The 114,293-nt window shown below is 67.8% G+C and carries 110 protein-coding genes, 4 tRNA genes and 1 pseudogene (2 of these 115 only partly in view); 56 read left to right on the top strand and 59 right to left on the bottom strand.

What is annotated here, in order from left to right:
• Positions 1-300, bottom strand: partial view of a LysR family transcriptional regulator gene (locus tag LOK44_RS07705; RefSeq protein ID WP_237569397.1) — the 5' portion only. Its footprint begins 618 nt before the window's first position; 300 of the gene's 918 nt are visible here — the first part of the coding sequence; its start codon is at positions 298-300; its stop codon lies beyond the left edge, outside the window.
• A gap of 125 nt (positions 301-425) precedes the next feature.
• On the opposite strand from LOK44_RS07705, the gene LOK44_RS07700 reads away from it, so the two are divergent.
• Both LOK44_RS07700 and LOK44_RS07695 read left to right on the top strand, forming a co-directional pair.
• Entirely contained in the window at positions 426-1,139 is a 714-nt protein-coding gene (locus LOK44_RS07700; protein ID WP_237569396.1) for an SDR family NAD(P)-dependent oxidoreductase, read from the top strand.
• 1 nt (position 1,140) lies between these two features.
• The gene (locus tag LOK44_RS07695) at positions 1,141-1,497 is read left to right on the top strand and encodes a nuclear transport factor 2 family protein (RefSeq protein ID WP_237569395.1); all 357 of its coding nucleotides are present in this window, start codon (positions 1,141-1,143) and stop codon (positions 1,495-1,497) included.
• 4 nt (positions 1,498-1,501) lie between these two features.
• Here the strand turns inward: LOK44_RS07695 and LOK44_RS07690 are convergent, their stop codons facing one another.
• Both LOK44_RS07690 and LOK44_RS07685 read right to left on the bottom strand, forming a co-directional pair.
• A complete protein-coding gene (locus tag LOK44_RS07690) occupies positions 1,502-13,816 on the bottom strand; it encodes a cadherin-like domain-containing protein (RefSeq protein ID WP_237569394.1) in 12,315 nt (4,104 codons plus the stop codon).
• 655 nt (positions 13,817-14,471) lie between these two features.
• Entirely contained in the window at positions 14,472-15,461 is a 990-nt protein-coding gene (locus LOK44_RS07685; RefSeq protein ID WP_237569393.1) for an LLM class F420-dependent oxidoreductase, read from the bottom strand.
• Between the two features lie 198 nt (positions 15,462-15,659).
• Between LOK44_RS07685 and LOK44_RS07680 the strand changes: the two genes are divergently transcribed.
• On the top strand, positions 15,660-16,199 hold the full coding sequence (locus LOK44_RS07680) for a hypothetical protein (RefSeq protein ID WP_237569392.1): 540 nt from the start codon (positions 15,660-15,662) through the stop codon (positions 16,197-16,199).
• A 66-nt stretch (positions 16,200-16,265) separates the two neighbouring features.
• Here the strand turns inward: LOK44_RS07680 and LOK44_RS07675 are convergent, their stop codons facing one another.
• Positions 16,266-16,556 carry a hypothetical protein gene (locus LOK44_RS07675; protein ID WP_237569391.1) on the bottom strand — a complete coding sequence of 97 codons (291 nt, stop codon included), beginning with the start codon at positions 16,554-16,556 and terminating at the stop codon, positions 16,266-16,268.
• Between the two features lie 354 nt (positions 16,557-16,910).
• On the opposite strand from LOK44_RS07675, the gene LOK44_RS07670 reads away from it, so the two are divergent.
• The 3 genes from LOK44_RS07670 to LOK44_RS07660 all read left to right on the top strand — a co-directional run bounded on the left by LOK44_RS07670 (position 16,911) and on the right by LOK44_RS07660 (position 19,602).
• The gene (locus LOK44_RS07670) at positions 16,911-17,417 is read left to right on the top strand and encodes a DUF2505 domain-containing protein (RefSeq protein ID WP_237569390.1); all 507 of its coding nucleotides are present in this window, start codon (positions 16,911-16,913) and stop codon (positions 17,415-17,417) included.
• 39 nt (positions 17,418-17,456) lie between these two features.
• The gene (locus LOK44_RS07665; protein ID WP_237569389.1) at positions 17,457-17,885 is read left to right on the top strand and encodes a pyridoxamine 5'-phosphate oxidase family protein; all 429 of its coding nucleotides are present in this window, start codon (positions 17,457-17,459) and stop codon (positions 17,883-17,885) included.
• 421 nt (positions 17,886-18,306) lie between these two features.
• Complete coding sequence (locus LOK44_RS07660) at positions 18,307-19,602, top strand: hypothetical protein (RefSeq protein ID WP_237569388.1); 1,296 nt, start codon at positions 18,307-18,309, stop codon at positions 19,600-19,602.
• 62 nt (positions 19,603-19,664) lie between these two features.
• Here the strand turns inward: LOK44_RS07660 and LOK44_RS07655 are convergent, their stop codons facing one another.
• The 3 genes from LOK44_RS07655 to LOK44_RS07645 all read right to left on the bottom strand — a co-directional run bounded on the left by LOK44_RS07655 (position 19,665) and on the right by LOK44_RS07645 (position 24,370).
• Complete coding sequence (locus LOK44_RS07655; RefSeq protein WP_237569387.1) at positions 19,665-21,812, bottom strand: 3-hydroxyacyl-CoA dehydrogenase NAD-binding domain-containing protein; 2,148 nt, start codon at positions 21,810-21,812, stop codon at positions 19,665-19,667.
• Positions 21,813-21,831: 19 nt separating this feature from the next.
• Positions 21,832-23,043: an acetyl-CoA C-acetyltransferase gene (locus LOK44_RS07650; protein WP_237569386.1), complete on the bottom strand. Its 1,212-nt coding sequence runs from the start codon at positions 23,041-23,043 to the stop codon at positions 21,832-21,834.
• 226 nt (positions 23,044-23,269) lie between these two features.
• Complete coding sequence (locus LOK44_RS07645) at positions 23,270-24,370, bottom strand: alkene reductase (RefSeq protein WP_237569385.1); 1,101 nt, start codon at positions 24,368-24,370, stop codon at positions 23,270-23,272.
• 65 nt (positions 24,371-24,435) lie between these two features.
• Between LOK44_RS07645 and LOK44_RS07640 the strand changes: the two genes are divergently transcribed.
• Positions 24,436-25,605 carry a pyridoxal phosphate-dependent aminotransferase gene (locus LOK44_RS07640; RefSeq protein WP_237569384.1) on the top strand — a complete coding sequence of 390 codons (1,170 nt, stop codon included), beginning with the start codon at positions 24,436-24,438 and terminating at the stop codon, positions 25,603-25,605.
• On the opposite strand, the gene LOK44_RS07635 is transcribed toward LOK44_RS07640, so the two are convergent.
• The 5 genes from LOK44_RS07635 to LOK44_RS07615 form a co-directional block, all read right to left on the bottom strand.
• Positions 25,606-25,905, bottom strand: a complete 300-nt coding sequence (locus LOK44_RS07635) for a hypothetical protein (RefSeq protein WP_237569383.1) — start codon at positions 25,903-25,905, stop codon at positions 25,606-25,608.
• Positions 25,906-25,970: 65 nt separating this feature from the next.
• Positions 25,971-26,897, bottom strand: coding sequence for a TIGR03564 family F420-dependent LLM class oxidoreductase (locus tag LOK44_RS07630; protein ID WP_237569382.1), 927 nt, complete (start codon positions 26,895-26,897; stop codon positions 25,971-25,973).
• Positions 26,898-26,961: 64 nt separating this feature from the next.
• Positions 26,962-27,399: an SRPBCC family protein gene (locus tag LOK44_RS07625; protein ID WP_237569381.1), complete on the bottom strand. Its 438-nt coding sequence runs from the start codon at positions 27,397-27,399 to the stop codon at positions 26,962-26,964.
• Between the two features lie 63 nt (positions 27,400-27,462).
• A complete protein-coding gene (locus tag LOK44_RS07620) occupies positions 27,463-27,903 on the bottom strand; it encodes an SRPBCC family protein (protein WP_237569380.1) in 441 nt (146 codons plus the stop codon).
• A gap of 40 nt (positions 27,904-27,943) precedes the next feature.
• Positions 27,944-28,390, bottom strand: a complete 447-nt coding sequence (locus LOK44_RS07615) for an SRPBCC family protein (protein ID WP_237569379.1) — start codon at positions 28,388-28,390, stop codon at positions 27,944-27,946.
• 86 nt (positions 28,391-28,476) lie between these two features.
• Between LOK44_RS07615 and zwf the strand changes: the two genes are divergently transcribed.
• Positions 28,477-29,982 (top strand): glucose-6-phosphate dehydrogenase, encoded by a 1,506-nt coding sequence (gene zwf, locus LOK44_RS07610; protein ID WP_237569378.1) that lies wholly within the window; start codon positions 28,477-28,479, stop codon positions 29,980-29,982.
• 21 nt (positions 29,983-30,003) lie between these two features.
• Positions 30,004-30,357, top strand: coding sequence for a UBP-type zinc finger domain-containing protein (locus LOK44_RS07605; protein WP_237569377.1), 354 nt, complete (start codon positions 30,004-30,006; stop codon positions 30,355-30,357).
• 18 nt (positions 30,358-30,375) lie between these two features.
• On the opposite strand, the gene LOK44_RS07600 is transcribed toward LOK44_RS07605, so the two are convergent.
• Positions 30,376-31,947 carry a phytoene desaturase family protein gene (locus LOK44_RS07600; protein ID WP_237569376.1) on the bottom strand — a complete coding sequence of 524 codons (1,572 nt, stop codon included), beginning with the start codon at positions 31,945-31,947 and terminating at the stop codon, positions 30,376-30,378.
• Between the two features lie 48 nt (positions 31,948-31,995).
• The gene (locus tag LOK44_RS07595; RefSeq protein ID WP_237569375.1) at positions 31,996-32,604 is read right to left on the bottom strand and encodes a TetR/AcrR family transcriptional regulator; all 609 of its coding nucleotides are present in this window, start codon (positions 32,602-32,604) and stop codon (positions 31,996-31,998) included.
• A 150-nt stretch (positions 32,605-32,754) separates the two neighbouring features.
• On the opposite strand from LOK44_RS07595, the gene LOK44_RS07590 reads away from it, so the two are divergent.
• Both LOK44_RS07590 and LOK44_RS07585 read left to right on the top strand, forming a co-directional pair.
• Complete coding sequence (locus LOK44_RS07590; RefSeq protein ID WP_237569374.1) at positions 32,755-33,312, top strand: CsbD family protein; 558 nt, start codon at positions 32,755-32,757, stop codon at positions 33,310-33,312.
• Positions 33,309-34,016, top strand: coding sequence for an IF2 family translation initiation factor (locus LOK44_RS07585; protein ID WP_372481201.1), 708 nt, complete (start codon positions 33,309-33,311; stop codon positions 34,014-34,016). Before LOK44_RS07590 ends, LOK44_RS07585 begins: the two co-directional genes overlap by 4 nt.
• Positions 34,017-34,096: 80 nt before the next feature.
• On the opposite strand, the gene LOK44_RS07580 is transcribed toward LOK44_RS07585, so the two are convergent.
• On the bottom strand, positions 34,097-34,822 hold the full coding sequence (locus tag LOK44_RS07580) for an SDR family oxidoreductase (protein WP_237569373.1): 726 nt from the start codon (positions 34,820-34,822) through the stop codon (positions 34,097-34,099).
• A 96-nt stretch (positions 34,823-34,918) separates the two neighbouring features.
• Here LOK44_RS07580 and LOK44_RS07575 point away from each other — a divergent pair, with 96 nt between their 5' ends.
• Positions 34,919-35,494 (top strand): TetR/AcrR family transcriptional regulator, encoded by a 576-nt coding sequence (locus tag LOK44_RS07575; RefSeq protein WP_237569372.1) that lies wholly within the window; start codon positions 34,919-34,921, stop codon positions 35,492-35,494.
• A 42-nt stretch (positions 35,495-35,536) separates the two neighbouring features.
• Here the strand turns inward: LOK44_RS07575 and LOK44_RS07570 are convergent.
• The 3 genes from LOK44_RS07570 to LOK44_RS07560 all read right to left on the bottom strand — a co-directional run bounded on the left by LOK44_RS07570 (position 35,537) and on the right by LOK44_RS07560 (position 35,847).
• A tRNA-Phe gene (locus LOK44_RS07570) sits at positions 35,537-35,610 on the bottom strand.
• 39 nt (positions 35,611-35,649) lie between these two features.
• Positions 35,650-35,726: transfer RNA gene (locus LOK44_RS07565), tRNA-Asp, on the bottom strand.
• 48 nt (positions 35,727-35,774) lie between these two features.
• A tRNA-Glu gene (locus tag LOK44_RS07560) sits at positions 35,775-35,847 on the bottom strand.
• Positions 35,848-35,961: 114 nt separating this feature from the next.
• Between LOK44_RS07560 and LOK44_RS07555 the strand changes: the two genes are divergently transcribed.
• Positions 35,962-36,034: transfer RNA gene (locus LOK44_RS07555), tRNA-Lys, on the top strand.
• Positions 36,035-36,050: 16 nt separating this feature from the next.
• On the opposite strand, the gene LOK44_RS07550 is transcribed toward LOK44_RS07555, so the two are convergent.
• Both LOK44_RS07550 and LOK44_RS07545 read right to left on the bottom strand, forming a co-directional pair.
• Positions 36,051-37,214 (bottom strand): serine/threonine-protein kinase, encoded by a 1,164-nt coding sequence (locus tag LOK44_RS07550; RefSeq protein WP_237569371.1) that lies wholly within the window; start codon positions 37,212-37,214, stop codon positions 36,051-36,053.
• A 38-nt stretch (positions 37,215-37,252) separates the two neighbouring features.
• Positions 37,253-38,254, bottom strand: coding sequence for an oxygenase MpaB family protein (locus LOK44_RS07545; RefSeq protein WP_372481200.1), 1,002 nt, complete (start codon positions 38,252-38,254; stop codon positions 37,253-37,255).
• 71 nt (positions 38,255-38,325) lie between these two features.
• Between LOK44_RS07545 and LOK44_RS07540 the strand changes: the two genes are divergently transcribed.
• The gene (locus LOK44_RS07540; protein WP_237569369.1) at positions 38,326-38,910 is read left to right on the top strand and encodes a TetR/AcrR family transcriptional regulator; all 585 of its coding nucleotides are present in this window, start codon (positions 38,326-38,328) and stop codon (positions 38,908-38,910) included.
• A gap of 5 nt (positions 38,911-38,915) precedes the next feature.
• On the opposite strand, the gene LOK44_RS07535 is transcribed toward LOK44_RS07540, so the two are convergent.
• Together LOK44_RS07535 and LOK44_RS07530 are read right to left on the bottom strand one after the other, a co-directional pair.
• Complete coding sequence (locus LOK44_RS07535; RefSeq protein ID WP_237569368.1) at positions 38,916-39,365, bottom strand: hypothetical protein; 450 nt, start codon at positions 39,363-39,365, stop codon at positions 38,916-38,918.
• 120 nt (positions 39,366-39,485) lie between these two features.
• Entirely contained in the window at positions 39,486-39,950 is a 465-nt protein-coding gene (locus LOK44_RS07530) for a hypothetical protein (RefSeq protein WP_237569367.1), read from the bottom strand.
• A gap of 233 nt (positions 39,951-40,183) precedes the next feature.
• On the opposite strand from LOK44_RS07530, the gene LOK44_RS07525 reads away from it, so the two are divergent.
• The 4 genes from LOK44_RS07525 to phoU all read left to right on the top strand — a co-directional run bounded on the left by LOK44_RS07525 (position 40,184) and on the right by phoU (position 45,479).
• The gene (locus tag LOK44_RS07525) at positions 40,184-41,185 is read left to right on the top strand and encodes an acyl-ACP desaturase (RefSeq protein WP_237569366.1); all 1,002 of its coding nucleotides are present in this window, start codon (positions 40,184-40,186) and stop codon (positions 41,183-41,185) included.
• Between the two features lie 74 nt (positions 41,186-41,259).
• Entirely contained in the window at positions 41,260-42,393 is a 1,134-nt protein-coding gene (gene dusB, locus LOK44_RS07520; RefSeq protein WP_237569781.1) for a tRNA dihydrouridine synthase DusB, read from the top strand.
• A 239-nt stretch (positions 42,394-42,632) separates the two neighbouring features.
• Entirely contained in the window at positions 42,633-44,729 is a 2,097-nt protein-coding gene (locus LOK44_RS07515; RefSeq protein ID WP_237569365.1) for an LCP family protein, read from the top strand.
• Between the two features lie 81 nt (positions 44,730-44,810).
• Positions 44,811-45,479, top strand: a complete 669-nt coding sequence (gene phoU / locus LOK44_RS07510; RefSeq protein WP_237569364.1) for a phosphate signaling complex protein PhoU — start codon at positions 44,811-44,813, stop codon at positions 45,477-45,479.
• On the opposite strand, the gene LOK44_RS07505 is transcribed toward phoU, so the two are convergent.
• Positions 45,476-45,979, bottom strand: a complete 504-nt coding sequence (locus LOK44_RS07505) for a MarR family winged helix-turn-helix transcriptional regulator (RefSeq protein ID WP_237569363.1) — start codon at positions 45,977-45,979, stop codon at positions 45,476-45,478. The two genes, phoU and LOK44_RS07505, sit on opposite strands and share 4 nt — an antisense overlap.
• Positions 45,980-46,060: 81 nt before the next feature.
• Here LOK44_RS07505 and LOK44_RS07500 point away from each other — a divergent pair, with 81 nt between their 5' ends.
• From LOK44_RS07500 to LOK44_RS07490, 3 genes are all read left to right on the top strand, one after another.
• Positions 46,061-47,035 (top strand): quinone oxidoreductase family protein, encoded by a 975-nt coding sequence (locus tag LOK44_RS07500; protein ID WP_237569362.1) that lies wholly within the window; start codon positions 46,061-46,063, stop codon positions 47,033-47,035.
• A 178-nt stretch (positions 47,036-47,213) separates the two neighbouring features.
• Positions 47,214-48,743, top strand: a complete 1,530-nt coding sequence (locus LOK44_RS07495) for a SulP family inorganic anion transporter (protein WP_237569361.1) — start codon at positions 47,214-47,216, stop codon at positions 48,741-48,743.
• Between the two features lie 11 nt (positions 48,744-48,754).
• Entirely contained in the window at positions 48,755-49,147 is a 393-nt protein-coding gene (locus tag LOK44_RS07490) for a MerR family transcriptional regulator (RefSeq protein WP_237569780.1), read from the top strand.
• Positions 49,148-49,206: 59 nt separating this feature from the next.
• Here LOK44_RS07490 and LOK44_RS07485 read toward each other — a convergent pair whose 3' ends face one another.
• The 7 genes from LOK44_RS07485 to LOK44_RS07455 all read right to left on the bottom strand — a co-directional run bounded on the left by LOK44_RS07485 (position 49,207) and on the right by LOK44_RS07455 (position 55,966).
• Positions 49,207-49,956, bottom strand: a complete 750-nt coding sequence (locus LOK44_RS07485; protein ID WP_372481199.1) for a winged helix-turn-helix transcriptional regulator — start codon at positions 49,954-49,956, stop codon at positions 49,207-49,209.
• Between the two features lie 54 nt (positions 49,957-50,010).
• Positions 50,011-50,781: a phosphate ABC transporter ATP-binding protein PstB gene (gene pstB / locus LOK44_RS07480; RefSeq protein WP_237569360.1), complete on the bottom strand. Its 771-nt coding sequence runs from the start codon at positions 50,779-50,781 to the stop codon at positions 50,011-50,013.
• 7 nt (positions 50,782-50,788) lie between these two features.
• Entirely contained in the window at positions 50,789-51,691 is a 903-nt protein-coding gene (pstA, locus tag LOK44_RS07475; RefSeq protein WP_237569359.1) for a phosphate ABC transporter permease PstA, read from the bottom strand.
• The gene (pstC, locus tag LOK44_RS07470; RefSeq protein ID WP_237569358.1) at positions 51,688-52,737 is read right to left on the bottom strand and encodes a phosphate ABC transporter permease subunit PstC; all 1,050 of its coding nucleotides are present in this window, start codon (positions 52,735-52,737) and stop codon (positions 51,688-51,690) included. Before pstC ends, pstA begins: the two co-directional genes overlap by 4 nt.
• Before the next feature lie 12 nt (positions 52,738-52,749).
• Entirely contained in the window at positions 52,750-53,883 is a 1,134-nt protein-coding gene (gene pstS / locus LOK44_RS07465; protein WP_237569357.1) for a phosphate ABC transporter substrate-binding protein PstS, read from the bottom strand.
• Between the two features lie 380 nt (positions 53,884-54,263).
• Positions 54,264-55,190: a mycothiol synthase gene (gene mshD, locus LOK44_RS07460; protein WP_372481210.1), complete on the bottom strand. Its 927-nt coding sequence runs from the start codon at positions 55,188-55,190 to the stop codon at positions 54,264-54,266.
• Positions 55,190-55,966 (bottom strand): winged helix-turn-helix transcriptional regulator, encoded by a 777-nt coding sequence (locus LOK44_RS07455; RefSeq protein ID WP_283817783.1) that lies wholly within the window; start codon positions 55,964-55,966, stop codon positions 55,190-55,192. Before LOK44_RS07455 ends, mshD begins: the two co-directional genes overlap by 1 nt.
• Before the next feature lie 179 nt (positions 55,967-56,145).
• On the opposite strand from LOK44_RS07455, the gene lmeA reads away from it, so the two are divergent.
• From lmeA to LOK44_RS07420, 8 genes are all read left to right on the top strand, one after another.
• Positions 56,146-56,961: a mannan chain length control protein LmeA gene (gene lmeA / locus LOK44_RS07450; RefSeq protein WP_237569355.1), complete on the top strand. Its 816-nt coding sequence runs from the start codon at positions 56,146-56,148 to the stop codon at positions 56,959-56,961.
• Complete coding sequence (locus tag LOK44_RS07445; protein WP_237569354.1) at positions 56,958-57,380, top strand: thioredoxin family protein; 423 nt, start codon at positions 56,958-56,960, stop codon at positions 57,378-57,380. The genes lmeA and LOK44_RS07445 overlap by 4 nt, the downstream gene beginning before the upstream one ends.
• Positions 57,381-57,411: 31 nt before the next feature.
• A complete protein-coding gene (locus tag LOK44_RS30085; RefSeq protein WP_372481198.1) occupies positions 57,412-57,513 on the top strand; it encodes an Ms5788A family Cys-rich leader peptide in 102 nt (33 codons plus the stop codon).
• 88 nt (positions 57,514-57,601) lie between these two features.
• Entirely contained in the window at positions 57,602-58,063 is a 462-nt protein-coding gene (locus LOK44_RS07440; RefSeq protein ID WP_237569353.1) for a DUF4395 domain-containing protein, read from the top strand.
• Between the two features lie 26 nt (positions 58,064-58,089).
• Positions 58,090-58,923 (top strand): sulfurtransferase, encoded by an 834-nt coding sequence (locus LOK44_RS07435; protein WP_237569352.1) that lies wholly within the window; start codon positions 58,090-58,092, stop codon positions 58,921-58,923.
• 1 nt (position 58,924) lies between these two features.
• Positions 58,925-59,227 (top strand): DUF1416 domain-containing protein, encoded by a 303-nt coding sequence (locus LOK44_RS07430; protein ID WP_070355064.1) that lies wholly within the window; start codon positions 58,925-58,927, stop codon positions 59,225-59,227.
• Positions 59,228-59,379: 152 nt separating this feature from the next.
• Complete coding sequence (locus LOK44_RS07425) at positions 59,380-60,060, top strand: heme-binding beta-barrel domain-containing protein (RefSeq protein WP_237569351.1); 681 nt, start codon at positions 59,380-59,382, stop codon at positions 60,058-60,060.
• Positions 60,057-60,341, top strand: a complete 285-nt coding sequence (locus LOK44_RS07420; RefSeq protein WP_237569350.1) for a hypothetical protein — start codon at positions 60,057-60,059, stop codon at positions 60,339-60,341. Before LOK44_RS07425 ends, LOK44_RS07420 begins: the two co-directional genes overlap by 4 nt.
• Here LOK44_RS07420 and LOK44_RS07415 read toward each other — a convergent pair whose 3' ends face one another.
• The gene (locus LOK44_RS07415; protein WP_237569349.1) at positions 60,342-61,535 is read right to left on the bottom strand and encodes an alpha/beta hydrolase family protein; all 1,194 of its coding nucleotides are present in this window, start codon (positions 61,533-61,535) and stop codon (positions 60,342-60,344) included.
• A gap of 284 nt (positions 61,536-61,819) precedes the next feature.
• Entirely contained in the window at positions 61,820-62,677 is an 858-nt protein-coding gene (locus LOK44_RS07410) for an aminodeoxychorismate lyase (RefSeq protein WP_237569348.1), read from the bottom strand.
• 40 nt (positions 62,678-62,717) lie between these two features.
• Here LOK44_RS07410 and ygfZ point away from each other — a divergent pair, with 40 nt between their 5' ends.
• On the top strand, positions 62,718-63,797 hold the full coding sequence (gene ygfZ, locus LOK44_RS07405) for a CAF17-like 4Fe-4S cluster assembly/insertion protein YgfZ (protein WP_237569347.1): 1,080 nt from the start codon (positions 62,718-62,720) through the stop codon (positions 63,795-63,797).
• Positions 63,798-63,944: 147 nt separating this feature from the next.
• Positions 63,945-64,124: a DUF3073 domain-containing protein gene (locus LOK44_RS07400; RefSeq protein ID WP_163922234.1), complete on the top strand. Its 180-nt coding sequence runs from the start codon at positions 63,945-63,947 to the stop codon at positions 64,122-64,124.
• Between the two features lie 39 nt (positions 64,125-64,163).
• Here LOK44_RS07400 and purM read toward each other — a convergent pair whose 3' ends face one another.
• Positions 64,164-65,246, bottom strand: coding sequence for a phosphoribosylformylglycinamidine cyclo-ligase (gene purM, locus LOK44_RS07395; protein ID WP_237569346.1), 1,083 nt, complete (start codon positions 65,244-65,246; stop codon positions 64,164-64,166).
• A 63-nt stretch (positions 65,247-65,309) separates the two neighbouring features.
• On the opposite strand from purM, the gene LOK44_RS07390 reads away from it, so the two are divergent.
• The gene (locus LOK44_RS07390; RefSeq protein WP_237569345.1) at positions 65,310-65,744 is read left to right on the top strand and encodes a cupin domain-containing protein; all 435 of its coding nucleotides are present in this window, start codon (positions 65,310-65,312) and stop codon (positions 65,742-65,744) included.
• A 73-nt stretch (positions 65,745-65,817) separates the two neighbouring features.
• Complete coding sequence (locus LOK44_RS07385) at positions 65,818-66,801, top strand: NAD(P)H-binding protein (RefSeq protein ID WP_237569344.1); 984 nt, start codon at positions 65,818-65,820, stop codon at positions 66,799-66,801.
• A gap of 18 nt (positions 66,802-66,819) precedes the next feature.
• Here LOK44_RS07385 and purF read toward each other — a convergent pair whose 3' ends face one another.
• Positions 66,820-68,361, bottom strand: coding sequence for an amidophosphoribosyltransferase (purF, locus tag LOK44_RS07380; RefSeq protein ID WP_237569343.1), 1,542 nt, complete (start codon positions 68,359-68,361; stop codon positions 66,820-66,822).
• Positions 68,362-68,529: 168 nt separating this feature from the next.
• Positions 68,530-68,919, bottom strand: a complete 390-nt coding sequence (locus LOK44_RS07375) for a sterol carrier family protein (protein WP_237569342.1) — start codon at positions 68,917-68,919, stop codon at positions 68,530-68,532.
• Positions 68,920-68,977: 58 nt separating this feature from the next.
• Here LOK44_RS07375 and LOK44_RS07370 point away from each other — a divergent pair, with 58 nt between their 5' ends.
• Positions 68,978-69,403, top strand: coding sequence for a PPOX class F420-dependent oxidoreductase (locus tag LOK44_RS07370; protein WP_237569341.1), 426 nt, complete (start codon positions 68,978-68,980; stop codon positions 69,401-69,403).
• Here LOK44_RS07370 and LOK44_RS07365 read toward each other — a convergent pair.
• Genes LOK44_RS07365 through LOK44_RS07345 form a run of 5 tightly spaced genes read right to left on the bottom strand, consistent with a single transcriptional unit; the run spans position 69,400 to position 75,740 of the window.
• Positions 69,400-70,008: an Rv0804 family intramembrane glutamic endopeptidase gene (locus LOK44_RS07365; RefSeq protein WP_237569340.1), complete on the bottom strand. Its 609-nt coding sequence runs from the start codon at positions 70,006-70,008 to the stop codon at positions 69,400-69,402. The two genes, LOK44_RS07370 and LOK44_RS07365, sit on opposite strands and share 4 nt — an antisense overlap.
• Complete coding sequence (locus LOK44_RS07360) at positions 70,008-71,732, bottom strand: alpha/beta hydrolase (RefSeq protein ID WP_237569339.1); 1,725 nt, start codon at positions 71,730-71,732, stop codon at positions 70,008-70,010. Before LOK44_RS07360 ends, LOK44_RS07365 begins: the two co-directional genes overlap by 1 nt.
• Positions 71,729-74,035, bottom strand: a complete 2,307-nt coding sequence (gene purL / locus LOK44_RS07355) for a phosphoribosylformylglycinamidine synthase subunit PurL (protein ID WP_237569338.1) — start codon at positions 74,033-74,035, stop codon at positions 71,729-71,731. The genes LOK44_RS07360 and purL overlap by 4 nt, the downstream gene beginning before the upstream one ends.
• Positions 74,036-74,082: 47 nt before the next feature.
• A complete protein-coding gene (locus LOK44_RS07350) occupies positions 74,083-74,430 on the bottom strand; it encodes a VOC family protein (protein WP_237569337.1) in 348 nt (115 codons plus the stop codon).
• Positions 74,431-74,444: 14 nt separating this feature from the next.
• Positions 74,445-75,740 carry a M18 family aminopeptidase gene (locus tag LOK44_RS07345; RefSeq protein WP_237569336.1) on the bottom strand — a complete coding sequence of 432 codons (1,296 nt, stop codon included), beginning with the start codon at positions 75,738-75,740 and terminating at the stop codon, positions 74,445-74,447.
• Between the two features lie 183 nt (positions 75,741-75,923).
• Between LOK44_RS07345 and LOK44_RS07340 the strand changes: the two genes are divergently transcribed.
• Positions 75,924-76,925, top strand: coding sequence for a Dyp-type peroxidase (locus LOK44_RS07340; RefSeq protein WP_237569335.1), 1,002 nt, complete (start codon positions 75,924-75,926; stop codon positions 76,923-76,925).
• Entirely contained in the window at positions 76,922-77,719 is a 798-nt protein-coding gene (locus LOK44_RS07335; RefSeq protein WP_237569334.1) for a family 1 encapsulin nanocompartment shell protein, read from the top strand. Before LOK44_RS07340 ends, LOK44_RS07335 begins: the two co-directional genes overlap by 4 nt.
• Here LOK44_RS07335 and purQ read toward each other — a convergent pair.
• Positions 77,716-78,390 carry a phosphoribosylformylglycinamidine synthase subunit PurQ gene (purQ, locus tag LOK44_RS07330; protein ID WP_237569333.1) on the bottom strand — a complete coding sequence of 225 codons (675 nt, stop codon included), beginning with the start codon at positions 78,388-78,390 and terminating at the stop codon, positions 77,716-77,718. The genes LOK44_RS07335 and purQ overlap by 4 nt on opposite strands.
• Positions 78,387-78,626, bottom strand: coding sequence for a phosphoribosylformylglycinamidine synthase subunit PurS (gene purS, locus LOK44_RS07325; protein WP_237569332.1), 240 nt, complete (start codon positions 78,624-78,626; stop codon positions 78,387-78,389). The genes purQ and purS overlap by 4 nt, the downstream gene beginning before the upstream one ends.
• A 60-nt stretch (positions 78,627-78,686) precedes the next feature.
• On the opposite strand from purS, the gene LOK44_RS07320 reads away from it, so the two are divergent.
• Both LOK44_RS07320 and LOK44_RS07315 read left to right on the top strand, forming a co-directional pair.
• Positions 78,687-79,340, top strand: a complete 654-nt coding sequence (locus LOK44_RS07320; protein ID WP_237569331.1) for an MBL fold metallo-hydrolase — start codon at positions 78,687-78,689, stop codon at positions 79,338-79,340.
• Positions 79,340-79,957, top strand: coding sequence for a hypothetical protein (locus LOK44_RS07315; RefSeq protein ID WP_237569330.1), 618 nt, complete (start codon positions 79,340-79,342; stop codon positions 79,955-79,957). The genes LOK44_RS07320 and LOK44_RS07315 overlap by 1 nt, the downstream gene beginning before the upstream one ends.
• On the opposite strand, the gene LOK44_RS07310 is transcribed toward LOK44_RS07315, so the two are convergent.
• The 4 genes from LOK44_RS07310 to LOK44_RS07295 all read right to left on the bottom strand — a co-directional run bounded on the left by LOK44_RS07310 (position 79,954) and on the right by LOK44_RS07295 (position 83,455).
• Positions 79,954-81,597, bottom strand: a complete 1,644-nt coding sequence (locus LOK44_RS07310) for an FAD-binding dehydrogenase (RefSeq protein WP_237569329.1) — start codon at positions 81,595-81,597, stop codon at positions 79,954-79,956. The genes LOK44_RS07315 and LOK44_RS07310 overlap by 4 nt on opposite strands.
• A 24-nt stretch (positions 81,598-81,621) precedes the next feature.
• Positions 81,622-82,326: a DUF2334 domain-containing protein gene (locus LOK44_RS07305; protein ID WP_237569328.1), complete on the bottom strand. Its 705-nt coding sequence runs from the start codon at positions 82,324-82,326 to the stop codon at positions 81,622-81,624.
• Between the two features lie 63 nt (positions 82,327-82,389).
• Positions 82,390-82,887 (bottom strand): glutathione peroxidase, encoded by a 498-nt coding sequence (locus tag LOK44_RS07300; RefSeq protein ID WP_237569327.1) that lies wholly within the window; start codon positions 82,885-82,887, stop codon positions 82,390-82,392.
• A gap of 10 nt (positions 82,888-82,897) precedes the next feature.
• Positions 82,898-83,455 carry a TetR/AcrR family transcriptional regulator gene (locus tag LOK44_RS07295; protein ID WP_237569326.1) on the bottom strand — a complete coding sequence of 186 codons (558 nt, stop codon included), beginning with the start codon at positions 83,453-83,455 and terminating at the stop codon, positions 82,898-82,900.
• Between the two features lie 124 nt (positions 83,456-83,579).
• On the opposite strand from LOK44_RS07295, the pseudogene LOK44_RS30195 reads away from it, so the two are divergent.
• A pseudogene (locus LOK44_RS30195) lies at positions 83,580-83,651 on the top strand (DoxX family protein); the annotation flags it as partial.
• 58 nt (positions 83,652-83,709) lie between these two features.
• Here LOK44_RS30195 and LOK44_RS07285 read toward each other — a convergent pair.
• On the bottom strand, positions 83,710-85,863 hold the full coding sequence (locus LOK44_RS07285) for a S9 family peptidase (RefSeq protein WP_372481197.1): 2,154 nt from the start codon (positions 85,861-85,863) through the stop codon (positions 83,710-83,712).
• On the bottom strand, positions 85,860-86,750 hold the full coding sequence (locus tag LOK44_RS07280) for a phosphoribosylaminoimidazolesuccinocarboxamide synthase (protein WP_237569325.1): 891 nt from the start codon (positions 86,748-86,750) through the stop codon (positions 85,860-85,862). The genes LOK44_RS07285 and LOK44_RS07280 overlap by 4 nt, the downstream gene beginning before the upstream one ends.
• Before the next feature lie 29 nt (positions 86,751-86,779).
• Between LOK44_RS07280 and LOK44_RS07275 the strand changes: the two genes are divergently transcribed.
• Both LOK44_RS07275 and LOK44_RS07270 read left to right on the top strand, forming a co-directional pair.
• A complete protein-coding gene (locus LOK44_RS07275; RefSeq protein ID WP_237569324.1) occupies positions 86,780-87,406 on the top strand; it encodes a hypothetical protein in 627 nt (208 codons plus the stop codon).
• A 100-nt stretch (positions 87,407-87,506) separates the two neighbouring features.
• On the top strand, positions 87,507-88,367 hold the full coding sequence (locus tag LOK44_RS07270; RefSeq protein WP_237569323.1) for a PDDEXK-like endonuclease domain-containing protein: 861 nt from the start codon (positions 87,507-87,509) through the stop codon (positions 88,365-88,367).
• 31 nt (positions 88,368-88,398) lie between these two features.
• Here the strand turns inward: LOK44_RS07270 and LOK44_RS07265 are convergent, their stop codons facing one another.
• The gene (locus tag LOK44_RS07265; protein ID WP_237569322.1) at positions 88,399-89,589 is read right to left on the bottom strand and encodes a cytochrome P450; all 1,191 of its coding nucleotides are present in this window, start codon (positions 89,587-89,589) and stop codon (positions 88,399-88,401) included.
• Complete coding sequence (gene purB, locus LOK44_RS07260; protein ID WP_237569321.1) at positions 89,586-91,004, bottom strand: adenylosuccinate lyase; 1,419 nt, start codon at positions 91,002-91,004, stop codon at positions 89,586-89,588. Before purB ends, LOK44_RS07265 begins: the two co-directional genes overlap by 4 nt.
• 40 nt (positions 91,005-91,044) lie before the next feature.
• On the opposite strand from purB, the gene relZ reads away from it, so the two are divergent.
• The gene (gene relZ, locus LOK44_RS07255; RefSeq protein WP_237569320.1) at positions 91,045-92,799 is read left to right on the top strand and encodes a bifunctional ribonuclease/(p)ppGpp synthase; all 1,755 of its coding nucleotides are present in this window, start codon (positions 91,045-91,047) and stop codon (positions 92,797-92,799) included.
• On the opposite strand, the gene LOK44_RS07250 is transcribed toward relZ, so the two are convergent.
• Together LOK44_RS07250 and LOK44_RS07245 are read right to left on the bottom strand one after the other, a co-directional pair.
• Complete coding sequence (locus tag LOK44_RS07250) at positions 92,765-94,195, bottom strand: APC family permease (protein WP_237569319.1); 1,431 nt, start codon at positions 94,193-94,195, stop codon at positions 92,765-92,767. The two genes, relZ and LOK44_RS07250, sit on opposite strands and share 35 nt — an antisense overlap.
• Before the next feature lie 66 nt (positions 94,196-94,261).
• Positions 94,262-94,891, bottom strand: coding sequence for a TetR/AcrR family transcriptional regulator (locus tag LOK44_RS07245; RefSeq protein ID WP_163922148.1), 630 nt, complete (start codon positions 94,889-94,891; stop codon positions 94,262-94,264).
• 117 nt (positions 94,892-95,008) lie between these two features.
• Here LOK44_RS07245 and LOK44_RS07240 point away from each other — a divergent pair, with 117 nt between their 5' ends.
• Positions 95,009-95,914: an alpha/beta hydrolase-fold protein gene (locus LOK44_RS07240; RefSeq protein ID WP_237569776.1), complete on the top strand. Its 906-nt coding sequence runs from the start codon at positions 95,009-95,011 to the stop codon at positions 95,912-95,914.
• Positions 95,915-95,938: 24 nt separating this feature from the next.
• On the opposite strand, the gene purD is transcribed toward LOK44_RS07240, so the two are convergent.
• Positions 95,939-97,210: a phosphoribosylamine--glycine ligase gene (gene purD / locus LOK44_RS07235; RefSeq protein ID WP_237569318.1), complete on the bottom strand. Its 1,272-nt coding sequence runs from the start codon at positions 97,208-97,210 to the stop codon at positions 95,939-95,941.
• A 96-nt stretch (positions 97,211-97,306) separates the two neighbouring features.
• Here purD and LOK44_RS07230 point away from each other — a divergent pair, with 96 nt between their 5' ends.
• Positions 97,307-98,545, top strand: a complete 1,239-nt coding sequence (locus LOK44_RS07230; RefSeq protein WP_237569317.1) for a cytochrome P450 — start codon at positions 97,307-97,309, stop codon at positions 98,543-98,545.
• Between the two features lie 26 nt (positions 98,546-98,571).
• Positions 98,572-99,177 carry a TetR/AcrR family transcriptional regulator gene (locus tag LOK44_RS07225; protein ID WP_237569316.1) on the top strand — a complete coding sequence of 202 codons (606 nt, stop codon included), beginning with the start codon at positions 98,572-98,574 and terminating at the stop codon, positions 99,175-99,177.
• Here the strand turns inward: LOK44_RS07225 and LOK44_RS07220 are convergent.
• The 5 genes from LOK44_RS07220 to LOK44_RS07200 are packed head-to-tail and all read right to left on the bottom strand — an operon-like array spanning position 99,164 to position 103,949.
• The gene (locus LOK44_RS07220; protein ID WP_237569315.1) at positions 99,164-100,390 is read right to left on the bottom strand and encodes a hypothetical protein; all 1,227 of its coding nucleotides are present in this window, start codon (positions 100,388-100,390) and stop codon (positions 99,164-99,166) included. The genes LOK44_RS07225 and LOK44_RS07220 overlap by 14 nt on opposite strands.
• Entirely contained in the window at positions 100,380-100,832 is a 453-nt protein-coding gene (locus tag LOK44_RS07215) for a carboxymuconolactone decarboxylase family protein (RefSeq protein ID WP_237569314.1), read from the bottom strand. The genes LOK44_RS07220 and LOK44_RS07215 overlap by 11 nt, the downstream gene beginning before the upstream one ends.
• Positions 100,832-101,698 carry an NAD(P)-dependent oxidoreductase gene (locus LOK44_RS07210; protein ID WP_237569313.1) on the bottom strand — a complete coding sequence of 289 codons (867 nt, stop codon included), beginning with the start codon at positions 101,696-101,698 and terminating at the stop codon, positions 100,832-100,834. The genes LOK44_RS07215 and LOK44_RS07210 overlap by 1 nt, the downstream gene beginning before the upstream one ends.
• A complete protein-coding gene (locus tag LOK44_RS07205) occupies positions 101,695-102,456 on the bottom strand; it encodes an SDR family oxidoreductase (protein ID WP_237569312.1) in 762 nt (253 codons plus the stop codon). Before LOK44_RS07205 ends, LOK44_RS07210 begins: the two co-directional genes overlap by 4 nt.
• 26 nt (positions 102,457-102,482) lie before the next feature.
• A complete protein-coding gene (locus LOK44_RS07200) occupies positions 102,483-103,949 on the bottom strand; it encodes an aldehyde dehydrogenase (protein WP_237569311.1) in 1,467 nt (488 codons plus the stop codon).
• Positions 103,950-104,144: 195 nt separating this feature from the next.
• Here LOK44_RS07200 and LOK44_RS07195 point away from each other — a divergent pair, with 195 nt between their 5' ends.
• From LOK44_RS07195 to LOK44_RS07145, 11 genes are all read left to right on the top strand, one after another.
• Positions 104,145-104,753: a TetR family transcriptional regulator gene (locus tag LOK44_RS07195; protein ID WP_163922122.1), complete on the top strand. Its 609-nt coding sequence runs from the start codon at positions 104,145-104,147 to the stop codon at positions 104,751-104,753.
• Positions 104,750-105,961, top strand: coding sequence for a cytochrome P450 (locus LOK44_RS07190; protein ID WP_237569310.1), 1,212 nt, complete (start codon positions 104,750-104,752; stop codon positions 105,959-105,961). Before LOK44_RS07195 ends, LOK44_RS07190 begins: the two co-directional genes overlap by 4 nt.
• Positions 105,962-105,975: 14 nt before the next feature.
• The gene (locus LOK44_RS07185; RefSeq protein WP_237569309.1) at positions 105,976-106,800 is read left to right on the top strand and encodes an SDR family oxidoreductase; all 825 of its coding nucleotides are present in this window, start codon (positions 105,976-105,978) and stop codon (positions 106,798-106,800) included.
• Positions 106,797-108,179, top strand: coding sequence for a lanosterol 14-alpha demethylase (gene cyp51 / locus LOK44_RS07180; protein WP_237569308.1), 1,383 nt, complete (start codon positions 106,797-106,799; stop codon positions 108,177-108,179). Before LOK44_RS07185 ends, cyp51 begins: the two co-directional genes overlap by 4 nt.
• A 16-nt stretch (positions 108,180-108,195) precedes the next feature.
• Positions 108,196-108,405, top strand: a complete 210-nt coding sequence (locus LOK44_RS07175; RefSeq protein WP_163922111.1) for a ferredoxin — start codon at positions 108,196-108,198, stop codon at positions 108,403-108,405.
• A 2-nt stretch (positions 108,406-108,407) separates the two neighbouring features.
• Positions 108,408-108,947 carry a nuclear transport factor 2-like protein gene (locus LOK44_RS07170; protein WP_237569307.1) on the top strand — a complete coding sequence of 180 codons (540 nt, stop codon included), beginning with the start codon at positions 108,408-108,410 and terminating at the stop codon, positions 108,945-108,947.
• A 97-nt stretch (positions 108,948-109,044) separates the two neighbouring features.
• A complete protein-coding gene (locus LOK44_RS07165) occupies positions 109,045-110,175 on the top strand; it encodes an NDMA-dependent alcohol dehydrogenase (RefSeq protein ID WP_237569306.1) in 1,131 nt (376 codons plus the stop codon).
• Positions 110,176-110,179: 4 nt separating this feature from the next.
• Entirely contained in the window at positions 110,180-110,629 is a 450-nt protein-coding gene (locus tag LOK44_RS07160) for a nuclear transport factor 2 family protein (protein ID WP_237569305.1), read from the top strand.
• Positions 110,626-111,468 carry an SDR family NAD(P)-dependent oxidoreductase gene (locus tag LOK44_RS07155; protein ID WP_283817781.1) on the top strand — a complete coding sequence of 281 codons (843 nt, stop codon included), beginning with the start codon at positions 110,626-110,628 and terminating at the stop codon, positions 111,466-111,468. Before LOK44_RS07160 ends, LOK44_RS07155 begins: the two co-directional genes overlap by 4 nt.
• A 62-nt stretch (positions 111,469-111,530) precedes the next feature.
• Positions 111,531-113,129 carry an HNH endonuclease signature motif containing protein gene (locus LOK44_RS07150; RefSeq protein ID WP_237569303.1) on the top strand — a complete coding sequence of 533 codons (1,599 nt, stop codon included), beginning with the start codon at positions 111,531-111,533 and terminating at the stop codon, positions 113,127-113,129.
• Between the two features lie 23 nt (positions 113,130-113,152).
• Complete coding sequence (locus tag LOK44_RS07145; RefSeq protein WP_237569302.1) at positions 113,153-113,557, top strand: HIT family protein; 405 nt, start codon at positions 113,153-113,155, stop codon at positions 113,555-113,557.
• 2 nt (positions 113,558-113,559) lie between these two features.
• Here LOK44_RS07145 and LOK44_RS07140 read toward each other — a convergent pair whose 3' ends face one another.
• Positions 113,560-114,293: the 3' portion of a sensor histidine kinase gene (locus LOK44_RS07140; RefSeq protein ID WP_237569301.1), read on the bottom strand. Its footprint extends 700 nt past the window's final position; the window shows 734 of its 1,434 coding nt (coding positions 701-1,434); its start codon lies off the right edge, out of view — the gene reads right to left on this strand; it ends in the stop codon at positions 113,560-113,562.

Below are 114,293 nucleotides of genomic sequence, written 5' to 3'. Positions count from 1 at the left end.
CGGGCACCACTGCACGTAGCCGATCCGCACGGGCTCGGTCGACGACATACCCTGCGCCTGTCTGCGCAGGTCGTCTGCGTCGGTGACGAGGGCACGGGCGCGGGGAAGCAACGCCGAGCCCGCTGCGGTGAGGGCTACGGAGCGACGGTCTCGATCGAAGAGCTGCACCTTGAGATCCCGCTCCAAGGCCTTGATCTGCTGCGAGAGGGACGGGCCCGCGATGCGCAGCCGCTCGGCGGCCCGGCCGAAGTTCAGTTCCTCGGCGACCGTGACGAAATAGCGCAGCTGGCGCAGCTCCACGCCGGTCAGCGTAGTCCAGTGGTAGGCGCTGCCTACCAGCAGCGAGCATTCCGGTCCTGTCGTCGGGGAGTGGGCCGGGACGATGCTGCGTTCCCATGGACATCACTACGAGAAGGGAACGGATCATGACCAACACTCCACGCGTCGCACTCATCACCGGCGCATCACAGGGCATCGGCGAGGGCCTGGTGGCCGGCTACCGCAAGCTCGGCTACGCCGTCGTCGCCAACTCGCGCACGATCCCCGAATCCGACGACCCGATGGTGCTTGCCGTAGCGGGTGACATCGCAGAACCCGGTGTGGGCCAACGCATCGTCGACGCGGCCATCGAGAGATTCGGCCGCCTCGACACAGTCGTCAACAATGCGGGCATCTTCGTACCGAAGGCGTTCGTCGACTACACCGACGAGGACTACGACGACGTCACCGGCGTGAACCTCCGCGGATACTTCGAGGTGTCCCGTGCGGCCATCGCGGCAATGCTGCGCCAAGGCGACGGCGGGCACGTGGTCAGCATCTCGACGACGCTGGTCGAGCACGCCAACTCCCAGGTCCCGTCGGCGCTCGCATCGTTGACCAAGGGCGGGGTGAATGCGGCGACCCGGGCACTCGCGGTGGAGTACGCGCAGCGTGGAATCCGCTCGAATGCCGTTGCGCTGGGCATCATTCGGACGCCGATGCACGAGCCCTCGGACTACGACGCTCTGGCGGCGCTGCATCCCGTCGGTCGGATCGGTGAGATCGACGACGTCGTCGACGCCGTGCTGTACCTGGAGAACGCGAAATTCGTCACCGGCGAGATCTTGCACGTCGACGGCGGTCAGAGTGCAGGCCACTGACATGGACGCCCAAGGAATCGTCACGGTCGCCATGGACGAGTGGAAGGCCGGGATCGACGCACACGACCCCGGCCGGGTGGCCGCAGTGTTCACGCAGGACGCCGTGTTTCAGGGCCTGCGCCCGTACGGCGTGGGACGCGCGGTGGTGTCGGCATACTACGAGTCGCAGCCTTCTGGCATGAACGTCTCCTACCGCGTGCTCGAAAGCCGCACGCTCGCAGCCGACGCCGTCATCGGATACCTGCGCGCGACGTTCGAGTTCGTGGATCAGCCGCCGCTCGAATTGAACATCGGTGTGGCACTCACCCGGATGGGCGACGAGTGGCTCGTCGCCCAGTACCAGGCGTCGCGGGTCTGAACCCCTAGACGACGAGCACGGTCAGGGGCGCCGACACGCTGGTCAATCCTTGACGATCGGTCACCACGAAGGAAACCGTTCGGAGGCCTAGGTTCAACCCCAAGATTCCGCCGCTGGTCACAAAGGTGACGGAACGGAGCGCTGCCTGATACTCCGCCACCGTGGCGTTGCCTTCCAGTGACAACACCTTCGTCGTGGAGTTCCAGACGGCGGTGATGCCACTGCCGGGAGGTGACGTGAAGGCGAGGGTGTCGTTCCCACCGATCACCAAGCCCCCGATCGTCACCGTGGCACCTGACAACGATGTTGAGTCGTCGAGGATCGTGATCGCCGGGTCGAGTATTTGAGGACTTCCGCCGTTCGCAAAGGGAAGTTGAACGCCAACCAAGGACGACGTGACTAGCGGTGCACTGTTCGCCGTGACGATGGCCGTGAACGGGAGGGAGGTCCCCGCCAGGCCCTGCTGATCTGTGATCTCGAAGGTGAACGTCCGCAGACCGATGATCCCGGATGCGCTGGTGGAGAACGTCACCGACCGTAGCGCGGCCTGGTACTGCTCGACGGTCGCCGTGCCGGAGAGCGTGAGGACCCCGTTGGCGCTGTCGTAGCTCATCGTGATGCCGCTCGCCGACGGTGACGTGAACGACAATGCGTCCCCGGTCTGCTTCCCCAGCGTGATTCGGACCTTCGCACCCTGGATCGAGGTCGAGTCGTCGAGGATGGTGACGAATTGATCCAGGACGACCGGGGCGTTGCCCACCGTGTAGGGAACCGCGTTGACCAGCGAGCCGACGATGATCGGCGTTTGATTCGCAAGGACGGTCACGGCAATGACAGCAGGGATGCTAGGCGCCAACTGGGAATCCGTGACGACGATCGCCACCGTCCGAATCCCCTGCGTCGCAGCCGCGGACGACGAGAACGTCACGGAGCGAAGCGCCTCTTGATAGGCCTGCGCTGAGGCATCGCCGGTCAACGTCAACGTTCCCGTCGATGCGTTCCACGAGGCGCTTATCCCCGGCGTCGTGCCCGTGTAGGCGAGCACGTCGTTGACGTTTCGCCCGAGCCCGATCGTCACCGTCGCGCCCGACATGGTCGGTGACGTCAGATCGGCCACCGAGATGGACGGGTCGAGGACGACCGCGGGCGCGCCGGCTGTGTAGCTCTGCGCGAGCGAGGTGACGACCAGTGGTGGAACGTTGACGATGGGCGGTAGGGCTACCACCGTCACACCGATCACACCGGGCAGGCTGTCGACGTCGTCGGCAGTCACCACCACCGACACCGACCTCACCCCCGCCAACGCAGTCGCCGCCGAGGCGAACGTCACCGACCGCAGCGCCGCCTGATACGCCGCCACCGACGCATCACCGGTCAGAGTCAACGTCCCCGACGCCGCATCCCACGAACCCGTGATCCCGTTGCCATCGACGAACCCCAACGAATCAGTGGCCGAATCGAACCCGACACCACCGACGGTCACCGTCGCCTGAGTCACCGTGCCCGAATCCAGATCCACCACCGTAAGCACCGGATCCAACACCACCGCAGCACCACCAGCGGTGTACAACTTCACCGCAGACGTCGCCACCACCGCCGGCACATTCGTCGACACCGGCAACGCCACCACCGTCACACCGATCACACCCGGCAGGCTGTCGACGTCATCGGCGGTCACCACCACCGACACCGACCTCACCCCCGCCAACGCAGTCGCCGCCGAGGCGAACGTCACCGACCGCAATGCCGCCTGATACGCCGCCACCGACGCATCACCGGTCAAAGTCAACGTTCCCGACGCCGCATCCCACGAACCCGTGATCCCGTTGCCATCGACGAACCCCAACGAATCAGTGGCCGAATCGAACCCGACACCACCGACGGTCACCGTCGCCTGAGTCACCGTGCCCGAATCCAGATCCACCACCGTAAGCACCGGATCCAACACCATCGCAGCACCACCAGCGGTGTACAACTTCACCGCAGACGTCGCCACCACCGCCGGCACATTCGTCGCCACCGGCAGGGTCGCCACCGTGACCGTGACCAGACCCGTCGCGCTTGGTACACCGTCTGCCGTAAGGACGATCGTCACCGGTTTCACACCAACGCCGGCCGTCGAGGCGAACGTCACCGACCGCAGCGCCGCCTGGTACTGCTCGATCGTCGCGTTGCCGGTGAGGGTCAGGACACCGGTCACGCCATCGAAGGCGCCAGATATGACACCGGACCCGTTGTACGCCAACGTATCGACGCCGTTGGCGTATCCACCGATGGCGACCGTGGCGCCGCTGGCCGTGGTCGAGTCGGCATCGACGATCGTCAGGTTCGCGTCCAGCACCACCGGCGTGCCACCCGAGGTGTAGAGCTTCACCGGCGTCGTGGCGATGACCGAGGGCAGGTTCGTCGACACCGGCAGCGTGGCAACGGTGACCGTTATCAGCCCGGGTGCACTCGCCACCTCATCGGCCGTCAACACGATGGAGACCGCCTTGACGCCCACGCCGGCCGTCGAGGCGAACGTCACCGACCGCAGGGCGGCTTGGTACTGCTCGATCGTCGCGTTGCCGGTCAGCGTCAACACACCGGTGGCCGGGTCGAAGATCCCGGATATCGTCCCTGCGCCGTTGTAGGCCAGAGTGTCTGCGCCGGCGGTGTAGCCGCCGATGGTGACCGTGGCGCCGCTGGCCGAGGTCGAGTCGGCATCGACGATTGTGACGTTCGCGTCCAGTACCACTGGCGATCCGCCCGAGGTGTACAGCTTTACCGGCGTCGTGGCGATCACCGAGGGAGCGCTAGATGGAATCGGCAGCGTGGCAACAGTGACCGTCACCAGCCCCGGTGCACTCGTCACCTCATCGGCAGTCAGCACGATGGTGACCGCCTTGACGCCCACGCTGGCCGTCGAGGAGAACGTCACCGACCGCAGCGCCGCCTGGTAATCCGCGATGGACGCGGTACCGGAGAGGGTGAGGACACCCGTCGCCGGGTCGAAGGTGGCACCAATGGAACCGGACCCGTTGTACGCCAACGTGTCAACACCAGTGGTGTATCCACCGATCGTCACCGTTGCACCACTGGCCGACGTCGAGTCTGCGTCGACGATCGTCAGATTCGCGTCCAGCACCACCGGCGTGCCGCCCGAGGTGTACAGCTTTACCGGCGTCGTGGCGATCACCGAGGGCAGGTTTGTCGACACCGGCAAGGTCGCCACCGTGACCGACACCAGACCCGTCGCGCTTGGCACACCGTCTGCCGTCAACACTATGGTGACCGCCTTGACGCCAACGCCGGCCGTCGAGGCGAACGTCACCGACCGGAGTGCGGCTTGGTACTGCTCGATCGTGGCGTTGCCGGTGAGGGTCAGGACACCCGTCGCCTGGTCGAACACGCCACTGACCGGTCCGGACCCGTTGTACGCCAACGTGTCCGCACCGTTGGCGTAACCACCGATGGTGACCGTCGCACCACTGGCCGAGGTCGAGTCTGCGTCGACGATCGTCAGATTGGCATCGAGGACCACAGGCGTACCGCCCGAGGTGTAGAGCTTCACCGGAGTCGTGGCGATCACCGAGGGCAGGTTCGTCGAGACCGGCAGCGTAGCGACGGTGACCGTCACCAACCCCGGCGCACTCGCCACCTCATCGGCCGTCAGCACGATGGTGACCGCCTTGACGCCGACACCGGCCGTCGAGGAAAACGTCACCGACCGCAACGCCGCCTGGTATTCCGCGATGGAGGCCGTACCGGAGAGGGTCAGCACGCCAGTCGCGGCATCGAACGTGCCGGAGATGGATCCGGTGTTGTTGAAGGCAAGACCATCAGCAGTCGACACGTAGTTGCCAATGGTCACCGTTGCACCATTGGCCGAGGTCGAGTCGATGTCGACGACCGTCAGATTCGCATCCAGCACCACCGGCGTGCCACCCGAGGTGTAGAGCTTCACCGGCGTGGTCGCGATGACCGAGGGAGCGCTAGATGGGATCGGCAGCGTGGCAACAGTTACCGTCACCAACCCGGGTGCACTCGTCACCTCATCGGCGGTCAGCACGATGGTGACCGCCTTGACGCCGACACCGGCCGTGGACGAGAACGTCACCGATCGCAGTGCGGCTTGGTACTCGGCGATCGACGCGTTGCCGGTGAGGGTCAGGACACCGGTCACGCCGTCAAAGGTCCCAGATATGACACCGGACCCGTTGTACGCCAGCGTGTCCGCACCGGCGGTGTAACCACCGATGGTGACCGTTGCACCACTGGCCGAGGTCGAGTCGGCGTCGACGATAGTCACATTCGCATCCAGCACCACCGGCGTGCCGCCCGAGGTGTACAGCTTCACCGGCGTCGTGGCGATGACCGACGGAGCGCTAGAGGGAATTGGCAGCGTGGCAACAGTGACCGTCACCAAACCCGTCACGCTTGGCACACCGTCTGCCGTCAGCACGATCGCCACCGGCTTCACACCAACGCCGGCCGTGGAGGCGAACGCCACCGACCGCAGGGCGGCCTGGTACTGCTCGATCGTGGCGTTGCCGGTGAGGGTCAGGACACCGGTCACGCCGTCGAAGGTGCCAGATATGACACCGGACCCGTTGTACGCCAACGTATCGACGCCGTTGGCGTATCCACCGATGGTGACCGTGGCGCCGCTGGCCGTGGTCGAGTCGGCATCGACGATAGTCACATTCGCATCCAGAACCACCGGCGTGCCACCCGAGGTGTAGAGCTTCACCGGCGTCGTGGCGATCACCGAGGGCAGGTTCGTCGACACCGGCAAGGTCGCCACCGTCACCGTCACCAGACCCGTCGCGCTTGGCACCTCATCGGCCGTCAACACGATCGTCACCGGCTTCACACCCACGCCGGCCGTCGAGGCGAACGTCACCGACCGCAGCGCCGCCTGGTAGTCCTCGATGGAGGCACTACCCGTCAGCGTCAGGACACCAGTCGCGAAATCGAAGGTGCCCGAGATCGAGCCGGTGTCGCTGAAGGCAAGCCCATCTGTAATCGACACGTAGTTGCCGATCGTCACCGTCGCACCGCTGGCCGACGTCGAGTCGGCATCGACGATCGTCAGGTTCGCGTCCAGCACGACCGGCGTACCGCCCGAGGTGTACAGCTTCACCGGTGTCGTGGCGATCACCGACGGCAGGTTCGTCGACACCGGCAAGGTCGCCACCGTGACCGTCACGAGCCCCGGTGCACTCGCCACCTCATCGGCGGTCAGCACGATCGTCACCGGCTTCAGCCCGACGCCAGCGGTGGAAGCGAACGTCACCGACCGCAGCGCGGCCTGGTACTGCTCGATCGTGGCGTTGCCGGTGAGTGTCAACACACCGGTCACGGCGTCGAACGTGCCACTGATCGGCCCGGACCCGTTATATCCCAGCGTGTCCGCACCGGCGGCGTATCCGCCGATCGTCACCGTCGCACCACTGGCCGACGACGAATCGATGTCCAAGATCGTCAGATTCGCATCCAGCACCACCGGCGTACCACCCGAGGTGTACAGCTTCACCGGAGTCGTGGCAATCACCGACGGAGCGCTAGATGGAATCGGCAGCGTAGCAACAGTGACCGTCACCAACCCCGGTGCACTCGCCACCCCATCGGCAACCAGCACGATCGTCACCGGCTTCACACCAACACCGGCCGTCGAGGCGAACGTCACCGACCGCAACGCCGCCTGGTACTGCTCGATCGTCGCGTTGCCGGTCAGCGTCAACACACCGGTGGCCGGGTCGAAGATCCCGGATATCGTCCCTGCGGCGTTGTAAGCCAGAGTGTCAGCGCCGTTGGCGTAACTGCCGATCGTCACCGTCGCACCACTGGCCGAGGTCGAGTCGATGTCGACGATCGTCAGATTCGCATCCAGCACCACCGGCGTGCCACCCGAGGTGTAGAGCTTCACCGGCGTGGTCGCGATGACCGACGGAGCGCTAGATGGGATCGGCAGCGTGGCAACAGTTACCGTCACCAACCCCGGCGCGCTCGTCACCTCATCGGCCGTCAACACGATGGTGACCGCCTTGACCCCGACACCGGCCGTGGACGAGAACGTCACCGACCGCAACGCGGCTTGGTACTGCTCGATCGTCGCGTTGCCGGTCAGCGTCAACACACCGGTGGACGCGTCGAACGTGCCCCCGATGGAACCGGAGCCGTTGTACGCCAACGTGTCAACACCGGCGTTAAAACCACCGATGGTGAGCGTCGCACCAGTCGCCGACGTGGAATCAACGTCCACGATCGTCAAGTTGCCATCGAGCACGACCGGCGTGCCGCCCGAGGTGTACAGCTTCACCGGTGTCGTGGCGATCACCGACGGCAGGTTCGTCGACACCGGTAGGGTCGCGACCGTGACCGTCACCAACCCCGGCGCACTCGTCACCTCATCGGCAGTCAGCACGATGGTGACCGCCTTGACGCCGACACCGGCCGTGGACGAGAACGTCACCGATCGCAGTGCGGCTTGGTACTCGGCGATGGAAGCGTTGCCGGTCAGCGTCAACACACCGGTGGACGCGTCGAACGTGCCACCGATGGAACCGGACCCGTTGTACGCCAACGTGTCAACACCGGCGGTGTAACCACCGATGGTCACCGTCGCACCACTGGCCGACGTCGAATCGGCATCGACGATCGTCACGTTCGCGTCCAGTACCACCGGCGAGCCGCCCGAGGTGTAGAGCTTCGCCGGAGTCGTGGCGATCACCGACGGCAGGTTCGTCGACACCGGCAGCGTGGCAACGTTGACCGTTATGAGCCCGGGTGCACTCGCCACCTCATCGGCCGTCAGCACGATGGTGACCGCCTTGACGCCCACGCCGGCGGTCGATGAGAACGTCACCGACCGCAACGCCGCCTGGTACTCCGCGATAGAGGCGGCGCCCGTCAGCGTGAGCACACCGCTAGACGTGTCGAATGTGCCACTGATTGGCCCGGAGCCGCTGAACCCCAGCGTGTCCGCACCGGCGGTGTAACCACCGACCGTCACCGTCGCACCACTGGCCGACGTCGAGTCGATGTCGACGATCGTCACATTCGCATCGAGGACCACCGGCGTGCCACCCGAGGTGTAGAGCTTCACCGGCGTCGTGGCGATCACCGAGGGCAGGTTCGTCGACACCGGCAAGCTCGCCACCGTCACCGCCACCACACCCGGCGCACTCGCCACACCATCGGCCGTCAACACGATGGTGACCGCCTTGACGCCCACGCCGGCGGTCGATGAGAACGTCACCGACCGCAACGCCGCCTGGTACTCCGCGATAGAGGCGGCGCCCGTCAGCGTGAGCACACCGCTAGACGTGTCGAATGTGCCACTGATTGGCCCGGAGCCGCTGAACCCCAGCGTGTCCGCACCGGCGGTGTAACCACCGACCGTCACCGTCGCACCACTGGCCGACGTCGAATCGACGTCGACGATCGTCACATTCGCATCGAGGACCACGGGCGAACCGCTCGAGGTGTAGAGCTTCACCGGAGTCGTGGCGATCACCGACGGAGCGCTAGAGGGGATCGGCAGCGTGGCAACAGTGACCGTCACCAGCCCCGGCGCACTCGCCACCCCATCGGCGGTCAACACGATCGTCACCGGCTTCAACCCGATGCCAGCAGTAGACGCAAACGTCACCGATCGCAACGCCGCCTGATAGTCCGCAACCGAGGCCGTACCGGAGAGGGTCAGCACACCAGTCGCGGCATCGAACGTGCCGGAGATGGATCCGGAGCCGTTGTACGTCAACGTGTCGGCGCCGTTGGCGTAACTGCCGATCGTCACCGTCGCACCACTGGCAGACGTCGAGTCGATGTCGACGATCGTCACGTTCGCATCGAGGACCACGGGCGTACCGCCCGAGGTGTAGAGCTTCACCGGAGTCGTGGCGATCACCGACGGAGCGCTAGAGGGGATCGGCAGCGTGGCAACAGTGACCGTCACCAGCCCCGGCGCACTCGCCACCCCATCGGCGGTCAACACGATCGTCACCGGCTTCAACCCGATGCCAGCAGTAGACGCAAACGTCACCGATCGCAACGCCGCCTGATAGTCCGCAACCGAGGCCGTACCGGAGAGGGTCAGCACACCAGTCGCGGCATCGAACGTGCCGGAGATGGATCCGGAGCCGTTGTACGTCAACGCGTCGGCGCCGTTGGCGTAACTGCCGATCGTCACCGTCGCACCACTGGCAGACGTCGAGTCGATGTCGACGATCGTCACGTTCGCATCGAGGACCACGGGCGTACCGCCCGAGGTGTACAGCTTCACCGGAGTCGTGGCGATCACCGACGGAGCGCTAGAGGGGATCGGCAGCGTGGCAACAGTGACCGTCACCAGCCCCGGCGCACTCGCCACCCCATCGGCGGTCAACACGATCGTCACCGGCTTCAACCCGATGCCAGCAGTAGACGCAAACGTCACCGATCGCAACGCCGCCTGGTACTGCTCAATCGTGGCGGTGCCCGTCAGCGTGAGCACACCGGTCGCAGCATCGAACGTGGCGCCGATAGCACCGGACCCGTTGTACACCAACGTATCGACGCCGTTGGCGTATCCCCCGATGGTGACCGTGGCGCCGCTGGCCGAGGTCGAGTCGGCGTCGACGATCGTCACGTTCGCATCGAGGACCACGGGCGAACCGCTCGAGGTGTAGAGCTTCACCGGCGTCGTGGCGATCACCGAGGGCAGGTTCGTCGACACCGGCAAGGTCGCCACCGTCACCGTCACCAACCCGGGTGCACTCGCCACACCATCGGCGGTCAACACGATCGTCACTGGCTTCAGTCCGACGCCAGCGGTGGAAGCGAATGTCACCGATCGCAACGCCGCCTGGTACTCCGCAATGGAGGCACTACCCGTCAGCGTCAACACACCCGTCGCGGCATCGAACGTGCCACTGATCGGCCCGGACCCGTTGAACCCCAGCGTGTCCGCACCGGCGGTGTAACCACCGACCGTCACCGTCGCACCACTCGCCGTCGTCGAATCGACGTCGACGATCGTCACATTCGCATCCAGCACCACCGGCGTACCGCCCGAGGTGTACAGCTTCACCGGAGTCGTAGCAATCACCGAGGGCAGGTTCGTCGACACCGGCAAGGTCGCCACCGTCACCGCCACCACACCCGGCGCACTCGCCACACCATCGGCCGTCAACACGATGGTGACCGCCTTGACGCCCACGCCGGCCGTCGATGAGAACGTCACCGACCGCAACGCCGCCTGATACTCCGCAATGGAGGCACTACCCGTCAGCGTCAACACACCCGTCGCGGCATCGAACGTGCCACTGATCGGCCCGGACCCGTTGAACCCCAACGTATCTGCACCGGCGGTGTAACCACCACCGACCGTCACCGTCGCACCACTCGCCGTCGTCGAATCGACGTCGACGATCGTCACATTCGCGTCCAGCGCGACCGGCGTACCGCTCGAGGTGTAGAGCTTCACCGGAGTCGTGGCGATCACCGACGGCAGGTTCGTCGACACCGGCAAGGTCGCCACCGTCACCGCCACCACACCCGGCGCACTTGCCACACCATCGGCGGTCAACACGATGGTGACCGCCTTGACGCCGACACCGGCCGTGGACGAGAACGTCACCGACCGCAACGCCGCCTGATACTCCGCAATGGAGGCACTACCCGTCAGCGTCAGCACGCCAGTCGCGGTATTGAACGTGCCACTGATTGGCCCGGACCCGTTGTACCCGAGCGTGTCCGCACCGGCGGTGTAACCACCGATGGTCACCGTCGCACCACTCGCCGACGTCGAATCGACGTCGACGACCGTCACATTCGCGTCCAGCACCACTGGCGTACCGCCCGAGGTATACAACTTCACCGGCACGGTCGCGATGACCGAGGGCAGGTTGGTCGACACGGGTAGCGACGCAATGGTCACCGCGATCAACCCCGGCACGCTCGGCACCCCATCGGCGGTGACGACGATGGACACGGTCCGCAGCCCGACCGTCGCATCGGAGGCGATCGTCACCAACCGCAACGCCGCCTGGTACTCCGCGAGCGACCCGGCACCCGTCAGCTCCAACACACCAGTGGACGCGTTAAAGACACCGGTGATCGCCCCGGCGCCGTCGAAGTCCAACCGGTCCTTCGTCGGGTCATACGTCAACGGGTCGAAACTCACCGTCGCGCCGGACGCCGTCGTCGAATCGACGTCGACGATCGTCAAGTTCCCATCCAGCACGACCGGCGTGCCGCCCGAGGTATAGAGCTTCACCGGCACCGTGGCGATCACCGAGGGCGCACTGCCGGGCAGTCCGAGAACCGTGACCGCGACCAGGCCCGGCAGACTCGCCAGGCCTTGAGTGTCGGTCGCGACGATCGACACCGTCCGCAGGCCGATCACCGCGGCCGTGGTACTCGCGAAGGTCACGGCACGCAGGGCCTCCTGGTACTGCGCGACGGTGGCCTCCCCCGACAACGTCAAGGTGCCGGTTGTTGCGTTCCAAGTACCGATGACGGGATTGTTCGCCAGCGGGCCCAGCGCGAGGACGTCGCCTGCGGTGAACCCCGTCGTGATGGTGACGCTGGCGCCGTTGAGCTTTGGCGAATTGAGGTCCACCACGGTCACCAGTGGGTTGAGGGCTACGGGCGGACTTCCGGCCGTCACGATGGGACCCACCGGAACGGTCACGACGAGCGGCGGCACGTTGGCCCCCAGCATCGTGACCGCGACGAGCGCGGGCAGGCTGGTCAGGTTCTGAGTGTCCGTGGCGGAGATCAGGATCGCCTTGGCACCGACCAAAGTCGCTGCAGTGGAGGCGAATGTGACCGACCTCAACGCCTCCTGATACTGAGCGAGCGTTGCCTCGCCGGACAGGGTCAGGACGCCGGTCGTGGCGTTGAAGTTGGCGGTGATCGGGTTCCCGGCCGTCGGCGTGTACGCCAGGACGTCACCCTGGACGTATCCGACGCCGACCTTCACCGTCGCGCTCGAGAGCTTCGGCGAATCCACGTCGGTGATGACGAGGGACGAATCGAGCACGACCGGAGCGGTATTCGGCGCCACGATAGGACCCACCGGACTGGTGACGATCACCGGAGGCAATCCGATCGCCGAGCCGACGACGGTGACGGGGATGGTCTTCACGATCGTGTCGGGCTGGGCGATGCCGACGAATCGCGCGATGCACTCGAACACGCCCTGCACCAGACCGAAGATCCCGGGCAGATGCATGTCGGCGCCATCGGTGATGGTCACCTTGAACGAGTCGATGATGCCGCCCGCGGGCACTGCACCGTTCGGGGTGTAGGTGTAGGTGCCGTTCGCGTTGATCACGACGGTGCCGAACTGCCCCTGCTGCGTCACCGTGGCCGTCAACGGGTCCCCATTGGGATCCACCGCGTTGAGGTTGCCGGTCACGACGCCCGTCAGGCTCTGCCCGGTCTGGATGGGAACGGCGATGGGACTGCGATTGAAGAAGGTGTGGTTGATTTCCCTCCGCACCCACGCCAATACCGCCCAGAGCCCCGGCAGGGGCGCAGGTGCGAGCGGACCCGGCACGAGGAACGGGGTGAGCAGAGCACCCACGAAGCCGGTGAACACGTTGATGATGGCGCCGGGCACGGCCAGCAGTGCCGACAGTGGATCGGCCGAAGGCGATGGGACGATGAGCGTGTTGAACGAGGTGGCCTGGAACGTGCTCTCTGACGGTGGCGCCGGATCGTCCGTAACGAAAAGCGTCTGCGTCTGAAGGGGGCTCGGCTCGGGATCGGCTTGCAAGCCTTCACTCTGCCCGCCGGCCGGTTCAACGCTCGGCGGGGTTGGCGTCCCGGCATCGTGGTCGTCACCGTCGGTCTCACCCAAGTCCGCGGGCGCCCCGACCGGTTCCGACGTGTCGGTCGGCACCTCCAGGACCGGTTCTGGCGACGTACCCGCCGGCGGCTCCTCGACGACCTCCGGCGTCTCGTCCTCCGCGCCCGTCTCGGTCTCCACCACGGTCTCGGTCTCGGCCGACGTATCGACGGGATCTGCGTCACCAGTGCCCGACGTGCCGTAGGTCGACGTGTGCGCTCCACCCGAGCTGTTCACGTTCATCTTCGGCACGTCGCCGCCGTCGTCGGCTGCCGACTCGGACGCGGACGACGACCCTGCCGACTCGTCGACGTCCGTCGTGTCGGGAGCGGAGTCAGTCGGACTCGATGACGCGGGGGCCGACGACGCTGCTGGGCCCGCACCGGACGGGCCGGACGCCGAGGGCGAGTCGGGGTCGGACTCCGCGTCGGCGTAGGCCACGCCGGGCGACGTCGCGACGGCCATTCCAACCCCCAGCGACACGGCGAGAGCACCCACGCGGCCGATGTACCTCGCATAGCCGGCGTTCGGCTTCACCGCGTGCCGGCGTCCACCCGACGTCGAACCTTCGTTGACGAGGATTTGCCTGGCCGCCCACACCCCCGCCTGAGCCCTGTCGTCCCCTACGCGGTGCCGTGAGGTGTTGGCGCACATTCGATCGTCTCCAGGTGCTCGTGCCGTTCGGAATGAACGTTGTCTGGCAGCACGAACAGAGCCGATGACCGACTCAGGAGCGATGACGTAGCGTCGTCGCGGCTGAAGCCCTACCGCCGCCGAAGGTGCCAGCCGCTTCCCGTTCCAACGTTGCTGAGCACGGTTCGCGGCCGCTCATTTTCGCGAGCGTAAATGGTCGAGGACCGAGTCGGATAATATTTTCGAACGTCAAAACACGTATCTTTGCGTTGGCAACCTTCCGGCTAACCGAGCTAACCTGCCAAACTGCTCAAGTCCTGGTGGATGCGCTTTTGACGGTGGTGACAGTTACTGCCCGCGACGTCAGATTTGCTCGCATCACGACGCGGTATGACTCAACCCTCGATGCAACGCGGTCATGCGACAGGGTCTACGTAGATGACGTCGTCCGCCGTCGAAGATCCTGGACCATTCCCAGGACGAGGTTGCTCACCACGGCAAGACCCCGTGGCGGCGACACTCACGAAAGCGCGGGGATGACCTCGCGCTCGAAGAGTTCGATCCCGGAGCGGTCGTACGCCGCCTCGGGGAAGTAGAGAATCGCGTACTCGCAACCGAGGTCGCGCAGTCGCGTCAGCCGTTCGATGATCTGCTCGGGAGTTCCACTCGCCGAGTCCGCCGACGTCACGGACGAGAGCATCGCATCCACGGCCTCCGCATTCGCCTTCGTGGACTGGCGCGCCCGGATGCGCTCGACGCGGTCCCGTACCTCCGCCTCGGAACCTCCGACGACGGCGTTGAAGTTGGCCGACCGGATGATCGCGCCATAATCGGTGCCCACCTCGCGGCAGTGCCCCTGGAGCACCTCCGACTTGTGCCGGAAGCCCTCCGGCTCGGAGGTGAAGTTGGTGTACTGCGCGTACTTCGCCGCGATTTTCAGGGTGACCTTCTCCCCTCCGCCAGCGATCCACAACGGAATACCGTTGTCCTGCAGGGGTTTCGGCGCCACGATTGCGCCGTCGACCTGGTAGTGCTTGCCGTCGAAGCTGACCCTGCCGTCGCGCCAGGCGTCCCGCATGATCTGGACGCCCTCGTCGAGCCGAGCCAATCGGACTCCCGCGGAAGGAAATCCATAGCCGTAGGCGCGCCACTCGTGCTCGTACCAACCACCGCCGATGCCCATCTGGACGCGCCCACCGGAGATGACGTCGGTGGTGGCTGCCACCTTGGCCAGGTACACGGGATTGCGGTAGCTCATCGCGGTGCACATCTGACCCAGCTTGATGCGGGACGTCGTCGCGGCGTACGCAGCCATCAGAGACCAAGCTTCGTGAGTGGCTTCGTCCGTCGGTACCGGCACCGTGTGGAAGTGGTCGTACACCCACAGCGAGTCCCAGGGCCCGCCGTCGGCGTGCTGAGCGAGGTCTCGCATCACCTGCCACTGGTCGGCGGGCGGAATGTCGACGAGATCGAGTCGCCAACCCTGCGGAATGAAGAGTCCGAAGCGCACGAAGACACACTCTAGGCCTGCAGCAACGACCGAGTCGATGGCGTGATCGCGCTGCTTCCACGTGCCTTGGCCGCAGCAGCTGCCATGGTCCCGCAAATCGTGCCTTCGGAATGAATGGTCGCTGCGGTGCCCGTTAGCCGAACTATTGTCTACACTCGGATCCATTCATTGATCGCGTTTCGATTACGAGGGATTTCCATGACCGTTCGCGCCAAGCGAGTACTGCTGACGCTCCTGTCGGGATCGGCGCTGGCCGTCGCTCCACTGACCTTTGCAACGGTCGTCGTACCCGCGACCAGCAACGCCGATGAGCAGAGCAACGACGCCTCCCAGGAAGAGAAGCCGAACGACGGTGGAGTCACCTGCCAGGACGGCCAGGTGGTCGACGAGCAGAACGGCAAGTGCGTCGCCCTGCTCGACGGCATCAGCAAGCAGCTTCAGGCGCTTCCCCCGCCCCCCTCGCTCGCCGGGCTCGGTGGCGGCGGCGGTGGCGGACTTCCGTCCCTCGGCGGCATCCCCTCGCTCGGCACGATCAATGCGCCCGACCTGGTCCTGCCCAGCTTCGGCGTGGACCTCGTGCCGGACCTCAGCATCAACCCGAACCTCGGCCTCGGGGGATTTGCAGCCGGCAACGCGCTGACTCGGTTGCCCGCCCCGCAGCTGCCCAAGGTCAACCCTCTGAACCCGCTGGGCCTCCCGCCGCCACCAGACCTGACCCCGGGCATCCCCCTCATCTGACCCAGCGTCGACGTCGAATCAGCCGGTACCCCTTGGGGTGACGGCTGATTTCGTTTCCGGACGGTTCTAGACCACCAGTGGCATGGCGGGGCGGCAGCGTGCGATCGCGACGTGCAGCAGCGCGTCGTGCACGGACATCGCGGAGAGAACGTGTGATGCGCCCTGCCAACCACAGCTACACGAGCCCTGCGAACGGATCCGTCCCCTGCGGACGACCGCCATGCCTCCGGCGCCGGGCACCTCGGCATTGCGGTGACATCCGCCAGGCCGGAGAGCGCGTGCACCGAGGCGGCCGATCTCCTGCAGATTGAAGTCCAGGAGGGGGCTGGGACGGCCGACCGCCGCCACGTTCAACATGGTTGCCAAAGCTAGCAGAGGTGTCCCATGTTTGGGAGATATGGGTCACATCGGACGTCCCGGAACGAGCCGATCACAGGGATGTCAGCAAAGGTCGTGCCTTTCGCCATGCCATCAGGGGCCGGTCGGGCTACCCGATCATTCCCGTGCAGGTCAACGCGCCTTGCCCCGTGCAGGGCCCATGTCAACGTCGCTACATCGATCACAGCTATACGCACCGTCCAGCGCAGACCGGCCTGAGCACCATGATCCATCCGCTACGCGAATTGCAAGCAAATCTAGATAGTTAGCTAGCCCTCGGCACTACCGACGGCGGATCCCCGTTGGCACCGCGCGTCGGTAGCGTGCCGTGTCGTGCCGCGCTCGATGAAACTCGCCGCCAGTTCGCCGCATGACATTCGCCAGATCCGTGCCGCGTTCGACGACCCGGACTACTGGCGGGCGCGCCTGGCCTTCGTCGAGGGCGGCTCTCCCACGCTCGACACCCACGAGACCGACGGCGCGGGAACCACCACCATGCAGATGACCATGCGCTTCGGCGGAGATCAACTGCCGGGGCCGCTGCAGCGGCTGCGCCTCGGCTCGCTACACGTCGTTCAGCACGAACGGTGGTTCGCGATCGACGGCACCAAGGTCTGCGGCGAGATCACCATTCATGCGCCTCGAACGCCTCTCTCCGGCCAGGGTTCGGTGACCATGCGACCGGTCGGAACCGGAACGGCACTGGCGGGCACCGCGGAGGTCGACGTGAACGTGCCGATCATCGGTGGGAAGATCGCAGCCTTCGTCGCCGGACTGCTCGCCGACGGGATCGTCGACATCGTCCGCGTTACCGACACCTGGCTCGACGCCCAGTCCTGAGCAGCTCCCTGTGTCAGGACGGCTGACTAGCCTGGCGTCATGGCTCTCTCCAAGGACGAACGCGAAGCCTTCCTGGCGGAACCGCAGCACGTCGGTGCGCTGTCCGTGTCCGCCGGTACCGACCGCGGACCACTGACGGTGCCCATCTGGTACCACTACACCCCGGGCGGCGAGCTGTGGGTGCTGACGGGCTCGGGATCTCGCAAGCATCGGCTGATCGAAGCGGCCGGCCAGTTCTCGCTCATGATCGACCGGGTCGAGCCGACCACCCGCTACGTCGCGGTCGACGGGCCCGTCAGCCGGATAGAACCCGGTACCGATGCACAGCTCGAAGAGGTCACGCGCCGCTACCTGAGCGGCGACGCGGCCGACCGCTACCTCGAGTTCGCCCGGGAGAACCTCGGCGAGCACGTCGCGATCTTCATGACGCCGCAGCACTGGCTGTCGGCCGACATGGGCTCCTTCTGACGTCGAAGTCGGCAGGCCTGCGACGCGTCCCGTCTCACGATGTGGACGCGCGCAATCCGCATGACCTCCGAACCCGGCGCCAAGGTAGCAAGCACGAAGCCCCCGACTGCGCGAGATAGCTGACGGCACCGAGGTCGCCGTGCTGGCGACGATCGTGCCACCTCAGGCGGACCGTTGATCAAGATCAACTGCTGAGGTCGGCTAACACGTTCACTCGACGGCCGATTAGCCATGTTCAGGCGACGTGCCGATCAAGCCTTGGACCAGCAACTTTACGTATCCGTAATCTGACAACACCTGTCAAATGTCGGTCAGGACCACTTCGATCAATCTCGTTCCAACCGCAACTTACCGATGGGTAAGTTCTGCCTGCCGGGGGAACCGGATCGACCGAACGAAGGGATTCCGAACCGATATGTCCATGCAGATGGCCTTGAGGCCGTACGTCACCGCAGGCATCGCACTCGTCGGCGCCAGCGTCATCGCGGTGGCTCCGATCGCCCCGCACCCGGACGTGCAGCTGCCCGCCGTCCAGCTCAGTGCCGCGATCGACAACCCCATCGAGGTCTTCACGCCGGTGGTCAATGCCGCGGGCGCCTGGCTGACCAACACCATTCGCAGCGAGATCGCCAACCCCTTCCCGATCCTGCATCAGATCGTGACGAACCAGATCACGACCGCGGGCCAGTTGCTGCAAGCCGTCAATGCCGGTGGCGCCGCACTGGGCGACCTGGCTGCCGGACTTCCCGCGACGCTGCAGACCGCATTCGCGAAGCTCGCGGTCGGGGACGTCAACGGCGCAATAGACAGCGTGATCGCCAGTGGTCTGAACCCGATCGTCAACCTGATCACGGGCGTGTGGACGCCCCTGCAGGAGGTGCTGCAGCGGCCGTTCGCGGTCGGGCAGGCGTTGGTACCTGCGCTCTTCAACGCCGGCCTGAGCCTTGCGTTGGCCGCGGTCGCGTCGACAGTCGGGATCGGGTTCGACACCGGCCTGAAGCCGCTGGTGCAGCAGATCGTCTCGAGCACCCAGTCGGTGTTGAACGCCGTTACGACGCTCAATCCCATCAACGTGCTCAACGCCATCCAGCACGGGTTCGCGGACGTGGCACTCAACGTGTTCGCTCAACTCGACAGCTTCACCACGGGCACGCTGCCGTTCATCCGCGACTCGATCATCGCAGCACTGCAGGCGACGCCCGCTGCCGCGCTGACGGCGACCGTCGCGACGACGCCCGACACCACGGCGGCCATCGCGGACACCGCCGAAATGACTAAGGCAGCAATCACTTCCGGCAGTTCCGAATCGACCGGGGAGGCGTCCCCGTCCGATCCGCCACCCACCGATGGGACGCCGTCGACACCGGCGGCGGCTTCCTCCGCAGACGAGGAAGCCACCGGCACCGTCCCGACCGACGTCGAGACGACCGACGAGACGGAGGAGACCGCCACCGGCACCGCCGATACGAAAATCGACCCAGGCGAGGAGGATTCGCTGACTCGCGACAGCGTCAAGGCGGAGCCTGGCAAGGTCGGCACCGAGCCTGCAGGCGGCGCGTCAGGCGGATCCAATCCCACCGGCGAAGGATCGGCGGGGGCCGCCACCGGCGCGTCCGGCGGCACACAAACCGCGGGTGACTCCACATCGGACGGTGCCTCGGACGGCGACTCGGACAGCGGCTCGGGCGACGGGGCGAGCAGCGGCAACGACGACTGACGCCACCGGTACGCGAAAAGCCCCGAATCCGTGATGGATTCGGGGCTCTTCGCGTGTTCGGACTAGCTGGTCAGTGACGCCGGCGGAGTGAACCGCTCGCCGTACTTCTCGGCGAGTTCCTTCGCCCGGGCGACGAAGGCAGCCTTGCCGACGCCTCCCGCACCCTCGTAGCCGACGATGAACTGCGCCGACCCACCGGTGTAGGGCGGGAAACCGATGCCCATGATCGAGCCGATGTTCGCGTCGGCGGTCGAGGTCAGCACACCCTCGTCGATGCACTTCTGCGTCTCGATCGCCTCGGCGAAGAGCATCCGATCGATCATGTCCTGCAACGGGATCGACGTGGATCCGGAGTTGAAGGTCTCCTTCAACCCCTCCCACAGCCCGGTGCGCTTGCCGTCTGCGTAGGCGTAGAAGCCAGCGCCCTTCAGACGTGACGGACGACCGATTTCGATCATCTTCTCGACGACGGCCTCGGCCGGGTGCGGCTCGTACGTGCCACCGGCATCCTCGACGCCCTTGCGGGTCGCGACCGCGATCTTGTGCATGAGTTCGAGGTTGAGTTCGTCCGACAGCTGCAGCGGCGGCGCCGGGTAACCGGCCTGCGATCCCGCCTGCTCGATGCTGGCCGGGGCAACGCCCTCGCCGAGCATCGCCAGCGCCTCGTTGACGAACGTCCCGATGACGCGCGACGTGAAGAACCCGCGGCTGTCGTTGACCACGATCGGCGTCTTGCCGATGGCCAGCGTGTAGTCGAACACGCGGGCCAGCGCCTCGTCGGAGGTCTTCTCTCCCTTGATGATCTCCACCAGCGGCATCTTGTCGACCGGCGAGAAGAAGTGGATGCCGATGAAGTCGTCCTGACGCTTGACGCCGGTCGCCAGGCTGGTGATCGGCAGCGTCGAGGTGTTCGACCCCAGCAGCGCGTTGGGCTCGACGATGTCCTCGATCTCCTGGAACACCTGGTGCTTCAGCTCGACCGACTCGAACACCGCCTCGATGACGAAGTCGACGCCCTTGAAGTCGGCGGGATCGGCCGTCGGAGTGATCCGGGCCAGCAGCGCGTCGGAGCGCTCCTGCGTGGTCCGGCCACGCTCGAGCGCCTTGGCCTCGATCTTCTCCGAGTAGTTCTTGCCCTTCTCGGCGGCCTCGATGCTGACGTCCTTGAGCACCACGTCGAAGCCTGCCTTGGCCGACACGTAGGCGATGCCAGCGCCCATCATGCCCGCGCCCAGTACGCCGATCTTGGTGATCGGCGTCTTGCCGATGCCGTCGGGACGCGAACCGCCCGAGTTGATGTACTGCAGGTCCAGGAAGAACGCCTGGATCATGTTCTTCGCCACCTGGCCGGTGACGAGCTGCGTGAAGTAGCGGCTCTCGATCCGGCTGGCGGTGTCGAAGTCGACCTGCGCACCCTCGACGGCCGCGTCGAGGATGGCGCGCGGCGCGGGCATCGGCGCACCCTTGAGCTGCTTCTTCAGCAGCGCCGGGAACGACGGCAGGATCCCCGCGAGTGCGGGGTGGCTCGGGGTGCCGCCGGGCATCTTGTAGCCCTTGGCGTCCCACGGCTGGGTGTGAGCCTCGGGGTTGGCCTTGATCCACGCCTTGGCGGCCGGGACGAGTTCCTCCACCGAGCCGACGAGTTCGTCGACCAGACCGGTCTCCTTGGCCTTGCCGGGCTTGAACCGCGTGCCCTGGCTCAGGATCTCCATGAAGGCCTTCTGGATGCCGAACATGCGCACGGTGCGCGTCACGCCGCCGCCGCCGGGCAGCAGGCCCAGGGTGACCTCGGGCAGGCCGATCTGGCTGCCCTTGACGTCCGCGGCGATGCGGTGGTGACATGCCAGCGCGATCTCCAGACCGCCACCGAGCGCGGCACCGTTGATCGCGGCGACGACGGGCTTGCCGAGGGTCTCGAGCGCACGCAGGTCGCGCTTGACCGCCTCGACCATCGCGAATGCCTCACCGGCGTTCTCGGGCCCGAGGTTGATCATTCCCTTGAGGTCGCCACCGGCGAAGAAGGTCTTCTTCGCGCTGGTGATCACCACGCCGGTGATCGAATCCTTCTCCGCAGCAAGCCGTTCGACGGCGTTGTGCATGGACTCCTGGTAGTGCTCGTTCATCACGTTGGCCGACCCGGTCGGGTCGTCGAGCGTCAGGGTAACGATGCCGTCGGCATCTTGGTCCCACTGAATCGTGTTCTCTGCCATGATTTCTGGTCCCCTGTTCTCAGACTCGCTCGATGATGGTGGCCACGCCCATGCCGCCGCCGATGCACAGCGTGATGAGCGCACGGCGGGCGCCGCGACGCTCCAGCTCGTCGACCATGGTTCCGGTGATCATGGCGCCGGTCGCACCAAGGGGGTGGCCCATCGCGATGGCGCCGCCGTTGACGTTGAGCTTCTCGTCGGGGATGTTCAGATCCTTCTGGAACTTCAGCACCACCGAGGCGAAGGCCTCGTTCAGCTCGAACAGGTCGATGTCGTCGACCGTCAGGCCCGCGCGGTCGAGCACCTTCTTGGTGGCCGGCGTGGGGCCGGTCAGCATGATGACGGGGTCGGCGCCGCTGGTCGCGGTGGCGACGATGCGGGCCCGCGGGGTGAGACCCTGGGACTGTCCGGCCTTCTCGCTGCCGACGAGCACCAGCGCGGCGCCATCGACGATGCCGGAGCTGTTGCCGCCGGTGTGGACGTGGTTGATCCGCTCGACGTAGTGGTACTTCTGCAGCGCCACGTCGTCGAAGCCGCCCATCGCGCCAATGCCGTCGAACGCGGTCTTCAGCTTGCCGAGGCTTTCGACCGTCGACCCGGGCCGCATGTGCTCGTCGTGGTCGAGGACGACGAGGCCGTTCTGGTCCTTCACGGGGATGACGGACTTCGCGAAGTAGCCGCCCGACCATGCTGCGGCAGCCTTCTCCTGGGAGCGCGCGGCGTAGGCGTCCACGTCTTCGCGGGTGAAGCCCTCGATCGTGGCGATCAGGTCGGCGCCGATGCCCTGGGGCACGAAGCCGATGCGGTAGTTGGTTTCGGGGTCGGTGGCCCAGGCGCCGCCGTCGGAGCCCATGGGCACGCGGCTCATCGACTCGACGCCACCGGCGAGCACCAGGTCGTCCCAGCCGGAGCGCACCTTCTGCGCGGCGGTGTTGACGGCCTCGAGGCCGGATGCGCAGAAGCGGTTGAGCTGGAAGCCGCCGGTGGTCTCGGGCAGCTTGGCCACGAGCGCGGCGGTGCGGGCGATGTCGCCGCCCTGGTCGCCGACCGGCGAGACGACGCCGAGGATCAGATCGCTGATCAGGTTCTCGTCGAGGTCGGGGTGGCGGGTACGCAGTTCGTCGATCAGGCCTACGACGAGGTTGACGGGCTTGATCTCGTGCAGCGAACCGTTGCGCTGCTTGCCGCGCGGGGTACGGATCGCCTCGTAGATGAAGGCTTCTTCGGACATGTCTGACTCTCCAGGTCCATATTGGGTTCGGGGTCGAGAGGGTTCACCGCAGCCGGGAGCCCACGTGGAGGGTAGTCCTCGCAGGCCGAGCCTAGCAGCCTCGCCCAACCCGTTGGTTGGGAGTATGGGCACGTCGGAGTGCCTGCGCCCCTCGACGCCGAGCAGACACCAACTCGCACGCAATCCCTGGGGATGGTGCGAGTTGGCGTCTGCTGGCGGTGGAACGTCAGACGGTCTGGACGACCTCGTCGAGCGTCGGGTAGTCGACGTAGCCCGCGGGACCGGGCGCATAGAACGTCGCGACGTCGGGTTCATTCAGCTCGGCGCCGAGCAGCAGCCGGTCGATCAGGTCCGGGTTGGCCAGGAAGGCGCGGCCCACCGCGGCAGCGCTGATCGCGCCCCACCCGGCCAGGGACTCCATCTGGCAGAAGTCGGTGTCGACCTCGCGTCCGGTGTTGAGCACCAGCGCACCTGCCCACAGCGCCCGCAGCGCGCCGAAGGTCGGGGTGCTCGGGTCGATCAGCAGGTGCAGGTAGGCGATCTCGAGCGGGGCGATCCGCTCCACCAGCGCTTCATAGGTGGACACGGTGTCGACCTCGCGCACGTCACCCGCGCCGCCGCCCGGCGACAGCCGCAGCCCTACGCGGCCGGGGCCGATCTCGGCGGCCACGGCCTCGATCACCTCGGCGGTGAAGCGGGCCCGGTTCTCCGGTGAACCGCCGTAGGCGTCGGTGCGCTGGTTCACGACGTCCGAGGCGAACTCGTGCAGCAGGTAGCCGTTGGCGCCGTGGATCTCGACCCCGTCCATGCCCGCGTCGACCGCGCGGCGCGCGGCGCGCCGGAACTGGTCGACGATCGTCGCGATCTCGTCGACCTCGAGAGCCCGCGGCACCGGCAGCGGCTGCTTGCCGGACGGCGTGTGGGCCGACATGTCGGCGGCAATGGCCGACGGGCCCACCGTCTCGACGCCGCTGATCTCGGGGTGACCCATCCGGCCGACGTGCCACAGCTGCATGAACATCCGGCCGCCCGCCTGGTGCACGGCGGCGGCGATCTCGGCCCACTTGGCCTGGTGATCGTCGGTGTAGTTGCCCGGCGTGTTGACGTACGCGCCGTTGGACTCGCGCGAGATGGCCGTGGCCTCGGAGATGATCAGGCCGGCTGCGGCGCGCTGCGCGTAGTACCGGGCGGCGAGGTCCGACGGGGTGCCGTCGGCGTGGGCACGCGATCTGGTCAACGGCGCCATGAAGATTCGGTTCTCCGCGGTGGTGTCGCCGATGCGGACGGGCTTGAGCAGGGCCGCGTCGGCCGCGAGCGTGAACGTCATGACTCCCCTCAGCGTCGGGGCGGCTCGATTCATTCCCCCGGCCGCTGTCACTACCCTCGACGGACATGACGGTCGAACGGCTCAAGCCCTACGCGGTGACGATCTTCGCGGAGATGTCGGCGCTGGCCGCGCGGATCGGCGCGGTCAACCTCGGGCAGGGATTCCCCGACGAGGACGGGCCAGCCGCGATGCTCAAGACGGCCCAGGACGCGATCGGCGATGGCGTCAACCAGTACCCGCCGGGCCTGGGCATCGCGCCGCTACGCGAGGCCATCGCCGCCCAGCGCCAGCGCCTCTACGGGGTGACGTACGACCCCGACACCGAGGTGCTCGTCACGGTCGGCGCGACCGAGGCCATCGCGGCCTCGGTGCTCGGCCTGATCGAACCCGGCTCGGAGGTGATCCTCATCGAGCCCTTCTACGACTCCTACTCCCCCGTGCTGGCGATGGCCGGCTGCCACCGCGTCACGGTCCCGATGGCGACCGACGGCCCCGGCTTCGTCATCGACGTCGACGCGCTGCGCGCCGCGGTGACGCCGAGGACGAGGGCCCTGATCGTCAACTCGCCGCACAACCCGACCGGGATGGTCGCCGGTGACGACGAGCTGCGGGCCATCGCCGAGATCGCGGTCGCCAACGACCTGCTGGTCATCAGCGACGAGGTGTACGAGACGCTGACGTTCGACGGCCATGGGCACATCCCGCTGGCGTCCTACCCCGGCATGGCCGAACGCACCGTGACGATTTCGAGTGCGGCGAAGATGTTCAACGTCACCGGCTGGAAGATCGGATGGGCCTGCGCCCCAGCCAATTTGATCGCGGGCATCCGTGCCGCCAAGCAGTACCTGAGCTACGTCGGCGGCGCGCCGTTCCAACCGGCCGTCGCCAAGGCGCTCGACGACGAGGACGGCTGGGTCGCCGACCTGCGCACGTCGTTCCAAGGCAGACGGGACCGGCTCGCCGCGGCGCTCACCGACATCGGCTTCGGCGTGCACGCGAATCACGGCACGTACTTCCTGTGCGCGGACCCCCGCCCGCTCGGCTACACCGACAGCGCCACGTTCTGCGCGGAGCTGCCCGAACGCGCCGGTGTCGCCGCGATCCCGATGTCGGCGTTCTGCGATCCACGCGCTCCCCACCTCGGGGACTGGAATCACTTGGTGCGCTTCGCCTTCTGCAAGCGCGACGACACGATGGACGAGGCGATCCGGCGCCTCGGCGTGCTCAAGGCCTAGCTACTCGTCGTAGTCGTCGTCGCACGACACCGTCACGTAGACCGTCGATCCGGCGGGCACCCCCGACTGACCGTTGGCATCGGAGCCGGACAGTCCGCTGACCTGCGTTGCGATGCACTCCGCTAGGGGCGCCTCGGTGTCGCCTTGGACGTGGACGTCGTAGCCGCGGGCCTGCAGGCTGCTGACCGCGTCGGCGGCGGACTGTCCGCCGAGCGGTGCGGCGAGTGCGGGTGCGGCGATGCCGATGGCGCCGGCGAAGACGGAACCTGCGATGGCGACGGATGCGAGAAGTGATTTCATGACCCCTACGATCGCCGGCAATGCGGTCGCGTGCCTCGCCGCTGGCACCCAACCCTGCCTACCGGCTAGCCACCATCGGCCAGTGCGGCTGCGACCTCCCACAGGCGTCGCGGATCGTCGTCGGTGCCCATCAGCGGGCTGAGCACGAGGTCGGTGGCGCCCGCATCCCGGTAGCGCAGCAGCTGTTTCACCGCGGCCGCCGCAGAGCCCACCGCCGCTAGATCTGCGACCGAGTCGATGCCCTCGCGAGCGATGACCTTCTGATAGGACGGGATCGTGGTGTAGAAGCCGAGGGTCTCGGCGGCCGCGGCGCGGCCCGCATCGGCATCGTCGGTCACGACCACCGGGACCGCGGCGATGATGCGCGGCGACGGCCTGCCCGCGTCCGCCGCAGCCTGCCCGATCGTGGGTGCGATGAACTCGCTGATGGTGCGCGGCCCGGCGAGGTACGGCAGTGTGCCGTCGGCGAGTTCACCGGTCACGCGAAGGGCCTTGGGCCCCATGGCCGCAACGTACACCGGGATCGGCGTGCCGCCGGGAAGCGCGACGGGCCACTCCGGTGCCGCGGTGAACTCGCTACCGTGGAAGTTGACCTCGCCGGTCTCGTTGATCGATCGGAGTACCTGCAGGTGTTCGCGCAGGCGTTGCACGGTGTTGGGCGCGGCGATGCCGAAGGCCGCTTCCTCCACCCGGTGCGCGCCGAGGCCTAGCCCGAGGCTGAAGTTTCCGTGCGACGCCGCCTGCGCGGTCTGGGCCTGGGAGGCGATCACCAGGGGGTGCCGCGGGTTGACCGGCACCACGAAGGTCCCGACGCCGAGCCCGGGCACCGCGGCGCCCAGGAGACCGGCGAGGGAGATCGCGTCGTGGTCGAATTGCTGAGCGATCCACACCTGACGGACGCCCAATGCGTGGGCCTCGCGGGCCTGGTCGAGGAAGTCGTCGACGGCGTTGCTGGCCGTCTTGCTCCGATGCAGCACTACTCCGGTTGCCATGTCCGGCACAACCGAGTGCATGCCCGCGGGCATTCCCTTTCGCTCGACACGAGCGGATCACGGGTCAGCCGTGGTTGCGCGTGACGCGGCACCGCAGCCTGTCGACGGCCACATCGAGAACCAGCTTCCTGGCCCGCTTGATCAGGAACTCCGGGACGGGAGCGGCGAGGTCGATGATCAGGTCGAACCGGACCCGGGTCTGATCCCCGAGGCGGGTCAGGTTGTACTCGCCGTGCTGACCGCGCTGCTGGAACGTCTCGACGGCATCCCAGACGACCCAGTCGTCGCCCCAGTGGTATTCGAGCACTTCGTTGTCGGTGATGCCCATGATCTTCAGCGTGGCCCTGACGTGGTGCGGCCTACCGTCGGGGTGCCGGTCGAGCACCTCGACGCTGCGGTGCAGCGTCGACCATTGCGGCACCTCGTCGATGTCGGCGATCGCGTCGAGGATCGCCTCCGGCGAGGCGTCGAAGAGTTCTTCCCGCGACGCCCTCACGGCCACACCTGCGAATATATGCCTGGCCAGTGCTTGGTCGGTCGGGATTCGGTCACCCGACCGAGGCCGTCACCGGCCCTTCTTCTCCAGCACCCTCTTGCGCAGGCCCTTGGTCGCGGTGTCCATCAAGGCGTTCGCGCCCTTCCTGACGAGGAAGCCGGGCAGCGGCACCATCGGATCGACGGTCAGCTCGAAGCGCACCTTGGTGGAGTCGCCGTCCGGGGTCAGCGTGTACCGACCATCCTGTGCGCGTTGTTGTTTCGACTCGTCGAGAGTCCACCCGACGCCGTCGTCGTAGACCGTGTAGGACAGCACCTGCTCGTCGCTGACGCCGACGATCTTGACGACCTGTCGGGACTTGCTCGGCCTACCCTCGGCGTCGCGCTCGAGGACCTCGATCCTCTGGTGCGCCGACGACCACTCCGGGAGCGATTCGAGGTCGGTCAACACTCCCATGATCTCGTCGGGTGTCGCTTCGATCGTGATGTCGCGGGATTCGGTTACGGCCATGTAGGGACGATAGCCAGCGAACGTCGCGGCGAAACCAAGATCAGCCCTTGCCCTTCTTGACCTTCATGACCTGTTTGCGCAAACCATCGGTCGCGGCTTCCAGTCCGCCCTTCATCGCCCGCTTCAGCACGAAGCCGGGGATCGGCACCGACGGGTCGACGGTGATCTCGAACCTGACCTTCGTCTTGGCGCCGTCCGGGGTCAGCGTGTAGCTGGCGTCCTGGGTCTTGAGCTGGCTGGAGCTGACCAGCTTCCAGCTCGCGCTGGTGTCGGTCCACGAGTACTGGACGACCTGCTCGTCGGAGATGCCCATGGTCTTGAGCTTGAGTTTCACCTTGCCGGGCCTGCCGTTGGGGTCCTCCTCGAGGATCTCGGCCCCCTGATGCTGTGACGACCAGTCCGGCGCCGACTTCACGTCGGCGATCACGTCCATGATCTCCTCGGGCGTTGCTTCGATGACCACTTCGCGTGAGTCGCTGACTGCCATGCGGTGACAGTAACCACCCGTCGTTCGTCGGCGGGCGCTTTCGTCAGCGTGCTGCGCCGTTCACCTCGGAGTGGAAGCATCGACGCGTGGCCACAGACAAGCCGAACGAAGCGCAGACCATCGCCTACCCCGCGCCCGGCGCCCGCCCGCAACGTCGAGAGGAGGCCGCGCTGGCTCCGCACGTCATCGTCCTGTTCGGGGCGACGGGCGACCTGGCCAAGCGCAAGCTGCTGCCTGGCATGGCGTATCTTGTCGAATCGTCGTTGGCGCCGAAGATCCGCGTGGTCGGCACGTCGCTCGAGGACCTGACCGACGAAGAGTTCCGTGCGCTGACCAAGGAGGCGGTGGAGGCGTTCGGCACCCATCCGCTGACCGACGAGCAGTGGGCCGGCTTCGCCAACCGCATCACCTACGTGCCACAGGGCGCCGGCCCCGAGGCGCTGGCCTCGGCGGTCAAGGCCGCGGAGAACGAGCTCGGCGCGGAAGCGCAACGCCTGCACTACCTTTCGGTACCACCCAAGGCTGCACGCGCAGTGATCACGATGCTCCGCGACGCCGACCTGGTGGACCGCTCGCGGGTCGTGATGGAGAAGCCGTTCGGCACCGACCTGGACAGTGCCATCGAACTCAACGAGTTCGTCCACCAGACGTTCCGGGAGCGGCAGATCTTTCGGATCGACCACTTCCTGGGCAAGGAGGCCGCCCAGAACATCCTGGCGTTCCGCTTCGCCAACGGCCTGTTCGAGCCGATCTGGAATCGCAACTTCATCGATCACATCCAGATCGACATCCCCGAGAAGCTGGGGCTCGACCAGCGCGCGAACTTCTACGAGAGCACCGGCGCCTTCAAGGACATGGTCGTCACGCACCTGTTCCAGGTGATGGCGTTCGTCGTGATGGAACCGCCGACCGCGCTGGAGCCGCGGGCGATCAGCGAGGAGAAGAACAAGGTCTTCCGATCGATGCTGCCGATCGACACCTCGCATGTGGTGCGCGGGCAGTACGCGGGCTACCGCACCGAGGACGGTGTGGCACGCGACTCCGAGACCGAGACGTTCATCGCGCTCGAGGTGGGCATCGACAATTGGCGCTGGGCGGGTGTGCCGATCTATCTGCGCACCGGCAAGAAGATGGCCGAGGGGCAGCGGATCATCTCGATCGCGTTCAAGGAGGCGCCGCGGACGATGTTCCCGGCGGGCTCGGGGGTCGGATCGCAGGGTCCGGACCACCTGACGTTCGACCTCGCCGACAACTCGAAGGTGTCGCTGTCGTTCTACGGCAAGCGACCGGGGCCGGGAATGAAGCTGGAGAAGCTGTCGATGCAGTTCTCGACGCAGGAGACGGAGTACGAGGACGACGTGCTCGAGGCGTACGAGCGGCTGATCCTCGACGCCATGCGCGGCGACCACACCTTGTTCACCACCGCCGAGGGCATCGAATCCCTCTGGGATCGGTCGATGCCGCTGCTGCAGGATCCGCCGCCGGTGAAGCTCTACCAGCCGGGTACCTGGGGGCCCAACGCCATCCACCAGCTGATCGCGCCGAACGCGTGGCGGCTGCCGTTCGAACGGGCATGGCGCGAGAAGAAGTAGGGCGGGATTACGCTGTCTCACATGACCAATGCCGTTGACCCGACCGTCCCGCCGAGCGGTACGGGATGCGCAGAGTGCGACGCCGACGGCGGGTGGTGGGTGCATCTGCGCCGCTGCGCGGCGTGCGGTCACGTCGGGTGCTGCGACGACTCGCTGGCCCGCCACGCCGCTGCGCACTGGCGTTCCACCGGTCACCCGATCATCCAGTCGTTCGAGCCCGGCGAGGACTGGTTCTGGGACTACTCCAAGGATGCGTACTACGAGGGCCCGGAACTCGCCGCCCCCGACAGCCACCCGGCGGCACAGACGGTGCCGGGGCCCCGCGACCGAGTGCCTGCCGACTGGATGACCGAGCTGAACGACCGCACCGACTGACGCGGCGCTCGCTGCGGTCTAGGCCAAGTCCGCCAGCGCGGCGTGTGCGGCGTTGTAACCCGGAATGAACGTGATGCCCGGTCCCCCATGACATCCCGCGCTGCCGAGGTACAACCCGCGGACAGGGATGGGCTGATCGACGTACCCCGTCGGGCCGGGCCGATTCGGGCCCATCTGCTCCGGGTGGATCAGGCCGTGACAGTAGTCACCGCCGGGGGCACCGAACATGGTGCCCATGTGCTTCGGCGTGAACGTGGTGTGGCGGATGATCTTCGACTCGAAGTCGGGTGCCACCCTGGTGATCTTCTCGATGACCCGGCGACCCATCTCGGCCTTGCGGTGGCCGTAGCCCGTGTCACCTGCTGCCGAGCCCTCGACGGGGAACCACATCGAGAACGCCGAGACCGCGTGCTTTCCCGGGGGCGCGAGACCAGGATCGTGTACCGAGGGGAACTGCATGGCGATCGCCGGATCGGCGGGCACGATGCCGCGCCGGCAGTCCTGCCACTGCTGCTGCAGTTCCTCCGGGGTGCTGAACAGGCCGATGGCCGTTTGCATCTCGGGGTCGTTGAGCATCTCGTACGGTTCGGCGAAGGTCGGCATGCCGTCGAGCGCGAAGTGCATCTGCAGGTAGCTGCCGCGGTGGTCGATGCGCGCGTAGCGCTCGCGGACATCCGCCGACATGGCGGCCGGGTCGACGAGCGAGTTCACGGTGAGGTCGGGGGCGACGCCGGAGACCACCACTGCGGCGTGCACCGTCGTTCCGTCGTCGAGGCGGACCCCCGTCACGCGGCCGTCGGCGACGAGGATCTCGTCGACCTTGGTCCGCAACCGCAGTTCGCCGCCCCCGCCGACCAGCGTGTTGACGAGATGCGCGGTGAGCGTGCCGATTCCGCCCCTCAGCTTCTTCATCAGCTTGGCGTTCTCGTCGGGCACGGCCAGGCCGAACGCCAGCGCGGCGGCGCTGCCCGGCGTTGCCGGACCGCGGTAGGTGGTGTTGATGGCGAGGAAGGCCAGCATGCCGCGCAGTGCGCCGTGCTTCTCGGCGTCGGGGAGAAAGCGGTCCAGGACGTCGGTCACCGAGCCGAACAGCATGTCGGTGATCGCCGAGCGCTCGAATTCGTTGTTCGCGCAGGCGTACATCTCGTCGAGGGTCTTCGGTGGCGTGCCCGCCTCGAAGCGGCCGAGCGCGCGTGTCGGCGCCTGGCTCCAGGCCATCAGGCCTGCCATGCCGTTGACGGCCTCGGCGCCGTGAACGTCGTTGAGGTGGGTCAGCATTCGCATCGGGTCGCTGTAGTACACGACGGGCTCGTCGCCTATGCCCCGCAGGGAGACCGACATGACGTCGACGTCCACGGTGGGCAGGTCGTCGAGGCCGAGTTCGGCACTCACCTTCGCCGAGGTGGGGAATTGCAGCGAGCCGGCGATCTCGAATTCGTAGCCGTCGAACAACTCGACGGTCGACGCCATGCCGCCCGCGTAGAGCTTGGAGTCCACGCAGAGCGTTCGCAATCCCGCCCGTTGCAGGAGGGCGGCGGCGGCGAGTCCGTTGTGCCCCGCGCCGACGACGATCGCGTCGAAGTCCGTCATCGCACCGACGCTGACACGCTGCGGATGTTTTGTCAATATTGACGAAACTCAGCCAGCGGCGGTACCGAACCCGGCGGCCACCGAGTCCAAGGCCTTGCGGCACAGCCTGGCCAATTCGGGCAGCGATCGGTTCGGGTCGAGCATCCAGAATTCCATGGCGCCGAAGACCGCCGCGGCGACGCACCGGGCGGTGACCGTCACGCGTAGGCGGTCGTCGGTGCCCTCGCCCGGGGACTCGGTGCGGGTCAGGTACTCCTCGACGGCCTCGGCGAAGTCCGCCTCGACCTGCCGCACGTGGCGCACGATGCGGCCCGCGTCGAGTTCCTGGGTGCGCAGGTCGGCGATCTTCGCCACGGCCTCGACGTCGTACGGCGCCGCCATGACCGCGGCGTGGACGGAGTCGATCAGCGACTGCTCACCCGTCTGCTCGGCCAGGGCGGTGCGGAACCACTCGAGCCCGGCGTCGTAGTCGGCGAACAGCAGGTCGTGCTTGGAGGAGAAGTGACGGTAGAAGGTGCGCAGCGAGACGCCGGCGTCTGCGGAGATCTGTTCGGCCGAGGTGTCCTCGACGCCCTGGCCGAGGAATCGGACCAGCGCAGCCCTCCGCAGTGCGTCGCGCGTTCGCTCGCTGCGCGCCGTCTGCGCAGGCCGGACCATGTGGGTAACCTACCCGCTTCGATTCTCGGGCAGCGCAAGGCGAAGTGGCGCAGATCACGAGGGGTTTCGCATTCCGCACACGTGGAATTACTCCCCAGACACCACTGAGCAATTCCGCCTTGGATTCCAACCGAGGTCGAAAGGGGACCGATGACTGACGACAGTACTTCAGACCAGGCACGCAAGGGCCTACTCGACTCCGTGAAGGGCAAGGCGAAGGAGATCGCCGGAGCCGTCACGGGTAATGACTCCCTCACAGCAGAGGGCCAGCTCGAGCAAACTCAGGCTCAGGAGCGCAAGGAAGCCAACAGCGTCGAGGCCGTCGCCAAGGCCGAGGCCGACCAGGCACGCCAGCAGCAGGCCGAGGCGCAGAAGGAGAGCTTCGAGGCCCGCCGCGAAGTCGACGCCGAGACCACTGCGGTCAAGACCGAGGCGCGGGCACAGTCCGCAGCCCAGAAGCAGGCCGCAGAAGCTGCAGCGCAGCGCGATGCTGCGGCCCAGCGCACGCAGGCCGAGGCCGAGGCAGCGCGCAAGGCGGCGGTGGCCAAGGCCGCCGAGGACGCCAAGGTCGAGAATGCCGTCGACCAGGTGGACGGCGCCCTCGACGAGCATCAGCGAGCAGCGCGTGACGCCGCCGAACCCGAGGTCGAGGCGGCGCGGTTGCGGCGCGAGGCCGACGCACTGACCGACCAAGCCGACCTGCCGTGAGCAGCGACCCCAACAGGAGTTCATCAATGAAGATTCTCGAAATACCCTTCGCCGTTCTGCGTTTCCAGTACTCCCTTGCGCGACTTCCGTTGCAGCTGATCGAAGACCGCGTGGTCTCGCGCTGGGACTCCGAGGCACCCGCGCGTTTGTTCTACGAGCGCTCGCTGGGCTCGCTGGATTCCACCGTCGGGTCCGTGCTGGGCGACGCCGACCTCGCGGCACGCGGGTCGGCTTTGGTCGAGCGCAGCGAAACGCTGGGCCGCGCGGCCACTCTCGAGGCCGAGGCCGAGGCGAAGCGTCGCCAGGCCGATGAGCGGCTCGACGCGAAGCGCGAGCAGGCTCAGGAGCAGGCCGAGGATGCGCACGCCGAGAAGAACCGTCGCATGAGCGAAGCGCGTCAGTCCGCTGACGAGAAGAAGCGTGCGGCAACGCAGACCGCAGCCCAGCGGGCTGCCGCGGTCAAGAAGCAGGCCGACGAGGTCGCCGAGAAGCGCGTGCAGTCGGCTGAGAATGCACGTCGTGCGGAGACGTCGACGATCCGCGCCCAGGAGAAGGCCGTCACCAATGCCGCCGAGGCCAAGCGTGACGATGCGCGTGACAAGCGCACCGAGGCGGCGCAGAAGCGGGCCCAGGCAGACAAGGTCGAGAGCCTGGCCGACGCCGAGAAGGAAAAGCGGCAGGCCGAGCGCGCCAGCGACAAGTAGCACCGCACCACAGCTGAAAGGGCCGCCCGAGGTCATCGACTTCGGGCGGCCCTTTCGCGTTCTCTGGTGAAGTCGGTGGCCTAGAAGTCCACCAGCTTCTCGGCGATGTAGGCGTTGAGTTCCTCCGAGCTGCCGCTCAGCCGGGCCTTGACGTCGCGGGTGTCCTCGTCGGCGTGCACCTCGAACGCCCCGGTGACAACGCCGTCATACGCCTGGTCCACGACGCTGGCCGGGCTGACCTTGGGCATGTCCCAGCGTGTCGTCATCGGCGTGTCGACCATCCCGACGAGCAGGCCCGTGACGGTGGTGCCCTGCGGGGCGAGTTCACCCCGGAGCGCGTTGGTAGCCGACCACATCGCGGCCTTGGACGCGGCGTAGGCGGTGGGCAACGGCAACCACGCCGCCAGCGACAGGACGTTGAGCAGCGCGCCGCCACCGTTGGCGGCCAGTACGGGCGCGAAGGCCTTGGCCACCCGCAGGTTGCCGATGACGTTGGTCTCGAAGATGCGGCGCAGGACCTCCTCGTCGCCGGCGAGTACGGAGACGTCGTCGGCAGGTGCGATGGCGGCGTTGTTGACCACCAGGTCGACGTCGGACGCGGTGGCTGCAGCACTGGCGACCGATGCCGTGTCCGTCAGGTCCAGTGGCAGCGGCACGATGCGCTCGTCGTTCCACTGCCGAGGCCTGCGCGCGGAGGCGTAGACCCTGCGGGCACCCCGGTCGAGGGCCTGGCGCACGAACTCCTCCCCGAGCCCGCCGTTCGCTCCGGTCACCAGCACTGTCCGACCGTCGAGTCGCTCTGTCATCGTCACTCCTGCTGTAGGGTCGGGCATAAGTGGGGTTGGTCCCCAGATCAGTATGTGGGGACGCTCCCCACTTATGCAACCGATGGCGAGGTGACGGTGAACACGCACACGGCGCGTCCGCTTCGGGCCGACGCCAAACGCAACCGCGACGCGATCCTGCGCGCAGCACGCGCAGTCTTCGACACCGACGGGATCTTCGCCTCGCTCGACGGGATCGCCAGTGCCGCAGGCGTCGGCAACGCGACCCTCTACCGGAACTTCCCCACCCGCAACGATCTGCTTGCCGCCGTCATCGAGGACAGCATCGGCGACCTGCTTCGGGAGTCGGAAGCGCTCGAGCAAGAGATGGCCGCCGACGAGGCGCTCAAGGAGTGGCTGTTCCGGCTCGCCTGGGCCCTGCGCATCTGGCAGGAGTTGCCCACGTGCATCGCCACGACGATCGATGACGACGCCTCGCCGGTGCAGGACGTCTCGACACGTCTGACCGGCCGGACCCGCGACTTCCTGCACCGGGCGCGCGACCACGGTGCGGCATCCGGGACCGTTACGGCCGAGGAGCTGTTCCAACTCATCACGGCCGTGTCGTGGGGCATCGATCGCTTCGGCGACGACGCCGGGCGCGCACGCCATCGGGTCGGCTTCGCCACCGCGGGAGTGTTCCGAGCGGAGTGATCCGATTGGGCCCCGGGGAACGGGAATCGCACTGCTATGAAGTGGCCAGGGCCGGGATCGAACCGGCGACCTTCCGCTTTTCAGGCGGACGCTCGTACCAACTGAGCTACCTGGCCGGAAGGCAACCGACTCACACCGATGTGCCTCGCCAATGATGGCGACCCTGACGGGACTCGAACCCGCGACCTCCGCCGTGACAGGGCGGCGCGCTAACCAACTGCGCCACAGGGCCTTGCTCTTCCTGCGTTACTGCTGCTCCGACGTTACCGCCGTTGCGTCGTACCCCCAACGGGATTCGAACCCGTGCTACCGCCGTGAAAGGGCGGCGTCCTAGGCCGCTAAACGATGGGGGCCAAAGCCGAATCTCTTCGGGGTACTCCCGGCGCCGTGACGCTGGGAGCTTCGATAGCTTAGGGGATCGACACCCAAATCCTCAAACGAGGGTGGCCCAGTATCCTGACTTCCGCGCCCCTATAGCTCAGTTGGTAGAGCTACGGACTTTTAATCCGCAGGTCCCAGGTTCGAGCCCTGGTGGGGGCACCTCGCGAAAAACCGCTCAATCGTCGTCGCCCTTGGGCTTCTTCGGCTTGTCGTTCCCGTTCCCCTCGCGCCCGCGTCCCTCGGTCGGGATCGGCGCCGGCGCGAGCGACGACGTCGTCACCGGCGTCGTGGTGGTGGTCGTCATCGTGCGCGGCGTCGTGGTGGTCGGCGTCGTGGTGGCAGCGGGGCCCGGGGTGGCGGGAGAGGACCGGGTCGCCTCGACGATCACGAACACCAGCGCCAGGAGGACGGCCGCAGCGGCCGCTACGCCTGCCAGCACGCGCCGCCTGCGGTCCGGTGGCGGCGGTGGCAGTTCGGCGCCGGTCGTCAGCGGCAGCGGCGGGGCGGTCATCACGCGCGTCGCCGGCCGTACCGAGAGCAGCGCGGCCCGCATCTCCGCCGCGCTCGAGAACCGCTGGGACGGATCGGGCGCCATGGCGCGCTCGATGACAGTGGCCAGTCCGGCGTCGACGTCGGGGCGGACCGATTGCAGCGGAACCACGTCGTGTGCGGCGATCGCCCGCACCAGGGCAGCCGGCTCGCCCTGTGGGAACGGCATGACCCCGGTCAGCGCCTCGTAACCCATGGCGCCGACGGCATAGAGGTCGTCGGCGGGGGTGGCGGGCCTGCCGGCGATCCGCTCGGGGCTCAGATACGCCATGGTGCCGAAGATCTGGCCGGCGCGGGTCAGGCTGGTGCCGCCGGATTTCGCGATGCCGAAGTCGGCGAGCTTGGCCTGCCCCGTCTCGGCGAACAGCACGTTGGCAGGCTTCACGTCGCGGTGCAGGATGCCTGCCGCGTGCGCCGCACCCAGTCCCGCGAGGACGTCGGCCAGCACGCTGCGTACCCGCGGCACGGGCAACGGTCCCCTCGCGATCTCGTCGGCCAGCGACGCACCTGGCAGTTGCTCCATGACCAGGAATGGCACCCCGTGCGGTGGTTGCTCGCCGCTGTCGTGCACGACGACGATGTTCGGGTGGGCCAGTCCGGCGGCTGCCCTCGCCTCGAACTCGAAGCGCGTCCGGGAGTCCGGGTCGCCGAGCAGCGAGGGATGCAGCAGCTTGACGGCCACGGGCCGGTTGAGCCGGACGTCCCACGCGGAGTGCACCTCGGCCATGCCGCCACGGCCGAGGACGCCGCGCAGTTCGTATCGTCCCCCGATGAGTTCAGGGCTCGTCATCGGCTACACGGTAGCTGCTGACGCAGCGGGCCCTGCCGTCAGACGTTCGGGCAGTAGTGCATCGGGTTGCCCCGCTCCTGCAGCGGCGGCAGGTTCCGCGCCGGGGTTTCCGGGGGCGGCGCGTCAGCCGGGAGGCGGCCGTTGGCGCGGTCCCAGCCCGCGCGCGCACGGGGATGCATGCGGACCCGCTCGGGCAGTAGCGCGAAAACCCGGCCCACCGCATTGCCGAGGCGGCGGTGCAGCCACTCGTCTCGCGCGGTCCACTCGTAGCCCATCAGCTCGCGCACGGGCGGGTCGTAGAGCCCGACGGTGAACCAGACGAAGAACCGCGCGACCAGCGGCCGCTGCAGCTTCCACATCCAGTCGGGCAGCTTGTCCGCGAACGGCGGCTTGGGCAACTCACTGAGGTCGAGGACGGCCCGCGCGGCGTAGTTGTTCTCCAAGACGTTGCGGCACATGTGATCCCAGTACTCCTGGAAGTCCTCCCAGGTCTCGGGGACCGGCCGCGTGCTCATGCCGTACATGGCGTACCACGCCTTGTGCTCCTCGAACAGCTGCCGCTTCTGCGCCTCGGTGAGCCCGCCGCAGAAGCGCTCGGCGACGATCAGCGTGCCGACGAAGAACGTCGAGTGCGCCCAGTAGAAGACGTCCGGGTTCAGTGCGTGATAGCGCCGCCCCTGGGCGTCGACGCCCTTGATGTCGACGTGATAGTCGCGGACCTCGGCACCGGTGCGCGGCGACCTGTCGCCGTCGAAGACCACGCCGCCGATCGGGTACAGCGACCGCAGCAGACGCTGCCAGCGCTCGATGAAGAACGTGGAGTGCTCCTCGACGGCGGCGCCGAGCTGGGGGTGCATGTTCTGCATGGAGCCGGCCCACGGCCCCTGCAGCAGGCCCCGCCAGTCGCCGAAGTACTTCCACGTCAGCGAGTCGGGTCCCAGCGGTGCCGGCGGTGCGTCGTACCCACCCGGGGCGACGGGGCAGCCGACGGCGAGGTCGGCACTGGTGACCGGGCACGACGGGGACGTATCTTGTGTCACTGGCGGCATCTCCTGGAACTCAGACGGACAATCTGACTACAAGCGTTGTCATCCATGAGCTTAGGAGGGATGTGACGTCCGGTCAACGGCGCAGCCAATGGTCTGGTGTACCCCTACGGGACCGCCAGGCGCTGCGTCGCGACAAACTCGTCGCCGCAGGCGTCGCGCTACTCGGCGGCGCGACCGGTCCCGCGCTGACCGTCAGAGCGGTCTGCAAGGAGGCCGGCCTGACGGAGCGCTACTTCTACGAGAGCTTCAGCGACCGCGACGAATTCGTTCGCGCGGTGTACGACGACGTATGCAGCACGGCCATGTCGGCCCTGACGTCGTCGACCACGCCGCGCGACGCCGTCGAACGGTTCGTGACGCTGATGGTCGACGATCCGGCGCGAGGCCGCGTCCTACTGATCGCACCTGAGCGCGAACCCGTGCTCGCGCGATCCGGCGCGGAGTGGATGCCGACGTTCATCGACCTGCTGCAGCACAAGCTGACCCGCATCACCGACCCGGGCGTCCAGGCCATGGTCGCGACCGGCCTGGTGGGCGCCTTGACGGCGCTCTTCACCGCCTACCTCAACGGCAGGCTCGCGACGACCCGGGAGCAGTTCATCGACTACTGCGTCGACATGCTGCTCAGCCGGGCGTCGACCGCCTGAGGGGACTAGCCCTCGGGGAGCGAGATGGTCGCGCCGGGCGTCTCACCGGCGTCGGCAAGCTGATCCTGCTCATTCTGCGCCGCTTCGGCCTCGAGTTCGGCGGCCCGGGTCTCGCGACCCACGGCACTCGCCATCGAGTTGCCGGGCGTGGTCGCGGACGCTACGCCCGCGTTGCAGTTCAAGTAGAACTGCACGGTGTCCTCGACACCCGCGCCGTCGATCGCGCTCGTGAACGGCGCGTCCTGCGAACGCACCACGAGGCAGTCGTCCTGGCTGACCTTGTCGCCCACGCGGCTCGCCACCACGACCGACAGACCGTTGTCACTCGCAGCGGACGACGCGTCGGCGTAGGACTGACCCGCGTAGTCGTCGGCGGCTGCGACACCGGTGCCCAGCACCGCCGAGATCGCGAACGCGCATGCCGCGCCCGAACCAATAACGATGAGCTTCTTCACGTGTGCCCTATCTGCAGTCGAAAACTTGCCCGCCCGCGGGGATAGTACCTCCGCCAGGACGGGTGCGCACGACCAGTCGACAACTGAAGAATAGGGCCCTCAGCAGCGTTTACCCGACGTCTACTCGCCGGCTACCTGAGCGTCTTCGCCGGCGAGTTCGGCCGCCTCGGCCTGCTGCTGCGCGGCCGCCTGCTGGGCCTCGCGCTGCTCCTTTGCTGCGAGGTCGGCCTCGTACATCTTCCGACCGGTCGGGCTCTGCAAGGAGTAGCCCGGCCACAGCGCGGTTCCATACTTTGCGTAGCAATTGAGGTTGACGTTCATGACGCCGCCCTTGGACTCACCGAAGCCGTCGATGCTCGAGGCCGGCGTGGCGCTCGTCACGATGCACTCGTTCCAGTCCTTGCGGTCTCCGACTGTGGTCGCGACCTGAGCGCTCATGCCCTGCTGGCTCAGCGCGGCCTTCGCATCGGCAAACGTCTGACCGACGACGGCATCGTCGGCACTGGCAACGCCGGTGCCCAGCAACCCCACAGAAACGGCCGCCGCCGCGAAGGCGCCGGCACCGAGGACCAAGAGATTCTTCACGTCGGTCGGGACCTTTCGTCACGCCTGGGCCGGCGGGGGTTTTGCTGGACGGGGTTCGTCTGCCACGGATCGTACCGCCCGCGACGAGGTTTGGGTGTCAGCCCTGCAACACCCGTCACACTCGGGTCACGGCGCTTGAATGTCACCGGGGTACACAGATATATTGAGTGCAACCACCGGGTACAGATAACTGCGAGGGCTCATCCCCCGTGACGCGAGGAGTACATAGGCATATGTCGAACGATTTGACCGACCTGCACCTGCTGCGCGAACTGGAACCGGTCGTCGAGAAGAACATCAACCGGCACCTGTCCATGCGCAAGGACTGGAATCCGCACGACTACATCCCGTGGTCCGACGGCAAGAACTTCTACGCGCTCGGCGGGCAGGAATGGAGCCCCGAGCAGTCGAAGCTGTCCGACATCGCCCAGACCGCCATGGTGCAGAACCTCCTCACCGAGGACAACCTGCCGTCCTACCACCGCGAGATCGCGATGAACTTCAGCATGGACGGCCCCTGGGGCTGGTGGGTCAACCGCTGGACCGCCGAGGAGAACCGGCACGGCATCGCCCTGCGCGACTACCTCATCGTCACCCGCGCGATCGACCCGGTCGAACTCGAGACCATCCGGCTCGAGCAGGTCACCCGTGGCTTCAGCCCCGGCCAGCACGGCCAGGGCGACATGTTCGCCGAGAGCCTGTTCGACTCCGTCATCTACGTGACGTTCCAGGAACTCGCCACGCGCGTCTCGCACCGCAACACCGGCAAGGCGTGCAACGAGACCGTCGCCGACCAACTGCTGGCCCGCGTCTCCGCCGACGAGAACCTGCACATGATCTTCTACCGCGACGTCTCGGCCGCCGGTCTCGACATCGCGCCCAACCAGGCGATGAAGTCGCTGCACCGGGTGCTGCGCAACTTCAAGATGCCCGGGTACACCGTGCCGGAGTTCCGGCGCCGCGCCGTCACCATCGCCGTCGGCGGTGTGTACGACCCGCGGATTCACCTCGACGACGTCGTGATGCCCGTCCTGAAGAAGTGGCGCATCTTCGAGCGCGAGGACTTCACCGGCGAGGCCGCCGAGATGCGCGACGACCTCGGCGTGCTGATCGAGGAACTCGAGGACGCCTGCGAGAAGTTCGAGACGGCCAAGCAGCGCCGGCTCGAGCGCGAGCGTCAGGTCGCCGAGAAGAAGGCCCGCAAGAACCTCCTGGTGGGATCATCGTCCTCGTAAGCCCCCTCCCAGACACGGACACGGCCCGATCCGCACACTTCGTTCCCCCGAGTCGCTTCGCTCCTGCCCCCGGGCTGAAGGTCGGGCCGTTCGCCTTGCGCAGCCCCGTCGTGCTGGCGCCGATGGCCGGCGTCACGAACGTCGCGTTCCGCACCCTGTGCCGCGAACTCGAACTGGCCCGCGAGGGCACCGTCAGCGGCCTCTACGTGTGCGAGATGGTCACCGCCCGCGCGCTCGTGGAACGTCATCCGGTCACGATGCACATGACGACGTTCGCGCCGGACGAGTCACCGCGCTCACTGCAGCTCTACAGCGTCGACCCGGTGAACACCTACGCGGCGGCGAAGATGATCGCCGACGAGGGGCTTGCCGACCACATCGACATGAACTTCGGCTGCCCGGTGCCCAAGGTCACCCGCAGGGGCGGCGGCGCGGCACTGCCGTACAAGCGCAAGCTGTTCGGCGAGATCGTCGCCGCGGCGGTACGCGCCACCGAGGGCACCGACATCCCCGTCACCGTGAAGTTCCGCATCGGCATCGACGACGCGCACCACACCCATCTCGACGCGGGCCGGATCGCCGCCGAGGAAGGTGCGGCCGCGGTGGCCCTGCACGCCCGCACGGCCGCCCAGCGCTACTCGGGAACGGCCGACTGGGAGCAGATCGCCGAACTCAAGCAGCACGTCACCTCGATACCCGTGCTGGGCAACGGCGACATCTTCGACGCCGGCGACGCGATCGCGATGATGGACGCCACCGGATGCGACGGCGTGGTCATCGGCCGCGGTTGCCTCGGCAGGCCGTGGCTGTTCGCCGAGCTGTCCGCGGCCTTCGCCGGGCGACCGATCAAGACGCCGCCCACCCTCGGCGAGGTCAGCCGGATCATCCGCCGCCACGGCGAACTCCTCACCGACCACTTCGGCGAGGACAAGGCGATGCGCGACATCCGCAAGCACGTCGCGTGGTACCTGCACGGGTTCCCCGCCGGCGCAGACCTGCGTCGCGGGTTGGCGCTGGTCAAGACGCTCTCCGAACTCGACGACCTGCTGGCCCAACTCGACCCGGACGTCCCGTTCCCCCGTGCGGCCGAGGGGCCACGCGGCCGGCAGGGGTCCGCTGCGTCGGTGTCGCTACCCGATGGCTGGCTCGACGATCCGGACGACTGCACGGTGCCCACGGCGGCCGACGTCATGCATTCCGGCGGCTAGGCGAGACGTCTCACGAGATGCCGTCGAGACCGCACCGACGCTGCACTGTCACGTCCGCTGACTGGCCCGTTCTCAGGATGTCTCAGTACGATGGGAGTCCATCGTGAAGGGCTCCAACTAGCGGAGCCGTCATCGTGCTGCTACAAGACTAGTGAGCACGAAATTCGAAACGTCTCGACAGAGGCGAGTACGAGCGCTCGGGTGAACGAGCGTCGATCAGAGTCGGAGGCCACCGGGACATGAGTGACGGCGACAACGCCACTCCCGGCCGTCCGCGTCCTGACGGGTCGAGCGACGACAGTCAATGGCTTACCCGATCGACCCGTCCGACGCCAGGCGCCGCGCCGTGGGAGCGGGGAGCGAGTCCCGTGCCACGGCCGAGCGAGCCCGACGAGGACCCCGCCGAGGGAGAGTTCGACCCTCCCGCGGGCAACCACACCGACGGCGTCGTCACCGTCGCCGACCTGATCGCCAAGGTCGCCGGTACGGCTCCCCCGGCCAAGCGCGAGGAGCGCCGCCGACGCCGCGCCCGCGAGGATCCCGAGCCGGAACCCGATCCCGAGGACGGACCGGCACTCGAAACCGAACCGGAACCCGAGCCCGAACCGGCGCCCGTGTTGGCCTTCGGCGCCTTTGAGGCCGATCCGAAGACCGACATCCTCCCCGCCTACGCCTCGCATGCCTCCGAACTACCGGTGCTGACCGGCAAGTCCAAGCCTGCCGCTGCGCCCGAACGCATCGGCGAGACCCGCGTCATCCCTGCCGTTCGGGATCACCGGCGGCGGCGGTCGGCCATGGTCGTCGGACGCGTCGCAGCGGCCCTGATCGCCGTGTTCGCACTCGCGCTCACCGGATCGGCGTGGCAGTGGCAGTCGATGAAGAACCGCAGCCTCAACAAGGTGTCGGCGCTCGACCCCAACTCGCGCGACATCCTCGACCCGAACGCACAGTTCGGCGACGAGAACTTCTTGATCGTCGGAACCGACACCCGCCTCGGCGTCAACAGCGAGCTGGGTGCGGGCACCACCGACGACGCCGACGGCGCGCGATCCGACACGATCATGATGGTCAACATCCCCGCGGACCGGAAACGCGTCGTCGCGGTGTCCTTCCCACGCGACCTCGCGATCACGCCACAGGAGTGCGAGCCGTGGAACCCCGAGACCCGCGCCTACGGGCCGATCACCGACGAAGAGTCCCCGATGTACGGCCTCGAAGAGGTCTACACGGAGACCAAGCTCAACTCGGCATACGCCGTCGGTGGGCCGAAGTGTCTGGTCAAGGTCATTCAGAAGCTGTCTGGCCTGTCGATCAACCGCTTCATGGCCGTCGACTTCGCCGGCTTCTCGAAGATGGTCGACGCGCTCGGCGGCGTCGAGGTCTGCAGCACCACCCCGCTCGAAGACTACGAACTCGGCACGGTCCTGCCGACCGCCGGCCGCCAGATGGTCGACGGCCACACTGCCCTGCAGTACGTGCGCGCTCGGCAGGTCACCACCGAGACCAACGGCGACTACGGCCGGATCAAGCGCCAGCAGCTGTTCCTGTCGTCGCTGCTGCGCTCCCTGATATCTAGGGACACGTTCTTCTCGCTGAGCAAGCTCAACAACGTCGTCAACATGTTCATCGCCGACAGCTACGTCGACAACATCGACACCAAGGACCTCGTCGACCTCGGGCAGTCGGTGCAGGGCGTCAACGCGGGACGGATCACGTTCGTGACGGTGCCCACCGTCGGCTACGCCGACGAGTACGGCAACGAGACACCCCGCATGGACGACATGCGCGCGTTGTTCGACGCGATCATCAACGACGATCCGCTGCCCGAGGAGAAGCCCGCCGACGACGCCCCGCCGTCGGAGACGCAGAGCAGCGCCGAATCCGATCCCAACGGCGCCGAGCCGGAGAGCGCCGACGAGATGGTCGAGGCCGTCGCCACCGACCCCACCGCGATCACCGTGCGGGTGTCGAACTCCACCGGCGAGGACGGGTTGGCCACGACCGCAGCGACCGAGCTACAGAACCACGGGTTCAACACCGTCGAACCGGACGACTACCCGGGTCCGCTCGACAACACGACCGTGTTCTTCTCGGCAGGCAATGAGGAGGCCGCCGCGACGGTCGCCTCATCGTTCTCCAGTCCCACCATCGAGCGCGTGTCCGGCATGGGCAGTGAGATCCGCGTGGTCCTCGGATCGGACTTCGCCTCCGTGGCACCGCCCACCCCGAGCGGCCTGCCGGTGCAGGTGCGGGTCCTCAAGGACTCGAGCACTGAGCCCACCCACCTCCCCGAGGACCTGACGGTCACCAACGCCGCCGACACCACCTGCGAGTGACGAAGCGCGGGGACGCCATTCACCGCACGTTCACCTGCAGCGTCGTGACGTTTCACCAGTTCGGAACGTAGGCTGGCCTCCATGCGTACCGCGTACCACGAGCAATTGGCTGCCCTGTCGGATCAGCTCGGCGAGATGTGCGGCCTTGCCGGCGCCGCCATGGAGCGTTCGACCCAGGCCTTGCTGCAGGCCGACTTGGCGCTGGCCGAACAGGTGATCACCGACCACGAACAAATCAGTGCGCTGAGCGTGAGCGCCGAGGAGTCCGCATTCGTGCTGCTTGCCCTGCAGGCACCGGTTGCTGGCGATCTCCGCTCGATCGTCAGCGCGATCCAGATCGTCGCCGACCTCGACCGCATGGGAGCACTCGCGCTGCACGTCGCGAAGATCGCCCGGCGCCGCCACCCGCAGCACGCGCTGCCGGAGGAGGTCAATGGCTATTTCGCCGAAATGGGCCGGGTCGCAGTCGAACTGAGCAGCAGCGCCCAAGAGGTCCTGCTCACTCGCGACCCGGAGAAGGCCGCCCGCATCCGCGAAGAAGACGATGCGATGGACGACCTGCACCGCCACCTATTCAACGTGCTGATGGACCGCGAGTGGAAGCACGGCGTGACCGCGGCAGTCGACGTGACGTTGCTGAGCCGCTTCTACGAGCGCTTCGCCGATCACGCCGTCGAGGTCGCCCGCCGGGTCATTTTCCAGGTCACCGGGCAGTTCCCGGCCGAAGATGAAGTCCCGACGCCGCTCTAGGGCACCAGCCTGACGCCCACCTTGCGGGCCGTCGAGAGGTCTCGGAGCACCTTGGCGATGACCTCGAGTTCAGAATTCTCGTACCTCCGTAGGAACTCGCCGACGCCGTCGGCCATCTCTTCGTGCATCGCGGTGTGCGCTGCCACCACGAGTTCGCCGTCGTCCGACAACGCGAGTTCGATCTCCTTGCGGTTGCCTGGGATCGGCCTGCGTACCACCAGCCCCGCCTCGACCAGCCGCTGCACGTGCTTGGACACCGTGCCCTTGAGTTGCCCCGAGCGCGCGGCCAGCCCGACCACGCCCGTCGCGCCGTCGGCGAGGTGTGCCAGCAGGTGCATGGTCAGGGTGGGAAGCGAGCGCAACGCCCCCTCGAGGCGGGGCGGGCAGCGCTCGACCATGTAGTCCCGTTCGGCGTCGCCGTCCTCGTCTGGCTCCAGCTTGTCCTTCACCGCGATCAGCAGCTCGTTGACGTCCGCCACCAGCGCCGACTTGGTTTTCATGGAAACCATCTTGTCAGCCCGCCCCTACCGCCGTACATTGTTTCCATAGAAACCGTTGCTACGGAAACAATGGAGGCGCTCGTGTTCGCAGCAGTCGTCGAGGAGTGGGGCGCGACCCCGGTGTACGCCGAGGTCGCCGATCCCGAGGAACGCGATGGCGCCGTCGTCGCAGCCGTCGAGGCATCCGCACTGACCAATCTCACGCGCGCCCTGGTCTCCGGAACGCACTACGCCAGCAAGGAGGTCCCGCTCCCGGCGGTCCCTGGCTTCGACGGCGTGGCCCGCCTCGCCGACGGCCGCCGGGTGTACGGGACCTCGCTGGCGCCCCACGGGATGATGGCCGAGCGGACGCTCGTCGGCACCTCGGGTCTCGTCGAGCTGCCCGACGGCGTCGACTCCGTGACCGCCGCGGCCGTGCCCAATCCAGGCATCTCGGCGTGGACGGCACTCTCGTACGCCGCCAACGTGCGGCCGGGTGACCACGTGTTGATCCTCGGCGCCACCGGCGTCACCGGCTCGATGGCGGCGCAACTGGCCAAGAACGTGTTCGGCGCCGGTCGCGTGGTGGTCGCCGGCCGTGATTCAGCCCGACTGGACTGGCTGCGAAGCGCAGGCGCGGACGACGCGATCGCCATGCGCGACGAGGACCTCGCGTCGCGCGTCGGTGCGCTGCACGCCGAGCGGCCGTTCGACGCCGTGCTCGACTACCTGTGGGGCCAGCCCGCGGCAAGTACGCTCACCGCGCTGGCCGACAGCCACCCAGCGGCGCACTACCACGCCACGCGTTTCGTCCAGATCGGTTCCATCGCAGGCGATCCGATCGAGCTGCCCTCGGGCATCCTCCGCGGGACGGGCATCGTCCTGTCGGGAGTGGGCATCGGCAGCGTGCCGCCCGAGGTGATGGCGAACGCCCGCACCGAGGCGCTGCCCCGGATCTTCGACATGGTCGCCTCGGGGGACCTGCGCCTCGAGACCGCCACGCGCGCACTGCGCGACGTCGAGAAGGCGTGGACGACCGCCGAGCCTTCGGGAACCCGCGTCGTCCTGGTCCCCTGAACCGTAGCGATAGAGACTCTCCTCTCGGGTGAGAGTAGTATCCGATTCGGTTGATGACGCGACTCGCAGCAGTTGGCTCGCAGGGTCGCGAACCGTCGCATCGGCGCGACATGCTCCTTCACCGATCGATTGGCACCGCGGTGCCCCACCTGAATGGAACTACGTGTCCCGTTCCACCATGCCCACCCCGGCCTCCAACGTGCGCGAAGCCGGCGATCCCAGCACCTCGGTGATGGCGGCGCTACGTTCACCCAAGCGACTGAAGACCGAGGTGCTGGCCGGCCTCGTCGTGGCGTTGGCGTTGATCCCGGAGGCGATCTCGTTCTCGATCATCGCCGGGGTCGACCCCCGCGTCGGACTGTTCGCCTCGTTCACCATGGCCGTGACCATTGCGATCGTGGGCGGCCGCCCTGCGATGATCTCCGCGGCGACCGGCGCCATCGCCCTGGTGATCGCACCCCTTGCCCGTCAGTACGGGCTGGACTACTTCGTGGCCGCGGTTCTGCTGGCAGGTGTGTTGCAGATCCTGCTCAGCGTGCTGGGTGTGGCCCGGTTGATGCGGTTCATCCCGCGCAGCGTGATGGTCGGATTCGTCAACGACCTGGCGATCCTGATCTTCACCTCGCAGCTGCCGCACCTGCTGGGCGTGCCCGCGCTGGTCTACCCGTTCGTGGCCGTCGGCCTGATCATCATGGTGTTCCTACCGAAGCTCACGACGATCGTTCCCGCGCCACTGGTCGCCATCGTCGTGCTCACCGCAGCGGCAATCGTGTTCTCGGTCCGGATCCCCAATGTGGGCGACGAGGGCGAACTCCCCTCGAGCCTGCCTGCGCTGTTCTTTCCCCATGTGCCGTTGACTTGGGAGACGTTGACGATCATCGCGCCGTACGCGCTGGCCATGGCATTGGTGGGCCTGCTCGAATCGTTGATGACCGCCAAGCTCGTCGACGACATCACCGACACCCACAGCAACAAGACCCGCGAAGGCTGGGGGCAGGGCGTCGCCAACATCGTCACCGGATTCTTCGGCGGCATGGGCGGCTGCGCCATGATCGGCCAAACCATGATCAACGTAAAGGTTTCCGGTGCCCGCACCCGGATCTCGACGTTCCTGGCAGGGCTGTTCCTGCTCGCGCTCGTCGTCGGGCTAGGCGACATCGTCGCGCTGATCCCGATGGCCGCACTCGTGGCGGTCATGGTCATGGTGTCGGTTGGAACGATGGACTGGCACAGCATCAAGCCAGCGACGTTGCGCCGCATGCCACGTAGCGAAACGACGGTCATGCTGGTCACCGTGATCGTCACCGTCGCCACGCACAACCTCGCCTACGGCGTCATCGTCGGTGCACTGACGGCGATGGTGCTCTTCGCGCGCCGCGTCGCCCACATGGTCACCGTGGAGAAGATCGCGGAAACCGACGACGACCACGACGGCACACCGGATTCGGTCGTCTACCGCGTCACCGGTGAATTGTTCTTCGCCTCGAGCAATGACCTGGTGTACCAGTTCGACTACACCGACGATCCCCGGAACGTCGTGATCGACATGTCCGACTCGCACATCTGGGATGCCTCCACGGTGGCAGCGCTCGATGCGGTCACCACGAAGTACCAGGCCAGGGGAAAGCACGTGGAAATCGTTGGGTTGAACACCGATTCGGCGGATCGCCACGACAGGCTCTCGGGCTCACTCGGTGCAGAGCATTGACCGACGAGCACATGCAGATCGGGCAGGTCGCCGCACGCACCGAACTGTCGATCAACACGGTGCGTCACTATGACGAGGTAGGACTGGTGACACCGTCGGCGCGGTCGGCGGGCGGCTTCCGTCTCTACACCGAAGCCGACGTAGACCGACTCCTGGTGATACGGCGAATGAAGCCGTTGGGTTTCAGCCTCGCCGAGATGCGAGACCTATTGGATGCGCTCGCAGTCCTCGATGACGACGTGGCTCCAGAGAACGAACGCGCCGAGGCAGCGCAGCATCTTCGGGACTACCGCGCCAAGGCCGAGGAGAGCGCCGACAAACTGCGAAAGCACCTCGCATACGCCGAGGAACTCACCGAGTTGCTCGCCGCCAGAGCCGCCGAAGCGGGCGGCCACCCCGAATAGGCGACCAACGGAGCGACACCGCATGCTCGGTGGAGCCTGCGCATCCAATAGACGGTGGGTCAACCGATGCCGTGCGAGATCGACGGCGCCAACCGGTAGCCGGCACCACGGATGGTACGGATGAACTCCCCGTGCTCCGGATCGTGACCGAGCTTCTCACGCAGCCGCCGCACGTGCACGGCAACGGTATTCGTGTCTGCGGGGTGCCCCCATACCGCGCGGCTGATCTCGTCACTGCTGGCGACCCGTCCGCGGCGCTCGATGAGATACACCAAGAGATCGAGTTCGCGTTGAGTCAGCTGCACGTCTCGCCCTCGGACGCGGGTTTCGTATCCGTCCCGGTTCACCTCGATGGGGCCGGCGACGAACACCAAGTCGTTCGGGGGATCATGACTTCCGTTGAAGGCGAACGGTGCAATGGCGCTGATGTCGTACGGACGCGTGATGAGCGCCGACGCTCCGGCCAACATCGCCGCGCTCGTGGCCGCGTCGGCACTCGGCGAGCCGATCAAGATGGGCAGGTTCCATCGGCTGCGCACTGCGGCGGTGATCTGGGCTGCGCCGACGACATGGGTTTGGGCAGCGAGAACCAACACGTCGGGCTGCTCGACGCCGACGGTGACGAGCGCTTCGGCACCGTCGTCGCACCACGTCGTGTCGATTCCGATCCTCGCGGCGTCGTTCATCAACCGCGAAGCGACCGCCGCATCGCCATCGACGAGGAGCAGCGTTCCCCGTTTGGACGTGGGGGCAACGCGACGCTCACCGAAGTCGAGAGACGGCTCGTACCGCCGCACCTCAAGACTCACGAGACACCGCCCCGCCCGTCACGCCGCCCCCGCGCGACGTGCATGCAGGGCCCGTTAGCCGAAGCGGCCCGAGATGTAATCCTCGGTGGCCTTCTGCGTCGGGTTGGAGAAGATCTTCTCGGTGTCGTCGACCTCGACGAGCTGGCCGGGCTTGCCGGTGGCCTCGAGGTTGAAGAATGCGGTCTGATCGCTCACGCGGGCAGCCTGTTGCATGTTGTGCGTGACGATCACGATCGTGTACTGCTGCTTCAACTCCGAGATCAAGTCTTCGATCGCCAGCGTCGAGATCGGATCAAGAGCCGAGCAGGGCTCGTCCATCAGCAGCACGTCGGGCTGTACCGCGATCGCCCGCGCGATGCACAGGCGCTGCTGCTGGCCGCCGGACAGACCGCCACCGGGCTTGTCGAGGCGGTCCTTGACCTCGTTCCACAGGTTGGCGCCCCGGAGTGACTGCTCGGCGACCTCGTCGAGGTTCTTGCGCACCCCTTGCAACTTGAGGCCGGCGACCACATTGTCGCGAATCGACATCGTGGGGAACGGGTTCGGCCGTTGAAACACCATCCCGATGGTCTTGCGGACGCTCACCGGGTCGATGCCCGACGCGTAGATGTCCTCGCCATCGAGCAGCACCGAACCTTCGACCCGGGCGCCCGGGATGACTTCGTGCATCCGGTTCAAAGTGCGAAGCACAGTCGACTTGCCACAGCCGGACGGTCCAATGAAGGCCGTGACACTGCGCGGCAGAACCGCAAGCCCGACGTTGGACACGGCGTGGAAGTTGCCGTAGTAGATGTTGAGATCCTTGAGATCCAGCCGCTTGGCCATGTTGCTCCTAAACTCTGTTCCGCGTCAGGTAGCGGTTGACGAATGCGGCGCCGAGGTACAGCGCAGCGATGATGAGGATCAGGGTCAGTGCAGCACCCCAAACCCTCAGGGCTCCCGCGGATTCCGGATTGACCAGTTCCGTGTAGATCAGCAATGGCAGTGACGCCATGTTGCCCTCGAAGGCATCCATGTTGATCGACCGGCTGTAACCGACCAGGACGAGCACCGGAGCCGTCTCACCCATGACCCTGGCCAGCGCCAGCAGGATGCCGCTGATCATGCCGGGGAGGGCGGTGGGAACGACGACCCGCATGATGGTCTTCCACTTCGGAATCCCCAACGCGTACGACGCTTCTCGCAACTCGTCGGGAACGAGCTTCAACATCTCCTCGGTGTTGCGGACGACGACTGGGAGCATCAGGAGCACCAGTGCCAGCGACACGGCGAAGGCACTCTGCTCGAATCCCAGGGTCGCGATCCACAGCGCAAAGATGAAGAGCGCGGCCACGATCGATGGCACTCCGGCGAGGATGTCGACCATGAACGTCGTCACCTTGGCGAAGCGGCCTCGCCCGTACTCCACTAGATACACCGCCGCCATGACGCCCAACGGCACGGAGAGTACCGCGGCGATCGCCGCCTGGATGAGGGTGCCGTAAATCGCGTGATAGACGCCCCCGGCGAACTGCTCGGGCAGGACACCGGCCAGCGAATGGCTCCACCACGTCGACGAGGTGACCGCGGTGATGCCCTTGGCCAGCACTGTGTAGAGAAGCCAGACCAACGGGACCATTGCGAGCACGAACGAGGCGGTGAACAGCGTCGTAGCGATGTTGTTCTTGAGCTTGCGAGCGCCGCTGACCGGGTGGAAGGTGGGACCCTTCACCGCCTGATCGAGTGTTGCCGTCATCCTCCGCTGACCCTTCCGCCGGCCGCCGCCCGCGCGAGCGCGTTGACCACGAAGGTCAGCGCGAAGAGCACGAAGCCAGCGGCGATGTATGCACCCGTGGGCAGTGGAGCGCTGAACTCCGCTGCGGCCGAGGCAATCTTGGATGCGAACGTGTAGCCACCGTCGAACAGCGACCAGTGACCCGCCTGCGCTGCGGTGCGCAGGATGATGAGAATCGCGATGGTTTCGCCGAGGGCGCGGCCCAAGCCGAGCATCGACGCCGCGATCATGCCGCTGCGGCCGTAGGGAAAGACCGTCATCCGAATCACTTCCCACTTGGTGGCGCCGAGAGCCTGGGCAGCTTCGACGTGGCCCCGTGGGGTGAGCGCGAATACCTCGCGGGTCACCGAGGTGATGATTGGCAGGATCATCACCGCGAGCACGATGCCTGCGGTGAAGATCGTTCCACCACCGGCCAGCGACACATTGCCATCGGAGAACAGGAAGAACCAGCCGAGGCTGTCATTGAGGAAGGTCGCCACCGGCGTCAGCCACGGCGCGAGGACGAAGATCCCCCACAGGCCGAAGACGATGGACGGCACGGCTGCCAGCAGATCGACCAACATGCCGAAGGGCCTCGCCAACCGCTTCGGTGCGTAATTCGTCAGGAACGCCGCAATGCCGATCGCGATGGGTACGGCGATGATCAGCGCGAACACGGAACTCAGCACTGTCACCATGAACAGATCGCGGATGCCGAACCGCAGGTTCTCCGAGTCGCTGGTGAGGAATTCGGTGGTTGTCAGGAAGTTCGCCTGGTTGGCCTGCAGCGAGGGGATTGCCTTGACGATCAGGAAGAGCGCCATCAGGGCGATCGCGCCGATGATGGTGGCGCCGGCAGCGATCGCAATGGACTTGAAGACGGTGTCGCCCCAACGCCCTTCGCCCTGCCTCAAAGCCGACCCCTTCCGGTTCTTGGTTGGCTCATCTGGAGTATGCCCGACCCGCTGTGGGCTCGCCGTCGTCGCCGACGAGTCCACAGCGGTCGAATCTGGTGTGACAGCCATCTGCTAGTGCTGCTAGGCCGTCGAGTTGATGGCGTCGACGGCTGTAGTCAGCCGCTCCTTGAAGGCCTCGGGCACCGGGATGTAACCGTTGTCCTCGAGACCGCTCTGGCCGTTGCCGAGGGCTGAGTGCATGAATGCCTTGACCGCGGTGGCAACCTCGGCATCCGGGTACTTCGAGCACACGATCTCGTAGGCGGCGAGCATGATCGGGTAGGACCCGGCCTCGGTGGGCATGTAGAACGACGCGGTGTCGAGGACGAGGTCGTTGCCCTCGCCCTTGAACTTCACGCCGTCGATGGCCTTGCCGGCCGTCTCAGTGCTCAACTCGACCGGCTCCGGCCCCGCCGACGTGATGATCTTGGCGATGGACAGACCCTGCGACTTGGCGAACGACCACTCGTTGTACGTGATGGAACCAGGAGTGCTCTTGATCGCAGCCGAGGTGCCTTCGTTGCCCTTGGCGCCCTCACCGACACCGCCGGCGAAGGACTTGCCCGCGCCCTTGCCCCACGAGCCGTCCGACGCCGCATCGAGGTACTTCTGGAAGTTGTCCGTCGTACCCGACTCGTCGCTGCGGAAGATGACGTTGATCGGCTCGCCCGGGAGCGTAGCGCCCTCGTTCAGTGCGGCGATCTCGGGCGCATTCCAGGTGTTGACCGAGCCGTTGAAGATCTTGCCAAGCGTCGGTCCGTCGAGCACGAGTCCGTCGACGCCTGCCACGTTGTAGGTGACCGCGATCGGGCCGAATACCGCCGGGAGATTCCATGCGTCGCTACCCCCGCAGCGTTCCTTGGCCTTGTCGACCTCGCCCTTCTCTGCGCTCAAGGGAGAGTCTGAACCACCGAAGTCAGTCTGCCCGCCGAGGAACTCTGACACGCCGGCGCCGGAGCCGCTCGAGGTGTAGTTCAGCGTGAACCCTGGGCAATCCTTTTCGTAGGCGTTGATGAAGCGCGTCATTGCGTTCGCCTGCGCCGAGGAACCGCTGGCCTTCAGCGCTTCCTTACCGCCGCAATCGCCTGCGGCCTCCGAACCCGAACCGCCGGATCCCGCCTCCGAGGAGGTGTTGTTGTCGCTGCCGCAACCCGACAGCAACAGGGCGCCAGCGGCCAGCAGGCTCAGCGCAGCACCAGATCGTTTCGCCTTCACGGAACTCCTTCTAAAGATGACGGGTAGACGCAGGACGTCGGGCGGACTGCCCATCGCCGATTCACACGTCGCGCCGAGCAGTGCGTTCCTGCTCGGCTGTCAACCTAGGGGGGCGCGATGAATCGAATACCTACGGATGGTGAACGGAAAATGAACCGCGACCGGGGATCGTGTCACTTCTTCCCAGGTAGTCGACAGCCAGCATTGCTCAACAGGTATCGAGTCGATGACGCCTGACCGAAACCCAGCCTGCTGTCGTGTGGCGATGCACGCGGCTCTCGCCGACCCCGGTGCGCTCGCAGCGACGCGACGGCATGGGTTCTCATCGAATCCCGAGCCCATACACTCGGAAGTCGGTGTCGCGCAACGCATTGGGTTAACTAGCCAAGGCTGTACGCCACGTCCGCGCTCGACACGGAGAATGCGAGCCGTTCGTACGTCTTCACGGCGGCGGAGTTATCTGCCTCGACGTAGAGCATGACGGTCGCCGCGGGGCCCAGCCGCTCTCGCAGATGGTGTAGGCCGACGAGCGTCAACGTCGCTCCGAGACCGCGGCCCTGCGCGGCCGGATCGACGCCGACGACGTACACCTCCCCGAGATCCGGTCCATGGACCTTCGTCCAGTGGAACCCCAGCAGCTGCTCGCCGGTTTCACTCCCCGAGTCGCTGCGCTCCTGCCCGCCGGGAACGTCGAACGCGAGGAACAGACCCTCGGCGTCGAACCACTCCTCGCCGCGGCGCTCCTCGATGTCGGCCTCGGTCCAGCCACCCTGCTCGGGATGCCACGAGAACGCGGCGTTGTTGACTCGAAGCAGTTCGGCGTCGTCGTCGGGGCCGGCGTAGGTGCGCACCTGGATGCCGGGGGCCACCGTCACCTCGGGCAGGTCGGCGAGCGGGCGGCGCATCTGCCACAGTTCGCGGACGTTCGTCAGTCCCAACGCCGTCGCCACTGCCCTGGCGGGTTCGAGGTTTCCGTGCGCCCAGATGCGTGCCCCGTCGCCGCCTTCGGCGAGCCCGGCACGGATCAGTTCCGAGCCGATGCCGCGGCGCCGGGCAGCCGGGTGCACGACCGCTTCGGCCATCGCGGGTGCGTCCTCGGAGCCCGGCGTCAGGTTCAGGTAACCGACGACGTCGTCCGAATCCAGGTCGGAGTCGTCGAGTGCCAGCAGGTGCCTGGTGCGGTCGTGCGAGAGTTCGCGCAGTACGCCGTCACCGACAGGCGCAACGCCGTCGGCCGCCATCGCAGCGTCGATCATGGTGCGGATGATGCGCTGTTCGGCGTCCGACAGCGTGCGACGCCAGGCGATCACTGCGCGCGGAGCGGGTCGCCGAACGCGTCGGGCACCGCGTCCGGGGTGTCGTATTCCTCGTCGAGGTCGTCGGCGACGTCGGTGCCTGCGGCGGGCGCACGGCCGCGCGCCGGTCGCACCGCCTTGTATCCGACGTTGCGCACGGTGCCGATCAGCGCCTCGTACTCGGGGCCGAGCTTGGCTCGCAGCCGTCGCACGTGGACGTCGACCGTGCGGGTGCCGCCGAAGAAGTCATAACCCCACACCTCCTGTAGCAGCTGCGCGCGGGTGAAGACCCGGCCGGCATGCTGCGCGAGGTACTTGAGCAGCTCGAATTCCTTGTAGGTCAGGTCGAGGGGACGGCCCCGCAGCCGGGCCGTGTAGGTCCCCTCGTCGATGACGAGTTCACCGAGGCTGACCTTGCCGACGCTCTCCTGGTCGGCTCCGCCGCCCCGCCTACCGACGAGCAGGCGCAGCCGGGCGTCGATCTCCGCGGGGCCGGTGCTGGGCAGCAGGATCTCGTCGAGGCCCCATTCGGTGTTGACGGCGACCAGTCCACCCTCGTTGACCACGGCGACGACGGGCACCGAGGTACCCGTGGTTCCCAGCAGTCTGCACAACCCGCGGGCAGCCGCCAGGTCGGTGCGCGCGTCGACGATCGCCACGTCGGCGTTCCCAGCCTCGAGCAGCGAGGAGACCTCGGTGGGCGCCGAACGCACGGTGTGCGCCAACAACGCCAGTGACGGCAGGACCGACTCGGGTTGCGGGTCGACGGTCAGTAGTAATAAGTCCAACGGGTCCTCCATCATGCCTCCGGCACCGTCGCGAGCCCGTCGACGGCGCCAACGACACCGACGAAGCCCGGTCACAGCCCAGATTCATGGCTGACACGTGGCCGTTACCGGCCAGCGATCGTCCAACGATAGCGTGCCACCTGCGAATTAGCCGCGCTGAGAGATGTGAGCTGTACCCAATGGGCCAGAATGTCGGAGTGCGCAGGCTGCTGATCGGGCTCGTCGCGGCTCTGACGTCGCTCGTGGTGGCGGCCGTGGGCGTGGACTTCGGCACCGCCATCTACGCCGAGTACCGGTGGGCACGCAGCCTCCGCACGGCCAACGACCTCGGCTTCGACCCCTGGGTCGGCGTCCTGGGCTTTCCCTTCGTCACCCAGGCCCTCGACCACGAGTACGGGGAGGTCGAGGTCCGCGCGGGCGGCGTGGATCATCCGGTCGTGGGCAAGGCGTCGTTGGAGACGACCCTGCACGACGTCGACATCGCCAAGTCCTCCTGGCTGATCGGACCCGAGGCGACGCTGCCGATCGGCAAGATCGAGAGCCGGATCATCGTCGACTCGACCCACCTCGGCCGGTACATGGGCATCAAGGACCTGCTCGTCGAGGCGCCGACGCGCGAGACCAACGACTCCACCGGCGGGACGACGGAGTCGGGGATCTCCGACAGCCGCGGGCTGGTGTTCACCGGTACGCCGACGGCCAGTGGCTTCGACGAGAAGGTGAGCATCTCGGTCGACCTGACGATGGTGGGCGAGGATCAGACCACGGTGCTGCTGACCCCCACGGGAGTGCTCACCGGACCGGGCACCGCGGATGAAGAGGTGCCCGACGACGAACTGGCGGCCGTGCTCGCGGCGTTCAGTGCATCGATACCCGGGTTGAAGCTGCCCTTCGGCATCGCACCGACCAGCGGCGGGGCCAGGGGTTCGGACATCATCGTGGAGGGCATTGCCGAGGGAGTGACCGTGACCTTGGACGGGTTTGATCAGACATGAGTTCTTCGATGATCGTCGTGATCGCGGTGCTGATCGCCGCGATCGGCGTCGCGCTGGTCGTCGGGCGGCTGGTGACGCTGCGGGCGGGCATGTTGCGCGACGCCGAGAAGGCCGCCGACGTCGACACCTCGGGCTTGGGGCTGTCCACCACCGGACCGACGGTGCTGCACTTCACGGCCACCTGGTGCGGACCCTGCGTCGCCGTTCGCCGGGTGGTGGAGCAGGTGTGCGCCGAGCTGCCCGCGGTCGCGCACGTCGAGATCGACATGGATGCCAATCCGGAGGCAGCGCGGCGCCTTTCGGTGATGTCGTTGCCGACGACGATCGTGTTTGGCGCCGACGGTCGCCCGCGTTTCCGCATGACCGGCGTGCCCAAGGCCGCTGACCTGCGGTCTGCGCTCGAACCACTGTTGGCCTGACGACTTCGTCATCGGTAGGCGATTGGGTAGTATGTCGGACGTGTCAGCCCGCCTCGAGCAGTTGCTCACCAAGCGCCGCGCAGTGGACCTGTGCCGCGTTGCGGGTTGTTGCTGTTGTTGTCGTAGCTGCTGAGTAGCCGCGCCGTTTGGAGCCGCACTCGGAGCAGACCCATGTGGTGTGCCCCCAGCCCTGTGACCACAGCATTTCAAGGAGCATCAACGTGCCGAACCAGAACATAGGTCAGGTCGACGTTCGTGGTCCCCGCTTCACCGCCTGGGTGACGACGGTCGTGCTCGTCGCGGCACTGTTCGCGTCCGTGGCGAGCTATGCCGCTGCAGCGGTCGTCCTCGCCGCACAGGCAGTCGTGTTCGCCATCGGGGCGATCGGCGGTCCTCGCCGCAACCCCTACGGCCGCGTGTTCGCCAGCGTCATTGCACCCCGCCTGCGGCCCGTCACCGAGACCGAGCCGGTGCCACCGCTCAAGTTCGCCCAGTCGGTGGGCTTGTTCTTCGCCGTGGTCGGCGCCGTCGCATTCGCCATCGGGTGGGGTCCGGTGGGCCTCGCCGCGACGGCGTTCGCACTCGTCGCCGCGTTCCTCAACGCCGCCTTCGGCATCTGCCTCGGCTGCCAGCTGTATCCGCTCGTCGCACTCCTGCGCCGGGCACCCGCACCGTCGTCATAACCGCACATCCGAAAGGACCCTTCTTCATGGCACGTTCCGAAGTCCTGGTCACCACCGAGTGGGCCGAGAACAATCTCGACGCCCCCAACACCGTCTTCGTCGAGGTCGACGAGGACACCACCGCCTACGAGGGCGGCCACATCGCCGGAGCCGTCCGGATCGACTGGAAGACCGAACTGCAGGATCCGGTGAAGCGTGATTTCGTCGATCAGCAGCAGTTCTCGAAGTTGCTGTCGGACAAGGGAATCGCCAACGACGACACCGTGATCCTGTACGGCGGCAACAACAACTGGTTCGCGGCGTACGCCTACTGGTACTTCAAGCTGTACGGCCACGAGAACGTGAAGCTGCTCGACGGCGGCCGCAAGAAGTGGGAACTCGACGGTCGCCCGCTGGTCACCGAGGTGCCCAACCGCACCGCCACGTCGTACTCGGCCAAGGCGCCCAACAACGACATCCGCGCGTTCCGCGACGAGGTCATCGCCGCGATCGGTGAGAAGAACCTCGTCGACGTGCGCTCCCCCGACGAGTTCTCCGGCAAGATCCTCGCCCCGGCCCACCTCCCCCAGGAGCAGAGTCAGCGCGCCGGCCACATCCCCACCGCCATCAGCGTGCCGTGGAGCAAGGCGGCCAACGAGGACGGCACCTTCAAGTCCGACGAGGACCTGGCGAAGCTCTACGCCGACGCCGGCCTCGACGGCGACAAGCTGACCATCGCCTACTGCCGCATCGGTGAGCGCTCGTCGCACACCTGGTTCGTGCTGCAGGAGCTGTTGGGACACCAGAACGTCAAGAACTACGACGGCAGTTGGACGGAATACGGCTCCCTCGTGGGAGCCCCGATCGAGTTGGGAAGCTGATATGTGCTCTGCACCGAAACAAGGACTGACGTTGCCCGCAGGCGTCGATCTCGAGAAGGAGACGGTGATCACCGGCCGCGTCGTCGACGGCTCGGGACAGACCGTCGGCGGTGCGTTCGTGCGCCTGCTCGACAGCAGTGACGAGTTCACCGCCGAGGTCGTGGCTTCGGCGACGGGCGACTTCCGGTTCTTCGCCGCGCCCGGCACCTGGACGCTGCGCGCGCTGTCGAAGGTCGGCAACGGCGACGCGACCGTTGCCCCGTCCGGCGCTGGGATCCACGAAGTCGACGTCAAGGTCGCCTGATGACGATGGCGGTGTCCCGGCGCGCCGGGGCACCGCCGCGAGAACTAGACTGAATCCGTGATTCTGTTCTTCGAGATCCTTCTCGTCGTGGTGAGCGTGATCATCGCGTGGTTCGCGATCTACGCGGTGTACCGCCTGATCACCGACGAGGCGTGACTTCCGACGACACGACGCCGGGCGCGGTGACGCCCGGGTCCGCCGATCGCGCCGTTGCCGCGGCTGCGGAGCGTGCCAGGGAGACGGCGCTACGCAACGTTCCGGGCTTCGACGATCTGCCCGTACCCGCCGACACCGCCAACCTGCGTGAGGGTGTGTCGCTGAACGACGCCCTCCTGGCCCTACTGCCGCTGGTGGGCGTGTGGCGTGGCACCGGCGAAGGGCGTGACGCCGACGGCGACTACCGCTTCGGTCAGCAGATCGTGGTGTCCCACGACGGTGGCGACTACCTCATGTGGGAAGCCCGATCGTGGCGACTGTCCGACACCGAGGACGGCGGAGGTGACGACGCCGCGGTGCCCGGTCTGCGCGAAACGGGCTACTGGCGCTTCGTCAACGACCCGGCCGACCCGTCGGAGACGACAGCGATCGAACTGCTGCTCGCACACTCCACCGGCTTCGTCGAACTCTTCTACGGCACCCCGCTGAACCAGGCGTCCTGGGAACTGGTGACCGATGCGCTGGCGCGCAGCAAGTCCGGCGTGCTGGTGGGTGGCGCCAAGCGGCTCTACGGCATCGTCGACGGCGGCGACCTCGCCTACGTCGAGGAACGCGTCGACGCCGACGGCGGCCTCGTTCCGCACCTCTCGGCGCGTCTGACGCGGTTCGTCGGTTGACCGGCTCGGCCCGGGCGGGTGCGGCGCTGCTCGTCGTCGGCTTTCTCACCGCGTGCGGCTCCACGGATCAGCCAGCGGAACCGTCGGACGCCGTGCCGTCAAACCCAGCGCCGTCGAGCGCACCTGCCGCGTCCGGTCACGGCGCCTACGCCGAATGCCTCGCCGAGAACGGCGTCACGACTCCCCCGGCGGGTCCCGCAGCGCCGCCCGGGGTCGACCCGCAGACGTGGGCGCAGGCGCAGCAGGCGTGCGCGGACAAGGCGCCCGGCCCCGCGTCCTGATCAGGACATGATGCGCTGCAGGAATGGCGTCGAGTCGGGCACCGATGCGAGCACCGTCCCGCTGTGGTCCTGATCGGGATAGACGTGCAATTCGACGGGTTGGCCGTTCGCGCGCATCGCCTCGTCGAGTCGCAGTGAGGACGACGGCGGCACGTCGCTGTCACGCAGCCCCACGCCGAGGAAGACTGGCCGGTCGTAGCCGCTCGTCGGGATGCCCAGGTAGTCGGTGAGCGCCGGCCCGGCACCGGGCACCGAAGCCAGCGGCGCCACGAAGAACTCGTTCGGCCGGGTGTCGGTGAGTGCGGTCGCCAGTTCGGCGGCGCACGCGACCTCGGCCATCGCGATGGCGTCCCTGCCCTTGGCGGACAGCACGGCGTCGACGTCGAGGTCGGGCCGCGCCTCCCGGAACGCGGTGAGGATGTAGGCCGAGTACGCGCTGGCGACCGAGCCGAGTTCGGGCGGCAGCACCATGTCCGGGCCCGCCTTGCCGACGATCTCGTCGATGAAGGCGGGCGTGCCGGTGGCGATGGCACCGCGGAAGTCGAGCCCGCTGCCAGCGCTGAACTCGGTGGCGTAATGCGCGGTGCCGACGGCGGCTGCACCGCCCTGGGATTGACCGACGACCGCCCAGCGCGGCGACAGTGCGATGCCCGTCCGGTGGCCAAGTTGGTGGAAAGCGATGACGGAGTCGACGATGCCGTGTGCCGTGGTGGCGGTGTCCAGGTAGCTCATCAGTCCCGGCGTGCCGAGGCCCGTGTAGTCGGAGGCGACCACCGCGTACCCCTGCCCGAGCCAGTGGTCGAGGTAGCCGTCGTCGCGGTCGCTGCGCGGCAGCGCCGAGGGCGTGCAGTCGTCGCCGAGGCCGGTGGTGCCGTGCGCCCAGGCGACGGTCGGCCAGCCACCTTGCGGCGGCACTCCGGCGGGCAGGAACACCGCGGCAGTGCTCACTGCCGGCCGCTGGTGAGTGTTCGTCGTGGCGTACAGGATTCGGTAGGCGGCGCCCGCGCCGGGCAGCGACACGGCGGGATCCAGCGGTACCGATTCGATGAGGGTGCCGGGCGCGCCGACCGTGCCCGCGTAGTCGGCGGCGGCCAGCCCGGACCAGTCGGGGGTCGCCGCGTACGCCAATGGCGTCGAGGGCGAGAGCAGGGCCAGCACGACGATGGCGATCGGCACGAGGGACAGTCGACGCATGCCGCCACGTTAGGCCGTGCGGGTGCCCGAGACATGGAGCGGCCCCCGAGCCGTACGTCTTCGGTGGACTACCGAAGGGCTCGGGGGCCGGGTGACCGCCGGGAATTCGCTAGCGCGCGCAGGTATGTCGATGCGCGTGAGCGACGATCACTCCCGGTGCTGCTAGCGGGCAGCCACCTCACATGTCCATATGTCACTCGAAATCTTGGACCACCTCCTCTCTTGTGTACGAGCGACCGTACTCCCGGATCTTGGGGTCGACAACCGGATTTCGCGCATAGCGATCAGGGCTGCGCACCGACACCGAGATCGACCAGTTCAGCGACTTCCGCGGCCATCGGCGCACGCGGCAGCGCCACGCCGTCGAGGGTGTGCACGCGGGCCGCCAAGGTCACACTCGACAGCAACCAGAGGCCTTGCGCGACACCAAGATCAGTGGCCCGGATCGCGGCTCGTTCGCACCGCCATCCGCGGCGCGCGGCCGCGCCGAACAGGGCGTCGACGGTGGTGCCGGGCAGGATCGGCGAGGACGAGGCCGGGGTGCGCAGCACACCGGGTTCCGGCGCGACGACGACGCTCGAGCGGGCTCCTTCGAGCACGTAACCGTCGGATCCCACCAGCACGACGTCGGACGCCCCGAGCCGCTCGGCCTCGCGCTGTGCTGCGGCGAACACGGCATACGACATCGACTTCACGCCGGCCAACGACCACGGGGCGGCAGGACCCACGCCGGGCGACCCGCGATCCAGCGTCACGGCGGCCACGCCGTCGCGCCTGGCCGCCACGACGCGTTCCGGCACCGCCGACACCGTGACCATCGCCGTCGGTGTCCCTCCCGCGCCGCGCCCGTGGAGCAGCCGCAGCACCGCCTCGCCACCCGACCATTGCGCGAGGGCCGTCGCGATCGCGGGCCGCCAGCCCTCGTCGTCGAGCGGGGGCAGGCCGATAGCCGCGGCGGAGGCGGCGAGCCGGGCCAGGTGAGCGTCCAGCAGGCACGCGCGGCCGTCGCGAACCAGCAGGGTCTCGAAGACGCCGTCGCCGCGCGCGAGCATCGGGTCGTCGGCGCGCAGCACCGGCGTGTGCGGGTCGAGCACCCCGGCGGCGAGGTCGACGACGACCACGGCGGGAGTGCGGGGCGTCATGGGCCACGACGGTAGCGATCGATGCTCGTAGAGTTGAGTCATGTCCGCAGTTCGCGCACCAGATTCCGGTCCCGACGCAGGCGCCGTGTGGCATTACGGCGACCCGCTCGGCGAGCAACGCTCCGCGACGCACGGGCTCGTCGTGATCGACCGTTCGCATCGCGCGGTGCTCCAGCTGTCCGGCAAGGACCGGCTGACGTGGTTGCACACCATCTCCAGCCAGCACGTCAGCGGGCTGAGCGAGGGGGTGGTGACGGAGAATTCGAGCCTCGACGGCCAGGGACGTGTGGAAGATCACTGGCTGCAGGTCGACCTCGACGGCGTCACGTTCATCGACACCGAGCGGGACCGCGGCGAGCCGCTACTGACGTTCCTGCGCAAGATGATCTTCTGGGCCGACGTGGTGGTGGAGCCTGCGGATCTGGCCGTGCTCTCACTGCTCGGGCCCAAGGTCGACGGGCCGGAGGTGGTCCGAGCCCTCGGGCTCGCCGAGCTGCCTGCCCCGTGGTCGGCGGTACCGCTGGCCGAGGGCGGCTTCGTACGCCGTCTGGCCGCGGTCGAGGTCGACCTGGTGGTGCCCCGCGAGCAGGCCGCTCAATGGCGTGACCGGATGGTCGTCGCAGGCGCCCGACCTGCGGGCATGTGGACCTACGAGGCGCACCGCGTGACGGCCCTGCAGCCCCGGCTGGGCGTCGACACCGACGAGCGCACCATCCCGCACGAGATCGGGTGGATCGGCGGGCCGGGCGAGGGCGCCGTGCACCTCGACAAGGGCTGCTACCGCGGCCAGGAGACCGTGGCACGGGTGCACAACCTGGGCAAACCTCCGCGCATGCTGGTGCTGCTGCAGCTGGACGGCTCGTCGGACCGCCCAGCGCCTGGTGACCCGGTGCTGGCGGGCGGCCGGGCGGTCGGACGGCTAGGGACCGTGGTGGACCACGTGGACGAGGGACCCGTCGCACTCGCGCTGGTCAAGCGAGGCCTGCCGGTCGACACCGAGCTGACGACCGGCGGCGAGGTCTCGGTCGCCGCGGTGATGGACCCCGATTCGGTGCCGTCCAACGACCACGTCGGTGCGGGTCGACTCGCCGTGGAACGCCTGCGCGGTCGAACGCGTTGAAACCGGATGGCCCTACGGCGTTCGTGGGGCCGGGCCTGCCAGCACAGAACCAGCGGGCACGGTAAGGTGCTGTCAGGACGATAAACACACTCAGATCGGAGCCGCCTGATGATCAGGCCGCTCCGTTATTGCGCGAGGGGGTCCCTCATGGGCCGTGGCCGAGCAAAGGCAAAGCAGACAAAGGTCGCTCGTGAGCTGAAGTACAGCTCTCCGCAGACCGATCTCACCCAGCTACAGCGCGAGCTGTCGCACGCTCCCGACCACAACGGCAGTGACGTACCCGCCGCAGTGGATGATTGGACCGACGAGGACGACTGGCGCCGCTAGCGCCCGTCGCGGGCCCTGGTTCTCACCGGGCCCGTTCTCTTAGAATCGTGGATGCTGCCCGACGAGTTGGGCACGCGATTCTCCCTTTGCACCCTTCATGACCGTGCCGAGCGTCCAACACTTGATGTGCCGGGCGGTCAGGATGGCCAGTGCGCGGTCGGTGTCCTCCGGCGCCACGACGGCAACCATTCCGACGCCCATGTTGAAGGTCTTGTCCATCTCCGCGCGCTCGATGCGTCCGCGTTGGCCGATCATGCCGAAGACCGGGGCAGGGGTCCACGTCCCGCGGTCGATCTGGGCCACCAGGCCGTTGGGCACCACGCGTTCGAGGTTGCCTGCCAATCCGCCGCCGGTGACGTGGCAGAACGTGCGGACCTGCGTCTCGGCGGCCAGCGCCAGGCAGTCCTTCGCGTAGATCCGGGTGGGCTCGAGCAGCTCCTCGCCGAGCGTGCGGCCGAACTCCTCGACGTGGCCGCCGAGATCCATCCGGTCGATCTCCAGCAGCACCTTGCGTGCCAGTGAGTAGCCGTTGGAGTGCAGCCCGGTCGAGGCCATGGCGATCAGCACGTCGCCCGGCTTGACCCGCTCGGGCCCCAGGACGTCGTCGGCTTCGACGACTCCGACGCCGGTGGCCGACACGTCGTAGTGGTCGGGCGACATCAGCCCGGGATGTTCGGCGGTCTCGCCGCCGAGCAGTGCGCAGCCGGAGATCACGCAGCCATTGGCGATGCCTGAGACGATTTCTGCGACGCGTTCGGGCACGGTGCGGCCTACGGCGATGTAGTCCTGCAGGAACAGCGGCTCAGCGCCGCACACGACGAGGTCGTCGACGACCATCGCGACGAGGTCGAGCCCGATGGTGTCGTGCTTGTCCATGGCCTGGGCGATCGCCAGCTTGGTGCCCACGCCGTCGGTGGACGACGCGAGCAGCGGCTCGCGGTAGTCGTTGCGCAGGGCGAAGAGGCCTGCGAAGCCGCCGAGACCGCCGCGCACCTCCGGCCGCGTCGCACGCTTGGCCAACGGCTTGAACAGTTCGACCGCGCGGTCCCCCGCTTCGATGTCCACGCCCGCCGCGGCATAGGAGGCGCCGTCGTTGTTGGCCGGCCGACCCTTGCTCGTCATCGCGCCCAAGGTTACCGCCAAGACCACCTCCACCGGGCCACCGGCTGTGTCACGCTGTGCCTCGTGAACGGACTTCGCTGGTCGGCAGGGGCAGGAGCAGCGATGCTGCTCGCATCTTTGGGGTCGGCCGGGGCGGCGCAGGCGTCGCCGAACCGCGGGATCGAGGCCCGGACGCTCGCCCAGTCGGTCGTCGACGGGCAGCAGTACGTGACGCGCGAACTCACCATCGCCCCGGGCGGCAGCACCGGGTGGCACTGGCACGAGGTCCAGGTGTTCGGGCTAGTGCGGGCAGGCACACTCACCCACGACAAGGCCGATTGCTCCAGCGACGGCATCTATCAGGCAGGCGCGCCGATCACCGAGGGGTCCGGTCCCGGCGAGGTCCACATCGGTCGCAACCTCGGTTCCGACCCCGTGGTGCTGTGGGTTCTATACATCGGCCCGGCCGGCGCGCCGCTGGCAACGGACGCACCGAACCCCGGTTGTCCGTTTGAGTAGACCCGTTAACGGTCATCCCGACGGGGATCCGCTCCGAATACCTCGAAAGCGGTATACGACGGATGGAGGACCGGTGTCGGATTCGAACACCCGCCGCTGCCTGGTGACCGGTGCGACCGGTTACGTCGGCGGCAACCTGGTGCCCGTGCTGCTGGATCGTGGACACACGGTTCGCGCCCTGGCCCGCACGCCCGGCAAGCTGGACGACATCCCGTGGCGGGATCGGGTCGAGGTCGCCAAGGGCGACCTGAGTGACGCCGACTCGCTGACCGAGGCGTTCACCGACGTCGACGTCGTCTACTACCTGGTGCACTCGATGGGCACGTCCAAGGACTTCGAGCGCGAGGAAGCGATGTCGGCCGACAACGTCGTCATCGCGGCCAAGCGTGCCGGCGTGCAGCGGATCGTCTACCTGTCGGGCCTGCATCCGCCGAACACCGCCGACCTGTCGAAGCACCTGCGCTCGCGAACGGCGGTGGGCGACAAGCTGATTGCCTCGGGCATCGAGACAGTGGTGCTGCAGGCGGGCATCGTCGTCGGGTCGGGTTCGGCCTCGTTCGAGATGATTAGGCACCTGACCGACCGGCTCCCGGTGATGACGGCACCGAAGTGGGTGCACAACAAGATCCAGCCGATCGCGATCGGCGACGTGCTGTACTACCTCGCCGAGGCGGCCGTCGCGGACGTCCCGGAGTCACGCACGTGGGACGTCGGTTGTCCGGACGTGCTCGAGTACGGCGATGCCATGCAGGTCTACGCCGACGCTGCCGGGCTGCGCAGGCGCCTGATCGTCGGCGTGCCGTTCCTGACGCCGACCATCGCGAGCTGGTGGGTGGGCCTGGTGACGCCGATTCCCTCGGGCCTGGCCCGTCCGCTGGTGCACTCCCTGGAGTGCGACGCGATCATGCACGAGCACGACATCGACGCCGTCATCCCGCCGCCGCCCGGTGGTCTCACGCCGTACGTCCAGTCCGTCAAGGAGGCACTGGATCAGGACGGCACCGCGGGCAGCAGGGGACGCAAGAGCATCATGCGCTTCAGTTCGCCTACGGCGTAACGCCTTTCGAGGTCCCGCTCAGGGGCGGCGCAGCGCGGAGGCGTTGTCGTTCGTCGCCTGCAGCGGGATGCCCGACTTGGCTGCGGTGGCCAGCATGTGCTCGATGACGTTCTTGCCGAGCGCGGTCTCGCCGGGAAGTTCGATCGGGTAGTTGCCGTCGAAGCACGCCGAGCACAGCCTCGACGCGGGCTGCTCGGTCGCGGCGATCATGCCCTGCTTGCTGATGTAGCCCAGGGTGTCGGCGCCGATGGCCCGACGTACGCCGTCGAGCATCTCTTCCTCGTCGGCCGAGTTGCTGGCCGCGTTGGCGATGAGTTCGGCGGGCGTCGCGAAGTCGATGCCGTAGAAGCAAGGCCACTTCACCGGTGGCGAGGCGATCCGTACGTGCACCTCGAGGGCTCCTGCTTCGCGCAGCATCCGGATCAGTGCCCGCTGGGTGTTACCGCGCACGATGGAGTCGTCGACGACGATGAGCCGTTTGCCGCGGATGACTTCCTTGAGCGGGTTGAGCTTCAGCCGGATGCCCAGCTGACGGATGGTCTGCGAGGGCTGGATGAACGTACGGCCGACGTAGGCGTTCTTCATCAGGCCCTGGCCGTAGGGGATGCCGGAGCCCTGGGCGTACCCGACGGCGGCGGGGATGCCGGATTCCGGAACACCGATCACCAGGTCGGCCTCCACCGGGTTCTCGGCGGCGAGCCGGCGCCCGATGTCGACGCGAGTGGCATGCACGGACCGTCCGCCGATGACGCTGTCCGGGCGGGCCAGATACACGTATTCGAAGACGCAACCCTTGGGCGTCGGGTTCGCGAATCGGGTAGAGCGCACGCCGTCGGCGTCGATCGCGAGCAGTTCACCGGGCTCGATGTCCCTGACGAACGATGCGCCGACGATGTCGAGCGCGGCGGTCTCCGACGCGACGACCCAGCCGCGGTCGAGGCGGCCGAGTGACAGCGGGCGGACACCGTGCGGGTCGCGGGCGGCGTAGAGGGTGTTCTCGTCCATGAAGGTCAGGCAGAACGCTCCGCGCACGGTGGGCAGCAGTTCGAGGGCAGCCTGCTCCAGCGACGAGTCGGCGGCACCGTGGGCGAGCAGCGCGCCAAGGATGTCCGAGTCGGTGGTGGCGGAGGCTGCACCGCGGGTATTCACCAGCCCGGCCTCGCGCGCACGGGCCGCGAGTTCGGTGGTGTTGACGAGGTTTCCGTTGTGTCCGAGCGCCACCCCGGTGCCCGCGGCGGTGTTGCGGAACACCGGCTGGGCGTTCTCCCACGTGGTGGATCCGGTGGTGGAGTAGCGGCAGTGCCCGATGGCGACGTGGCCCTCCATCGCGGCGAGCGTCTGCTCGTCGAACACCTGGCTCACCAGACCGAGGTCCTTGAAGACCAGGACCTGGGATCCGTCGGCGACGGCGATGCCCGCGGCCTCTTGCCCCCTGTGCTGCAAGGCATAGAGGCCGTAGTACGTGAGCTTCGCCACGTCTTCGCCGGGAGCCCAGACGCCGAAGACGCCACACTCCTCGCGGGGTTCGTCTTCGACCTGCTCGGGCTGCTCGTCGGTCACGATGAGGCTGCTCCCTGGGGGCTGTGGGTGACGACGTCAGTCTACGGACAACCGGCGCCTGAGGCGGAATCGGGCGCGCATGTCGCCTCTTTCGTCGGCGTGTTCAACGCCGCGACCGCGTGTCGCCATTCCTGGCGGCGTCAGCGGAAGGTGTGAAATTCGCCGCAGTCAGTCCAGCGTCACCAGCGGCAGCCAGTCGGCGATCTCACCGGCCCGGGATCCGGACGCCAGCACGGTCCCGGCGGCGACCGCGTCGGCCATCGTCTGGATGCCTGCGGCGAGCAGCAGCCAGGTGCGCGGATCGGTCTCGACCACGTTGGGCGGGTTGCCGCGGGTGTGCCGCGGCCCCTCGATGCACTGCACGGCGACGAAGGGCGGCACCCGAACCTCCACGCTGTGACCGGGTGCGGTGTCCTCGAGCGTGCGTGCGGTGAGCCGGACTGCTTCGGCGAGGACCGGGCGGTCGGGTGCCGGTGCGCCGGGGTCGCGCAACCACGTGGCGAGCGCGGTGACGGCGGCGCGGGTCTTCGTCGGGTCCGCGGGACGGCGAGCGGGCATGACTCCAGTGTCGCAAGGCCTTGACGTCAACTCCGCTTGAGGTTCTACGTTCGGTTGCATGACCTTTCGCCCGCACGAGATCGAGTACATGACGTCGGCCGACCTCGGCCGTCTGGCGACCATCAAGCCCGACGGGACGCCGCAGAACAGCCCGGTGGGGTTCGGCTACAACCCGGAACTGGGCACGATCGACATCGTCGGGTATCAGATGTCGAAGAGTCGCAAGTACCGCAACATCGCCGTCAATCCCCACGTCGCGTTCGTCGTCGACGACATCGTCTCGCGCGATCCGTGGCGGGTCCGCTGCCTGGAGATCCGAGGGATCGCCAAGCAGGTCGAGTTGCCCTCTGCCGCAACCGAACCCAACGGTGACACGCTGGACACCGCGATCATCCGGATAACGCCGAGGCGCATCATCGGCTTCGGCATCGACGACGTCGACACCGAACCGCACCTGCTGACTGCCGACGCCCGCGACGTCTAGCGCGGCCGCCGGACCCACACGGCGGCCACCGCGCCGGCCTCGTTGACGGCGAGGTGCGCGAGCATCGGGGCGGCGAGGCTGCCGGTCCGGTCGTAGAGCCAACCGAAGCACCAGCCCGCAACACCGGTCACCAGCACGGTGCCCAGCACGGGCTCCCCGGAGGCGCGCGCGTCGGGCACGTGCGAGAGGCCGAACGCCGTCGCCTGCAGCACCCGGCCAGCCCGGACTCCCATGGCGTCGGCCGCCATGGTGCCGAGCGCAGCGCGGTAAGCCGCCTCCTCGCTCCACACCGTGCCCAGCGGGATGTGGGCCAGCAGCCACTCGGTCACCGAGTCGGGCAGTTCCCGGGCCGCCATGCCGCGCCGCACCGGTGGCGCGAGGGTCGACGTTCCGACAGCCGCCGACACCGCGGTGGCGACTGGCAGCCCGAGGCCCACGCCGCGCCACAGGCCGGGCGGCGTCAGCCCGAGCGGTGCGCCGGTGCGTCGGACCAGGAAACCGGCGAGGGCGCCGTGCACCAGCAGCCTGGCGCGTGGGGGCAGTCGCGGTCCGACGACGCCACTCCACGCGACCAGTGCGACGGCGAGCGCCACCGCCTTGCGCATCAGTACTCGGGTCCGTCGACGGCCCGCGACTCCTCGAGGGACACGCGGACCCGTTCGGTGTCCTCGGCGGTCCAGCCGTCGGGGGCGATGACGGCAGCCCAGCCGTCGAGCACCGAGTCGCCGTAGTTGTGCCCGTGCCCGCCGGGCACTCCGGAGGCGTTGGTCATGTCAGCGCTCACCTGCCAGAAGGTGACGATCGGATACCAGCGCATCGAGGCGGTTCGATCCGCGCCCGGTGCCTCGACGAGCCAATCCGGGCGGGAGAACACGAGATTCGGCGACCACCAGATGATGGGGTCCGACGCGTGCTGCAGGAACAGCACCCGCGTACCGTCCCAGCGGGGTTCGGCGATCCGCGCGATGTCGTCGGCGTCGGCGGCCTGGGTGAACCGCACGGTGCGCCCGTCGTCGTAGCGCGGCTCGACTTCGCGGGTGCCCGGGTCGCGGCGCGCGACCAGGCCGCTCCACAGCGAACTCTCGTGCGGCGGGCCGACCCACAGCACCGCGGAGAAGTCCATGGCCGCGATGTCGGGCAGCCAGCCAAACGCGCCCTGGCCGGCCATCGAGCCCAGGCTCTCCCCGTAGAGCGCGAGCTTGGGACGCCGGTCGGGTGGCAGCTGCTCCCAGCGGTCGTGCACGGCGTCGATCAGCATGCGGCCCGACTCGATGGACTTCTCCCGGTCGCCGAGGAACGAGATCCAGCTCGGGAGGTAGGAGTACTGCACGCCGACGAGCGCGGTGTCGCCGTTGTACATCGTCTCGATGGCGCGGGCAGCCACCGGATTGACCCACCCCGTGCCCGTGGTCGGGATGATGACGAGCAGTTGGCGGTCGAACGCGCCGGTGCGGTCCAGTTCCCGGATGACGACGTCCATGCGTGCGGCATCGGTGTCGGCGGTCTGCAGCCCGGCGTACACCCGGATGGGCTCCTTGGCGGGGCGGCCGTTGACCCGGACCAGCGCGTCGACGTCCGGGCCGGTGGCGACGAAGTTGCGCCCCTGGAAGCCGAGCGTGTCCCACGGAGCGAAGGACGTCGGGCTGCCCGATCTCTCGGGCGCGGTGGGCTGAGCCACCCCGTCGCGGGTGGTCGAGTTCTGCGGCTGGAACACGACGCTGGCCCCTGCCAGGAAACCGCGGTAGAGCACGCCGTTGACGAGCATCACCAGCAGCACCACCATGACGCCCGCGCCGATGAACAGCGCCACCTCGCTGTGCAGGTGCCAGCGCCGGATGATCAGTCGCGCCAGCACCTTGACCGCGTCGAGCAGCACGCGGGAGGCGCCGACGCAGGCCCCGCCGACGAGCACCGAGACCATCAGCGTGCGGAGGTAGGCAGGAGTCTCGGGACCCTCGATGCCCATCAGCGCCGACACCTGCCGCTGCCACGCCGCGGCGGGAATCAGCATCAGCAGCGACGCGCCGATCGCCGCCGCCACCGTGGCGACCTTCATCGCGTTGAGGATCCGCTGCGGCGGTGGCCACCACCGGCGGCCACGGAGGACGAAGCGGCGCACGGCCTTTCCAACCAGCACGCCGATGGCGTAGCCGATCGCGGCGTTGGTGCCGCCGATCAGACCCTGGAACAACCAGTCCCGCGGCAGCAGCGACGGCGTGAGCGACAGGCAGAAGAACAGTGCGCCGAACCCGACCCCGACGAAGTCGAGTCGGATCAGTCCCCAGGCCCAGACCAGAAGGGGGTGTCGGGTGTGGGCCGCGGGTCTCACCCGAACAGTCCGGGCAGCACACCCTCCGACGTGCGTCGCAGTTCGTCGAGACCGATGGTGAACTGGCCCTGCACCTCGACGTCGTCGCTGCCGTCGTCGACGACGCCGATCCGGGTGGCGGGCAGTCCGCGTGCCTCGCACATCGCCCGGAACCGGCTCTCCTCGGTGCGTGGCACGGCGACGAGCACGCGGCCGCTGGACTCGGAGAAGAGCGTGACGAACGGGTCGGCATCCTCGGGAAGGATGATGCGGCAACCGGTTTCGCCCGCCATGGCAGCCTCGACGACGGTCTGGATCAGGCCGCCCTCGCTGAGATCGTGTGCGGCCGAGACGAGTCCGTCGCGCGACGCCGATGCGAGCACCTCGGCCAGCAGCTTCTCGCGCTCGAGGTCGACCTTGGGCGGTAGCCCACCGAGGTGATCGGCTGTGACCTGCGCCCAGATCGAGCCGTCGAACTCGTCGCGGGTGTCGCCGAGCAACATCAGCGTCTCACCGGGCTCGCTGCCGAGGCCGGTGGGGATGCGACGCTTCACGTCGTCGAGGACGCCGAGCACTCCGACCACCGGGGTCGGGTGGATCGGCGTCGTGCCGGTCTGGTTGTAGAAGCTGACGTTGCCGCCGGTGACCGGAATGCCGAGGGCCGCGCAGCCGTCCGCGAGGCCGCGCACGGCTTGGGAGAACTGCCACATGACGCCGGGGTCCTCGGGCGAGCCGAAGTTCAGGCAGTTCGTCACGGCGACGGGCTGCGCGCCGGTGACCGCGACGTTGCGGTAGGCCTCGGCCAGGGCCAGCTGCGCGCCGGTGTACGGGTCGAGCACGGTGTAGCGGCCCGACGCGTCAGTGGCCACGGCGATGCCGCGTCCGGTCTCCTCGTCGATGCGCAGCACGCCGCCGTCGGCGTGCTCGGCCAGCACGGTGTTGCCGCGCACGTAGCGGTCGTACTGCTCGGTGATGAACGCGCGGCTGCACAGGTGCGGGCTGCCGATCATCTCGAGCAGCGTGGCGCGCAGCTCCTCACCGGTGGCCGGGCGGGGTAGGTGCGCCGAGGTGTCGGCGTTGAGCCGGTCCTGGGTGTCGGGTCGCTGGACCGGGCGTTCGTACACCGGACCCTCGTGGGCCACGGTGCGGGGCGGAACGTCGACGACGGTCTCGCCGTGCCAGGTGATCTGCAGCCGGTCGCCGTCGGTGACCTCGCCGATGACCGTGGCGAGCACCTCCCACTTGCGGCACACCGCCATGAACTCCTCGACGTTCTCCGGTGCGACGACAGCGCACATGCGCTCCTGCGACTCGCTGGAGAGCACCTCGGCGGGGGTCATGAACTTGGCGCGCAGCGGCACCTTCTCCAGCTCGATCGACATGCCACCGTCACCGGCGGATGCCAGCTCGGATGTGGCGCAGGACAATCCGGCTCCACCGAGATCCTGGATGCCGATCACGAGACCGGCTGCGTACAGCTCGAGGCAGCACTCGATGAGTACCTTCTCCATGAACGGATCGCCGACCTGCACGGCAGGCAGCTTCTTGCGGCCGGGGCCCTCGCCCTCGTCGCCGCCGAAGGTCTCCGACGCCAGCACCGACACGCCGCCGATGCCGTCGAGACCGGTGCGCGCACCGAACAGGATGATCTTGTTGCCGGTGCCCGAGGCGAAGGCCAGGTGCAGATCCTCCTTGCGCAGCGCGCCGACGCACAGTGCGTTCACCAGAGGATTGCCGGCATAACTGGGATCGAACACGGTCTCGCCGCCGATGTTGGGCAGTCCCAACGAGTTTCCGTAACCGCCGACGCCGCGCACCACGCCGTCGAGGACGCGCCGGGTGTCGGGGGCGTCGGCGGCGCCGAAGCGGAGCTGGTCCATCACCGCGACCGGGCGTGCGCCCATCGCCATGATGTCGCGGACGATGCCGCCCACGCCGGTGGCCGCGCCCTGGTAGGGCTCGACGTAGGACGGATGGTTGTGCGACTCGACCTTGAACGTCACGGCCCAGCCGTCACCGATGTCGACGACGCCGGCGTTCTCGCCGATGCCCGCGAGCATCGAGGTGCGCATCGCCTCGGTGGTGGTCTCACCGAAATAGCGCAGATGCACCTTCGACGACTTGTAGGAGCAGTGCTCGCTCCACATCACCGAGTACATCGCGAGTTCCGCGTCGGTGGGGCGACGGCCGAGGATCTCGCGGATCCGGTCGTATTCGTCGTCCTTGAGACCGAGTTCGCGGAAGGGCTGCGGTTGTTCTGGGGAATCGGCAGCGTTCGAGACGGTGTCGACTGCAGGGGCGGTGTTGCTGAACCCGGACGTCACGAAGACAGTTTAGGTGCTGAACCGTCGCCGAACGAACCAGCGACGGACTACTGCCCCGCGACGCAGAACGCGTTGCCCTCGGGGTCGGAGAGCACCACCCATTCGAACTCGGGTCCGAAGCTGTTGCGACCCGTCTCGGTCGCGCCGGCCGCCACCAGTCGGGCGACCTCCGCCTCGCGGTCGGCGGCGTGGAAGTCCAGATGCACCCTGTTCTTGCCGGGTGTGGGATCGGGCACCCGCTGGAAGCCCAGGGTCGGGCCCTTCGGCCTGGCGACCATGACGAATTCGCCGGGTGCGACGGCGTTCACCTCGCCGCCCACGGCGCCTGCCCACCAGCTCGCGAGCGTGTCGGGGTCGGTGCAGTCGAACGTGATCATCTCGATGTCGAGGGACATGCGGGCACGTTAACTCAGCCCGGTGACAGGAAGGCCTGCAATGCGAGGGAATAGGAGCGCACGTCGTCGGCGCCCATGAGTTCGCGCGCCGAGTGCATGGCCAGCTGGGCCGCACCCACGTCGACCGTCGGGATCCCGGTGCCCGCGGCGGTCATGGGCCCGATCGTGGACCCGCACGGCAGGTCGGCCCGGTGCTCGTAGCGCTGCATCGGCACACCGGCCTGCTCGCAGGCCATGGCGAACGCCGCGGCGGTGCGGCCGTCGGTCGCGTAACGGAGATTCGGCTGCACCTTGAGCACCGGTCCGCCGTTGACCTCGATCAGGTGACCCGGTTCGTGCCGGTCCGGGTAGTTCGGATGGGTGGCGTGCGCCATGTCGCCGGAGGCGACCATCGACCCGGACAGCCGCCGCAGGAAGTCCTCACGGCTGCCGCCCGCCGCGAGGGTGATCCGCTCGAGCACCGTCGACAGCAGGTCCGACTGCGCACCGTGGTCGGACGTCGACCCGACCTCCTCGTGGTCGAACAGCGCCAGCACCGGGAGGCAGTCCCCCGGTTGCGCGGCGAGGAACGCCTCCAGCCCGGCGTAGCAGGTGCCCTGGTTGTCCAGCCGTGGCGCACTGACCAGGTCGCGGTCGGCCCCGATCAGCGTCGACGGCGTCAGGTCATGGGTCATGAGGTCGGCGGCCAGCACGTCACCCGGGTCGACGTCGGCGTGCTCTGCGACGTAGCCGATGAAGTCGCCGATGCCGTCGCCCGAGCCCCAAACGGCGTTGAGGTGGCGCTGGGGGTTGAGTTCGACGCCCTTGCGGTCCTCGGAGAGGTGAATCGCGAGCTGCGGGACCCGCAGCAGCGGGTCGTCGATCCGGACCAGCCGGTGCTCGACTCGGTATTTCCTCCCCGGGTCGCTGCGCTCCTGCCCGCCGGTGCCGCCCTGCCGGAAGGACAGCCGCCCGCTGATGCCGAGGTCGCGGTCGAGCCAGGAGTTCAACCAGGCGCCGCCGTACGGCTGCAACGCGACCACGCGCCACCCGGCGACGACCCGGTCGGGATGCTGCTTGACCCGCAGGTTGGGGCTGTCGGTATGCGCGCCGACGATGCGGAAAGGCGTCGCGGCCGCCCCCGCCCGCCACGCCACCAGTGACCCCGCCCGGACGGTGAAGTACCCGCCGTCGTCCGAGGGCCAGGCGTCGGCTTCGGCCACTTCGGTGAAGCCCTCGTCCCGCAGCTGGGCCGCGACCGTGGCGCACACGTGGAACGGCGACGGCGACGCGTCGATGAAGTCGCAGAGACTCTGGGGACTGGCTGCCATCGCTCCATCTTGACCCCTCCTCCGGCGAGCGTGCGTGTCTGCGGGCGACACGCCGCGCCCGAACCCGAGTTCACGCACGCTCGTCGACAGAGGTTGGGGCTCGTCGGCAGGCCCTCTGGGGGCTAGCCGCCATCTTCGGCTTCCGACCGGTGTTCCGGGCGGATCCCGCGCTACTGTCCTCGTGTGGTTGATCTTGTTCCGCAGCCGGTGCTGGCGCCGCTCACCCCGGCGGCGATATTCCTCGTCGCGGTCATCGACGACGGCGGCGAGCAGACGGTGCACGACGCGCTCGGCGACATCTCGGGCCTGGTGCGCGCCATCGGCTTTCGCGACCCCACCAAGCACCTCTCGGTGGTCACGTCGATCGGGTCCGACGCCTGGGACCGCCTCTTCACCGGACCCCGGCCCGCCGAACTGCACCCGTTCGAGGCGCTGACGGGCACGCGGCACCACGCACCGTCGACACCGGGCGATCTGCTGTTCCACGTTCGCGCCGAATCCCTGGACGTTTGCTTCGAACTCGCGAGCCGGATCGCCGAGGCCATGCTGGGCGCCATCACGATCGTCGACGAGGTGCACGGGTTCAAGTTCTTCGACAACCGGGACCTGATGGGATTCGTCGACGGGACCGAGAATCCCGACGGCCCGATCGCCATGAGCGCCACGCAAATCGGCGACGAGGATCCCGACTTCACCGGCGGTTGCTACGTCCACGTGCAGCGCTACCTGCACGACATGGGCGCGTGGCGGTCGCTGTCGGTGGAGGAACAGGAGCGCGTGATCGGCCGGACCAAGCTCGAGGACATCGAGTTGGACGACGACGTGAAACCGGCGAACTCGCATCTCGCGCTCAACGTGATCACCGACGCCGACGGCACCGAGCTGAAGATCCTGCGGCACAACATGCCGTTCGGCGAGATCGGCAAGGCCGAGTTCGGCACGTACTACATCGGCTACTCGCGCACCCCCGCCGTGACGGAACGAATGCTGCGCAACATGTTCATCGGCGACCCGCCCGGCAACACCGACCGCATCCTCGACTTCTCGACCGCGGTCACCGGCACGCTGTTCTTCACCCCGACCCTCGACTTCCTGAACGACCCGCCGCCGCTGCCAGGTGCGGACGCCACCGAAGCCCCCTCCGGTTCCCTGTCGATCGGCAGCCTGAAAGGAACACCCCGATGAACAACCTCTACCGCGAGCTGGCGCCGATCACCGACGAGGCGTGGGCCGAGATCGAGACCGAGGCCACCCGAACGTTCAAGCGGCACATCGCCGGACGACGCGTGGTCGACGTCAGCTCACCGGGCGGACCGGCGACCGCGGCCGTCGGCACCGGCCATCTGCTCGAGGTCGCTCCCTCTGGCGACGGCGTCGTCGCGCACCTGCGGGAGAGCAAGCCGCTGGTGCGGCTGCGGGTGCCGTTCACCGTCCGCAGGACCGACGTCGACGACGTCGAACGTGGCTCACAGGATTCCGACTGGGATGCGGTGAAGGAGGCCGCCAGGCAGTTGGCGTTCGCGGAGGACCGCGCCATCTTCGAGGGCTACCCGGCCGCGTCGATCGACGGCATCCGCAAGACGAGTTCGAATCCCGCCCTGTCCCTTCCCGAGGACGCGCGCGAGATCCCCGACGTCATCGCCCAGGCGCTGTCGTCGCTGCGGCTCGCGGGCGTCGACGGTCCCTACTGCGTGCTGCTGTCGGCCGATGCGTACACCCGGGTCAGCGAGACCACCGAGCACGGCTATCCGATCCGCGAGCACCTCAACCGGCTGATCGACGGCGAGATCATCTGGGCGCCCGCGATCGACGGCGCGTTCGTGCTGTCCACTCGCGGCGGCGACTTCGACCTCCGGCTGGGCAGCGACGTCTCGATCGGCTATCTGTCGCATGACGCCGACACCGTCTCGCTCTACCTGCAGGAGACGCTGACGTTCCTGGTCTACACGGCCGAGGCATCGGTTGCGCTGACGCCCTAAGCGGTCAGTACCGCGTCGAGCGCCGAGTAGAAGATGCCGAGGCCGTCGTCCGACGGCCCGGTCAGCGCTTCGGTGGCGTGCTCGGGGTGCGGCATCAGGCCGACGACGCGACCGTTGGCCGAGCTGATGCCCGCGATGTCGCGCTGGGAGCCGTTCAGGTTCTCGCGGTAGCGGAACACGACGCGCCCCTCGCCCTCGAGTTCGTCGAGCACCTCGTCGGACGCCTGGTAGCGACCCTCGCCGGACTTGAGCGGCACCAGCACGTCGGCGCCCTCCTCGTACCGGGTGGACCACGCGGTCCCGTTGGAGGCGACCTCCAGCCAGACGTCGCGGCAGATGAAGTGCAGGTTGGCGTTGCGGGTCAGCGCGCCGGGCAGCAGACCGGTCTCGCAGAGCACCTGGAAACCGTTGCAGATCCCCAACACCGGCATGCCCTTGTTGGCGGCCTCCACGACCTCGCCCATGACGGGTGCGAACTTCGCGATCGCACCGGCGCGCAGGTAGTCGCCGTAGGAGAACCCGCCGGGCACGATCACGGCGTCGACGCCCTTCAGGTCTGCGTCGGCGTGCCACAGGCTCACCGGCTCGGCTCCTGCGAGGCGGGCCGCGCGTGCGGCGTCGATGTCGTCGAGCGTGCCGGGGAAGGTGATCACACCGACCTTGGGACTCACTGGCGCTCCCGGGTGACCTCGAAGTCCTCGATCACGGTGTTGGCGAGCAGCGACTCGGCGATCTCCGCCAATGCGGCATCGGTCACGCTGTCGTCGACCTCGAGTTCGAAACGCTTGCCCTGGCGGACATCCGAGATGCCCACGTGGCCGAGACGGCCCAGGGCGCCGACGATGGCCTGGCCCTGCGGGTCGAGGATCTCGGCCTTGGGCATGACGTGCACTACCACGCGGGCCACGGCGGCTCCTGTCTGGTGAAGATTGGTCGTGCACGACTCTACCGGCGGCACAATGGACTCATGCACTTGACGCATTTCGGCCACTCCTGCCTGCTCGCGCGCTTCCCCGACGGCGACGGTGGTGACACCACGGTCCTGTTCGACCCCGGCAACTTCTCGCACGGCTTCGAGGGCATCACCGGCCTGTCGGCAATCCTCGTCACCCACCAGCATCCCGACCATGCCGACGTGGAGCGGCTGCCCGCGCTGCTCGACGCGAATCCGCAGGCCAAGCTGTACGCCGACCCCATGACGGCCGCGCAACTGGGCGACGCGTGGACGGCCGTGCACGCCGGGGACGCCTTCACGGTCGGCCACCTCGCGGTGCGGGGCGTTGGCGGCACCCACGCGGTGATCCACCCCGACCTGCCGACGATCGACAACATCTCCTACCTCGTCGGTGACGGTGATCACCCAGCCCGGCTGATGCACCCGGGCGACGCGCTGTTCACCCCCGGCGAACCGGTCGACGTGCTCGCGACCCCCGCCGCCGCACCGTGGCTGAAGATCTCCGAGGCCGTCGACTACCTGCGCGCCGTGGCACCGACCCGTGCGGTCCCGATCCACCAGGCCGTGGTCGCCAAGGAGGCGCGTGGCATCTACTACGGGCGACTCTCGGAGATGACCGACGCCGACTTCCAGGTGCTCGACGAGGAGAAGGACACACAGTTCTAGTGGGGACTGACCTCGCCGCGCGGCTCGTATTCACCGGCCACATCGCGGGTTTCGGCACGCGCTCGGGCGTCCGGTTCGTCGTCGGATCGTGGCTCGAGTCACCGTTCGGCCGGTTCGCCGACGTCATGGTCGAGGCGCCCGACGGTGAGCGCACCCTGCTCGCACCGAGCGCCGAGGTCGCCGAGTTCGTCTCCAGCACCTACACATTCGACCGCACCGACCTGGGCGGCGTCACGGTCGACCACGCGGCGGACGGCTTCACCGTCACCGCGCCGGGGCTCGAGGTGTCGGCGACCCTGGGTGGGCCCGCGCCGTTCGATTGGCTGCTCCGGCTGGTGCCTGCTCCGCTCTCGCGTGCGCCGTGGTGGCTGCGTGCCATCAATCCCGTTGCTGCCCGTCTGGTTTCGGGCGTCCAGACGGCGGGCAGCGCGGGCAACGGCCGCCGCGAGTACTACGGGGTGCGCAGGACCCGGCGCATCACGGCCGTGGCGGGACGGTTCCGCGGGGTCGAACTCGGCGGGGTGGACGCCCTCGATCCGCCGGTGCGCTTCGGGTTCTCGTCGGCCCCACCGACGCCGCAGATGGTGTCGGTGACCACGACCATCGACATGCCCTAGGCGATGTCGCGCGCTGCCGCCCGGCCAGCCGCGCGGCCCGAGAACACGCAGCCACCGAGGAACGTGCCCTCCAACGAGCGGTAGCCGTGCACACCGCCGCCGCCGAATCCGGCTGCCTCGCCGGCGGCGTACAGCCCGTCGAGAACCGAGCCGTCGGCCCTGAGCACGCGCGAGTCGAGGTCGGTCTCCAACCCGCCGAGCGACTTTCGCGTCAGGATGTGCAGCTTCACCGCGATCAGCGGCCCGGCCTTGGGGTCGGTGATGCGGTGCGGTGCAACGACGCGGCTGATCCTGTCGGCGAGGTAGTTGCGGGCGCCACGGATTGCGGTGATCTGGCTGTCCTTGGTGTACGAGTTCGCCACCTCGCGATCACGGGCGGTGACCTCCTCGGCCACCACGGCGTAGTCCAGCTGTTCGACGTCCGGTACGGCGTTCATCTTGGCGACCAACTCCTGCAACGAGTTCGCGCTGACGAAGTCCACGCCGCGGTCGACGAAGCGTTGCACGGGCCCTGGCGCGCCGGGCTTGATGCGAGCCAGCACGTCGCGCACGCTGCGGCCGGTGAGGTCGGGGTTCTGCTCCTGACCGGAGAGGCCGAACTCCTTGGCGATGATGCGCGCGTTCAGCACGAACCACGTGTAGTCGTGGCCGGTCTTCGCGATGTACTCCAGCGTGCCAAGGGTGTCGAACCCCGGGTAGAGCGGCGCGGGCAGCCGCCGACCGGTGGCGTCGAGCCACAGCGACGACGGTCCGGGCAGGATGCGGATGCCGTGCCGCGGCCAGATCGGGTCGTAGTTCGTGATGCCCTCGGTGTAGTGCCACATCCGGTCGGCGTTGATCATGTGCGCGCCCGCCGCCTCGCTGATGCCGAGCATTCGGCCGTCGACGTGCGCGGGCACCCCCGACAGCAGCTGCTCGGGCACCCTGCCCATGCGCGGCGGCCAGTTCTTGCGCACCAGGTCGTGATTGGCGCCGATGCCGCCACTGGCGACGATCACCGCGTCGGCCCGAAACTCGAACTCGTCAACGGGAGTTCGCGACGACGGCTCACCCCTGGCTGCGGACGACGGTTCCAGCACGGCGCCCCGCACGCCCTTGACCGCGCCGCCCTCGGCGACCAGTTCGTCGACGCGGTGTCGGTAGGCGAACCGCACCCTCGGGTGACCAACCAGCTTGCGCGAGAACACCTCGACGATCCCGGGCCCGGTGCCCCACGTGATGTGGAACCGCGGTACCGAGTTGCCGTGTCCGCGGGCGTCGTAGCCGCCGCGTTCGGCCCAGCCCACCAGGGCGAAGGTCTGCAGACCGCGCTCGCGCAGGTAGCTGCGCTTCTCACCGGAGGCGAAGTCGACGTAGGCGTGCGCCCACTGCTTGGGCCAGTGGTCCTCGGGGCGGTCGAAACCCGCGCTGCCCATCCAGTCCTGCAGGGCCAGTTCGCGGCTGTCGCGGATCCCGAGTCTGCGCTGTTCGGGGCTGTCGACGAAGAACAGCCCACCGAACGACCAGAAGGCCTGGCCGCCGAGGTTGCCTGCGTTCTCCTGGTCGACGATGAGGACCGATCGGCCCTTGTCGACCACCTCGCACGCCGCCACCAGCCCGGCCAGACCGGCGCCCACCACGATCACGTCAGCGTCACCCATGGACGCCACGGTAACCCGCTTGGTTCAGGCGGCGTCCGTGAGCGCCGGCTTTGCATCCCACTGGTAGACCGCCGGAACGCAGCCGTGCATCAGTGCCAGCTCGACGGCGTCGAGCACCGCCTGCCGGGGTCCTGGCCGCTTGAGCTGCCCTGCCGCGACGGCGATGCGGACCGTGCCGGAGCGACGCGCGGTGCGTTCGGCGGAGAGCACCAACGTCCGGCACCACCACGGCTCGGTGAGGAACCCTTCGCCGATGCCGAGCACCCGGGCCCTCGACGTCGTCCTGCGAACCAGATCGGTGACGCCGTCGACACCGGCGAGCAGCCGGAACCCGTTGCGCGGCAACGTGGTCACGACGCCCTGCGAGACCGTCCAGCCCGGCGCGGCGAAGAGCCTGGTGCGCAGCCCGAGGTGCTCGAGTACGCGGTCGGCGCCCATCAGACGCAGGTTGGCCTCGTGCGCGGGCAGCGTGGCGAACTCGCTGCGTCGCTTCTTGGTCGCGGCCTCGTCGTAGCCGTGCATGACGATCGCGTCACCGCAGGCGCGCCGGTCGGTCAGCCACTGCACGGCCTCGGGGTCGGCGTAGAGGCGGTAGCCGCCCTTGCGACGTGGTGCCACCAGGTACGACGCGGGGACGTGCCGTCGCTCGAGGTCGGCGCGAAAGTCCTCGACGTCGGCCAGGGTGCGGTCCCTGACGCCGGAGATCGAGACGATCAGTTGTCCAGCCATGCCCGCAGTATGGCAACGCCAGGTGTCACGACGGTGACGGACACGTGGGCAGGAGTTGACGTCTTAGCGCGGTACGACGGCCTCGATGGCGTTGATGACCTCGGGCGCGTCCGGCTCGGTCCGCGGGCGGAAGCGGTTGACCACTTCGCCATCCGGGCCGACCAGGAACTTCTCGAAGTTCCATTGGATGTCGCCTGCCTGGCCGTCGGCGTCGGTGGCCTTGGTCAGCTCCGCGTACAGCGGGTGCCGGTCGTCCCCGTTGACGTCGGTCTTGGCCAGCAGCGGAAACGTCACCCCGTAGGTGCTGGAGCAGAACTCGGCGATCTCGTCGGCCGTTCCGGGTTCCTGGCCCATGAACTGGTTGCACGGCACGCCGACGACTGCGAGGCCGCGTGCGGCGTAGCCCTCGGCGAGCTTCTCGAGCGCCGTGTACTGCGGCGTCAACCCGCACTTCGATGCGACGTTCACGACGAGCGTTGCGCCGCCGGACAATTCGCGCAGCGTGGTGGGCTTGCCGTCGAGCGTGGTCAGTGGGATGTCGAGGATCGTAGGCGAGGTCACGTCCTCGACGCTAACACCGGTCGAACAGGATGGCTGCCAGTCGCTCCACGGTGGCTATCGGATCGCCGGAGGTGTCGGTCGCCCCGTTGAGCCACAGCAGCGCGAAGCCGTGCACGAGCGACCAGGCCGCCAGCGCAGCGGCCTCCGGATCGCCTTCGGCCTTGGGGTCGGTCAGCGTGGCGACCCCGCGGGCCAGTTCGGCCGACGCGGCGGCCTCCGCTTCGATCAGTGCCGGGTCGGCGGCGTCGTAGAGGGACTTGTCGAACATCACCTCGTAGTGGCCGGGATGGTCGAGCGCGAAGCGGACGTAGGCCTTCGCGGCGTCGATGAACTCGGGCCTGGCGTCGGTGAGTGCGGCCGCCAGCAGCCGGAACCCCTCTGCCGCCAGTGCGGTGAACAGGCCCCGGCGGTCGGTGAAGTGGTGTGCGGGCGCGGCGTGGGAAACCCCGGCCACCCGCGCCAGTTCGCGCAGCGAGATCCCGTCGGCACCACGTTCGGCGACGAGTGCGGCCGCCTGGCCGAGGATCGTGGCCTTGAGGTCGCCGTGGTGATAGGAGTCCTTCGCCATACGGCCAGCATAGACCTCATCTTGACAGTGGATAGATCGTCGGTACGAATCGAACTTGTCAGTGCCTAGATGAGGAGGCCGTCGTGGCCGTGCTGATTGCCGGATCGCGCACTTCACGCCGGGGATGCGGCGCGACATGATCGCCATCGTCCCGCCCCTGCTTCCAAGGCCGGCGCTACTCTTCACCGTGACAGGGGTACTCGAACTCGTCGGCGCAGCCGGCCTGCTGTACCCGTCGACCCGGGTCGTCGCGCCTAGGCGTTCGGAGCGCCGAGGAGGTCGTCTTCCTGGCCGCTGCCATGGCGGTCGCGGTCGGCAGTGGCTAGCACCCAGGCGTACTGGAACGCGGCCTCCCGCCACCGCTCGTAGCGTCCGCTGATGCCGCCGTGGCCAGCCGACATCTCGGTCTTCAGCAGCACGGAGTCGACGTTCGCATGCCGCAGCGCGGCAACCCACTTGGCCGGCTCGACGTAGTAGACCCGCGTGTCGTTGAGTGAGGTCATCGCCAGTATCGCCGGATACCGCTTGGGTTCGACGTTCTCGTACGGCGAGTAGGACTTCATGTACTCGTAGACGTCTGCGTCGGCGAGCGGGTTGCCCCACTCGTCCCACTCCGTGACCGTGAGCGGCAGCGACGGATCCAGGATCGTGGTGAGCGCGTCGACGAACGGCACCTGCGCCAGGATGCCCGCGAACGCGTCGGGTGCCATGTTCGCCACGGCGCCCATCAGCAGGCCGCCCGCGCTACCGCCGAGTGCCACCAGATTCTCCGCGCGCGTGACGTCGGTGTCGACGAGATGCCGTGCCACGGCGATGAAGTCGGTGAACGTGTTCCTCTTGTTCAGCAGCTTGCCCTGCTCGTACCACTGCCTGCCCAGTTCACCGCCACCGCGCACGTGAGCGACCACGAACACCATGCCCCGGTCGAGCAGCGAGAGCCGGGCGATGGAGAACCGCGGATCCTCGCACGACTCGTAGGCGCCGTAGCCGTAGATCAACGCAGGGGCCGGAAACTCGACTCCTGCACGGTGGATGATCGACACCGGGACGCGGGCACCGTCCTCGGCGACCGCCCAGTCGCGCCGTTCGACGCACTCCTGCGGCCGGTAGTCGCCCAGCACCGGCTGCTCGCGCAACAGGATGCGCTCACCGGTCGCGAGGTCGATGTCGTAGATCCGCAGCGGCACGACGAACGACGTCGTGGCCACCCGCAGCCGCGGCGCCGACCAGTTGGGATTGCCTGCCAGACCCGACGACGTCAGCTCCGTGTCGAACGTGATGTCCTCGGCCTGGCCGTAGGCACCGTCAGCGGTGATGGGCCACAGCTGAATTCGCGGCAGGGCCTCGCTGCGGTAACTGACCACCAGCTGCGTGGCGAACGCGTCGACGCCGTCGAGCCTGACGTCGTCGCGGTGCTCGATCAACGTGCGGAATGCCGTCGGGTCGCTGACGGGCGCCTCGACCAGCGTGAAGTTCTCGGCGCCGTCGTTGTGCAGGATCAGGAAGCGATCCTCGCCGCCGACGACCGCGTGCTCCACCGAGTACTCGACGCCCTCCCGGCGCGGCAGGATCGACGTGAACGTCGCCTCGGGATCGGTTGCGTCGGCATAGAGCATCTCGGTGGTGATGGAACTGCCCGCGGCGATGAACAGGTACTTGTCGCTGCGGGACCGCCCGACGCCGATCCAGAACCGTTCGTCGGGTTCGTGATGGACCTTCTCCCCCGGCTGTCCTGCGCCCAGGCGGTGCCGCCACACGGTGTCTGGCCGCCACGCCTCGTCGACGGTGACGTAGTAGACGGTGCGGTTGTCGGCAGCCCAGGTGGCACCGGCCCCGATGCCCTCGATCACGTCGTCGTACATCTCGCCCGTACGCAGATCGCGGAAGCGCAGGGTGTACCGCTCGTCGCCCTTGACGTCCACCGAGAACGCCAGCGTGTGACCGTCCAGCGTCACCGATGCCGCGCCGAGCGAGAAGAAGTCGTGCCCTTCCGCTTCGACGTTCTCGTCGAGCAGCACCTGTTCACCGGGCACCTCGGTGTCCTCGTCGAACACGGGTGGGGTCCAGTCCTCGGGATCGGCGACGGGACACCGGCATTGCACGCCGTACTGCTTGCCCTCGATGCTGCGGCCGTAGTACCACCAGTCACCGCGCCGGGTGGGCACCGACAGGTCGGTCTCCTTGGTGCGCGCCTTGATCTCGTCGAAGATCCGCTGGCGCAGCGGCTCGAGGACGGCGGTCTGCTCCTCGGCGTAGGCGTTCTCCGCCTCGAGGTAGGAGATCACGTCGGGATTGGACTTCTCGCGCAGCCACTCGTACTGGTCGACGAAGACGTCACCGTGGTGTTCGCGGCGGTGCTCGACGCGCTTGGCGATCGGCGGCTGTGACCCCACCTGCGAATCGCTCACTTGGCTCCCATCCAGTCGTCGAACTTCAATCCCGAAATGCGTTCATAGGCCTCGATGTAACGCGCCCGCGTCGCGTCGACGACGTCGGGTGGCAGCGGCGGCGGAGGTACGTCGCCGTGGCGGTCCCAGCCCGACTCGGGGCCAGTCAGCCAGTTGCGCACGAACTGCTTGTCGAAGCTCTCCTGCACCTCGCCCTCGACGTAGGCGTCGGCCCGCCAGTAGCGCGAGCTGTCCGGAGTGAACACCTCGTCGGCCAGCACCAGCTCGCCCGAGGCGTTGACGCCGAACTCGAACTTGGTGTCCGCGATGATGATTCCCTTGCTCAACGCATGGTCGGCGGCTTGGGAGTAGATGCTCAACGTGGCGTCCCGCAGCTGCGCGGCCCGGTCGGCACCCACCAGGTCGACGACGCGGTCGAAGCTGATGTTCTCGTCGTGGTCGCCGAGGTCGGCCTTGGTCGCGGGAGTGAACAGTGGCTGGTCGAACTTGCTGGCCTCGGTCAGCCCGGCGGGCAACGGGATGCCGCACACCTCGCCGGTCGCGCGGTAGTCGATGATGCCCGAGCCGGTGAGGTAGCCGCGGGCCACGCACTCGACGGGCATCATCTCCAGCTCGCGCACCACGAGCGCGCGCCCGAGCACCTCGGCGGGGATGCGCTCGTCGTCCGGCGGACCCGCGAGGTGGTTGGGCGCCTGCAGGTAGTCGAAGAAGAAGACGCTCATCGCTGTGAGGATCCGGCCCTTGTCGGGGATCTGACTTTCGAGCACGAAGTCGTAGGCGGAGATGCGATCGCTGGCCACGAACAGCAGGTGGTCGGCGTCGATGCGGTAGAGCTCGCGTACCTTCCCGCTGGCCAGAAATTGGTAGTCGCTCAGAGCTGGGCGCATTCGGCAACACTATCTGTTGGGATCAGGGCATGAGTTCTCGCTATGTGCCGTACGCGACCACCCCGGTCCGTCTCGCCCGCCAGCTGGTCAGCGACATCGTGGTGCTGCTGTGGAGCGCCATCTGGGTGTCGATCGGGCTGGCGGTGCACTCCGCCGTCGCGACGATCGCCGAGGTCGGCAGGCAGGTGAACGAGGGCGCCAACGGCGTCGCGGGCAACCTCAGCGACGCCGGCGACAACGCCGACGACTTCCCGCTGGTGGGCGACGCCCTGGCCGAGCCGCTGCGCGCGGCCAGCGAGGCCGCGCTGGGCATCGCAGGCGCCGGAGCCAACCTCGACACCACCGCGACCTGGCTGGCGGTCGTGCTTGGCCTGGCCGTCGCCGCGCCGCCGATCCTGTTCATCGCGATGCCGTGGCTGTTCCTGCGGGTGCGGTTCGCCCGGCGCAAGTGGACGTCGCTGACCCTGGCCGCCACCCCCGCGGGCGAGCAGCTGCTGGCGTTGCGCGCGCTGGCCAACCGTCCGCTGGGCAAGCTCGCCGCGGTGAGCATCGACCCGGTGGGAGCGTGGCGGCGCGACGATGCGATCGCGATCCGGGGCCTGGCCGATCTCGAGTTGCGCAGCGCCGGCCTCGCCCGCCGCCGCTCCTCCCCCTAACCGCGCGTTTTCGGCGCGGTTTCCCGCGCTCACCGCGGACTTGCGCGCCGGAATCGCGTAGGACGGAACCAGCGGCGCCTCGGACGCGTCCTAGTCCTCGATGCTCGACGACCTCCTACGCCTGCACGACGGTGTTGTCACCGCGTCCCAAGCGCGCCAAATCGGTATGAGTAACGACGCGGTCGAACGCCGGGTCCGATCGGGCCACTGGCGGAGGTGCTCACGCGGGGTCTACTTCGTCGATGACCGACCGTTCACCGACGCGGCCCGCATCCGCGCGGCGGTGTGGAGCTACGGCCCTCGAGCGGTCGGATCGGGCTTGACCGCCGCGTGGTGGTGGAACGTGACGACCTTCGCTCCTGACGTGGTCGAAGTCACCGTCCCCAGGGACAGCCATGGTCGGATCAAGGAGGGGTCACGGGTTCGTAGACGGGACCTAACCCACGTCGACGTGATCGAGCGCAGAGGCCTCGCGGTCACGGCGCTGCCACTGACAGTCGTCGAGGCAGCAGCACGACGTGGCGGCGGACCCAAGGTCATGGACACCGGCCTCCAACGACACACCACGCTCGGCGCGCTCTGGACAGCGCATCTGCGCAACCGAGGTCGCCATGGCTCGCCGGCCGCACGGCGACTCCTCCAAGGCGCCGACGAAGGCGCACGCTCCGAAGCCGAACGGCTGCTTGGGCGCCTAATGAAAGCCGCGGGCATCACCGGGTGGCGGACCAATCAGCGCATAGCCGGCTACGAAGTCGATGTGGTGTTCCGCGATGCGAAGGTCGCGATCGAAGTCGACGGCTTCGCGTTCCACACTGACACCGAAGACTTTCACCGCGACCGCGTCAAACAAAACGCAATCGCCTTGGCGGGTTACCAAGTCCTACGGTTCACGTGGCTCGACCTGGTCGAGCATCCCGAGCGAGTCATCGCGACGATCAAACGCGCGATTTGGGCGCGTTGACCCGCGGCGAGCGCGGACTGGCGCGCCGAAATCACTCGAGGGCGACGACCATGTGCCGCAGGCCGGTGTGCCGGTTGCTGCGCGTCCACTCGACCGGCTTGACCAGCCGCGCGGACGAGAACCGGGTCAGCAGCTCCTCGAAGAGCACGCGCAGCTCGAGCCGCGCGAGGTTCGCCCCCAGGCAGTAGTGCACGCCCTGGCCGAAACCGAGGTGCGGGTTGGGCGTGCGGGTCACGTCGAACGAGTCGGCATCGGCGAACACCGAGGCGTCGCGATTCGCCGAACCCTCCCAAATCTGGACCTTCTGCCCGGCCTCGATCGTGCAGCCGCCGAGGGTGCACGTGCGCGTGGCGGTGCGGCGCTTCGAGGGCGACGGCGACGTCCACCGCACCATCTCCTCGACCGCTACGGGCAGCGAATCCAACGACGACCGCAGCAGCGACAGCTGCGACGGGTGCTCCAACAGTGCGAGCAGCCCACCGGCGACGGCGTTGCGCGTGGTCTCCGCGCCTGCGGAGAACAGCAGGCTGAAGAACAGGTACAGCTCCAACTCGCCGAGCGCCGGATCGCCCGAGTTTGCGACCACCGACAGCATGTCGTCGGTTGGCGCCGCGCGCTTCTGGGCGATGAGCGACTGACCGTAGGCGTACATCCCCCGGGCGCTGGCGTCCTCGCTGGCCGTGCGCCCCAGGTCGAACTGCGGCTCGATCGCGTGGAACAGCCAATGCCGTTCGGACTCCGGCACTCCGAGCAGGATGCAGATCATCTGCATGGGCAGTTCGGCTGCGACGTCCACCAGGAAGTCGAACGGCTCACCGGACACGACGCCGTCGAGCAGCCGCCGCGTCCGGGCGCGCAGATCGTCCTCGACGCGACGGATCATGCGCGGCGTCAAACCCGAGGACACCAGCCGACGGACCTGGGAGTGCTTGGGATCGTCCATCATGTTGAGCACCTGGCCCGCAATGGAGAGGTCCTGCAGCAGCGTCCCGCCGTAGGGGCGGTCGCCGCCGGTCACCGACGAGTAGGTCTCCGGATCCCGCAGCACCGCAAGGGTTTCAGCGTACGTGGCGACAGACCAGAAGCCCTCGCGGTCCGGGGTGTGCTCGGTGGGCTCGTGCCAATAGACCGGCGCCTCGCGACGGTGCACGGCGAACAACTCGTGTGGGAACCCCGACGCGAAGTTGTCCAGGTCGGTGAAGTCGGTTCCCGCGAGACTCACAAGATGTCGCCCGAGGTGTACCTGGCCGCCTCGGGGAACTGGTCGACCAAGCGCTCCACCTGGGCGACGACCGAATCGACCTGTGCGGCAGCCGCTCCGGTGAACGCCTCCTTGTCGGCCAGCGCGGCGACCAACTCGTCGCGGTCCAGGGGCAGCCGCTGGTCGGCGGCCAATCTGTCGAGCAGGTCCGGCTCGGATCCCTGCTCGCGCATGGCCAGTGCGACGGCGACGGCGTGTTCCTTGATCACCTCGTGGGCTGCCTCGCGTCCCACCCCCGCGCGGACCGCCGCGATGAGCAGGCGCGTCGTCGCGAGGAACGGCAGGTAACGGTCCAGCTCGCGCTGGATGACGGCAGGATAGGCACCGAATTCGTCGAGGACGGTCAGGAACGTCTCGGTCTGCCCGTCGACGGCGAAGAACGCGTCGGGCAGCGCGACGCGGCGCACCACCGAGCAGAAGACGTCACCCTCGTTCCACTGCGCGCCTGCGAGTTCGGCTGCCATGGAGCCGTATCCGCGCAGCACGACCTGCAGGCCGTTGACGCGTTCACAGGAGCGGGTGTTCATCTTGTGCGGCATCGCCGACGAACCCACCTGACCGGGAGCGAAGCCCTCGGTGACGAGTTCGTGCCCGGCCATCAGCCGGATGGTGTGGGCGAACGACGATGGTCCCGCGCCGAACTGCACCAGCGCCGAGAGCACCTCGTGGTCCAGCGAGCGCGGGTAGACCTGGCCGACGCTGGTGAAAACGGTGTTGAAGCCCAGGAATTCGGCGACGCGATGCTCGAGTTCGGCCAGCCGCGAGGTGTCGCCGTCGAACAGGTCGAGCATGTCCTGCGCCGTGCCCATCGGGCCCTTGATGCCACGCAGCGGGTAGCGGTCGATCAGCTCGGCGATGCGGGCCAGCGCGAGCATCGTCTCCTCAGCCGCCGACGCGAAGCGCTTGCCCAGCGTCGTCGCCTGCGCGGCCACGTTGTGCGACCGCCCGGCCATCACGACGTCCCGATACTCGGCGGCGCGAGACGCCAACCGCGCGACCACGGCCACGCCGTGGGCGTGGACGACCTCGAGCGAGCGCCGGATCTGCAGCTGCTCGACGTTCTCGGTGAGGTCACGGCTCGTCATGCCCTTGTGGACGTGTTCGTGGCCTGCCAGCGCGTTGAACTCCTCGATGCGGGCCTTCACGTCGTGACGGGTCACGCGCTCGCGCTCGGCGATCGACGCTAGGTCGACGTCGTCGATCACCCGTTCGTAGTCGTCGACCACGCCGTCGGGCACCGCGACGCCCAGTTCGGCCTGCGCACGCAGGACCGCCAGCCACAGTCGCCGCTCCGCGACGATCTTCGCCTCGGGCGACCAGATCGCGCGCATCTCCTCGCTCGCGTACCTGTTCGCCAGCACATTGGGAATCGTCACGGACACACAGCTTACGGCCCGGGTGAGGCAAGCTACCCCTGTGTACTTCGTCGGACTCGACCTCGCCTGGGGTGAACGCCAGCCGACCGGTGTCGCCGTTCTGGACGCTTCGGGAGCCCTGCTGCACCTGTCCGCGCGCACGGACGACGCCGACATCCTCGCTGCGCTCGCGCCGTTCACCGGCGACGATTGCCTGGTCGGCATCGACGCCCCGCTGATCGTGCGCAACGCGACTGGCAACCGGCCTGCCGAGGCCGCACTGAATCGGGACTTTCAGGCCTTCCACGCCGGGACGCATCCGGCCAACACCGGGAAGCCGGAGTTCGCGAACGGCACCAGGGGCGCACGGCTGGCCGACGCGCTGCGCCTCGACCTCGACCCGCACTCTCCCAGCCCGCGTCGTGCGCTCGAGGTGTTCCCGCACTCGGCGACGGTTTCGCTGTTCAGGCTGGGCCGCACGCTGAAGTACAAGGCGAAGACCGGCCGCAGCTTCGAGCAGTTGCAGTCCGAACTGCTGCGCCTGATCGACCTCGTCGAAGGACTCGAACACGCCGACCCGCCGCTGCACGTGCGCAACTCCGACGCCTGGCGCGAACTTCGCCAGTCGGTCGAGACCGCAACCAAGAAGAGTGAACTGCGTCGCGCCGAGGATCCCGTGGACGCGGTGGTGTGCGCGTACGTCGCGCTGTTCTTCGAATGCCGGCCCGACGACGTCACCATCTACGGCGACGTCGACACCGGCTGCATCGTGACGCCGACCCTGCCCGCCGACCTCGAACCGCAGCGCGGTGGGCAGACCGCTCCGGCGGAACAGACCGCGGTCGCGGAGTACCAGGCGCGCCGCCCCGCCCTGGTCGTCGCCACGGATCACTACCTCGAGATGGTGACGTCACTGCTCGACGAGGCGGGCATCAACTACCTGAACATCACGGCGCGCACCAAGAGCGTCGAGTCGTTCGCGGCCAAGGCCGGCCAGATGGTGGACGGCCAAGCGCTCTACACCGACCCGCTCGCCGAGATCACCGACCAGGTGGGGCTGCGCGTCATCACCTACCTGCGTGAGGACGTCGAGACCGTCGCGCGCCTGCTGGCCGACGAGATGATGCTGCTCGACGACCGGGACATGGGTCTGGAGACGGCGCGCGAGGGCAGATGGGGATACGCCAGCCGGCACCTGCTGGTCGGCGTCGAGGGTGAGCAGCAGCCCGCCTCCATCCAGGTCCGCACCGTCCTGCAGCACGCATGGGCCGAGTTCGAGCACGACATCCGCTACAAGGGGTCGATCCCCGCCGAGCACGCCCCCGACCTCGATCGCCGTTTCACCCTGGCCGCCGGTCTGCTCGAACTCGCCGACAGCGAGTTCACCGCGATCCGGGAACGGCTGCGCGTGGCCATGGTCGACCGCGACGACACCGACGACGACTCGTCGGATCCGCGGATCGCCACTCCCGTGCTCGCGACCTATCTCGGGAACCGGTACGCCGACGCCGGGTGGTCGCGCACCGACCACTACCGCTGGATCTCCGGGCTGCTGCTCGAACTCGGCGTCACGCGGCTCGACGAACTGACGGCGGTCCTCGACGGCGTCGACGAGGATGCGGTCAACCGCGCGATGGACTACCGCTATCCCGCCGGTGCGGTGCGACGCCTGGACGACGCGCTGCTCGCCGTGTTCGAGGACCGGTACCTACACCTGCACGGCAACGAACACCGAAGGGAGTTGCTGCAGAACAGGTTCGACCGGTTGCGCGCGGGTCTGGCTACGGAGCCTCGCCCAGATGCGTCGGATCGTTGATGCCTGCCCCACGTATGCCCAGCTGCTTGTTGATCAGCATGGTGAGCCCGAAGAGCACGATGCCGGTCAGGACGAGGATCCCGGCGAGCAGGTACTGCTGAGCAGGCCTGCCGGAGAACGGCAGCACCAGGTACAGCGACGCGGCGCAGCCGATGATCGGTAGCACCGTCGGCGTCTTGAAGTGCCCGCCGGTAGCGCGCACGTCCCGGCGCAGCACCAGCACGGCCACGTTGACCATCGCGAAGACAGCCAGCAGCAGCAGTGACGTCGTACCGCCGAGCAGCGATATGGCGCTGCTGTTCGCGAACGCCGTCACGTAGAAGATGAGGCCGAAGGCGATCAGCGTGGTGAACAGGATCGCGACCCACGGCGCCCGGCTCTTCGGGTGCACCCTTCCGAGCACCGGCGGCAGCACGTGCTGGCGGGACATGCCGTAGATCAACCGGCTGGCCATGAGCATGTTGATCAGCGCCGTATTCGACACCGCGAACATCGAGATGAACGGCAGGATGGTCTCGATCGGCAGGTTGGGCGCACCGGCCTTGACGACCTCGACGAGCGGAGTCTCGCTGGCCTCCAGCGTGCCGACTGGAACCAGGGCCACCGCGACGATCGCGACCACCACGTAGACGACGCCTGCAATGCCGAGTCCGGTGAGCAGCACCTTGGGGAAGATGCGGACGGGATCCTTGGTCTCCTCGGCCATGTTGACCGAGTCCTCGAAGCCCACCATCGCGAAGAAGGCGAGCGAGGTTGCCGCGGTGACGGCGAGGAAGACGTTCTTGTCCTCGGCGGTCTCGAAGGCCACGACGCGGGAGAAGTCGACCTCGGCGCCCCCGGTGAACGCCCAGAAGCCGACGCCGATCACGAGCAGCAGGCCGGTGATCTCCACGATGGTGAGGACGACGTTGAGCTTGACGCTCTCGCCGACGCCACGCAGGTTCACCGCCGCGATGAGCGCCATGAATAGCAGCGCCATGACGACGATTCCGGCCTTGCCCCAGTCGATGTCGAAGGCGGTGAAGAAGTTGGAGGCGAAGAACCGCGATGCGGTGGACGCCGACGTGATGCCGGAGCACATCACGATGAACGCCACCAGGAACGTGACGAACTGAACCCCGAAAGCCTTGTGGGCGTAGAGGGCAGCGCCCGCGGCCTGGGGGTACTTGGTCACCAGTTCGAGGTAGCTGAACGCGGTGACGGTGGCGATCAGGAACGCCACCAGGAACGGAAGCCAGGCCGCGCCACCGACTTCGGCGGCCACCTGGCCGGTGAGCGCGTAGACGCCGGTGCCCAGGATGTCGCCGACGATGAACAGCAGCAGCAGGCCCGGCCCCATCACGCGTTTGAGCTGAGGTTGCTCCTGTTGCTCCTGGGCGGTGTCAGGCTGGGTCATCGCGCCTCCGTGGCCGATCGTCGGAAACTCCCATCATCGGGCAGGCCACGCCGCGGCGCGCGTCAATCACCCAAAGCGACTGATTTCGTCGAACGGCGCCAGGACGTCGATGACCTCGACCAGCGTCGCCCGCGCCGTCGCGCGCGGGCCGTCACCGACACCGACCATCGACGCGACCACCGCTCCGTCGACGGCGCACACCAGCGCGGTGACGAGTTCCTCGCGCACCGCGCGACCGGAGCGTTCGACGACCTCCACGACGGCGTCGGCGCGCTGCTGCATCATCCGGCGCTGTACGTCGCGCAGGCTGGGCTGGCGCGCGCAGGCGATGTAGCGCTCGTAGCGAGAGATCAGTTCCTCGGACTCGCGGCTACCGGGCCCCTCGCCGACGAGGAGGTCGACCAGGACGTCGGCGGTCGACTCGGCGCCGCGCCTGCGGCGCGACAGGCCGGCCACGCGAAGGTTCAGCCGCTCGACCTCGCGGCTGCCGACGTGTTCGACGGCCTTGGTGATGAGGTCGTCGAGGGACGAGAAGTAATAGGTCGTCGACGCCAGCGGCAAGCCGGCGCGGCGCGCGACGGCCCGATGCCGGACGGCGTCGAAACCCCCCTCGCACAACAGATCGGCGGCCGCGCTGACGAGCGCGTACCGCCGCCTCTCACCCTTGGGGGTGACCGCTGCCGTCACGCATTGCATGCTGCCAGTCGCAGCGGCGCGCCATGGCGCTTTCGGCCAATCATCAGGCGGCACTGTGGAAATTCGCCGACGGCTGAACAGATGCTCACCCCGATCGGTACGCCGGTACCACGTGGCATGATGGCCCGCGTGTCCGAACTGAGCCGTCGCGCCGTCCTCCGACTCGGCGCGGGCGCCGCGCTCGGGGCCGCCGGGGCGTACGCGATCGGCGCGAGCGTGACGAGCACGCCCGCCACCGCACCGCCGGTGTCGATGACCGGCGTCGGCTCGCCGCTGCCGCCGCCGCTGGCCCCTCCTCCCCCGTCGTCTCCCGCGCCGACGTACGTCTCGGGCTCGTTCACGTCGGCCGCGCGCGGCGGGATCACGACCAACTGGGCCATCGCCCGTCCGCCAGGGCAGACGGCCCCGTTGCGTCCGGTGATCGCACTGCACGGCAAGGACAGCGATGCCGCAACGGTCATGGCCGGCGGTGTCGAACGGGGTTTGGCACAGGCCGTGGAAGCGGGCCTGCCGCCGTTCGCGGTGGTGGCGGTCGACGGGGGCGGTGGCTACTGGCACCGGCGCGCGTCGGGTGACGACGCGGGCGCCATGGTGCTCGACGAACTGCTGCCGATGCTCGCCGGCCAAGGACTCGACACCTCGCGTGTCGGCTTCCTCGGCTGGTCGATGGGCGGCTACGGCGCCCTGCTCCTGGGCGGGCGGCTCGGTCCGGCACGCACGGCGGCCATCTGCGCGGTGAGCCCGGCGCTGTGGACGTCGTCGGGTGCGGCCGCACCGGGCGCCTTCGACGGCGCGGAGGACTACGAGGCCAACAGCGTGTGGGGCATGCCCGGACTGGGGTCGATCCCGATCCGAATCGACTGCGGCACCGGTGATCCCTTCGCGTCCGCCACGGAACGGTTCATCGCCCAGCTGCCGACACCGCCGGCGGGTGGCTTCTCGCCGGGCGGGCACGACAGTGCGTTCTGGAACTCCCAGCTGCCTGCCGAGATCGACTGGCTCGCGCCGCTGCTGGTGGCCTAGACCCGCTGGCCCACGAGGCTAGACCTACGGCAGGCTGAGCCGGCCCTCGGCGGCGGCCAGACCGATGTCGGTGCGAAAGTGACTGCCCGGCAACCGGATCGAACCCATCAGCCCGTAGGCGGCATCACGCGCGGCAGCGAGGTCGGGCCCCGTGCCGACCACGGAGAGCACCCGTCCACCGGAGGACACGATGTTTCCGTCGTCGCGCCGGGCCGTGCCCGCGTGCAGCACTCCGTCGGCCTCGGACCCGGTGATCGCGTCACCGAGGCGGGGCCGGCCGGGATAGTTCTCGGCGGCGAGCACCACGGCCACCGCCGCGCCGTCGTGCCATCGAAGCGGCGGCTGGTCGGCGAGTCGACCGGTGGCGGCCGCGTGCAGCAGTTGGCCGAGCGGGGTCTCGAGCAGCGCCAGCACGGCCTGGGTCTCGGGGTCGCCGAAGCGGCAGTTGAACTCGACCACCGACGGGCCCTGCGACGTCATCGCCAGGCCGGCGTAGAGCAGTCCGGAGAATGCGGAGTCGCGTGCGACGAGTTCGGCGGCGACGGGTGCGACGACGTCGCGCACGATCTGGTCGACGGTTCCCTCGGGCAGCCACGGCAGCGGCGCGTAGGCGCCCATGCCACCGGTGTTCGGTCCGCTGTCACCGTCGCCGACGCGCTTGAAATCCTGTGCCGGTAGCAGCGGGACGACGGTCTCGCCGTCGACCACGCAGAACAGGCTGACTTCGGGTCCGTCGAGGAAGCTCTCGAGCAGTACCGGGTGGCCGGAGTCCAGCAGGCTGGCCGCGTGCGCACGGGCGGCGTCACGGTCGGCGGTCACGACGACGCCCTTGCCGGCCGCCAATCCGTCGTCCTTGACCACCCAGGCGGGGTCGCCGCCGGGCGGGCCGAACCGGTCGAGCGCGGTGTCGAGATGCGCTGGGTTGTCGACGATCTCGCTGCGTGCGGTCCGCACGCCCGCGGCGTCCATCACGTCTTTGGCGAAGGCCTTCGAGCCTTCGATCCGCGCCGCGTCCCGGGTGGGCCCGAAGCAGGCGATCCCGGCGGCGCGCACGGCGTCGGCCACGCCGAGCACCAGGGGGACCTCGGGGCCGACGACCACGAGGTCGGCGCCCACCTTGCGGACGAGTCCGACCACCGCCTCACCGGAGGTGATGTCGACGTCGTACTGGTCGGCGACGATCTCGGTGCCGGCATTGCCCGGTGCGACCGAGAGTCCCGTCACCTCCGGGTCGCGCCGCAGCGCAAGCAGCAAGGCGTGTTCGCGGGCACCAGATCCGATGACGAGGACGTGCACGGTTGACAACCCTAGACCCTCGCGTCCGGGCATACACTTGACGATGCGGTGTATGGTCGAGCGCATTAGTGCCGCACGTCACACGAAGGACTTCTCATGACGACCACTCAGAACGCCTGCCCCTTCCTGCCCCAGGGGTACGACTTCACCGATCCCGACGTCCTCCTCAAGGGCATCCCGGTCACCGAGTTCGCCGAACTGCGCAAGACCGCGCCCGTGTGGTGGAACGCCCAGAGCGACTCGATCTTCGACGACGGCGGCTACTGGGTGATCAGCAAGCACGAGGACATCAAGTCGATCTCCAAGAACGGTGACCTGTGGTCGACCAACCGCAAGGGTGCGGTGATGCGGCTGCCGGAAGGCGTCACCAGCGAGCAACTCGACCTGACCAAGGCGCTGCTGATCAACCACGACGCACCCGAGCACACCCGGCTGCGCAAGATCGTGTCCCGGTTGTTCACCCCGCGCGCGGTGAAGGCACTCGAGGAGAAGCTCGCCGTGGCCGCCCGCGAGATCGTGGCAGCCGCCGCCGAGAAGGGCAGCGGTGACTTCGTCGGCGACGTCGCCACCAAGCTGCCGCTGCAGGCCATCGCCGACCTGATCGGCGTGCCCGAGGCGGACCGCGAGCGGCTGTTCCACTGGACCAACAGCATCATGAACACCGACGATCCGGACTTCGACTCCGATCCGACGACCGCCAACGCCGAACTGATGGGCTACGCCTACACGATGGCCGAGGAGCGACGCCGCTGTCCGGCCGACGACATCGTCACCCGTCTCATCCAGGCCGACGTGGACGGCGAATCGCTCGGCGACGTCGAGTTCGCGTTCTTCGTGATCCTGCTCGCCGTCGCGGGCAACGAGACCACCCGCAACGCGATGACGCACGGCATGAACGCGTTCTTCGACAACCCCGACCAGTGGGAGCTGTTCAAGCGCGAACGGCCGGAGACCGCCGTCGACGAGATCATCCGATGGGCCACCCCGGTGCACTGCTTCCAGCGCACCGCCATGGCCGACGTCGAACTCAGCGGGGTGACGGTCCGTGCCGGCCAGCGCGTGGGCTTGTTCTACAGTTCGGCCAACTTCGACGAGGACGTCTTCGACCGGCCGTTCGAGTTCGACGTGACCCGCAACCCCAACCCACACCTCGCGTTCGGCGGGAACGGAGCGCACTACTGCATCGGCGCCAACCTCGCCCGCATGGAGATCAAGTTGATCTTCGACGAGATCGCCGCTCAGATTCCCGACATCTCCAAACTCGCTGAGCCACAGCGGCTGCGGTCCGGGTGGATCAACGGCGTCAAGGAGTTGCCCGTCTCCTACGGGGGCTGATCAGGCCTTCGGAGTACCATTCGCCCGTGCGAACCCACGGCTGGTCGGGATCGGCCCCGGCAAGCGACGACGAGGCCGTCGCTCGCATCCTCGCGGCCGCGGGCAAGGCGATCGACGAGCGCGGCGCCGAGATATCCATCGCCGACGTGGCCCGCACGCTGGGCGTCACCCGTCAGACGGTCTACCGCTACTTCCCCAGTACCGACGCGCTCCTGGTGGCGGCAGCGGTGCACGCCGCCGACGACTTCCTCGAACGGGTCGCCGACCACGTCCGCGGCATCAACGACCCCGTCGACGCGGTGACCGAGGCCGTCGCCACTGCGCTCGAATGGCTGCCCAAGGACAAGCACATCGGGCTCTTGGTGGCGCCGGGCCGACCGAACGCGCACACCGAGTCGGTGACCTCCGACGTGGCGCTGCAGTTCGCGAACGCCATGGTCCGCCGCTTCGACGTCGACTGGGCCGCACATGGTTTCACCGACGCCGAACTCGACGAGTTGGCCGAGCACCTGCTGCGGATCATCCAGTCGTTCGTGATCGACCCCGGCCGGCCGCCACGCACCGGTCAGGTGCTGCGCGACTACCTGCGGCGGTGGGTGGCCGGGGCGATTCTGCCCGCTACACCACGGTGAGCGGCAGCGACTTGCGGTCCTCGAACACCCAGCTCGCGCCGCCACTGAACTTGGTGACCGCGACCTCGCCCAACTCCTTTGCAGGAGTGTCCGTCTCGACGAAGCGCACCGTCCAGTCCGACTGCGTGCCGGTCAGTTCCGCCCGCAGATGAGGATCGACCGCCGCGGCGATCGCCTGCAGCGGCTTGTCGTTGACGGGTGAGCACAGCGAGATCCACGAGCCGTCCTCATACGCCGGCGACTTCCGCACGTGCAGCGAGTCCGCGGCGACATCGGCCGACACGTACGCCGCAGGGTTGAGCAGCGGGTGCAGTTCGAGCACCCGCAGCGCGCCCTTCACCCCACCCGGCAGCCGGAGGGCACGGTGGATGCGCTCGGCCGCGACGCCTGCGATGCCGATCAGCTGCTTGTAGCGGATCGACTCCTCGAGTGCGGCATCGGTTCCGGCGCGCTTGCGGACGGCGAGGGTGAATGCCAGCACCAGCAGGTGCATCTGGAGGCACACCTCGTCGGCGATGCGCACCAGCGCCGAGTGCGAGAACGCACCGAAGTCGACGTCGGCGAGCAAGTCGCCCGAGTAGTCGGCCGCTCCATCGTCGTTCGGATCGATCGGGTCCAGTTCGCAGGAATGTGCATGGCTGGCTGCGACGACGTCCATCGCCGGGATGAACGGAACTTCCGGGTACGACTCGTCGATGATGACCGTCCACGCGCAGTGCGGTTTCCGGCCGGACGGCACGCGCGGCGGGCGGTGGATCGGACGGACCTGGGCCTTGCGGTTGGTGGCCAGCGCCGTGGCGTCGAACGTCGGGTCCTCGATGTCGTGGCACATGCCGTGTACGTAGTCTTCGCCCATCGGCTCGACGTCGAGCAGCGCACCGCAGTGGTCGAGGTGGAACTCCCCGTGCCACCTGTCGTGCACGGTGTAGCGGAAGTCCATGAACTGCGGCGGCGCCCCGATGTCGAGCTGCAGGCCCTTGAACAGCGTGAAGATGTCGACGCCCTCGTACTTGAGCGCCTTCTGCATCCGTCTCGTGTACAGCGGGCTGGACGCGGCCCACTCCTCGATGGCGACCTGCAGCATCTCGTCGCGGCCCCATGCGCTGATGCAGTGCGCCATGCCGGAGCGGTCGATCAGCTGACCGATCAGCAGCAGCTCGGGTACTAGGGTGGCCAGTTCCTCGCGCGACAGCGCGGCGTACCTACTCGTCATCGATCTTGCTTCCCGAGTGCATCTTCAACGCGGCGTTGACGTTCGCCCGCTTGTCCTCCGCCGCGCCCTCACCGGCAGCCTTCTCGGCGTCCTTCTTCCGCTTGGCCGCAACCTTGGTCACCACGCCGTCGAGCTTCGAGCCCAACGGGAAGCCGAGGTAGTGGGTCAGGAAGATCGCCATCTCCTTGAGTTCCTCGACGGTGAGTTCATCGTTGTGCAGCGCAGCATTGACCTGAATCTCCGCCAGATCCGGGATGCCAAGCGCGGTCACGCAGGTGAGCGTCATCATGCGCTTCTCGCGCATCGACAGGCCGGGCCTGGTCCAGATGGTGCCGAACAGGTGGTCGGCGGTCAGCGCGAAGTAGTCGCCGGGCATGTCCGGCATGTCCCAGCCGTAGACCTCGTTCATCTTCTCGAGGCCCTTCTTGCGAAGCTCGTCCATCACTGTTCCTCCGAAGTCGAAGTCGTGTGCGGCACGCCGAGCCCGGCGGCCAGGTTCTGCAGTGCGATCTCGGCGAGCGGCAGATCGACCCCGGTGGCTTCGCCGAGTCCGAGCGCCAACCGCAGATCCTTCTCGGCCAGGCCGCGGGTATGGACGAACATGTCGTAGACGAAGTGTTCGGGCCCAAGCGGTTTGGTGTCGTCGCGAACCATGATCGCGCCGGGCCCACCGCTCTGGGCGTCGCTGTGCCTGACCACCCGGCCGAGCTTCTGCAGATCGATGCCCGCCGCTTCGGCCAGCTTGGATGCCTCGCACGCGGCTGCGAAGCCGATGAAGGTCAGCATGTTGCGGGCCAGCTTCATCCGGGTACCCGCACCCGGCTCTCCGGCGCGGACCACCATCGAGGCCCACTGCTTGAACACCGGCTTGACGAGGTCGTAGGCCTCGTCGTCAGCGCCGACCATGACGGCGAGTTCGCCCTTGTCGGCCGCGCCTGCGCCACCGCTGACCGGCGCATCGACGATGTGAATACCGTTCGGCCGCAACGCCTCGGCCAACTCGCCGGCGGTGCCGGGCTCGATCGTCGAGTGGATCGCGATGACGGTGCCGGGCTGCGCGTGGGCCGCGAGCTGATCGACGACGTCGCGCACCTGCTGGTCGGTGAGCACGGTGACGCTGATGACGTCGGCCTTGGCGACGTCGGCGACGCTGTCGGCCAGGCTGGCGCCAAGCTCGGCCAGAGGTGTCATCGCCTCGGTGCGCACGTCGAACACCGTGAGTCCGCCGGGCCATCCGACGAGGCGCTTGGCCATCGGCGCCCCCTGGTTGCCCAGGCCGATGTACCCCAGCTTCAGCTCGGCACTCATCTGATGATCTGTCCGCCGTCGACGTTGAAGATCTGACCGGTGACCCACTTGGCCTGATCCGACAGCAGGAACAGGCACATGCCGGTCAGGTCGTCGACCTCGCCCATGCGCGACAGGGGAATTCCCTTCACGATGTCGGCAACCATCTCCTGAGGGGTGGTGGTCCGATTGGCCTCGGTGTCGATGGGCCCGGGGGCGATCGCGTTCACGCGGATGTTCTGCCCGCCCAACTCGGTGGCGAGCTGCTGGGTCAGACCGTTGATGCCGACCTTGGCCAGTCCGTAGAAGTTCGAGTACAGCCACGCCGCGGTGGACGACTGGTTGACGATCGCCCCGCCGCCACGCTTGGCCATCTTGCGGTACACCGCACGCGTGCAGACCAGCGCACCGTCCATGTTCACGCTCATGAACTTCTTGTAGTAGTCCCAGTCGACGGTGATCAGGAAGTCGAGCTTCATCCCGCCGAAGATCGCCGCGTTGTTCACCAGGTAGTCGATGCCGCCGAACTCCGAAAGCGTCTGCGCGGCCATCTCCTTCGCGGAGTCGGGATCGCTCACGTCGACGCGCACCGCGAGCGCGTTGCCGCCCTCGCCCTTGATGCCGTCGACGACCTTCTGTGCACCCTCGGTGTTGATGTCGGCGACGACGACCGCGGCGCCTTCACGCGCGAGCGCCTCGGCGTACGCCTGCCCGATGCCGCCACCGGCACCGGTGACGATCGCGACCTTCTCCTTGAACTGATCTCCGTACAGACCCACGTGTGTCTCCTTCGTAGCCATGGTGGTCAGGCCAGCGTGGCGATCGCCTTGGTCTCGAGGTACTCCTCGAAACCCGCCAGACCCATTTCCCGGCCGATGCCGGATTGCTTGTAGCCGCCGAACGGCATGTCCGCCGAGTACCAGACGCCGCCGTTCACGTTGACCGTGCCGACGCGCAACCGGTCCGCGATGCCTTGTGCCCGCGCGTCGTCACCGGAGAACACCGTGCCGGACAATCCGTAGGGCGAGTCGTTGGCGATGCGCACCGCGTCGTCGTCGCCGTCGTGTGCGATGACCGTCAGCACCGGGCCGAAGATCTCCTCGCGTGCCACCTTCGCGCCGTTGTCCAACCCCGCGATGACGGTCGGCTCGATGAAGAAGCCCTTGTCGCGGTCGGCGGGACTTCCACCGCCGCAAGCGAAGCGGCCCCCCTCGGCGATCGCCGAGTCGAGGTAGCCCTGGATGCGGTCGCGCTGCACCGCCGAGATCACCGGTCCGCAGATCGTGCGCGAATCGGTCGGATCGCCGGGCTTGAGACCCGCCATGGTGCCCGCGGCCGCGTCGACGGCCTCGTCGTACTTGGCGCGGGGCACCACCAGCCGGGTGGTGATGGCACACCCCTGGCCCGCGTGCATCGACGCGGTGAACGCGGCCATCGAGCAGGCACCGCCGAGGTCGGCGTCGTCGAGTACGAGGAACGCGGATTTGCCACCGAGTTCGAGGAAGACCTTCTTCAGCGTGGCGGCGCCGTCGGCCATCACTGCCCGGCCGGTGTTGGTCGACCCGGTGAAGGACACCATGTCGACTCGCGGGTCACGGGACAGCAGCGCGCCGACGCCATGGTCGCTGGAGGTGACGATGTTGACGACGCCCGCCGGGATGTCGGTGTGCTCGACGATCAGCTCACCGAGAACGGCTGCCGCCCAAGGGGTATCCGGCGCCGGCTTGAGCACGATCGTGTTGCCCGCGGCCAGCGCGGGACCCAGCTTGGCGAGGTTGATCTGGTGCGGGAAGTTCCACGGCGTGATCGCGCCGACGACGCCGATCGCCTCCCGGGCGATGGTGCGCCGGGTCTTCATGCCCATGGGCGAGGCGATGCCGAGGTCCGTGCGCCACTGGTAGGACTCTGCGGTGTCGGCGCAGAAGCTGAGATCCTCGATCGGCCCCTCGAGTTGCGCAGCGGACGTGAGCATCCGGGGCGCGCCGACCTCCGAGATCGTGAGTTCCCGCAACTCTTCCGCGTGGTCGCGCATCGCCTGCTGCAACTGGCGGATGCCGCGGACCCGCAATTCGACGTTCGTCGACCAGTCGGTCTCGTCGAACGCCCGTCGCGCCGCACCGATCGCCTGATCCATGTCGTCGGGAGTCGCATCGGCGGCGACGCCCAGGACCTCCTCGGTCGCGGGGTTCACCGTCGCGAAGGCGCCACCGCTGCCGGCGATGAGCTTCCCGTCGATGAGTAGCCGACTCTCGCGATCGCCCAGTAGCGGCATCCGAACTCCCATCATCGAGCCGAGCAATCCTGGACAACTGTCCGGCGGTATCGAAACGAACCATAGCCCGGGGTCGGATCGAGCCGCAAGAGTCCATCCATGGATACGGCCGGCTTCCCACCGAAACATGCCGATGCGCAGCGTCTTTGCCGGATGCGCTTGCCTTGGCACGCATCGGTCGGATAACTTGGACATGTGTCCAGCGATGCAGTGGTGGCCATCACAGGTCAGGCCGATGCCGACCCAGGTGAGAGGCCGCGGAACCGTCGGCAGGAGGAGACGTTCCGCAAGGTGCTCACCGCGGGCGTCGAGATGCTGCGCGAATCCTCCTACGCCGACCTGACCGTGCGCGCCGTCGCAGCCAGGGCGAAGGTCGCGCCGGCCACTGCATACACCTACTTCTCGTCGAAGAATCACCTCATCGCCGAGGTCTACCTCGATCTGATGAAGCAGGTTCCGTACTTCACCGACGTCAACGAGCCCATGCCCCAGCGCGTCGAACAGGCGCTGCGCGCGATGGCGCTGACGGTGTCCGACGAGCCCGAGGTGGCCGCCGCGTGCACGACGGCCCTGCTGACGGGAACCGATCCCACGGTGCGCAAGGTCCGCGACCGCATCGGCGCCGAGATCCACCGCCGCATCCGCTCGGCCGTCGGTCCCGACGCCGACCCCCGCGTGGTGTCGGCACTGGAGATGACGTTCTTCGGTGCGCTCGTCAACGCAGGCAGCGGCGCCTTCACCTACCACCAGATCGCCGACCGCCTCAGCTACGTGGTCGCACTCATCTTGGGAGAAGATCGATGACCACCGGCACCTCAGAGGTCCTACTGGACCCCTACGACTACGACTTCCACGAAGACCCGTACCCGTACTACCAACGGCTGCGCGACGAGGCGCCGCTGTATCGCAACGAAGAACTCGGGTTCTGGGCGCTGTCGCGCCACTCCGACGTGCTGCAGGGCTTCCGCAACAGTACGACGCTGTCCAACAAGTTCGGCGTCTCACTCGACCCGGCGTCACGCGGTCCGCACGCCAGCAAGACCATGTCGTTCCTGGCCATGGACGACCCGTCGCATCTGCGGCTGCGCACGCTGGTGTCGAAGGGCTTCACGCCGCGCCGCATCCGTGAACTCGAACCGCGGGTCACCGAGATCGCGACGCAGCACCTCGACGTGCTGATGGAGAAGTCGACGGACGGAACCGTCGACTACGTCGGGGACTTCGCGGGCAAGCTGCCGATGGACGTGATCTCCGAGTTGATGGGCGTCCCGGTGCCCGACCGCGATCAGGTTCGCGCCTGGGCCGACGGGGTGATGCACCGCGAGGACGGCGTCACCGACGTTCCGGCCGAGGCGATCGAGGCGTCGCTCAACCTGATCGTCTACTACCAGGAGATGGTTGCCGAACGTCGCAAGAAGCCGACCGACGATCTGACGACCGCACTCCTCGAGGCCGAGATCGACGGCGACCGGCTCACCGACGACGAAGTGCTCGGCTTCATGTTCCTGATGGTCATCGCCGGCAACGAGACCACCACCAAACTGCTTGCCAACGCTGCGTTCTGGGGTCACCGCAATCCCGATCAACTGGCCCCGCTGTACGACGACCTCGAGCGGATCCCGCTCTGGGTGGAGGAGACGCTGCGCTACGACACGTCGAGCCAGATCCTCGCCCGCACGGTGGCCGGCGAGCTGACGCTGTACGACACCACGATCCCCGACGGGGACGTGCTGCTACTGCTGCCGGGTTCCGCGCACCGCGACGAGCGGGTCTTCGAGAATCCCGACGACTACGTCATCGGCCGCGAGATCGGCTCCAAGCTCATGAGTTTCGGCAGCGGGGCACACTTCTGCCTCGGCGCTCACCTGGCCCGCATGGAGGCCCGCGTCGCGCTCGCCGAGTGGTTCAAGCGGATCCGCGGCTACGACGTGGACGAGGCCAACTCGGTGCGCGTGCACTCCAGCAACGTCCGTGGCTTCGCCCATCTGCCCATCTCGATCCAAGCCCGCTGAAGGGACCATCGGCAATGCCCCGTTTCGCACCACTGCCCGAGCGCCGACCCGCCATCGTCGCCGGAGCGTCCGCCGGCATCGGCGAGGCCACCGCGATCGAACTCGCGTCGCGCGGCTTCCCCGTCGCGCTCGGCGCGCGGCGCGTCGAGAAGCTCGAGGACATCGTCGGCAAGATCAACGCCGAGGGCGGTGAGGCCGTCGGCTTCCACCTCGACGTCACCGACCCTAGCTCGGTGAAGTCCTTCGTCGCCCAGGCGCAGGACGCGCTCGGCGAGATCGAGGTGATGGTCGCCGGTGCAGGCGACACCTACTTCGGCAAGCTCGCCGACATCAGCACCGACGAGTTCGACTCGCAGCTGCAGATCCACCTCGTCGGCGCCAACCGGCTCGCCACCGCCGTGCTGCCTGGCATGCTCGAGCGCCAGCGCGGCGATCTGATCTTCGTGGGATCCGAGGTGGCACTGCGCCAACGACCCCACATGGGCGCCTACGGTGCGGCGAAGGCAGCGCTGGTCGCCATGGTCAACAACCTGCAGATGGAACTCGAGGGCACCGGCGTCCGGGCGTCCATCGTGCATCCCGGGCCGACCAAGACGTCGATGGGTTGGAGCCTGCCCGCCGACCTGATCGGACCTGCACTCGAGGACTGGGCCAAGTGGGGCCAGGCCCGGCACGACTACTTCCTGCGCGCAGCCGATCTGGCACGCGCCATCACGTTCGTCGCGGAGACACCTCGCGGCGGTTACATCGCCAACATGGAGCTGCAGCCGGAGGCGCCGCTGACCTCGGCGCCCAAGGAGCGTCAGCAGCTGAAACTGGACGAGGAGAAGCTCTCTTGACCGTTACCAAAGAGGTGCAGCGGGTTTCCGGCGGCGAGGACGAGTACGGACACCTGGAGGAGTTCCGCACCGACCCCATCGGCCTGATGAACCGCATCCGCGAGGAGTGCGGAGACGTCGGCTGGTTCCAGCTCGTCGACAAGCAGGTCGTGATGCTGTCCGGGTCGGAGGCGAACGAGTTCTTCTTCCGCTCCAGCGATGCCGAACTCAACCAGGCCGAGGCCTACCCGTTCATGACACCGATCTTCGGTGAGGGCGTCGTGTTCGATGCCGACCCCGAGCGCCGGGCGGAGATGCTGCACAACACCGCACTGCGCGGTGAACAGATGAAGGGCCACGCGGCCACCATCGAGAACGAGGTCAAGAAGATCATCGCCGGATGGGGCGACGAGGGGGAGATCGAGCTGCTCGACTTCTTCTCCGAGCTGACCATCTACACCTCGACGGCATGCCTGATCGGTCTGAAGTTCCGCGAGCAGCTCGACGGTCGCTTCGCCCACTACTACCACCAGCTCGAACGCGGGACCGACCCGCTCTGCTACGTCGACCCCTATCTCGACATCGAGAGCTTCCGCATCCGCGACGAGTCACGCGTGAAACTCGTAGAGCTGGTGCAGGAGATCATGAATGGGCGCATCGCGAATCCGCCCAAGGGCAAGGAGGATCGGGACCTGCTCGACGTGCTGGTGTCGATCAAGGACGACGACGGCAACCCCCGCTTCACGGCCAACGAGGTCACCGGCATGTTCATCTCGCTGATGTTCGCGGGCCACCACACCAGCTCGGGGACGTCGTCGTGGACGCTGATCGAACTGCTGCGCCACCCCGACGTGTACGCGCAGGTGCAGCAGGAACTCGACGAGCTGTACTCCGACGGCCAGGAGGTGAGTTTCCATGCGCTGCGGCAGATCCCGAAGCTCGACAACTCGCTCAAGGAGACTCTGCGCCTGCACCCGCCGCTGATCATCCTGATGCGTGTGGCGCAGGACGAGTTCGAGGTGGCGGGCTACCCGATTCACGAGGGTCAGATGGTGGCCGCGTCGCCGGCGATCTCGAATCGGATCGCCGAGGACTTCCCGAATCCCGACGCCTTCGAACCGGACCGCTACCTGAAGCCGCGGCAGGAGGATCTGGCCAACCGCTGGACGTGGATTCCCTTCGGCGCGGGCAAGCACCGCTGCGTCGGCGCGGCGTTCGCGCAGATGCAGATCAAGGCCATCTTCTCGGTGTTGCTGCGCGAGTACGAGTTCGAGATGTCCCAGCCAGCCGACAGCTACCGCAACGACCACTCCAAGATGGTCGTGCAGTTGGCCCAGCCCGCGAAGGTGCGGTACCGCAAGCGGGTTTCCGGCGGGCAGAGCGAAGCGACCGGGGAATAGGGGAGGTCTGAGCTAGATGGGTTGCTACCGCGTGGTACTCGACGAGGACCTGTGCCAGGGCCACGCGATGTGCGAACTCGAAGCCCCCGACGTGTTCGCAGTGCCCAAGCGCGGCGTCGTCGAGATCCTCGACGCAGAGCCACCCGACGACATCCGCGAGGACGTCCAGCGGGCAATCGAAATGTGTCCCACCCAAGCACTTTCCATCGAAGAGAAGGAAGACTGAGAATGGCGTCACGCGAAAAATTGGACGACTGGGTCCAGCGCTGGCTGAAGGCCAACAAGGACTCCGAGGCCGCAGGCGACTGGACGAACCTCGCCGACTTCTACACCGAGGACGCAACCTACGGCTGGAACATCGGCCCCAAGGAAGACGTCATGTGCGTGGGCCGCGACGAGATCCGCGACGTCGCGCTCGGCCTGGAGATGCAGGGCCTGGAGAACTGGGTCTACGAGTACCAGAAGGTGCTCGTCGACGAGAAGCAGAACGAGATCGTCGGCTTCTGGAAGCAGATCGTGAAGAAGGGCGACGGCAGCCAGGACGAGATCTACGGCATCGGCGGCAGTTGGTTCCGGCTCAATGAGGATCTGCTGATCGAGTGGCAGCGCGACTTCTTCGACTTCGGTCACGTGGCCTACATGTTCGGCAAGCTCATCAGCTCTGGCGACCTGACGCCGACCATGCAGAAGCGCATCGAACGCAGCGTCGCCGGAGAGAAGCTCCCCGGCTACTACCCGTTGGGCGAGGCGCCGGTTCCGATCTGGTAGGGCTAGCGCCCAACCACCTAGTTGGTCATGATGTGACTTAGGTAACTTAGTCTGAATACGGACGCCTACGTAACTCCTCGTTGAAAGCAGGATCTTGATGAAGACAAAGGGTGCGCTCATTCGCGAGTTCAACCAGCCGTGGTCGATCGAGGAGATCGAGATCGGCGACCCCGTCAAGGACGAGGTCAAGATCCAGATGGAAGCGTCCGGCATGTGCCACTCGGACCACCACCTGGTCACCGGCGGCATCCCCATGATGGGCTTCCCGGTGCTGGGCGGCCACGAGGGCGCCGGCGTCGTTACCGAGGTGGGCCCCGGAGTCACCGAGGTCGCACCCGGTGACCACGTGGTGCTGTCGTTCATCCCGTCGTGTGGCAACTGCCCGTCGTGTCAGGCCGGCATGCGCAACCTCTGCGACCTGGGCGCGGGCCTGCTGGGCGGCCTGGCCGTCTCCGACAACACCCATCGCATCCACGCCGCCAACGGCGATCCCGTCTTCCCGATGACGCTGCTCGGCACCTTCAGCCCGTACATGGTGGTGCACAAGAGTTCCGTGGTGAAGATCGACCCGTCCATCCCGTTCGAGGTGGCCTGCCTGGTCGGCTGCGGCGTGACCACCGGCTACGGCTCGGCCGTCAAGGCCGGCGACATCCGTCCCGGTGACGACGTCGCCGTCATCGGCGTCGGCGGTGTCGGCATGTCCGCGCTGCAGGGCGCAGTCAACGCCGGCGCCCGCAACCTGTTCGTAGTCGAACCCGTGGAGTGGAAGCGCGATGCCGCGCTGAAGTTCGGCGCGACGCACGCCTACCCCGACATGGAGTCCGCGTTCGCGGGCGTCGCCGAGGTCACCCACGGCCTGATGGCCAAGCAGGTCATCGTCACCGTCGGCGAGCTGCACGGCAAGGACGTCGACAACTACGTGAACCTGACGTCCAAGGGCGGCACGACGGTGCTGACGGCCATCGGCAGCATGATGGACACCGAGGTGTCGCTGAACCTCGCGATGCTGACGCTGATGCAGAAGCGGCTGCAGGGCACCATCTTCGGTGGTGGCAACCCGCACTTCGACATTCCGCAGCTGCTGTCCATGTACAAGGCGGGCAGGCTGAACCTGGACGACATGGTCACCCGGCAGTACAAGCTGGAGCAGATCAACGAGGGCTACACCGACATGCTCGAAGGTCGCAACATCCGCGGCGTCATCCGCTACACCGACGCCGACCGGTAAGCCCGTGTCCGAGACCACTCAGACCGACGCCGGGACGGTGACGGAGACACCCGTCGTCGCGGCGTCGCAGGCATCCTGGCGGTGCGTGCAGTCCGGCGACCGCGAGGGCTGGCTGGCCCTGATGTCCGATGACATCGTGATCGAGGATCCGATCGGCGAGGCCGTTACGAATCCCGACGGCAACGGAGTGCGGGGCAAGGAAGCGGTGGCCGCGTTCTACGACGCGAACATCGGTCCCAACCAGTTGACCGTGACCCGCGAGGCGTCGTTCCCGTCGAGTTCGCCGAACGAGATCGCGTACATCCTGGTGTTGCACACCGTGTTCCCGAACGGTTTCACTGCGACGGTGCGCGGGGTCTTCACATACACGGTCGACGACGGTGGTCTGATCACGAACCTGCGCGGCTACTGGAACATGGACGCCATGACGTTCGGCCAGCAGGACGCCACCTGACCGGCGCCGTCGTCGTCGGGGGGTCCCGCGGGGTGGGCCTGGCCGTCGCGGAACTGCTTGCCGCCCAGGGGTTCGGCGTCGTGATCAACGGTCGCGACGGTGCCGCCGTCAGCGAGGCCGTCGACCGAGTCGGCGCCGGCGCTGTCGGCTTCCCGGGGTCCCCGTCGGACCCCGCGGTAGCCGATGAGCTGGTGCGAAGGTGCGTCGACGAGTTCGGTGACATCGGTGCACTGGTGAACTGTGCGGGCACCGCGGAACCGGTCGGGTCCTCGATCCTCAACGTGACGTCGGCGCAGTTCCGGGACCTGCTCGACGCGCATCTCGGCACCACGTTCGAGACGTGCCGCGCCGCCGCACCGCTGATGGTCGCCCAGGGCAGCGGAGCGATCGTCAACACCAGTTCGTTTGCGTTCCTCGGCGATTACGGCGGCACCGGGTATCCGGCCGGCAAGGGCGGAGTCAACGGATTGACGCTCGCCATCGCCGCCGAACTGCGCGAGCACGGGGTACGCGCCAACGTGGTGTGCCCGGGCGCCAGGACGCGGCTGTCCACCGGTCCGGAGTACGAGAGCCACATCGAGGAACTCAACCGGCGCGGCCTCCTCGACGAGGTCGGCAAGCAGGGTGCTTTGGACGCCGCGCCACCGGAGTACGTCGCGCCGACCTACGCCTACCTGGTCAGCGACCGCGCCAAGGACGTCACCGGCCAGATCTTCATCGCAGCAGGCGGTTTCGTCGGCCGGTTCGACCGCCCGTCCCCCAGCCTGCTCGCCTACCGCGATCACCACGACTCGCCGCCGTGGTCGGTGAACGAGTTGGACGGGTTCATGCGGGGTTAGGCGCCCTCTGCACCACTGCAGAATCGTTGCGCAGCAGTACTTCCGAGAGTAGAATCGAACACGTGTTCGAAACTCTCGCACCGGACGACCTTCTAACCGAGGTCGAGCAGTGCCGACGTGAGGAGTCCGCCGCCATTGCGCGTCGGATGGCGGCGGTCGCACGGCTACTGTGGCACCGCACGGCCGAGGCCGAGGGCGTCGACGACGACGATCCCAGCTACGCCCTGGTGACGGGTTTCGCGCGCGCGTGCGCCGAGGTCGGTGCCGCGCTGAACGCTTCGCCACAAGCAGCCTCGGTCATCGTGGCTCAAGCCGAGGCATTGGACATCCGGTTGCCCGAAGTCGCGGGCCTGCTCGCCGACGGTCGCATCGACTGGCCTACGACCGAGGCGATCATCAAGCGAACCGAACTCGTCGACTCGGACCTCATGCCCCAGATCGACCAGCGGATGGCCAACAAGATCTCCACCTGGCAATCCTGGTCGCGCCGCCGGGTCATCGACGCCACCGACGCGGCGATCAAGGCCATCGACGCCGACGCCGTCAAGAAGCGCCGACTCACCGCCGACACCGAGCGCCGCGTCACCGTCACGGCCCAACCGAACGGCATGGCATCGGTTCGGATTTCCATGCCCGCGCCCGCGGCCGCGATGTTCGACAAGCGTCTCACCGAGATGGCGAAGACGGTGTGTGTCAACGATCCTCGAACGCTGCAGCAGCGCAGGGCCGACGCCATCGACGCGCTCGGCGCCCGCCGGGAACTAGGATGCGCCTGCGACCGCTCCGACTGCACCGCCCGTCCTGACCCGGCCGAATCGACTGGTGCTGCGCGCTTCGTCATCAACGTCATCGCCACCGACGCCACCGTGACCGGCCGCAGTGACGAGTCGGGCTACCTCGAGGGCTACGGCGTCATCGACGCCGAGCAGGTGCGCCAACTCGCCGACCACGCGGTCCTGCGGCCGCTTCGTCCACCCACCACGGCGGACGTCGCCTCGGCGCTGCGATACCAGCCGTCCGCGGCGATCGAGCGGTGGATCCGCTGCCGCGACATCACCTGCCGTTTCCCCGGATGCGACCGTGCGGCTTGGCGGGCCGACGTCGACCACACCACGCCCTTCGACCACCGCAACCCCGAAGGCGGCGGGCGCACGGTGCACACGAATCTGGGTTGCTACTGCCGCCAACACCACCGCCTCAAGACCTTCCACGGTGGGCCGGACGGGTGGCGCGACGAACAGCGTCCCGACGGCACCATCGTGTGGACCTCACCCACGGGGCGGGTATACCGCAGCACGCCCGACGGCGCCGACCTGTTCGACGACATCGCCGATGCCTGTGGCGTGCCCAAGCCGCGCTGGCGCAACCGGCGCCGTGAGAGGGCGACGCGCACCGCCGCCGCTCGGCGCGCCATGCAGGCCAAGCGTGCCGCCAACGACGAGACCCGACGGCTCAACCGCGCCCGGCACGACGAAATCGACATCCGCAAGTGGCGCAACGACATGCGCCGGAAACTCCTCGTCTTCAAGGGCGGCGCTCCGAGCGTCAGTCCGTGGTGTACGTGGGCCAACGATCCTCGCGAAGACGAACACATCACCGCGGAGTGGAGGCCTCCTTCACCACCGCCGACGACGCCCACCGGGGACGAGCCACCGTTCTGAACCCGTTCTGGCATGCTCGGGCCATGGCTTCCATCTTCACGAAGATCATCAACGGCGAGCTGCCCGGACGGTTCGTCTACGAAGACGACGACGTAGTCGCGTTCCTGACGATCGAGCCGATGACGCCGGGTCACACCCTCGTGGTGCCGCGGGCGGAACTCGACAACTGGCAGGACATCGACTCCGGCGCCTTCAACGCCGTGATGGCCGTCGCCCAGCGAGTCGGCAAGGCCGTGTGCAAGGCGTTCGACGCCGAACGATCGGGCCTGATCATCGCCGGCCTCGAGGTGCCACACCTGCACGTGCACGTGTTCCCGGCCCGTGACCTGTCGGACTTCGGTTTCCAGAACGTCGACCGCAACCCCTCGCCCGAGTCACTCGACGAGGCGCAGGCGAAGATCAAAGCCGCACTCGCCGAACAGGACTGACGTCAGGCGACCGGTACCGCTACGTCGGCGATGCGGGGCAGACACACGCGGAACCGGCAGCCGCGACCCGGCGCCGTGGTCACGCTGACCGTGCCGCCGTGCGCGTGGACCAGCGAGTCCACGATCGACAGCCCCAGCCCCGTGCCGCCACTGGCACGCGCGCGCGACGAGTCGGTGCGGTAGAACCGCTCGAACACCCGCTGCGCATCGTCGAGGCTCATGCCCGGCCCTTCGTCGCAGACCTCGAGCACCGCGTTGTCCCCGTCGGTCCCGACCCGCACGGCGACCTTCGCGTCTTCGGGCGTGTGCTGCAGCGCGTTGGCCACGAGGTTGCCGAGCACCTGGCGCAATCGAGCGTCGTCGCCGAGCACCTCTGGCGTACCGGGCCCGTCGAACACCTCCATCGTCACGACCCGCTTCGGCGCCACCGTCCGCGCGTCGTGCACGGCGTCGCTGGCCAGCGCCAAGAGGTCGACGCGGTTGTGTTCGAGCGGGCGCTGAGCGTCGAGACGGGCCAGCAGCAGCAGGTCTTCGACCAGTAGACCCATCCGCTGGGCCTCGCTCTCGATGCGGTTCATCAGCATCTCCATGTCGCGTGCTGCGCCCTGGCGGTACAGCTCGGCGAAGCCACGGATGGTGGTGAGCGGTGTCCGCAGCTCGTGGCTGGCGTCGGTGATGAAGCGCCGCATCCGTTCCTCGGAGCTGCGGGCCTGCGCCGCCGACGACTCGGACGACG

The organism is Mycolicibacterium lacusdiani (assembly GCF_021916785.1).
GTDB classification, from domain to species: domain Bacteria; phylum Actinomycetota; class Actinomycetes; order Mycobacteriales; family Mycobacteriaceae; genus Mycobacterium; species Mycobacterium lacusdiani.
The sequence above is the reverse complement of the archived record's forward strand: the minus strand, read 5'-3'. Positions and strand labels throughout refer to the sequence as shown.

Excerpts from the sequence above, each read along its gene's own strand:
- LOK44_RS07700 (WP_237569396.1), top strand. The coding sequence starts at position 426 with ATGACCAACACTCCACGCGTCGCACTCATCACCGGCGCATCACAGGGC.
- LOK44_RS07695 (WP_237569395.1), top strand. The coding sequence starts at position 1,141 with ATGGACGCCCAAGGAATCGTCACGGTCGCCATGGACGAGTGGAAGGCC.
- LOK44_RS07680 (WP_237569392.1), top strand. The coding sequence starts at position 15,660 with ATGACCGTTCGCGCCAAGCGAGTACTGCTGACGCTCCTGTCGGGATCG.
- LOK44_RS07675 (WP_237569391.1), bottom strand. The coding sequence starts at position 16,556 with ATGTTGAACGTGGCGGCGGTCGGCCGTCCCAGCCCCCTCCTGGACTTC.
- LOK44_RS07665 (WP_237569389.1), top strand. The coding sequence starts at position 17,457 with ATGGCTCTCTCCAAGGACGAACGCGAAGCCTTCCTGGCGGAACCGCAG.
- LOK44_RS07660 (WP_237569388.1), top strand. The coding sequence starts at position 18,307 with ATGCAGATGGCCTTGAGGCCGTACGTCACCGCAGGCATCGCACTCGTC.
- LOK44_RS07655 (WP_237569387.1), bottom strand. The coding sequence starts at position 21,812 with ATGGCAGAGAACACGATTCAGTGGGACCAAGATGCCGACGGCATCGTT.
- LOK44_RS07650 (WP_237569386.1), bottom strand. The coding sequence starts at position 23,043 with ATGTCCGAAGAAGCCTTCATCTACGAGGCGATCCGTACCCCGCGCGGC.
- LOK44_RS07645 (WP_237569385.1), bottom strand. The coding sequence starts at position 24,370 with ATGACGTTCACGCTCGCGGCCGACGCGGCCCTGCTCAAGCCCGTCCGC.
- LOK44_RS07640 (WP_237569384.1), top strand. The coding sequence starts at position 24,436 with ATGACGGTCGAACGGCTCAAGCCCTACGCGGTGACGATCTTCGCGGAG.
- LOK44_RS07635 (WP_237569383.1), bottom strand. The coding sequence starts at position 25,905 with ATGAAATCACTTCTCGCATCCGTCGCCATCGCAGGTTCCGTCTTCGCC.
- LOK44_RS07630 (WP_237569382.1), bottom strand. The coding sequence starts at position 26,897 with ATGGCAACCGGAGTAGTGCTGCATCGGAGCAAGACGGCCAGCAACGCC.
- LOK44_RS07620 (WP_237569380.1), bottom strand. The coding sequence starts at position 27,903 with ATGGCCGTAACCGAATCCCGCGACATCACGATCGAAGCGACACCCGAC.
- LOK44_RS07615 (WP_237569379.1), bottom strand. The coding sequence starts at position 28,390 with ATGGCAGTCAGCGACTCACGCGAAGTGGTCATCGAAGCAACGCCCGAG.
- LOK44_RS07605 (WP_237569377.1), top strand. The coding sequence starts at position 30,004 with ATGACCAATGCCGTTGACCCGACCGTCCCGCCGAGCGGTACGGGATGC.
- LOK44_RS07600 (WP_237569376.1), bottom strand. The coding sequence starts at position 31,947 with ATGACGGACTTCGACGCGATCGTCGTCGGCGCGGGGCACAACGGACTC.
- LOK44_RS07595 (WP_237569375.1), bottom strand. The coding sequence starts at position 32,604 with ATGGTCCGGCCTGCGCAGACGGCGCGCAGCGAGCGAACGCGCGACGCA.
- LOK44_RS07590 (WP_237569374.1), top strand. The coding sequence starts at position 32,755 with ATGACTGACGACAGTACTTCAGACCAGGCACGCAAGGGCCTACTCGAC.
- LOK44_RS07580 (WP_237569373.1), bottom strand. The coding sequence starts at position 34,822 with ATGACAGAGCGACTCGACGGTCGGACAGTGCTGGTGACCGGAGCGAAC.
- LOK44_RS07550 (WP_237569371.1), bottom strand. The coding sequence starts at position 37,214 with ATGACGAGCCCTGAACTCATCGGGGGACGATACGAACTGCGCGGCGTC.
- LOK44_RS07525 (WP_237569366.1), top strand. The coding sequence starts at position 40,184 with ATGTCGAACGATTTGACCGACCTGCACCTGCTGCGCGAACTGGAACCG.
- LOK44_RS07515 (WP_237569365.1), top strand. The coding sequence starts at position 42,633 with ATGAGTGACGGCGACAACGCCACTCCCGGCCGTCCGCGTCCTGACGGG.
- phoU (WP_237569364.1), top strand. The coding sequence starts at position 44,811 with ATGCGTACCGCGTACCACGAGCAATTGGCTGCCCTGTCGGATCAGCTC.
- LOK44_RS07505 (WP_237569363.1), bottom strand. The coding sequence starts at position 45,979 with ATGAAAACCAAGTCGGCGCTGGTGGCGGACGTCAACGAGCTGCTGATC.
- LOK44_RS07495 (WP_237569361.1), top strand. The coding sequence starts at position 47,214 with ATGCCCACCCCGGCCTCCAACGTGCGCGAAGCCGGCGATCCCAGCACC.
- LOK44_RS07490 (WP_237569780.1), top strand. The coding sequence starts at position 48,755 with ATGCAGATCGGGCAGGTCGCCGCACGCACCGAACTGTCGATCAACACG.
- pstB (WP_237569360.1), bottom strand. The coding sequence starts at position 50,781 with ATGGCCAAGCGGCTGGATCTCAAGGATCTCAACATCTACTACGGCAAC.
- pstA (WP_237569359.1), bottom strand. The coding sequence starts at position 51,691 with ATGACGGCAACACTCGATCAGGCGGTGAAGGGTCCCACCTTCCACCCG.
- pstC (WP_237569358.1), bottom strand. The coding sequence starts at position 52,737 with ATGGCTGTCACACCAGATTCGACCGCTGTGGACTCGTCGGCGACGACG.
- lmeA (WP_237569355.1), top strand. The coding sequence starts at position 56,146 with ATGGGCCAGAATGTCGGAGTGCGCAGGCTGCTGATCGGGCTCGTCGCG.
- LOK44_RS07445 (WP_237569354.1), top strand. The coding sequence starts at position 56,958 with ATGAGTTCTTCGATGATCGTCGTGATCGCGGTGCTGATCGCCGCGATC.
- LOK44_RS30085 (WP_372481198.1), top strand. The coding sequence starts at position 57,412 with ATGTCGGACGTGTCAGCCCGCCTCGAGCAGTTGCTCACCAAGCGCCGC.
- LOK44_RS07435 (WP_237569352.1), top strand. The coding sequence starts at position 58,090 with ATGGCACGTTCCGAAGTCCTGGTCACCACCGAGTGGGCCGAGAACAAT.
- LOK44_RS07430 (WP_070355064.1), top strand. The coding sequence starts at position 58,925 with ATGTGCTCTGCACCGAAACAAGGACTGACGTTGCCCGCAGGCGTCGAT.
- LOK44_RS07415 (WP_237569349.1), bottom strand. The coding sequence starts at position 61,535 with ATGCGTCGACTGTCCCTCGTGCCGATCGCCATCGTCGTGCTGGCCCTG.
- LOK44_RS07410 (WP_237569348.1), bottom strand. The coding sequence starts at position 62,677 with ATGACGCCCCGCACTCCCGCCGTGGTCGTCGTCGACCTCGCCGCCGGG.
- ygfZ (WP_237569347.1), top strand. The coding sequence starts at position 62,718 with ATGTCCGCAGTTCGCGCACCAGATTCCGGTCCCGACGCAGGCGCCGTG.
- LOK44_RS07400 (WP_163922234.1), top strand. The coding sequence starts at position 63,945 with ATGGGCCGTGGCCGAGCAAAGGCAAAGCAGACAAAGGTCGCTCGTGAG.
- purM (WP_237569346.1), bottom strand. The coding sequence starts at position 65,246 with ATGACGAGCAAGGGTCGGCCGGCCAACAACGACGGCGCCTCCTATGCC.
- LOK44_RS07375 (WP_237569342.1), bottom strand. The coding sequence starts at position 68,919 with ATGCCCGCTCGCCGTCCCGCGGACCCGACGAAGACCCGCGCCGCCGTC.
- LOK44_RS07370 (WP_237569341.1), top strand. The coding sequence starts at position 68,978 with ATGACCTTTCGCCCGCACGAGATCGAGTACATGACGTCGGCCGACCTC.
- LOK44_RS07365 (WP_237569340.1), bottom strand. The coding sequence starts at position 70,008 with ATGCGCAAGGCGGTGGCGCTCGCCGTCGCACTGGTCGCGTGGAGTGGC.
- LOK44_RS07350 (WP_237569337.1), bottom strand. The coding sequence starts at position 74,430 with ATGTCCCTCGACATCGAGATGATCACGTTCGACTGCACCGACCCCGAC.
- LOK44_RS07345 (WP_237569336.1), bottom strand. The coding sequence starts at position 75,740 with ATGGCAGCCAGTCCCCAGAGTCTCTGCGACTTCATCGACGCGTCGCCG.
- LOK44_RS07335 (WP_237569334.1), top strand. The coding sequence starts at position 76,922 with ATGAACAACCTCTACCGCGAGCTGGCGCCGATCACCGACGAGGCGTGG.
- LOK44_RS07320 (WP_237569331.1), top strand. The coding sequence starts at position 78,687 with ATGCACTTGACGCATTTCGGCCACTCCTGCCTGCTCGCGCGCTTCCCC.
- LOK44_RS07310 (WP_237569329.1), bottom strand. The coding sequence starts at position 81,597 with ATGGGTGACGCTGACGTGATCGTGGTGGGCGCCGGTCTGGCCGGGCTG.
- LOK44_RS07305 (WP_237569328.1), bottom strand. The coding sequence starts at position 82,326 with ATGGCTGGACAACTGATCGTCTCGATCTCCGGCGTCAGGGACCGCACC.
- LOK44_RS07295 (WP_237569326.1), bottom strand. The coding sequence starts at position 83,455 with ATGGCGAAGGACTCCTATCACCACGGCGACCTCAAGGCCACGATCCTC.
- LOK44_RS07280 (WP_237569325.1), bottom strand. The coding sequence starts at position 86,750 with ATGCGCCCAGCTCTGAGCGACTACCAATTTCTGGCCAGCGGGAAGGTA.
- LOK44_RS07275 (WP_237569324.1), top strand. The coding sequence starts at position 86,780 with ATGAGTTCTCGCTATGTGCCGTACGCGACCACCCCGGTCCGTCTCGCC.
- LOK44_RS07270 (WP_237569323.1), top strand. The coding sequence starts at position 87,507 with ATGCTCGACGACCTCCTACGCCTGCACGACGGTGTTGTCACCGCGTCC.
- LOK44_RS07250 (WP_237569319.1), bottom strand. The coding sequence starts at position 94,195 with ATGACCCAGCCTGACACCGCCCAGGAGCAACAGGAGCAACCTCAGCTC.
- LOK44_RS07245 (WP_163922148.1), bottom strand. The coding sequence starts at position 94,891 with ATGCAATGCGTGACGGCAGCGGTCACCCCCAAGGGTGAGAGGCGGCGG.
- LOK44_RS07240 (WP_237569776.1), top strand. The coding sequence starts at position 95,009 with ATGATGGCCCGCGTGTCCGAACTGAGCCGTCGCGCCGTCCTCCGACTC.
- LOK44_RS07230 (WP_237569317.1), top strand. The coding sequence starts at position 97,307 with ATGACGACCACTCAGAACGCCTGCCCCTTCCTGCCCCAGGGGTACGAC.
- LOK44_RS07220 (WP_237569315.1), bottom strand. The coding sequence starts at position 100,390 with ATGACGAGTAGGTACGCCGCGCTGTCGCGCGAGGAACTGGCCACCCTA.
- LOK44_RS07215 (WP_237569314.1), bottom strand. The coding sequence starts at position 100,832 with ATGGACGAGCTTCGCAAGAAGGGCCTCGAGAAGATGAACGAGGTCTAC.
- LOK44_RS07210 (WP_237569313.1), bottom strand. The coding sequence starts at position 101,698 with ATGAGTGCCGAGCTGAAGCTGGGGTACATCGGCCTGGGCAACCAGGGG.
- LOK44_RS07200 (WP_237569311.1), bottom strand. The coding sequence starts at position 103,949 with ATGCCGCTACTGGGCGATCGCGAGAGTCGGCTACTCATCGACGGGAAG.
- LOK44_RS07190 (WP_237569310.1), top strand. The coding sequence starts at position 104,750 with ATGACCACCGGCACCTCAGAGGTCCTACTGGACCCCTACGACTACGAC.
- LOK44_RS07185 (WP_237569309.1), top strand. The coding sequence starts at position 105,976 with ATGCCCCGTTTCGCACCACTGCCCGAGCGCCGACCCGCCATCGTCGCC.
- LOK44_RS07175 (WP_163922111.1), top strand. The coding sequence starts at position 108,196 with ATGGGTTGCTACCGCGTGGTACTCGACGAGGACCTGTGCCAGGGCCAC.
- LOK44_RS07170 (WP_237569307.1), top strand. The coding sequence starts at position 108,408 with ATGGCGTCACGCGAAAAATTGGACGACTGGGTCCAGCGCTGGCTGAAG.
- LOK44_RS07165 (WP_237569306.1), top strand. The coding sequence starts at position 109,045 with ATGAAGACAAAGGGTGCGCTCATTCGCGAGTTCAACCAGCCGTGGTCG.
- LOK44_RS07145 (WP_237569302.1), top strand. The coding sequence starts at position 113,153 with ATGGCTTCCATCTTCACGAAGATCATCAACGGCGAGCTGCCCGGACGG.